Here is a 110,086-nt window from a genome sequence, read left to right on the forward strand (position 1 = left end):
GACCCGCGCGCGGGTGATGTAGGCGGCCGGCCCGGCGGCCTCGGTATAGACCACGCCGTGGTAGCTGACATCGGGCTCGTTGAGGCGCTTGAAGCGTTCCTTGTGCTGGGCCCAGGGGAACTTGCCCGAGTCGATGATGGCGCCGCCGATGGCCGTGCCATGGCCACCCAGGTACTTGGTCAGCGAGTGCACGACGATGTCGGCGCCATGCTCGATCGGACGGCTCAAGTAAGGGCTGGGCACGGTGTTGTCGACGATCAGCGGCACGCCGTGGCGGTGCGCGATCGCGGCGATCTTCTCGATGTCGGTGACATTGCCCTGCGGATTGCCCAGCGACTCGACGAAGACCGCCTTGGTCTTGTCGTTGATCAGCGCCTCGAAGCTCTCGGGCTGGCGGTAGTCGGCGAACTGCGTGGCAATGCCGTACTGCGGCAGCGTGTGGGCGAACAGGTTGTAGGTGCCGCCGTAGAGGGCGCTGGAGGCCACGATGTTGTCGCCGGCCTCGGCGATGGTCAGGATCGCATAGGTCACGGCCGCCTGGCCCGAGGCCACGGCCAGCGCGCCGACGCCGCCTTCCAGCGCCGCCAGCCGCTCCTCCAGCACGCTTTGCGTCGGGTTGTTGATGCGGGTGTAGATCGCGCCCTCGGCCTTCAGGTCGAAGAGGTCGGCGCCATGCTGGGCGCTGTCAAAGGCATAGGCCACGGTCTGGTAGATCGGCACGGCGGCCGCGCGGGTCGTCGGGTCGGGCCGGTAGCCGGCGTGCAGGGACCGGGTCTCGAAGCGCCAGTTCGGGTTCAGAGTGGGCTTGGGGCTGCTGCTCATCGTGGTGCTCTCCGCTTGAATGGTGGCTGCAGGCTAGGGCCGGGTCGGGCCGGCGCGAACTGCAAAGCGCGCATATGCATCTGCGCACTGCGCGCTTGGGGTGGGGCCCCGGACGCACTAAGGTGGCACGGTCATCACGCGGGAGTGGGCACACCATGAGTTCAGCAGCAAGCCAGGATTCGAGCGCGGCGGCAGCCCTGCCGCTGCTGGATCTGCGCGACTTCAATGGCGGCACGCCCGGCAGCCGGGCCCGCTTCATCACCCGCTTGCGCGAGACGGCGCACCGGGTCGGCTTCTTCTATCTGCAAGGCCACGGCCTGGGCGCCAACGAGGTGGCCGGCCTGTTCGCCAGCGGGCGGGAGTTCTTCGCGCTGCCGCGTGAGCGCAAGCTGGCGCTGCGCATGGCCAACTCGCCGCACTTTCGTGGCTACACGGCTTATGGCGAGGAGATCACCCGCGGCGCGCCCGACTGGCGCGAGCAGCTGGACATCGGCGCGGAGCGTACGCCGCTGCCCGAGGCTGAGACCGGCAGCGCCGAGCAGGCCTGGCGGCGCCTCCAAGGCCCCAATCAATGGCCGGCCGAGCTGCCCCAGCTCAAGACCCGGCTGCTGGCCTGGCAGGACCAGATGAGCGGCGTGGCCCGCAGCCTGCTGCGCGCGCTGGCGCTGGCCCTGCAGCAGCCCGAGCGCAGCTTCGAGGCCCTGTTCGAGCCCGAGCCGGTCCAGCATCTGAAGCTGATCCGCTATCCGGGCCGCACGCCGGCCCAGGGCCAGCAAGGGGTCGGCGCGCACAAGGACAGCGGCTGCCTGACCCTGCTGCAGCAGGACCGCCAGGGCGGCCTGCAGGTGCAGTTCGGCGGCGGCTGGATCGAGGTGCCGCCGCTGCCAGGCAGCCTGGTCGTGAATCTGGGCGAGGTGCTGGAGATCCTGTCGGGCGGCTATCTGCGCGCCACCCTGCATCGTGTCATCAGCCCGCCCAGCGGTATCGAGCGTCTGTCGGTGGCCTACTTCCACGGCCCCCGGCTCGATGCCACGCTGAGCGCGCTGCAACTGCCGGCCGATCTGGCGGCCCAGGCGCGCGGCGTCGAGCTCGATCCGCTGAACCCGCTGATCCCCCATGCCGGCCGCAACTTCCTGAAAGGCCGGCTGCGCTCGCATGTCGATGTGGCGCAGGCCTTCTACGCGGATGCGCTGCCGCGCTGAGGTACCGATTCCTTATGTGATTTTCGAGCTTGGGTATTTGCTCCCATTCGTTCCTGTACTGATCAGGCCTGCCTAGAGTGCGGGCATGACGAATGCCACCTTGTCGCCCCCCGCCCCGACCCGCAGCGAGCAGGGCTTTGAGATCCGAGCCCTGGATGCCCCACTGGGCGCCGAGGTGCTGGGGCTGGACCTGAGCCGCCCGCTGGCGCCGGCGGACTTCGCCCGGCTGCACCGCGCCCATCTGGACCACCATGTGCTGGTGTTCCGCGAGCAGCGCATCACGCCGGCCCAGCAGGTCGAGTTCAGCCGCCGCTGGGGCACGCTGGAGATCCATGTGCTGAGCCAGTTCCTGCTGCCCGACCATCCGGAACTGCTGGTGGTCTCCAATATCCGCGACGCGCAGGGGCAGCCGATCGGCCTGGGCGACGCCGGCCATTACTGGCACTCCGACCTGTCCTACAAGGAGCGCCCCAGCCTGGGCTCGATGCTGCATGCGATCGAGCTGCCCGAGGAGGGCGGCGACACCTTGTTCGCCAACCAGCACCTGGCCTGGGAGATGGCCCCCAAGGCACTGAAGAGCGCGATCGAGGGCCTGCAGGCCGAGCACAGCTATCTGTGCAAGTACGAGGAGCTGCGCGCGCGCAACCCCTGGCGGCCGGCGCTGAGCCAGTCCCAGATCGACGCGGTCCAGCCTGCCATCCATCCGGTGGTGCGCACCCACCCGGAGAACGGTCGCCGCGCGCTCTTCGTCAGCGAGCATTTCACCACCCGCATCATCGGCCTGCCCGAGGATGAGAGCCGTGCGCTGCTGCAGGAGCTGTTCGCGCTGAGCAGCCGCGCCGAACTGATCTACCGCCACGCCTGGCAGCCGCATGACATGGTGTTCTGGGACAACCGCTCGGTCACCCATCTGGCCGCCGGCTGCCCCGACCATCTGCGCCGCCGCCTCAACCGCAGCACCATCGCCGGCGATCGCCCGTTCTGATTCCCCCGTCCTCACGCCACATCATGAAAACACCGCTGATCAAGAAAATCGCCACGGCCGTCGCCTCGCTGGGCCTGCTGGCCGCCTCGCTGCCCGGCCATGCCGAGGGGCAGCTGCGCATTGCCGAGCAGTTCGGCATCGTCTATTTGCTGCTCAATATCGCCCAGGACCAGCAGCTGATCGAGAAGCACGGCAAGGCCGCCGGCATCAACATCAAGGTCGAGAACGTCAAGCTCTCGGGCGGCGCCGCCGTCAACGAGGCCCTGCTGTCGGGCAGCATCGATGTGGCCGGGGCCGGCGTCGGCCCGCTGCTGACGATCTGGGACCGCACCCAGGGCCGCGTGCGCGGCATCGCTTCGCTGGGCAACTTCCCCTACTACCTGACCACCAACAACCCGGCCGTCAAGACCATTGCCGACTTCAGCGACAAGGACCGCATCGCGCTGCCGGCGGTGGGCGTGTCGGTGCAGTCGCGGGTGCTGCAGCTGGCCTCCGCCAAGCTCTGGGGCGAGTCCCAGTACAACCGCCTGGACAAGCTGCAGGTCGCGCTGCCGCATCCCGAGGCGACTGCCGCCATCATCAAGGGCGGCAGCGAGATCACCGCCCACTTCGGCAACCCGCCCTTCCAGGAGCAGGGCCTGGCCGGCAATCCGAACGCCCGCATCGTGCTGAAGAGCTATGACGTGCTGGGCGGTCCGGCCTCGGCCACCGTGCTCTACGGCACCGAGAAGTTCCGCCGCGAGAATCCCAAGACCTACAAGGCTTTCGTCGACGCGCTGGCCGAGGCGGCCGCCTTCGCCACCGCCAAGCCCGAGGCCTCGGCCGATATCTTCATCCGCACCAACAACTCCAAGATCGACCGCGACTTCCTGATCAAGATCATCAAGAACCCCGAGGTGCAGTTCAAGCTGACGCCGCAGAACACCTACCCGCTGGCCGATTTCATGCACCGTGTCGGCGCGATCAAGACCAAGCCCAGCTCTGCGCGCGACTACTTCTTCGAAGACGCGCACAACGCTGCTGCCAACTGATGAGTGCCTTGCTGGAGGAGGTGCTGGCGCCCGCGCCGCAGCTCGCTGCCGCCCGGCCGCTGCTGCAGGTCCAGGGCCTGAGCCTGGAGTACGCGACGCCGGGACGCATCGTGCGTGCCACCCACCGCGTCGACTTCGCGGTGCAGGAGGGCGACCGTTTCGTGCTGCTGGGCGCCTCGGGCTGCGGCAAGTCCTCGCTGCTGAAGGCGGTCGGCGGCTTTCTGGCGCCGCGCGAGGGTCAGGTCTTGCTGGATGGGCGGCCCATCCACGGTCCCGGCCCCGACCGGGTCGCGGTGTTCCAGGAGTTCGACCAGCTGCCGCCCTGGAAGACGGTGCTGGCCAATGTCGAGTTCCCGCTGCTGGCGAGCGGGCGCGCCGGCCGGGCCGAGGCCCGTGAGCGTGCGCTGCACTGGCTGGACAAGGTCGGTCTGGCCGACTTCGCCGGCGTCTATCCCCATGAGCTCTCGGGCGGCATGAAGGCGCGTGTCGCGATCGCGCGGGCGCTGGCGATGGCGCCGCGCGTGCTGCTGATGGACGAGCCTTTCGCCGCGCTGGACGCGCTGACGCGCCGACGCATGCAGGAGGAGTTGCTGCAGCTGTGGCAGCAGGAGCGCTTCACGCTGCTCTTCGTCACCCACTCGATCGAGGAAGCGCTGGTGGTGGGCAACCGCATCCTGCTGCTGTCCCCGCATCCGGGCCGGGTGCGGGCCGAGCTCGATGCCGAGCGCTTCGACCTGAGCAGCGCCGGTTCGGCCGACTTCCAGGCGCAGACTCAGCGCATCCACCGTTTGCTGTTTTCTTCTCCCGACCCGTCATGAGTACCCTGCTGCGCCCCGAATACGAGATCGCGCCGGCGCCGCTGCCGGCCGCTGCGCTGGAGCGGCGCCTGCCCTGGCCGCAGCGCCTGGCCCAGATCACCGCGCTGCGGCGCGGCCTGATCCTGCTGCTGCTGGCCGGGCTGTGGGAGCTGCTGGCACGCTGGGCCGACAACGATCTGCTGCTGCCCAGCTTCAGCCAGACCGCCGGGGCCTTTGTCGAGGGCTGGCGCAGCGGCGAGCTGCTGCTGCGCGCCGGCATGTCGATCGGCTTGCTGCTGCAGGGCTATGCGCTGGGCGTGCTGCTGAGCCTGGCGCTGACCGCGCTGGCCATCTCGACGCGCATCGGCCGTGATCTCCTGGCCACGCTGACCGCGATGTTCAACCCGCTGCCGGCCATCGCGCTGCTGCCGCTGGCCCTGCTGTGGTTCGGCCTGGGCCCGACCAGCCTGATCTTTGTGCTGGTGCATGCGGTGCTGTGGCCGCTGTCGCTGAACACCTTTGCCGGCTTCCAGGCCGTGCCGGAGACGCTGCGCATGGCGGGCCGCAACTACGGCCTGAGCGGCCTGCGCTTCGTGCTGCAGATCCTGGTGCCCTCGGCCCTGCCCGCCATCCTGTCGGGCCTGCGCATCGGCTGGGCCTTTGCCTGGCGCACCCTGGTCGCTGCCGAGCTGTTCTTCGGCGCCTCCTCGGGGCGCGGCGGGCTGGGCTGGTACATCTTCCAGAATCGCAACGAGCTCTACACCGACCGTGTCTTCGCCGGCCTGGCCATGGTGATCCTGATCGGCCTGGTGGTCGAGAGTCTGGTGTTCAACACCTTGGAGCGCCTGACCATCCGGCGCTGGGGCATGCAGCGCTAAGAGGCTGAGTCTTCTCTACTGCGCCGCCGCCATGCGTCGTTGGCCGGTGCTCGGAATCCTCACGTACAGGAAGTACGTTCCGGTTCCTGCGCGCCGTCCGCCTAGCCTGACGGCGGCTCGCTACGAGAACTCTCAGCCTCTTCTGGTTCAGTGCTTCTTGGGCAGCTGGGTATAGCGCAGCCAGGGCCGCACAGCGTCAAAGCCCTGCGGGAACTTCTGCTTCAGGATCTCGGGGTCCTGGATGGACGGCAGGATCACGACATCGTCGCCGTCCTTCCAGTCGGCCGGTGTGGCCACGCCCTGGTACTCGGTCAGCTGCAGCGAGTCGATCACGCGCAGGATCTCGTCGAAGTTGCGGCCGGTGCTGGCCGGGTAGGTGATGATCAGCCGCACCTTCTTGGCCGGGTCGATGATGAAGAGCGAGCGCACCGTGGCGGTGGTGCTGGCGTTCGGGTGGATCAGGTCATAGAGCTCGCTCACCTTGCGGTCGGCGTCGGCAATGATGGGGAACTCGACCTCTGTGCCCTGGGTGTCGTTGATGTCGGCGATCCAGCGCTGGTGCGATTCGACCGGGTCGACCGACAGCGCGATGGCCTTGACATGGCGGCGCGCGAACTCGCCCGCGAGCTTGGCGGTGCGACCCAGCTCGGTGGTGCAGACCGGCGTGAAATCGGCCGGGTGCGAGAACAGCACGCCCCAGCTGTCACCGAGCCAGGCATGGAAGCTGATCGGGCCCTGGCTGGAGTCCTGGGTGAAGTCGGGGGCGATGTCGCCGAGTCTGAGGCTGGCCATGGTGGGTCCTTGAGTGGTTGGAAAAAACGGTGCGATGTCACCAGGCCCAGCGCAGGGCCTGGGCCGGCAGCGCATCGGGCAGGGCGGCGGGTTCGGGCTCGGTCCTGGCCGGCTTGCTGAGCACGCGATCCAGCAGGCGCTGTTCCAGCGCGGCGAAGGCCGGTCCGTGCTGACGTGGCCGCGGCAGCGGGATGCGCTCGTCCAGCGCGACCCGGCCGTCCTCGATCAGCAGCACCCGGTCGGCCAGGGCCACCGCCTCCGAGACATCATGGGTCACCAGCAGCGCGGTGAAGCCATGGCGCAGCCACAGCCCTTCGATCAGGGCCTGCATCTCGATGCGGGTCAGCGCGTCCAGCGCGCCCAGCGGCTCGTCCAGCAGCAGCAGACGCGGCGCATGCACCAGCGCGCGCGCCAGCGCCACGCGCTGACGCTGGCCGCCCGAGAGCCGGGCCGGCCAGTCGCCGCCGCGCTCGGCCAGGCCGACCTGGGCCAGCGCGGTAGCCGCACGGTCGCGGGCATCCGGGCCTGGCAGGCCCAAGGCCACGTTGTCGACCACGCGGGCCCAGGGCAGCAGGCGGGCGTCCTGGAACATGAAGCGGGTGTCGTTGCCGGCCAATCCGCCGACCGTGCCGGCCGTCGGTGCTTCGAGCCCCGCCAGCAGACGCAGCAGCGTGCTCTTGCCGCAGCCGCTGCGGCCGACGATGGCAACGAACTCACCGGGCCAGATCTGCAGGTCCAGGGCCTGCAGCACCTGGCGTTCGCCATAGCGCTTGCTCAGGCCTTCGAGCCTGAGGGCCACGCCGGCCTCGCTGCGGCGGCGCTGCAGTGTCGCCGCCTGCGCTGGCCGCAACTCGGGGAAGGCCAGCGCGCCGGCGTTCAGCACATCGATTTCGCTGCTGATGGTCATGATGCTTGTTGATACCCCGGATGCCAGCGCAGCCAGGCGCGCTCAAGCCCACGCGCCAGCACGTCAGCCAGTTTGCCCAGCAGCGCGTAAAGAAGAATGCCCACCAGCACCACATCGGTCTGCAGGAACTCGCGGGCGTTCATCGTCATATAGCCGATGCCGGCCTGGGCCGAGATGGTCTCGGCGACGATCAGCAGCACCCACATCAGGCCCAGCGAGAAGCGCACGCCCACCAGGATGGAGGCGGTGGCGCCGGGCAGGATGACCTGGCGGTAGAGCTGCCAGCCGGACAGGCCGTAGGAGCGCGCCATCTCGATCAGGGCCGGGTCGACCGAGCGGATGCCGTGGAAGGTGTTCAGATAGAGCGGGAAGAACACGCCCAGAGAGACCAGGAAGAGCTTGGCGCTCTCGTCGATGCCGAACCACAGGATCACCAGCGGGATCAGGGCCAGCGGCGGGATGTTGCGCAGCATCTGCAGGCTGGAGTCCAGCAGGGTCTCGGCCCAGCGCAGCGAGCCGGTCAGCAGGCCCAGCGCCAGGCCCAGGCCGCCGCCGATCGCAAAACCCAGCAGCGCGCGGCCGGTGCTGACCCAGACATGGCCCCACAGCTCGCCCGAGGCCGCCAGCGCCACGAAAGCCTTGGCCACCGCCCAGGGTTCGGGCAGCACGCGGGTCGACAGCCAGCCCCACTGGGCGCTCAGCTGCCAGCCTGCCAGCAGGGCCAGCGGCAGCAGCCAGGGCAGCAAGCGCGTGAGGGTCAGGCGGCCCCAGTCAGAGCGCCAGCTTGAGTTCGGTGACATGATGGTCTCGCAGTACGAAGGGGCTTGTTTCGGCCGGCGCCTCGATCAGCTCCAGCCGATTGCCAAAGGGGTCTTCGGTATAGGCCCGGCCCTCGGACAGCAGGCTGCGATCCACCGGATGCTCGGCCGCCTGCAGGCGGCGCAGCAGCGGGGCCAGGTCTTGCACGGTCAGGGCCAGATGGGCTTGCGGCGCGACACCGCTGTACAGGCCCTCGCTGAGGTCCAGCCGCGCACCGCCCAGCGCGAAGCGCAGCACGCCGGGGCGGTCCAGCGCCGGGTCGCGGTGCTCGCGCAGGCCCAGCAGGGATTCGTAGAAGCGCCGTGCCACGCGAGCCCCGCCGGGCGGCATCGGCAGCTGCACATGGTGGACGAGAGCGGCAACCATTGTCTTGTCAGGATGCCGACGCGGCTTTGTGCACGGCAGGCTGCGGCACATAGTTGTTGGCCACGATCTCGCCGAAGGGGCCGGTCAGCTTCGGTCCCTGCAGCCGCTCCTGCACATCCAGCGGCAGCAGCGGGAACACCAGCTCGGCGAAGCGGTGCGCCTCCTCCAGATGCGGATAGCCCGAGAGCACGAAGTAGTTCAGCCCCAGGGCCGCGTATTCCTTGATGCGGTCCGCCACCTGCTGCGGATCGCCGACCAGGGCGGTGCCGGCACCGCCGCGCACCAGGCCGACGCCGGCCCAGAGGTTGGGCGCGATTTCCAGGCCCTCGCGCACATTGGCCTTGTTGAACTTGCCCTTGTGCAGCTCGGCCATGCGGCGCTGGCCCACCGAGTCCATGCTGGCGAACTTGGCCTGGGCGGCCGCCACGACCTTCTCGTCCAGATGCTGGACCAGCTCGGCGGCGGCGCGCCAGGCCTCGTCTTCGGTCTCGCGCACGATCACATGCAGGCGGATGCCGAACTCGAGCTCGCGACCTTGGCTTGCCGCGCGTGCCCGCACATCGGCGACCTTGGTCGCCACCGCTGCCGGCGGCTCGCCCCAGGTCAGATAGGTGTCGACCTGGGCCGCAGCCAGCTCGTGAGCTTCGTCGGACGAACCGCCGAAGAAGATCGGTGGATAGGGTTTGTTGATCGGCGGGTAGAGCAGCTTGCCGCCTTCAACGCGCAGATGCCGGCCCTCGTAGTCGAAGGCCTCGCCGCGATGGCTGGCCGCCAGGGCTTCGCGCCAGATGGCCAGGAATTCGGTCGACTGCTCGTAGCGCTGGGCATGCGGCAGGAACTGGCCGTCGCCGGCCAGCTCCTCGGCGTCGCCGCCGGTGACCAGGTTCACCAGCAGGCGCCCGCCGGAGAGGCGGTCCAGCGTGGCGGCCATGCGGGCCGATTGCACCGGCGCCACCAGGCCCGGTCGCAGCGCCACCAGGAACTTGAGCCGGCGGGTCGCGTCGATCAGGCTGGCGGCCACGACCCAGGAATCCTCGCAGCTGCGCCCGGTGGGCAGCAGCACACCCTCGTAGCCCAGGCTGTCGACCGCGATCGCGATCTGCTTGAAGTAGGCGAAGTCGGCCACGCGGGCGCCCTGGGCCGTGCCCAGGTAGCGCGAATCGCCGTGGGTGGGGATGAACCAGAGAATCTTCATGGCTTGCTCGTGCTGGCGGTCTTCAGGGATCGGGGCAGGGCGTCGCTGATCTTGATCGCCTTGGGGATCAGCTTCAGCTCGAAGAACACATCGGCGATCTTCTGCTGCTCGGCCGCGACGGCGGGGCTGATCGGCTTGATGCCATAGGCAAAGCGGCTGGCGGCCAGCTCGGTGATGGCCAGGTCCAGGCCGATCTGCGGGGCCAGCAGCTGGGCGACTTCCTTGGCCCGACCCTCGGCCCAGGCGTCGAGCTTGGCGAGCTCCTCGACGATGATCTGTATCACCTCGGGGCGCTTGTCGGCATAGGGCCGGGCGGCCAGATAGAACTGGTGATTGGCCACCGCGCCGCGACCGTCGGCAACGACCCGGGCGCCGATCTGGCGCTCGGCGGCGGCCAGGAAGGGGTCCCAGATCACCCAGGCATCGACCGAGCCGCGTTCGAAGGCGGCACGCGCATCGGCCGGTGGCAGGAAGATCACCTGCACATCGGTGTACTTCAGGCCGGCCTTCTCCAGCAGCTTGACCAGCAGGAAGTGCACGTTCGAGCCCTTGTTCAGCGCGATCTTCTTGCCTTTCAGATCGGCCACGGTCTTGATCTGCGAGTCCTTGGGCACGATGACGGCCTCGGCCGTCGGTGCCGGGGGCTGGTTCGCGACATAGACCAGATCGGCACCGGCCGCCTGGGCAAAGATCGGCGGCGCCTCGCCGACGGTGCCGAAGTCGATCGAGCCGACATTGAGGCCTTCCAGCAGCTGGGGGCCGGCCGGGAACTCGGCCCATTTGACCGTGATGCCTTGTGGCGCCAGGCGCTTCTCCAGATCACCCTTGGCCTTCAGCAGCGTCAGGGTGCCGTATTTCTGGAAGCCGATGCGCAGCTCGGAGGTCTGGGCCTGGGCCAGGCCGGTGAGCAGGCCCAGCGTGGCGAGCAGCAGGGGTTTCAGCAGGGCGTGGCGGCGGGTTGTCGAGAGCAGGTTCACAAGGTCTCCGATCTGTCTATGCGGGAAGGGTTCAGTCGTGGGCCAGCACGGCGGCCGGCTGCGGCAGGTGCTCGAACAGCTGGGCGGCGCCCAGGCTGAGACGGCGCGTGATCTCGTCGCCGACCCGGTAGTCACCGTCGCTGCTCTGGCTGATCTGGCCGTCGGTGGCGTAGACCGAGTCGATATGGGCGCGTGCGCCCAGCGCCGTCAGCACCGGCAGCAAGGCATAGTCCAGCGCCAGCAGATGGGCCAGGCTGCCGCCGCTGGCCAGCGACCAGACGGCCTTGCCCTTCAGCCCGTCCTGCGGCAGCAGGTCCAGAAAGACCTTCAGCAGCCCGCTGTAGGCGGCCTTGTAGATCGGTGTGGCCAGCACGATCACACGGGCCTCGGCCACCGCCTGCTGGGCCTGCTGGATCGCCTCGTTCTTGAAGTCGGCATGCAGCAGGGCCTGGGCCGGCAGTTCGCGCAGGCGCAGGGTCTGCGGCGTCAGCCCCAGATGCTGCAGCCGCTCGGCGGCCGCGCCGAGCAGGGCGCCGGAGCGCGAACGGGCGCTGGGGCTGGCGGCGATCAGGAGCAGTGACATGGTGTTGGTGCGGGAAGCGGTGATGGCCGCACTCTACGGAGCCGGGAATCTGCGGCGAACGAAGAACTTCGTCCTTGCTTAGCCGTTTTCCAATTGATGCGCGAAGGGCGAGCGGATATCGGCCAGGAACTGCTGGGCGCGTGGATGCTGGGGCCGGTTGAAGAAGTCCTGCGGCGTGGCCCGCTCCAGCACCCGGCCCTGGTCCATGAAGAGCACGCGGTCGGCCACCTCGGCGGCAAAGCCCATCTCGTGGCTCACGCAGACCATGGTCATGCCCTCGGCCGCCAGATCGCGCATCACCAGCAGCACCTCGCCGACCATCTCGGGGTCCAGTGCGCTGGTGGGCTCGTCGAACAGCATCAGCGGCGGCTGCATCGCCAGCGCGCGGGCGATCGCCACGCGCTGCTGCTGGCCGCCGGAGAGCTGGGCCGGCAGCGCATCGGCCTTGTGGGCCAGGCCGACGCGCTGCAGCAGCGCATGGGCACGCTCGCGGGCCTGCTCCCGGCTCAGGCCGCGCAGGCGCATCGGCGCCAGCGTGCAGTTGTCCAGCACGCTGAGATGGGGGAAGAGATTGAACTGCTGGAACACAAAGCCGATATGGGAACGGAACTCGTTGACATCCAGGCCCTTGCGGTGGATGTCCTCGCCCTTGATCAGGATGCGGCCGCCCTGGATCGGTTCAAGCCGGTTCAGCGTACGTATCAGCGTGCTCTTGCCCGAGCCCGAGGGGCCGCAGACGACGACCACCTCGCCCTCGGCGATCTGCTCGCTGACCTCCACCAGGGCCTGGTAGCTGCCATACCATTTGTTGACCTTGTCGAACTGGATCATGGGCGTCTTGTCGTGAGTCGCGCTTCGAGCGCATAAGCCAGGCGCGAAAGGCCGAAGCAGAGGATGAAATAGCTCAGGGCCAGGGTGCTGTAGACCTCCAGCGGCTTGACCAGCACCTGGATATTGATCTGCGAGGCGATGAAGCTCAGCTCGGACAGGCCGATGATGGTGCCCAGCGAGGTGTGCTTGATCGTCGTGATGAACTGGTTGATCAGCGAGGGCAGCATATGGCGCAGCGCCTGCGGCAGCAGCACCAGGCGCAGCGCCTGGAAGTAGCTCAGGCCCAGCGAGCGCGAAGCTTCCATCTGGCCGGCCGGCAGACCCTGCAGGCCGGCGCGCACGATCTCGGCCAGATAGACGGCGTCGAACAGCACCAGGGCCACCAGCATGGTCGTGAACTGGTCGCTCTTGTGCCCGGTCAGCACCGGCAGGAAGAAGTAGGCCCAGAACACCACCATCAGCAGCGGCGTGCCGCGCACCACCCAGACCAGGCCGGTGACCGGCAGGCGCAGCGCCGCCCAGGGGCTGACCCGCGCCAGGCCCAGCAGCACGCCGGCCGGCAGCGCCAGCACGATGGCCAGGCTGGCCAGCACCAGGGTCAGGGCCAGGCCGCCCAGCGGGCCATTCGGATACTGGCCGATCAGGAAGTAAAGCCAGTAGGTCTCGATCAGCTCCATCATGTGGCCGCCCTCGCCGGATAGCGCCGCTGGAACCACAGCGAGGCGACGGTGATCAGCAAGGAGATGCCCAGATAGGCGGCGGTCGCGAGCGCGAAGGTCTCGAAGCCGCGAAAGCTGGCCGACTCGACCCGCTGCGCCTGATACATCAGCTCGGCCACGCCGATGGCACTGGCGATGCTGCTGTTCTTCCACAGGTTCAGAGTCTGCGAGATCAGCGGCGGCACGGTGATGCGCAGGGCCTGCGGCAGTATCACCAGGCGCATGCTGGCCAGAAAGCCCAGGCCCAGCGCGCGCGCCGCCTCGAACTGCGTGGCGGGCACCGCGCGCAGACCCGAGCGGATGTCCTCGGCCATGAAGGCGGCGGTGTAGAGCGTCAGCGCGGCGACCGCGCTGGTGGCCTCGATATTGCCGGCATACAGCCACTGCTTGAAGCCCTCGGGCAGCAGCTCGGGGGCGCCGAAATACCAGAACAGCATATGCACCAGCAGGGGCACGCTGCGAATGCCTTCGACGAAGGCAAAGCCCAGCGCCCGCAGCGCGCGCAGCGGCGCCAGTCGCAACAACGCCACCAGCACGGCCAGCGGCAGGGCCAGCAGCAGGCATAGCGCCGTGATCTGCAGCGAGAACTGCAGGCCGGCGATCAACCAGTCGCGGTGAGGCCCCGAGAGCAGGGCGCTGAAGTCAAGAGTGGGCATGGGCGTGACGAGGAGAACAAGCGAACGCCCCGCCGGTCGGGCGGGGCGTTCGGTCAGGCGCGAGGCGCGCGGATCAGGAGTCGACCTTGTCGCTCTCGATCTTGAAGCTGCGGGTCTGGAACTTCAGACGGGTGCTCGGGCCGTACCATTTGACGAAGAGCTTGTTGGCCTCGCCGGACTTCTCCAGCTCGCGCAGCGCCTCGTCGACCTGGGCCTTGAGCTTGGTCTCACCCTTCTTCAGGCCCAGGGCCAGCGGCTCGATGCTGATGTTCTGCGGCAGGATCAGGTAGTCGGCCTGGGCCTTGCCAAGCTTGGCGTACTGGTCGATCAGCGAGATTTCGTCATTGACGAAGCCCAGACCCTTGCCCTGCTGCAGCGCCTGGAAGGCCTGCGGGCCGGTGTCGAAGGTCACGACCTCGACATTGCCGACCGCCTTGCGGATATTCGGTTCCTGTGTGCCGCCCTTGACCGTGACGACCTTCTTGCCGGCCAGCTCGGCGACGCTCTTGATGCCGCTGTCCTTCTTGACCAGCACCTTCTGGCCGGTCACGAAGGTGGTCAGCGAGAAGTCGATCACCGCCTCGCGCTCCTTGTTGTGCGTCAGCGAGGCGGCCAGGATGTCGACATGGCCCTGCTGCAGCTCGGGGATGCGGGCGGCCACGGCCAGCTGCTTGAGCTTGAGTTTGACGCCCAGCTTCTTCGCGACGGCCTGGGCCAGATCGACCTCGTAGCCGATGATCTCGCGGGTCTTGGGGTCGATGAAGCTGTTGGGCTCGTCGGTGCCCAGCACGCCGACGACCAGCTCGCCCTTCTTCTTGATGTCGTCGAGCTGGTCGGCGTGGGCGATCGGGCTCAGGGCCAGCATCGCGGCGGCGCTGATGAGCAGCAGTCGGCGATTGATATTCATGGCAAATCCCTCGGTGTTGTTGATGGTGGCGCCAGCTTAGGCAGCCACCCAGCCGCGGGGAAGGAAGGCTTGCGTATATGCATGTGCGGATTGCGGCAGCAGGGCGCGACGCCGACCGCTGCCGCAGCCGCTCAGCGCCGCTGCGCCAGCCGCCGCACCACCGCGACCAGATGGTCGATCTCGCCGCAGGTGTTGTAGAAGGCCAGCGAGGGCCGCACCGTGGCCTCCAGGCCGAAGCGCCGCAGAATGGGCTGGGCGCAGTGGTGGCCGGAGCGCACCGCGATGCCCTCCTCATTGAGCGCGCGGCCGATCTCCTCGGTTTGGTAGCCGGGCAGCACAAAGGACAGCACGCTGGTCTTCTGCAAGGCCGTGCCGATCAGGCGCAGGCCCGGGATGCTGGCGAGATGGTGGGTGGCGTACTCGAGCAGGTCATGCTCGTAGCTCGCAACATTCTCCAGGCCGAGATTTTGCAGATAGTCCAGCGCCGCGCCCAGGCCCACCGCATCGGCGATATTGCCGGTGCCGGCCTCGAAGCGCGCCGGCGGGGGCTGGAACAGGGTGCGCTCGAAGGTCACGTCGGCAATCATGTTCCCGCCACCCTGCCAGGGCGGGGTCTGCTCCAGCACCTCGCGGCGGCCGTAGACCACGCCGATGCCGGTCGGCGCGAACACCTTGTGCCCGGAGAACACGAAGAAGTCCGCGCCCAGCGCCTGCACGTTCACCCGCAGATGCGAGACCGACTGTGCGCCGTCGACCAGGGTGCGCGCACCCGCCGCCTTGGCCAGTGCCACGATCTCGTGGATGGGTGTGATCGTGCCCAGTGCGTTCGACACATGGGTCACCGCGACCAGCCTGGTGCGCGGGTTCAAGAGCTTGCGGTACTCGTCGAGCAAGACCTGACCCGTGTCGTCGACCGGGATCACGCGCAGCTTCGCGCCCTTCTCGGCCGCCAGCTGCTGCCAGGGCACGATATTGGCGTGGTGCTCCAGATGGGAGACGATGATCTCGTCGCCCGCGCCGATGTGCTTGGCGCCCCAGCTCTTTGCCACCAGATTGATGCCTTCGGTGGCGCCGCGCACGAAGATGATCTCCTCGCTGGAGGCCGCGCCCAGAAAGCGCGCCACGGTGTTGCGTGCGCCCTCGTAGGCGTCGGTGGCCCGGGCCGCCAGCTCATGCGCCGCGCGGTGGATATTGCTGTTCTCGTGCTCGTAGAAGTAGGCGAGCCGCTCTATCACCTGGCGGGGCTTGTGCGTGGTGGCCGCGTTGTCCAGCCAGATCAGCGGCTTGCCGTTGACGCGCTCGGCCAGGATCGGAAAGTCGCGCCGCACCGCATCGACATCGAAACCGCCGGGCACCGAGCGCTCCTTGGTCTGCGGCTGGCCGGCGCGGGCCTCGTGGGCCTGCACCTGCTCGGGCTGGACAAAGTAGTAGCCGCCCGATGAGTCACGGCTGCCGTTGATCTCGCGCACATCGCCCAGCAAGGCCTTCAGCGTGTCCTGGCCGGGCAGGCCGAAGGACTGCGGGGTGACGCGGTCTTCTATCGTTGGCAGCGGCGCCGCCGAGGCCTGCGGATGGCTGGCTTCATTGATGAAGTAGTAGCCACCGTTTCCATTGACCGGTCGGCTGGGCGCCGATGCCGACGGCAGGGGCAGCGCCGCCGCATAGGCCTGCGGCACGCCCTGGGCTGCGCCGCCCTGGCGCGGGGCCTGGGCGGCATGGGCCTGGCCGGCCGGCGCGGCCTCGAACTGCGGCAACGGGCCGTCGTTGAGGGTCAGGTCTTGCGGCTTGGGGGCCAGCGCCGGGTTTGTGCCGCCGCCGGGCAGCTCGGCGAAGAGCTCGCCGGCCAGGCGGCTCAGCGCGGCGAGATCCAGCCCGCCGGCCTCACTTGTAGGTGTCAGGATAGTCATGGTACTTGCCGATTTCCACGTCATCCAACAGGGCCAGGGCGTCTTCGCTCTGCACCGCCAGCGAGCAGTACAGCGAGATCAGGTAGGAGGCGATGGCATTGCGGTTGATGCCCATGAAGCGCACCGACAGACCCGGGCTCTGCTCGCCGGCCAGGCCGGGCTGGAACAGGCCGACCACGCCCTGGCGCTTCTCGCCGACGCGTATCAACAGGATCTTGCTCTTGCCGTCGGCCACCGGCACCTTGTCCGAGGGGATCAGCGGCACGCCGCGCCAGGTCAGGAACTGCGAGCCGAACAGGCTCACCGTCGGCGGCGGCACGCCGCGGCGCGTGCACTCGCGGCCGAAGGCGGCGATCACCAGAGGGTGGGTCAGGAAGAAGGCGGGCTCTTTCCAGACCTTGGTCAGCAGCTCGTCGAGGTCATCGGGCGTCGGCGCGCCGGTCAGCGGGTAGATCACCTGCTCGGGCGCGACATTGGCGATCAGGCCGTAGTCGGGGTTGTTGATCAGCTCGGACTCCTGGCGCTCCTTGATGATCTCTATGGTCAGGCGCAGCTGCTCCTTGATCTGGTCATGCGGGCTGCTGTAGAGGTCGGAGACGCGGGTGTGCACGTCCAGCACGGTGGAGACCGCGTTGAGGAAGTACTCGCGCGGCTGCTCGTCATAGTCGACAAAGGTCTGCGGCAGCTCGCTCTCGTCGCGCGCGGCGCAGGCGACGCGGATGTCCTTGGCGTTCTTGACCTGGTTGAGGCGGTAGATGCCGGCCTCGACCGGCAGCCACTGCAGCAGATGCACCAGCCAGCGCGGGCTGATGACCGAGAGCTGGGGGACGGTCTTGGTGGCATTGGCCAGCTGGCGCGCGGCGTTGTCGCTCAGGGCCAATTGGGGTTCGAGGCTTTCGGCCATGGAAACTCCTGGGTTGTGGATGGATGACGGTGATCGGGTGCAGGCTCGGGGTCAGGCCTTGCCCGGATGGATTTCATGTTGGGAACTGGCCTGGGTCACATGGCTGCCGGGCGGCACGCTGCGGGTCAGCCAGACATTGCCGCCGATGGTGGCGCCGCGACCCAGCGTGATGCGGCCCAGGATGGTGGCGCCGGCATAGATCGTGACCTCGTCCTCGACGATGGGGTGGCGCGGCGCGCCCTTCTTGATCTGGCCGTCGGCGTCGGTGGGGAAGCTGCGCGCGCCCAGCGTCACGGCCTGGTAGATGCGCACGCGCTCCCCGATCACGGCGGTCTCGCCGATCACGACGCCGGTGCCATGGTCGATGAAGAGACCGGCACCGATCTGCGCGCCGGGGTGGATGTCGATGCCGGTCTTCGCGTGGGCCAGCTCGGCAATGATGCGGGCCAGCAGGGGCACGCCCAGGGTGTAGAGCTTGTGCGCCAGCCGGTGGTGGATCATGGCCTCGATGCCCGGATAGCACAGCAGCACCTCGTCGACGCTGCGCGCCGCCGGGTCGCCCTGGTAGGCGGCCAGCACATCGCTGTCCAGCAGGCGGCGGATGTCGGGCAGGGCGCGGGCGAATTCAGCGCTCAGCTGCCGGGCACGCGGCTCCAGCGCGGCGCCGGCTTGCGGCTGGCGTGCCGCATAGCCCAGCTCCAGCAGGATCTGCTGACGCAGCGCCTGCAGCTGGGTGTCCAGCGTGTGGCCGACATAGAAGTCCTCGGCCTCCTGACGCAGCTCGGGCGGCCCCAGGCGCAAGGGGAACAGCGCGCCGCGCAGGCCGCGGACGATGTCGCCCAGGAGCTCGGCCGAGGGCAGCTCGCGGCCGCGCGGCTCATGCAGGCGGTGGCGCTCTCGCCAATCGACGCGGGCCTGGCGCAGGCCGGCGACGACCTGGTCGAGCTGGAAATCGTTGTCTGGCTTGCTGAGGGGCAAAGACTCGGGCAGGGCGCTCATCGCGAGCTCCTTCTGAAGGTCATCGACATAGAGGTGGCTCGCTCAGTCCTGTTCCCAGGGCAGGCCCCGGAAACGCCAGCCGTCGCCATGGCCGCGCTGCTTGTGGGCGTCGATCTCGCCCTCGAAGCCTTCGAGCACATTGAAGACCTGGCTGAAGCCGGCCTTGCTCGCCGCCTCGGCGGCCAGCGCCGAGCGCTTGCCGCTGCGGCACAGCAGCAGCACCAGCTGGGCCTTGTCGCCTATCCTGGCTTCGAGCTCGCGCACAAAGCGTGGGTTGCGTGTCAGGCTGGTGCCGCTGGCCCAGGCCACATGAAGCGAGCCGGGCACCTGGCCGACGAATTTGCGTTCCTCGGCCGAACGCACATCGACCAGGGTGGCGGCACCGGCCTGCACCAGGGCCCAGGCCTGGCTCGGGCTCAGCCCACCGGCATAGGGCAGGGCGGCGTCGGCGGCCGCCCGGCGAGCGGTGTCGAGCGCCTGCTGATGCTCGACGGACAGGGTGGCGGGGTGTTCAAGAGTGGCGGACATGGGGGCGGGGCTGCGGCTGATGGGGTGAGCCCAGCTTAAGAAGAGCACTGCATGCGGGGAAGTGCGGCTTCTGAGCTTGCTTATCCGCAAAGCAAGTAAGCGGCCTCGATCACAGCGGTCGGGGCAGCGGTGTCAGCGGCTGGGGGCTGTAGCGGTCGGCCTGCACCGCCGGGCTCAGCCCATGGGTGAAGACCTCGGGCGTGATCGCCAGCATGCCGGCGTCCCAGTCCAGCCAGTCGCGCTTGAGCTGCTCGAAGACCACCGGCTCGCGGGTCTTCAGATTCGCGCGTTCGCGCGGGTCCGCCAGCACATCGAACAGGAACTCGTGCTCGTTGATCTTCAGATACTTCCAGCGGCCCTCGCGCAGCGCACGCTGGCTGTTGGCCTTGTAGCGCCAGAAGAGCTTGCGTTCGCGCTCGGGCGCCTGGCCCTTCAGGATGGGCAGCAGGTTCTCGCCGTCGCTGGGGTAGTCGGGGTGTGGGGCCGCGCCGGCGGCGGCCAGCAGGGTGGGCAGCCAGTCCATCGTCGCCGTGACCTGCTCGCTGACCTGGGGCGCCAGCACGGCCGGCCAGCGCAGCAGGGTCGGCACGCGCAGCCCGCCCTCCAGCAGCTCGGTCTTCTGGCCGGTGAAGGGCCAGGTCTTGCTGAAGCGCTCGCCGCCGTTGTCGCTGCTGAAGATCACGATCGTGTTCTCGGCCAGGCCCTGGGCGGCCAGCGTGTCCAGCACCTGGCCGACCGCGCCGTCCAGCGCCTGCACCATGCGGCCGTAGGTGGCCTGGCTGCCGCCGTCGTAATGGAACAGGCTGGTCAGGTTGCGCGAGACCGCCTCGTCCCCGGGTCCTTCCCAGGGCCAGTGCGGCGCGGTGAAATGCAGCGACAGCAGGAAGGGCGCCTCGCGCCGGGCCGGCTCGCGCAGATAGGCAGCGGCCTCGTCGGCCAGGATCTGCGTGTAGTAGCCGACCCGCTCGACGGGCAGCTCGCCCTCGTAGAGATCGCGCGCCACCTCGGGGCCGACGCCGGGCTTGTGCGTGAAATAGTCGATCACGCCGCCGTAGTTGCCGAAGAAGCGCTGGTAGCCGCTTTTCAGCGGACCGAACTCGGGCAGCGGGCCCAGATGCCATTTGCCGATCAGCGCGGTGTCATAGCCGGCCTCGGCCAGGAGCGAGGGCAGGGTCGGGTGCTCGGGCGGCAGTCCGATGGGGCCGCGCGGTCCACGCGCGGTGGGGATCGGTTCCTCCAGCCCGCCCGGCAGGCGGTACTGATAGCGCCCGGTCATCAGTGCGAAGCGGGTGGCGGAGCAGACCGCAGAGTTCGCATAGGCCTGGGTGAAGCGCACGCCGCCGGCCGCGAGCCGGTCCAGATGTGGCGTGCGGTAGTCCTGCTGGCCGTAGATGCCGAGGTCGGCCCAGCCGAGATCGTCGGCCAGGATGAAGAGAATGTTGGGGCGGGTCTGGGCCTGGGACATTGCTCAGGCGCCCCCGCGGACCTTGCCGTCCTTGTCGGCCGGCTGCCAGAAGCCTTCGAGCTTGAGCTGGCGCAGCGCCTCGTTGACGAAGCGCGGCTCCAGCCAGGCCTCGACATCGAAGCCCTGCTTGATCAGTCCCAGGCGCTGGGCATCGGCGACCACGCCCTTGTAGGCCGTGCGGGTGAAATCGTCGAACAGCGGCGAGTTGCGGTGCTTCAGGCTGGTGTCCTGATACTCGGCGCGGAACACCGCGGCCGGCGTGCCGCTGCTCTGCTGCCAGAGCTGGATCAGCGGCTCACGGTTGGCCTCCTCGGAGGCCCATTGCGAGGCGCGCAGGATGGCGGCCACCAGCCGGGTCGTGTGGGCCGGGTATTTGCTGGTGAACTCCTCGGTGGCCAGCACCGAGCTCTGTATCGTGTAGGCCGGGCCCTTGCCACGGGTATTGACCGGCAGGGTCACGCCCTTGTCGGCCAGCAGGTTCAGATCGACGCCGCCGAAGGTGGCGTCGATGTCCTTGTTGACCACGGCCGCCTTGGAGGCCGGCCAGTCCAGGTTCAGCAGCTTGACGTCCTTCTCGGTCAGCCCGACATCGGCCAGGAACTGGTCGAAGGGCCGCTGATAGGCCGTGCCCTTGAGCACCGAGACCTTGCGGCCCTTCAGGTCGGCAAAGCTCTTGATGTCCGAGCCCGGCGCCACCGCCAGATAGCTGTTGCTGCCGCGCACCAGCGGCAGTATCAGCTTGGTCGGCAGGCCGCGCGATCGGCCGATCACCGAGGCCAGATCGCCCAGATAGACCACGTCCAGCTGCTTGGCGGCCAGCGCCTCGTTGATGGCCGGGCCGGCGCCGCGGAACAGGGTCCATTCGATCTTGATGCCGTCCTTCCTGAACTCCTCCTCGATCAGGCCGCGCGCCTTGGCCACGGCCAGCGGCGTGGCGCCGGGGAAGGAGTTCGTGCCGCTGCCCTGTTCGGGGGCGGCGATGCGGATCACGGCGGGCGCGTTCTGCGCCTGGGTCGTGGTGGCGAAGAGGCCCAGCAGGGCGGCGCTCAGAAGCAGGCGACGGGAGAGTGTCATGGTCGGGATCTCAGGGTTCTTGTTATTCGCTGATGGGGCGGCTGACGAAGCCATCGACACCGACGGCCGGCGTGCCGGAGACGGTGACGCGGCGCACCACGCGGTGCTGCTGTCCGTAGTCGTTGATCGCATAGTGCTGGGTCGCGCGGTTGTCCCAGATCGCCACATCGCCGGGCGCCCAGCGCCAGCGCACCGTGTTTTCCAGCCGCAGCACATGGGACTGCAAGCTGTCGAACAAGCGGCGCGAGTCGCTGCTGGACAAGCCCTGGAACTGCTTGACGAAATGGCCCAGCAGCAGCGCGCGCTCGCCGGTCTCGGGGTGCACATGGACCACCGGATGCTCGGCCTGCAGGGTTTTGGCGGTGAAGACCTCGCGGTAGCGCTTGCGTGCGACATCGTCCTCGGCGATCACGCGGGCGGCCGCATAGTCATAGTCATTGCCGTGCAGCGCGCGCAGGCTCTCGGCCAGGCGCTTCAGCGGCTCGGGCAGGCTCTCGTAGGCCGCCACGGTATTGGCCCAGACGGTGTCGCCGCCATAGGGCGGCAGCACGACGGCGCGCAGCACCGAGACCTGCGGGAAGGCGGCCTGGAAGGTGACGTCGGTATGCCAGGAGTCGGCGCGCCCGCCATGCAGCGAGTCAAGCTCCAGCAGCCGCGTGCCCGAGGGTGCCGGCACGGTCGGATGGGCCTCGAGCGGACCGAACAGCCGGCCGAAGGCCTGGTGCTGCTCGTCGTCCAGATGCTGCTGGCCGCGGATGAACAGCACCTTGTGGCGCAGCAGGGCCGCTTTCAGCGCGGCAAAGCTCTCGGGCGCCAGCGCGCCGGACAGGCGCAGGCCGCGCACTTCGGCGCCGATGCGGCCGGCCAGCGGCTGCAGATCGAGTTCAAGCGCGGGGGAGAGGGTGGTGTCGCTCATGGTGGTCGGGCTCCGTGGTGGGTCAGATGGCAAAGCGCAGATCGCGCGGCAGTAGCGGCGGTGGCGCTTCGGCCGCGATGCCGTCACCCAGCTGGGCCAGCAAGGCCTGCTTGAGCGCGGCGAATGCGGGGCTATGGCGCTCGCGCGGATGCGGCAGGCCCGGGCGCAGCTGGTGCTTGATGCGGCCCGGGCGCGGCTCCATCACGATGACCCGGTCGGCCAGGAACAGCGCCTCCTCGACATCGTGGGTCACCAGCAGCATCGTGATGCCCTCGGCCTGCCAGATGCGGCGCAGCTCGCCCTGCAGATGGGCGCGGGTCAGCGCATCGAGCGCGCCCAGCGGCTCGTCGAGCAGGAGGATCTCGGGCCGTGGCGCCAGCGCGCGCGCGATCGCGACGCGCTGGGCCATGCCGCCCGAGAGCTGGTGCGGATAGGCCTGCTCGAAGCCGACCAGCCCGACCAGCTCGATATGCTCGCGCACCGCGAAGCGCTGCTGGCCCGGCGTCAGCCCGCTGTTGAGCAGGCTGGCGGCAATGTTCTGCTGCACCGTCAGCCAGGGAAACAGGCGGTGCTCCTGGAACACGATGCCGCGCTGCAGGCTGGGGCCGGTGATGGGCTGGCCGTCCAGCAGCAGCTGACCCTCGAACTCGGGCTCCAGGCCCAGGATCAGGCGCAGCAGGGTCGACTTGCCGCAGCCGCTGGCGCCGACGATGGCGACGAACTCGCCCGGCGCGATGTCCAGATTGATGTCCTGCAGCACCGGCAGTCGCCTGCCCTTGGCGTCTATCGTGAACTGCTTGTTGAGCTGGCGGATCTCCAGCGTGCCGGCTGCGGCCATGGTGATCGTCCTCGTGGATTCAGTAGTTGGCGACCGAGCGGCCGCGCCAGGCCAGGGCTCGTGCTTCGAGCCAGCCGGCAGCGCTGTTCAATGCATAGCCGACCAGGCCGACCACGACCACGCCGACCAGCACCAGGTCCATCTCGAAATGCTCGCGCCCGGCCACCAGCAGGCCGCCCATGCCCGGTCCCGAGGCCAGCAGGTATTCGGCGCCCAGCGTGGCCAGCCACGCATAGATCAGGCCCAGATGGATGCCGGCGAAGATGCTCGGTGCGGCGGCCGGCAGCACGACGCGGCGCAGCAGCTGCCAGCGGCTGTAGCGCAGCACCCGGGCCAGTTCGACCAGCTCGCTGGGCACGCTGCGTATGCCCTCGACCGTGTTCAGCAGCACCGGGAAGAAGGCGGCGATGGCCAGGAAGGCGATCTTGGCCGTCTCGCCCAGGCCGAACCAGACCGACAGCAGCGGGATCCAGGCAAACAGCGAGATCTGCTTGAGCGTGTGCAGGCTGGGGCCGATCAGGCGCTCGGCCCAGCGCGACAGGCCCAGCAGCGCACCCGCGCCGAGCCCGATCGCCGCGCCGATCGCGAAGCCGATCAGATTGCGGCCCAGGCTGGCGCTCAAGGCGGTCCAGAGCTGGCCCGAGGCGATCAGCTCGGCGCCGCGCTCGGCCACCTCGGCCGGCGAGACCAGCAGCCTGGAGTCCGACCAGCCCGAGGCGCGCGCCCACCACCACAGGGCCAGCACGGCCAGCGGCAGCAGCCAGCCGCGCAAGGGCTTAGGGATCGGATGCGCCATCAGAAGGCCTCCTTGCGCCAGCCCAGCAGGCGGCGCTCGATGCCGGCCAGCAGGCGGTCCAGCGCCCAGCCGAACAGGCCGACCACGACCACCGCCGCCAGCACCAGTTCCAGCTGGAAGAGCTGGCGGCCATAGACGATCAGAAAGCCCAGCCCTTCGCTGGAGGCCAGCAGCTCGACCACCACCAGGGCCAGCCAGGCATGGGTCAGGCCGTAGCGCAGGCCGGTCCAGATCGGCGCCAGCGCGGCCGGGAAGACCACGCGGCGCAGCAGCTGCCAGCGGTTGTAGCCCAGCACCTTGGCCACCTCGATATGGCGGCTGGGCACGTTCTCCAGACCCTTCAGCGTGTTCAGCGCCACCGGCACCAGGGCGGCCTTGGCGATCAGCAGGTATTTGAGCGACTCATCCATGCCCACCAGCAGCATCAGGAGCGGCAGCCAGCCCAGCACCGGTACCTGGGCCAGGGCCTTGAAGCTGGGATACAGATAGTCCTTCAGCAGTGGCGACAAGCCCATCGCCACACCCAGCGCAAGACCTGCCCCCAGGCCGAGGGCGAAGCCGCCCAGCACCCGCTGTAGGCTGATCCAGGTGTGGCCCCAGATCTCGCCGCTGGCGATCAGCTCCCGCAGCGCGGCCGCCACATCGCCGGGCGGCGGCAGCACCTGGGGCGCGACCCATTCGAAGCGGGCCGCGAGGAACCACAGGCCCAGCAGGCTCAGCGGCAGCAGCCAGGCCCACAGCAGGCCCTGCAGCCCGCGCCGCAGCGCCGGCCACCAGCGCGGCCGCAGCCAGCGCGGGCTGGCGTCAGCGACGCGGGCGGGCGACAGGCGCAGAGAGGGATCGAAGGACGGCATCGGCCGATTGTTCGATCAGCGCCGAGACCGGCCAACGAAGCTGTACGCATAAGCTTGTGCTCGAAACAAGCCTGGGCCGTATCAGGCCGGGTCCGCGTCGTTCGCGTCGATCAGCTCGGCCGCCAGCGCGCGGCGGTGGCCGGCGCCGTCGTCAGGGCAGGGCCTGGCCGCGCGCCGCGACATAGAGCGCATACCAGTCCTCCCGGCTGAGCCGGATGCGCGCGGCATCGCCGCAGGCGCGGATGCGGGCCGGGTCGGCCGTGCCGATGACCGGCTGGATGCCGGCCGGGTGACGCATCAGCCAGGCCAGCACAATGCTCTCCGGCGCGGTGGCATGCTGCTCGGCGAGCTTGCGCACCAGCGCGGCGCTGCGGGTCACGGCCGGCGCCGCATCGGCGCCCGCGCGGCCGCTGTAGAGGCCCTGGGCCAGCGCGCCCCAGGCCTGCACCGGGATGCGCTCGCGCTGGCAGTATTCGAGCGTGCCGGCCCAGGCCAGGCTGCCCGGGCGCTGCAGGGCCTGGGCGTCGTTGAAGCAGGTGCCGGCCTCGATGGCGTCGAGCCGGGCCAGGCTCAGCTCCAGCTGGTTGGCCGCCAGCGGCGCGTCCAGCGCGCTGGCCAGCCATTGCATCTGGGCGGCGTTCATGTTCGAGACGCCGAGCTGGCCGACCTTGCCGGCCGCACGCAGCCGTGCAAAGGCCTCGGCCACCTCGGCCGGCTCCAGCAGGGGGTCGGGGCGGTGCAGCAGCAAGAGCTCGATGCGTTCGCTGCCCAGGCGTTGCAGGCTGGCCTCGACGCTGCGTTCGATGTGCGCGGCCGACAGGTCGTAGCGGCCCGGCCCCTGTTCGTCGGCGAAGCGGATGCCGCATTTGCTCTGCAGCCGCAGGCGCTGGCGCAAGGCCGGCTGGCGCTTGAACAGCGCGCCGAAGCAGGCCTCGGCCTTGCCATGGGTGTAGATGTCGGCATGGTCGAAGCGCGTGATGCCGATATCGAGGGCCGCCTCGACGGCGGCCTGCGCGCGGTCGATGTCGGCCTCGCTCAGCGGCTGGCTGTTCCAGCCGCCGCCCAGGCCCATGCAGCCATAGATCAGGGGGCTGGCGTCGGGGAGCGGGTGTTGCAGGGCGGTGGTGGTCATCGGGCGTTTGCGCGGCAGTGGGCTGGGCCGGCATCGTAGCGTGCCGGGGCGCAGCCTCCTAGGCGTGTGCCGGGCCGAGCTCGGCGCAGACCTGGGGCTGCGGATGATGCAGCCGGTGCTGCCAGCCGCGCTCGCCGGCGGCGAAAACCGCAGCATTGCCGACGGTGCCGATGACGAGATGAGGCTATAAAGCCGAACGCAAACCACCCACCATCGATCATGAGTGTTCTGCTGGACATCACGCTGCCGCGCAGCCTGGAGCTGCTGCTGGAGCAGGCGGCGCGCGAGCGCCCCGAGCGCCTTGAGGCCTGGGTCTTCGAGGACGAGGTGGTGCGGCGCGGGGCCGAGCGGGCGCTGGCCGAGCTGGGCATCGCGGCCCGCATCCGCAGCGCCTACAAGCCACTGCTGCACACCTGGCTGGAGGGCGAGCTGGCGCTGCCGGCCGGCTGGCGGCGACTGCTGATCACGGTGGCGCCGGCCGTGCTGCAGCGGCTCAAGGTCGAGGCCTATCCGCTGGCGGCCTTGCTGGGCGAGGGCGAGCTGGGCTTTGAGACCGATGCCGCGCTGGCCCCGACCGAGGCCCGCGTCAGTGTCGATGGCCGGCCTCCGCTCGCTGTTTTCGTGCCGATGGACCAGCGGCTCGCACCGCAGGCCTGGCGGCGCAGCTGGCGCGCTAGCCAGCTGATCGAGGATGCGGCCCTGGCGAGCTGCGACTACCGCGCCGCCTACGAGGCGGCGATGGCGGCGGTCGCCGGCCATCACTGGGGCGAAACCGAACCGTATTTCGATCAGCTGCGCATCGAGGTCGAGATCGGCGGCATCGAGCGTGCGCTGGCCTATGGCGAGGAGCTCATCAGCACGCGCGAGGCCTTGCACGAGGATTTCTACTTCGCCGTGCTGGAGTGGTTCCAGCGCCGTGCCGGCCGCCCGCATGGCGACCGCACGCTGCGGCCCGGCCAGATCATCCCGGACATCCGCGCCGCCACAGGTCGCACGCGGGTCAGGGTGGTGCTGGGCGCGCCGGCAGCACAGACGCAGCCGTCGGACCCGCTGTTGGTGGATGACCTCGCCACGCAGGACTCGCCGCTATCGCCCGAGGCGGTGGCCGCCTGGCTGGCGCCGCTGCAGGGCGAGCGCTTTGGCTGCCTGTCGCACCAGGGCCGGCCGGTCACGGGCCTGCACCGGCGTGGTACGAAGCCCGGCATCGTGATCAGCGCCGGCCAGCATGCCAATGAGAGCTCGGGCGTGGTCGGCGCGCTGCGCGCGACCCTGGTCCTGCAGCAGCAGGACCAGGCCCATTACGCGCTGGTGGCACTGGAGAACCCCGACGGCGCGGCCCTGCACCAGGCCCTGATCCGCAGCAACCCGCGCCATATGCACCACGCGGCGCGCTACACCGCGCAGGGCGATGATCTGGAGGCGCGCGGCGGCGCTGCCAACCCGGAACTGGGCGAGAAGGCCGCGCGCCAGCAGGCGATCGCGCGCACCGGGGCCGGCCTGCATTTCAGCCTGCATGGCTATCCGGCCCATGAGTGGACCCGGCCTTTTGCCGGCTATCTGCCGCCGGGCTTCGAGGACTGGGCGCTGCCGCGCGGCTTCTTCCTGATCCTGCGTCGGCACCCGGGGCGGGATGGCCGGGCCTTCCTGGAGGCGCTGAGCGCGGGGCTGGCGCAAGACCCGGCCCTGGCCGCACTGAACGCGCGCCAGCAGCGGCTGTGGCGCGCGCACTGGGTCGATGCGGACACGGCGCCGCTGCTGCTCAACGGCATTCCCTGCCTGATCCAGGACGACAGCCGCTCGACCGTGCCCTTCACGCTGATCACCGAGTTTCCCGACGAGACGGTCTATGGCGAGGCCTTTGTGCTGGCCCAGCGCACCCAGATGCGCACCGTGCTGCTGGGGGCCGAGCTGTACTGGCAGGGCTTGCTGGGCGAGGCGAGGGCGGAGCCGGCCGCATGAGGCTGGCGCCGTCGGGTCCGGGCCTGCTGGCCGGTGGCGTGCTGCTGGGCCTGGCCTGGCCTGGCCGGCTGCAGCCGCGCTGGCCCGGCCCTGGATGGGGGCGGCGGTGCTGGTCTTTGTGCTGGGCAGCCTGCTGCGGGTGGATCTGCGGCGGCTCGGCCAGGGGCTGCGGCAATGGCGGCTGAGCCTGCTGCCGCCGCTGTGGCTGATGCTGATGCTGCCCCTGACCGTGGGCCTGCTGGCCCGGGCCGTGGGGCTGGACCCGGCGCTGAGCCTGGCCTTGCTGCTGGCGGCCGCCGCGCCACCGTCCAGCGGCAATGCCGCGATCGCCCGCATGCTGGGGCTGGACGCCGATGCGGCCCTGCTGGTGACGCTGATCGCGACGGCGCTGGCCCCCGTCAGCGTGCCGCTGCTGCTGTGGCTGCTGGCGCCGCCGGAGCTGGCCCTGCCCGGCACCGCGCTGGCCCGCCAGATCGGCTTGCTGCTGGGTGCCGCCATCGCGCTGGCCCTGCTGTGGCGTGGCCTGGCCGGCGCGGCGCGGCGCGGCTGCAGCGCCAGACCCGGGCCATCGATGCCGGTGTGCTGCTGGCCCTGCTGGTGTTTGCGGTGGCGACCATGGACGGGGTGCGGGCCCAGCTGCTGGCCGAGCCGGCGCAGGCGGCGCGTCTGCTGGGCCTGGCCTTTGCCTGCAATTTGCTGATGCAAGGCCTGACGCTGCTGGCCCTGCCGGGGCCGCAGCCGCTGCGCCTGGCCCTGGGCCTGTGCGGTGGCAATCGCAATATCGGCCTGGTCTGGGCCGGCCTGGGCCTGGGCATCCACCCCGTCATCGCGCTGTACTTCGCCTGCAGCCAGCTGCCGATCTACACCTTGCCACGGCTGCTGCAAGCCTGGCTGCGGCGCCAGGCCTGAGCGCCAGCTGCCGGCGAGGCTGCGATCAATGGGGCCGGATGCGGTCCGCGACAACCATGGCCGCAAGCACCACATCCGCACTTCGTGCGCTGCTCAGCGCTTGCCTTGCCTGACCTGGTCGCCCAGCTGCGTCAGCCAGCGCGTGCCGTCGGGGCGTTTGGCGGCCAGGCCCAGATCCTCCAGGCGCTGCTGCAATTCCTCGGGGACGACGCGGCCGCCCGGTGCCTGGGGGATGTAGTAGAGCGCGGTGCGCTCCTCGGGGGTCAGCGTGATGGTCGGGGGGGTGTCGGTCGGGGTCATCGAATGGGCTCTGAATCAAGACGGCACATTACCACTGCCGCGCGGCCAGCCGCTCAAGCGAATCCCCCCAAAAGTGGGCCCACCCCAGCGGGATTGGGTTGGCGGCCGGGATGACCGATGCTGGCGGCATGCCAAACGAGAAACTGACACTGATCAGCCCGCCGCAAGCGGCCCGACCACTCGATGCCGGCCAGGTGCTGGCGCAGTTCAAGCGGGCCAGCGAGCAGCTGTTTCGCCGCCGCTTGCCTGCCGAAGCGCCGACTCTGCAGGGCCTGGAGGTCAGCGAATCGACCTGGGCGGAGTGGGAACGGCTGATCAACAGCGATCCGCGCTGAAGCGGCGCCGGGCCGCTTCAGCCGCCCGCCGCTTCCTTGCGGTGCACCCAGGCCAGCACCGCGCTGAGGCCGCCCGCCGCGATCAGCAGGCCGGCGGTGGCGGCCGACCAGAAGCCGCTGGCGCCCTGCAGCGAGGCCGGAGCCCAGCCGGCGCTGCCGAAGGCCAGCCAGTAGCCACCGCCCATGCCGACGCCCCAGATCGCCAGCGCATAGACCAGCATCGGCGCGGTGGCGATGTGATGGGCGCGCAGCACGAAGGCGGCGACGGTCTGCACCGCGTCGCCGACATGGAACAGCCAGACCCACAGCAGCAGCGGCAGGGCGGCCGCGATGATGGTGGCGTCGGGCGTGTACAGACCCAAGACCTGCTCGCGCGCGAAGAACACCACGGCGCCGACCAGGCAGGACAGGGCCAGTGCGATCTCCAGCCCGTGCCAGCCCAGCCGCCGGGCCTCGGCCAGGCGCTGTGCGCCAATGCTTTGCGCGACCAGGGTGCCGGCCGCATTGCCCAGCGCCATCGGCATCATGAACATCAGGGCCACCAGATTGGCGGCCAGCTGATGGCCGGCCACCGCCGTCGGACCCAGGCGCGCGATGAAGATGGCCATGAAGGTGAAGCCGGTGACCTCGATCAGGATGGCGCCGCCCATCGGCACGCCCAGCTTCAGCAGTCTCCTGATATCGGCCCAGCGCGGTGGCTGCAGCCGGCCGCTGTTCAGGCCGAAGGGGGCGTAGAAGCGATCGCGGCGCAGCACCAGCAGCGCGATCAGCAACTGGCTCCACATCACGAGGGCGGTGGCGACGGCGCAGCCCACCGCGCCGAGCTCAGGCACCCGCCAGGGCGTCAGCGGGATCGCGAAGCCATGCAGGAACAGCGCGCTCAGCGGCACCTTCAGCGCCAGTCCGCCGAGCTGCAGCGCCATCACCGCCTTGGGGCGGGAGACGGCGGTGTTGAAGCCGCGGTAGGCGGTGAAGATCAGCGCGGCCGGCAGGCTGAAGGCCAGGGTCTGCAGATAGGCGCGCACCTTGGCCTCGACCTCGGGCGTGGTGCGGGCGATCGCCAGCAGCGGGTCGGGAAACAGCAGCACGGCCTCGCCCAGAAGCAGCAGGGCCAGCGCGAGCCAGGCGCCCTGGTGCAGCTGATCGCCGGCCTCGCGCAGCTTGCCGGCGCCGAACAGCTGGCCGGCCACCGGCGCCACCGCCATCACGACCCCCATCAGACCGACGAAGACGCTCATATAGACGGCCGCGCCGACCGACAGCGCCGCCAGATCGATGGCCGAGTGGCGCGCCACCAGCACCGTGTCCACCGTGCTGAAGGCCAGCACCGCGATCTGGCCGACGAACACCGGCCAGGCCAGCGGCGCGATGCGGCGCAGGCTGTCCAGATGAGCCTGGCTCAAGACTTGACTCCGGACTGGCCCAAGTTCTGGGGATGATCGACGCCGCTGAACTCGCGGGCGCGCTCGGCATAGCGGTTGAAGCGCCAGGCCGTGGCCTCGATCGAGATGCGGCGCCAGGTGCTGCGTTTCTCGCCGGGCGTCATCACCGGCCAGTGCTGGACCTCGTCAAAGGTGCGGCCGCAGCCCTTGCACAGCTCGTCGCCCTGGCTGGTCGAGCAGATCGCGATGCAGGGCGCATCGGGCGTGCTGGCATACCAGGCCAGCCAGGCCTCCTTGGCCCGCGCGGGCATGCTGTCCTCGTCGCAGTCGTCCTCGCGGTAGTACACCATCAAGGCATAGATCTCGGCCAGCGCGCGCACCTCGGCGCAGGCGCTGATGCCGTCAGGCGAGGGCTGGCGCTGCCGCCACCAGTTGATCGCGGACTCGATGTCGGTGATGTGGATGCCGGCCATCTCAGTAATTGAGGCCGATGGCTGCTCGTACTTCGCGCAGGGTCTTGCGGGCCACCGCGCGGGCGCGCTCGGTGCCGACCTCGACGATCCAGTGCACCTGCTTGGGATTGGCCAGGTAGTCGGCCGCGCGCTCGCGCCAGGGCTGCTGCTCGCGCTGGATCGCCTCGATCAGCGGCTGCTTGCAGTCCAGGCAGCCGATGCCGGCGCTCATGCAGCCCTGCTGCAGCTCGGCGCGTGTCGCGGCGTCGGTATAGAGCTGGTGCAGCGGCCAGACCGGGCAGCGCGCCGGGTCGCCGGCATCGCTGCGGCGCACGCGCTGCGGGTCGGTCGGCATCGTGCGTATCTTCTCCTCGACCACGGCCGGCTCGTCGCGCATCGCGATCGCATTGCCATAGCTCTTGCTCATCTTCTGGCCGTCCAGGCCGCTCAGTCGGGCGGTCTCGGTCAGCAGCTCCTGCGGCTCGGGCAGGATGGCCCGGTCCGGGCTGTAGATGCGGTTGAAGCGGCGCGCGACCTCGCGGGTCACCTCGACATGGGCGCTCTGGTCTTCGCCAACCGGCACATGGGCCGCCTTGTAGATCAGGATGTCGGCCGCCTGCAGCAGCGGGTAGCCGAGCAGGCCGTAGGTGGCGCCCTCGGCATTCGGGCGGCTCACCTGATCCTTGTAGCTGGGGATGCGCTCCAGCCAGGACAGCGGCGTGCTCATCGCCAGCAGCGTGAACAGCTCGGCATGCTCGGGCATGCGGCTCTGGATGAAGAGGGTGGCCTGCTTGGGGTCGATGCCGGCGGCCAGCCAGTCGACCACCATGTCGTAGACATTGCGCTCGATGCTGTTGCGGTTCTGCCGGTCCTGGTACTGGGTGGTCAGCGCATGCCAGTCGGCGACGAAGAAGAAGCAGTCGTGGCTGGACTGCAGCCGCACCCAGTTCTTCAGCGCGCCGTGATAGTGGCCCAGATGCAGGGCGCCGGTCGGGCGCATGCCGGAGAGGACGCGAGGGCGTGGCTGGGATTCGATCTCGGGGTTCATGGCGGTCGGCTCGGGCGGGGAGGCGCATTGTTACACTGCCGGCCGATGAAGAATATCGTGATCCTGATCTCGGGGCGGGGCTCCAATATGGAGGCCATTGTGCGGGCCTGCGCGGCCGAGGGCTGGCCGGCGCGCATCGCGGCGGTGATCAGCAACAAGCCCGGCGCGGCCGGGCTGGAGTTCGCGGCCGCGCATGGCATCGCAACCGCCGTGGTCGATCACAAGGCTTTTGCGAGCCGCGAGGACTTTGACGCCGAGCTGCAGCGGGTGATCGATGGCTTTGCCCCCGATCTGCTGGTGCTGGCGGGCTTTATGCGCATCCTGACGCCGGCCTTCACCGCCCACTATGCGGATCGCATGCTGAATATCCACCCCTCGCTGCTGCCGGCCTTCACCGGGCTGCACACCCACCAGCGCGCGCTGGAGATGGGCTGCAAATTCGTCGGCGCGACGGTGCACTTCGTCACCGCCGAGCTCGACCATGGTGCCATCGTCGCGCAGGCGGTGGCGCCGGTGCTCGATGGCGACGACGCGGACGCGCTGGCCGCGCGGGTGCTGAAGCTGGAGCACCGCATGTACCCGAGCGCGGTGCGCTGGTTCGTGCAGGGGCAGCTGGCGGTCGAGGATGGCCGCGTGCGGCAGCTGGCCGGCGAGGCCCAGTCCTTCAGCTGATCAGGCCCGCCAGGATGTTGATCGTCAGTGCCAGCACGACGGTGTTGAATACAAAGGACAGCACCGCGTGCAGCAGCACCAGGCGGCGCATGGGCCGCGAGCTGACGGCCACGTCCGAGGTCTGCGAGGTGGCCGCCAGCGTGACCGCGAAATACATGAAGTCGACATAGTCGCGCTGCGGCTCGTCACCGGGGAACTCCAGGCCATGCGGACTTTTCTCGCCGCTGTGGTAGAGGCTGGCATAGGCGAGCGCGAACTCGAACGGCAGCAGCAACCAGGAACCGGCCACCGTCGTGATGGCCAGCAGCAGATAGGCCCAGCTCTGAGGAGCGCCCGGCCCATGCCGCACCTGGGACAGCTCCAGCGCAATCGCCCCCAGGCTGGCCGCGGCACCGGCCACGGCCAGCAGCAGCATCGCCGCCATGCCGTCGGCACGGGCGCGTGCCTGGCGCTGCAGATGCAGATGGTCGGAGCGCCACATCATCTGCAAGGCCAGGCCCAGATAGAGCCAGACACCGACATTCCAGCCGATCAGGCTGCGCGTCAGCGCCGGCAGGCTGGCGGGCAGGGTCAGGCCGACGACCAGACCCACGGCCAGGGCCGACAGCAGGCGCGGACGCAGGCGCAGCTGGCGCAGCAGCTTCATGGGTCGACGGCGCTGAAGCGGGCGACCTGCCGGCCGTCGACGTCCAGCATGCCGAAGAACATCGCATGGGGCCGCACCCACAGGCCACCGGCCCCGTAGAGCGGGCGGTAGACCACCAGCGGCTCCAGCGTCTCGCTATGGCGGGCCACACCGATGACCTCGTAGTCGGCGCCCTTGTAATGGCGGTAGCGGCCGGTCGGTGTCGGGGGCAGCTCGGGCAGATCGTCAGCGCTCATGGGCGGGCCGGGGATAATCGGGGCTATGCATCCTAATGCCCTTCTAGAAATGAGCTGCGAGCTGCTGCGCGCGGTGCTCAAAATGGACGCACCCGCCGATGGCGTGGTGTCCGCGTTTTTCCGCAAGAACAAGGCCCTGGGCCAGCGCGAGCGCCATGCGCTGGCCGAGACCACCTATGCCGTGTTGCGCCAACGCCTGCAGCTGCAGCACCTGGCCCAGTCCGGCACCGGTCCGCTGGAGCGCCGCCTGGCCATCCTGGCCTGGCAGGGCAGCGAGACCTTTCTTCGCGGCGCGCTGAGCCCGACCGAGCAGCAATGGCTGGCCCAGGTCCAGGCCATCGACAAGAGCGGCCTGGCCCCCAAGCTGCGCCACAACCTGCCCGAGTGGCTGGCCGAGCCGCTGCTGCATCGCCTGGGCGACGAGGGATTCTGGGCGCTGGCCGCCAGCATGAACGAGGGCGCGCCGCTGGATTTGCGCGCCAATGTGCAGAAGGCCAAGCGCGAGGAGGTCCAGGAGGCGCTGCGTGCGGCCGGCGTCAGCGCCGAGCCGACGCCGTTCTCGCCCTGGGGCCTGCGTGTGCAGGGCAAGCCGGCGCTGAACAAGCTGGAGGTCTTCACCAGCGGCGCGGTCGAGGTGCAGGACGAGGGCAGCCAACTGCTGGCCCTGCTGCTCGACGCCAAGCGCAGCGAGATGGTGGTGGATTTCTGCGCCGGCGCCGGCGGCAAGACGCTGGCGCTGGGCGCGGCGATGCGCAATACCGGTCGGCTCTATGCCTTCGATGTGTCCGGCCACCGGCTGGCGGCGCTGAAGCCGCGGCTGGCGCGCAGCGGCCTGTCCAATGTCTACCCGACCCAGATCGCCCATGAGCGCGACGATCGCATCAAGCGCCTGTCGGGCAAGATCGACCGCGTGCTGGTCGACGCGCCGTGCTCGGGTCTGGGCACCTTGCGGCGCAACCCGGATCTGAAGTGGCGCCAGTCGCCCCAGGCGATTGCCGAGTTGCAGGCCAAGCAGACGGCCATCCTGAACAGTGCGGCGCGCCTGCTGAAGTCGGGCGGCCGCCTGGTCTACGCCACCTGCAGCCTGCTGGATGCGGAGAACGAGGGCATTGCCGAGGCCTTCAGCGCCGCCCATCCGGAGTTCAAACTGCTGGATGCCGGTGAGCAGCTGGCGCGGGCCCATGTGGCGCAGGCCGAGCGCCTGGTCGACCGGGGTTATCTGCGCCTGTGGCCGCATCAGCACCAGACCGACGGCTTTTTTGCCGCCGTCTGGGAGCGGAGTTGAATGGCCGGCCGGCAGGCCGCGTGCGCGCTTGCGTACAGAAACTCTTAACACGACCCGCCTACAATCGAGCCGGATCGTGGTTTTCTGTTAACGCTCCGCTGCGGGCAGGGTAAGGAACGAATGAACTTTCTCATGAGCCTCCACGATGGCTTGGTCCAGTGGCTGGGCTTCGGCCTGCTGGAGGCCAGCATCTGGCAGGTCGTGGCCTATGCCCTGGTCGTGACCCATATCACCATCGCGGCGGTGACGATCTTCCTGCATCGGGCCCAGGCGCATCGGGCGCTGGACCTGGGGCCGATTCCTTCGCATTTCTTCCGCTTCTGGCTGTGGCTGACCACCGGCATGGTGACCAAGGAATGGGTCGCGATCCATCGCAAGCACCACGCCAAATGCGAGACCGAAGACGACCCGCACAGCCCGCAGACCCGCGGCCTGAAGAAGGTCTTGCGCGAAGGCGCCGAACTGTATCGCCATGAGGCAAAGAACGAGGAGACCCTCGCCAAGTACAGCCATGGCGTGCCGAACGACTGGATCGAGCGCAATCTCTACACCCGCTTCAGCTGGCAGGGTGTGGGCCTGATGCTGATCATCAATATGGCCTTGTTCGGCGCCATCGGCGCCAGCATCTGGGCGCTGCAGATGGCCTGGATCCCGATCTGGGCGGCCGGCGTGGTCAACGGCATCGGCCACTTCTGGGGCTATCGCAACTTCGAGGCCCAGGATGCGTCGACCAATATCTCGCCCTGGGGCCTCATCATCGGCGGCGAGGAGTTGCACAACAACCACCACACCTATCCGACCTCGGCCAAGTTCTCGATCAAGCCCTATGAGTTCGATATCGGCTGGGCCTATATCCGGGCGATGGAGATGATCGGCTGGGCCAAGGTGCGCAAGACCGCGCCCAAGCTGCGTCAGGGCGCGATCCGGCCGGCCGACAAGGACACGCTGGAGGCGCTGATCGCCAACCGCTACGAGGTGATGGCCCATTACGGCCGCGGTCTGAAAGAGGCCTGCACCACCGAGCTCGCCCGGCTGAAGGCCCAGGGCGAGCAGCACAGCGCAAAGTGGCAGCAGTTCAAGCTGGCCAAGCGCTGGCTGCACCGCGATCAGGATCGCATCCCGCAGGCCTATCGGGCCGAGATCGCCAGCGTGCGCGCCGCCAGCCCGGCGCTGGACAAGCTGCTGCTGATGCGCGAAGAGCTGCGCCAGCTCTGGACCCGCACCAATGTCTCCGCCGAGCAACTGGTCAGCGACCTGCAAGCCTGGTGCCACCGGGCCGAGGAGAGTGGTATTGCCGAGCTGCGGGCCTTCTCGATGGGGCTGCGCACCGCACGTGCCTGAACTTGTCGGGGAGGTTTCCCTCGGGTAAAGGGCGCCGCGAGTCGGCGCTTTTTTCATGGCCGCTGCCTATACTTTGTACGTAGCAAGCAGTTCAGGAGCGTGTCATGCACAAAATCTTCAAGGCCTCGATGCTGGGTTTGCTGATGGGCTTGGGCCTATCGGCACAGGCGGCGGTCGAGGTGAAGTTCGTCGAGCCCGAGAAGTTCCAGGATGCCAGCGAATCGATCATTGATCGCGAGCGCACGCTGGAGATGCTGGAGACGCATCTGCGCAGCCTGGCCGAGAAAAACCTGCCGGCGTCGCAGAAGCTGTTGATCGAGGTGCTGGACCTGAATCTGGCGGGCCAGCTCGAACCTCGCGGCGCGACGATGGATCGCATCCGCGTGCTGCGTTCGGTGACCTGGCCGAGCATCGAGCTGCGCTATGTGCTCAGCGATGACCAGGCCACGCTGCGAGAGGGCAAGGTGAGCCTGTCCGACATGAACTATATGTGGGGCCTCAACCGCTACACCAGCGGCGAGCCGCTGCGCTACGAGAAGCGCATGCTGGATGAATGGTTTGCCGGCGAGTTCGCGACTGACGCGGCCCGCAAGCCCTGAAACGAAAAAACCCGCCGAAGGCGGGTTTTTCTTGGTCGCAAGACCGGGCCGAATTACTTCAGCTTGATTTCCTTGTACAGGACATGCTTGCGAGCCTTGGGGTCGAACTTCATGAATTCGAGCTTTTCGGGCGTCGTCTTCTTGTTCTTGTTCGTGGTGTAGAAATGGCCGGTACCCGCAGTGGATTCCAGCTTGATCTTTTCGCGTCCGCCTTTGGATGCCATGGTGATGCTCCTTAATTCCTAGTGGACTTTTTACAGCTCGCCCTTGGCGCGCAGGTCAGCGACGACTTGGTCGATGCCGACCTTGTCGATCAAACGCAGAGCCGCATTGCTGATGCGCAGACGCACCCAGCGGTTTTCAGTTTCCAGCCAGAAACGGCGGTACTGCAGGTTCGGCAGGAACCGACGCTTGGTTTTGTTGTTGGCGTGGGAGACATTGTTCCCCACCATGGGCTTCTTGCCCGTGACTTGACAGACGCGTGCCATTGACGCTTCTCCGGTTTGATTTTCTGACCCAGCTGCCTCAGGGGCGCTGTATTCAGCATCCCCGGCGAGACATCCACATGACCGCTTTATGCAAGCTAAACCCGTCGGCCCGTCATCGATGCAAATCGTTGACACAACCTCGGAGCGCGGTCCATCCAGCAAGCAAGCCGGCGAGTATAGCCTGAATTCAGGCCAAAGACCAGCGGCCGCCGGGAGTCAGTCTTGCTCCTGCTCCAGGAAGCGCTGGGCGTCGAGCGCAGCCATGCAGCCGGTGCCGGCGCTGGTGATGGCCTGGCGGTAGATATGGTCCTGCACATCGCCGGCGGCGAACACGCCGGGCACGCTGGTCATGGTCGCAAAACCGTTCAGGCCGCTCTTGGTGATGATGTAGCCGTCCTTCATCTCCAGCTGGCCCTTGAAGATGTCGGTATTGGGCTGGTGGCCGATCGCGATGAAGCAGCCCTGCAGTTTCAGCTCCTTTGTGCTGCCATCGGCCGTGCTCTTGATGCGCACGCCGGTGACGCCGCTCTGGTCGCCCAGCACCTCGTCCAGGGTGTTGAACAGATGCAGTTCCATCTTGCCGGCCTTGACCTTGTCCATCATCTTGTCGATTAGGATGGGCTCGGCGCGGAACTTGTCGCGGCGGTGGATCACGTGGACCTTGCTGGCGATATTGCTCAGATACAGCGCTTCCTCGACCGCCGTATTGCCGCCGCCGACCACGCAGACCTCCTGCTCGCGGTAGAAAAAGCCGTCGCAGGTCGCGCAACCACTGACCCCGCGACCCATGAAGCTCTCCTCCGAGGGCAGGCCCAGATACTTGGCCGAAGCGCCAGTCGCGATGATCAGGGCGTCGCAGGTGTAGACGCCGCTGTCGCCCTTGAGCGTGAACGGGCGCTTGGAGAAGTCGACCTCGTTGATATGGTCATAGACGATTTGCGTGTTGAAGCGCTCGGCATGCTGCTGGAAGCGCTGCATCAGCTCGGGGCCCTGCACCCCCATCACATCGGCCGGCCAGTTGTCCACCTCGGTGGTGGTCATCAGCTGCCCGCCCTGGGCCATGCCGGTCAGCAGCGTGGGCTTCAGATTGGCGCGCGCGGCATAGATGGCGGCGGTGTAGCCGGCCGGGCCGGAGCCCAGGATCAGCAGCGAATGGTGTTGGGTGGTTTGGCTCATGAGGGCGATATGGGGTTGCGGGCACAACACACAAGAGTTGTTCGCCGCGCTTATACGGCCAAGACCCTATGGAGAGTTGTGACCAAGTTGGCACAATGGCTACATTCTAGGCAGCTGGCCGATCAAGCGGCTGACGGCCTCACAACAACCCCAACATACAAAAGTCAGAGGAGTTTCTTCATGGCCATGCTGTCCAACCTGGACCTGATCCGCAGGGTGCCCTTGTTCTCCCTGCTGACCACCGATCAGGCGCAGTCCATTGCGGACAGCGTGGTCAAGCGCCGCTTCAAGCGCGGCGAGCTGATCGTCGAGCAGGGCACCAAGTCCAACGCGCTCTTCATCCTGCTGAACGGCCGCGCCCGCGTGCTGACCGCTGATACCCGCGGCCGCGAGGTCATCCTCGCGGTGCTGCAGCCGGGCGACTATGTCGGCGAGATGAGCCTGATCGACAACGAGCCACACTCGGCCACCGTGCGCGCCGAGGTGCAGACCGATATGCTGGTGCTGGGCCGCAGCGAGTTCTCGCGCTGCCTGCCGGACAGCAGCAGCCTGTCCTATGCCATCCTGCGCGGCCTGGTCGCGCGGCTGCGCAATGCCGATCGCCAGATCGAGTCGCTGGCCCTGCTGGATGTCTATGGCCGCGTCGCGCGCACCCTGCTGGACATGTCCGAAGAAGAGAAGGGCCTGAAGATCATCCGCGGCAAGGTCTCGCGTCAGGACATGGCCAAGGTGGTCGGCGCCTCGCGCGAGATGGTTAGCCGGGTCATGAAGGATCTGGAGGACAAGGGTGTGATCGAGACCCTGGAGAACGGCTCCGTGGTGATCAAGGAGCGCCTGGCCCACGACTGAGCCCGGTGATTCCTGCGCCACAATGGCGCCATGAGCTTTCCTCTGGGATCACTGCTGGGCGACGATGCGGCTGCCGCGCCCGATAAAGTCTATAAACGCCAGTCCAAGAAGGCGGCCGCCGCGCCGGCGCCGGTCAGTGCGTCGCGCACGCCGCTGTGGCTGGCGCTCGGTGCCGTCGTCTGGGCACTGTGCCTGCTGGCCCTGCTGAGCCACGACCGCGCCGATGCGGCCTTCTCGATCTCGGGCAGCCGCGAGCTGTATGGCAACTGGTTCGGCGCGCTGGGTGCCTGGGTCTCGGACCTGCTGCTTTTCGTCTTCGGTTACTCGGCCTGGTGGCTGATGCTGGTCGGCCTGCGGGTCTGGTTGGGCAGCTTGGCCGGCGTTTTGCGGGCTGAACCGCCGCCTCAAGGTAACAAATTGCGCGCGCGGGGCCTGTTCTGGCTGGGCGTTCTGTTGTTGATTTGTGCGAGTTGCGCCCTCGAATGGTCGCGGCTCTATGCCTGGGAATCGCGGCTGCCCGGTCATGCCGGCGGCGTGCTGGGCTACACCCTGGGGCCCTGGAGCATGCGGGCGCTGGGCTTTGCCGGTTCGGGCGTGGTCTGGATCGCGGCCTTGCTGACCGGCGCCTCGCTGGCCCTGCAGTTTTCCTGGCTGCGTGTGGCCGAGGTGATAGGCACCTGGGTCGAGACCCTGCGTGAGCGCCGCCAGGAGCGCCGCGAGATCAAGGAAGACCAGAAGGTCGGCCAGCAGGCCTTGCGCGAGCGCGAGAAAGTGGTCGAGGTCGAGCGCCATGTGGTCGAGGAGCACATCCCCATCGTGATCGAGGCACCGGTGGTCGAGGTGCCCAAGTCCACCCGCGTTGCCAAGGAGCGTCAGAAGACCCTGTTTGCCGACGCCAGCGATACGAAACTGCCCCAGGTCGATCTGCTGGATGCCGCGCCGACCCGGGTCGAGTCGGTGACGCCCGAGTCGCTGGAAATGACCAGCCGCATGATCGAGAAGAAGCTCAAGGACTTCGGCGTCGAGGTGCGGGTTGTCGCGGCCTCGCCGGGCCCGGTGATCACGCGCTACGAGATCGAGCCGGCCACCGGCGTCAAGGGCTCGCAGATCGTCAACCTGGCCAAGGATCTGGCGCGTTCGCTGAGCCTGGTCAGCATCCGCGTCGTCGAGACCATCCCGGGCAAGAACTTCATGGCGCTGGAGCTGCCGAACGCGCGCCGCCAGACCATCAAGCTCAGCGAGATCCTGGGCTCGCAGGTCTATGCCGATGCGCCGTCGATGCTGACGATGGCGCTGGGCAAGGACATCATCGGCGCGCCGATGGTGGCCGACCTGGCCAAGATGCCGCACTGCCTGGTGGCCGGTACCACCGGCTCGGGCAAGTCGGTGGGCATCAACGCGATGATTCTGAGCCTGCTCTACAAGGCCGAGGCGCGCGATGTGCGCCTGATCATGATCGACCCGAAGATGCTGGAAATGAGCGTCTACGAGGGCATCCCGCATCTGCTGGCCCCGGTCGTCACCGACATGAAGCAGGCCGCCAACGCGCTGAACTGGTGCGTCGGCGAGATGGAGCGGCGCTACAAGCTGATGTCCAAGATGGGCGTGCGCAATCTGGCGGGCTACAACAAGAAGATCGATGAGGCCACCGAGCGCGGCGAGAAGATAGGCAACCCCTTCAGCCTGACGCCCGAGGCCCCGGAACCGCTGGAGCGCCTGCCGCATATCGTCGTCGTGATCGATGAGCTGGCTGACCTGATGATGGTGGTCGGCAAGAAGATCGAGGAGCTGATTGCGCGCCTGGCGCAGAAGGCCCGCGCCGCCGGCATCCACCTGATCCTGGCCACGCAGCGTCCCTCGGTCGATGTGATCACCGGCCTGATCAAGGCCAATATCCCGACCCGTTTGAGCTTCCAGGTCAGCTCCAAGATCGACAGCCGCACCATCCTCGACCAGATGGGCGCCGAGGCCCTGCTGGGCATGGGCGATATGCTCTATATGGCCTCGGGCACCGGCCTGCCGGTGCGGGTGCACGGCGCCTTTGTCAGCGACGAGGAGGTGCACCGCGTCGTCGAATACCTGAAGGAGCAGGGCGGCGAGCCCAACTACATCGAGGGCATCCTGGAAGGCGGCGTGCTCGACACCGAAGGCGGCGAGGCGCCGGCGCCGGGCGAGTCGGCCGGCGAGGCCGACCCGATGTATGACCAGGCGGTGGCCATCGTGCTGCAGCATCGCCGGGCCTCGATCTCGCTGGTGCAGCGCCATCTGCGCATCGGCTACAACCGGGCGGCGCGTCTGCTGGAGCAGATGGAGAAGTCCGGCCTGGTCGGCGCCATGAACACCAATGGCAGCCGCGATCTGATCATCCCGAAGCGAGACGAATGAAACAGCTACTCATCTCCTTGTGTCTGGCCGCAGCCGCTCACGCCCAGGCCGATGCGGTGCAGACCCTCAGGGACTTCAGCCGCGAGGTCAAGAGCGGCAAGGCCGAGTTCACGCAGACCGTCACCTCGCCGGACGGCAAGCGCAAGAAGAACTCCTCGGGCAGCTTCGAGTTTCAGCGCCCCAACCAGTTCCGCTTCGCCTATGCCAAGCCTTTCGAGCAGCTGATCGTCGGTGACGGCAAGAAGGTCTGGATCTATGACCCCGATCTGCAGCAGGCCAGCTCGCGCCGCATGGACCAGGCCCTGGGCGCCACGCCGGCGGCCTTGCTGGCCGGCGCGAATCTGGAGAAGGACTTCGAGCTCAAGGCCCAGCCCTCGGCCCAGGGCCTGGACTGGGTGCTGGCCACGCCGCGCGGGCCCCAAGCCGACAGCGCCGGCCTGCAAAGCCTGAAGATAGGCTTCAAGGGCAAGGAACTGGCCGCGATCGAGGTGGTCGACGGCTTCGGCCAGCGCTCGCTGCTGCAGTTCAGCGCGGTGAGCAGCAATGCGGCGGTGGCGCCGGAGCGTTTTCGCTTTGTGCTGCCGGCTGGCGCTGATCTGATCGAGCAGTAGGAGCGGCACCGGATGCCGCACAACGTCAGCCTGATCTCCACCATTGCCGCCGGCTTCGGCCTGGCGATCGTCTTCGGTTTCCTGGCCTCGCGCCTGAAGATGCCGCCCCTGGTCGGCTATCTGCTGGCCGGCATCGCGATCGGCCCGGCCACGCCCGGCTTCGTCGCCGATATCGATCTGGCCGGCCAGCTGGCCGAGATCGGCGTGATGCTCTTGATGTTCGGTGTCGGCCTGCATTTCTCGATGAAGGACCTGCTGGCCGTCAAACGCATCGCGGTGCCCGGCGCCATCGTCCAGATCGCGGTCGCCACCGCCCTTGGCTTCGGACTGTCGAACTGGTGGGGCTGGAGCCTCGGCGGGGCCCTGGTGTTCGGCCTGGCGCTGTCGGTCGCCAGCACCGTGGTGCTGTTGCGGGCGCTGGAGGCGCGGGGGCAGCTGGAAACCGCCAATGGCAGCATCGCGGTGGGCTGGCTGGTGGTCGAGGACCTGGTGATGGTGCTGGTGCTGGTGCTGCTGCCGCCGCTGGCCGGCCTGCTGGAAGGCAAGAGCGAGGCCAATTTGCTGGGCACGGTGGGCTGGACCCTGGCCAAGGTCGCGGCCTTCATCGTGCTGATGCTGGTGGTCGGGCGGCGGGTGTTTCCGCGCCTGCTGTTCGCGGTGGCCGGTACCGGCTCGCGCGAGCTGTTCACGCTGTGCGTGGTCGCGGTGGCTGTGGGCGTGGCCTATGGCTCGGCGGCGCTGTTCGATGTGTCCTTCGCGCTGGGCGCCTTCTTCGCCGGCATGATGATGCGCGAGTCGGAATACAGCCACCGCGCGGCCGATGAGTCGCTGCCCCTGCGCGATGCCTTCTCGGTGCTGTTCTTCGTCTCGGTGGGCATGCTGTTCGACCCGCAGGTGCTGCTGGACGAGCCGCTGAAAGTGCTGGCGGTGGTCGCCATCATCGTGGTCGGCAAGACCCTGGCCGCGATCGCGCTGGTGCTGGCTTTTCGCTACCCGCTCAACACCGCGCTGACCGTGGGCGCCAGCCTGGCCCAGATCGGCGAGTTCTCATTCATCCTGGCCGGCCTGGGCGTGGCCGAGGGCCTGCTGCCCAAGGAGGGGCAGAGCCTGATACTGGCCGGCGCGCTGATCTCGATCGCGCTGAACTCGGTGCTGTTCACCGCGATCGAGCCGGTCAAGGCCTGGGTGCTGCGGCGCTCGTCCTGGGCGCGTCGCATGGAGCAGCGCGATGATCCGCTGGCCGAGCTGCCGATGAGCACCGATCAGGCCAAGCTCGAGGGTCAGGTCGTGCTGGTGGGCTACGGCCGGGTCGGCAAGCAGATCGCCGACGGGCTGCTGGCCGAGGGGGTGCATCTGGTCGTGGCCGAGCAGCAGCGCGAGCTGGTCGAGAGCCTGCGCGAGCGCCAGATCGCGGCCGTCAGCGGCGATGCCAGCGACCCGGCGGTGCTGATACAGGCGCATATCGCGCGGGCGGCCCTGCTGGTGATCAGCGGCGGCGACAGCCTGCAGGCGCGCCAGATGGTGGAAACGGCGCATCAGCTGAACCCCTCGATCCGCGTGCTGCTGCGCGCCTATAGCGAGGACGAGGCCGCGCTCTTGCGCCAGGCCGGGCTGGGCGAGGTGTTCGTGGCCGAGCAATGCCTGGCCACGCATCTGACCGAGCGAGTGCTGGCCGCAATGGGCAGCGCGGCCAAGCCGCCGCACTGAGACAATCGCCGGCATGTCGAATGCCAACGAGTCCCTGTTTCCCGAGATGGCGCCGCAGCCCGGCGCCGCGCCGGCCTCAGCGCCCGCCAGCCACCAGCCGCTGGCCGAGCGCCTGCGCCCGGCCAGCCTGGACGAGGTGATCGGCCAGTCCCACCTGATCGGGCCGGGCCGGCCGCTGCGCCTGGCCTTCGAGTCGGGCAAGCCGCATTCGATGATTCTGTGGGGACCGCCAGGCGTCGGCAAGACGACGCTGGCGCGGCTGACGGCCGAGGCCTTCGGCTACAAATTCATCGCGCTGTCGGCGGTGTTCTCCGGGGTCAAGGAGATCCGCGCATCGATGGAGCAGGCCGAGCACAACCAGGCGCTGGGCAAGAAGACGATTCTGTTCGTCGACGAGATCCACCGCTTCAACAAGAGCCAGCAGGACGGGCTGCTGCCCTTTGTCGAGTCGGGCCTGGTGACCTTTGTCGGCGCGACCACCGAGAACCCCTCGTTCGAGGTCAACTCGGCCCTGCTGTCGCGCGCCCAGGTCTATGTGCTGCAGGCCCTCAGCGATGCGGAGCTGGGCCTGCTGGTGCAGCGGGCGCAAGAGCTCGTGCTGACCGAGCTGCGCCTGGACGAGGCGGCGATCAACACCCTGGTCGGTTATGCGGACGGCGATGCGCGTCGCCTGCTGAATCTGCTGGAGCAGACCGATACGGCGGCCCGGGTGGCCGGCATCAATCTGGTCGATGCCGAATTCCTGCAGCAAGCCCTGACCCTCAATGCGCGGCGCTTCGACAAGGGCGGCGACAACTTCTACGACCAGATCTCCGCGCTGCACAAATCGGTGCGCGGCTCCAATCCCGATGCCGCGCTTTACTGGCTGTGCCGCATGCTGGACGGCGGCGCCGACGCCAAATACCTGGCGCGCCGCCTGGTGCGCATGGCCTGGGAGGACATCGGCCTGGCCGACCCGCGCGCCATGCAGCTGGCCAACGATGCCGCCAGCACCCTGGAGCGCCTGGGCTCGCCCGAGGGCGAGCTGGCTCTGGCCCAGGCGGCGATCTACCTGGCCATCGCGCCCAAGAGCAATGCCGGCTATATGGCCTATAACGAGGCCCGCGCTTTCATCAAGAGCGACAAGTCGCGCGCGGTGCCACCCCATCTGCGCAATGCGCCGACGCGGCTGATGAAGGAGCTGGGCCATGGCAAGGCCTACCGCTACGCCCATGACGAGCCCGAGGCCTATGCGGCCGGCGAGAGCTATCTGCCCGAGGGCATGGCCGAGCCCGGCTGGTACCGGCCGGTGCCGCGCGGGCTGGAATCCAAGATCGCCGACAAGCTGGCGCATCTGCGCCGGCTCGATGAGGAGGCCGGCAAGGAGTGAATCACTTTGTGGATACTTGATTTATTTCATGTATACACTAAAAACGGGCAATTTTTGAGAATCCCGCCAGCGGGTATTCCCCAGCGAATCGGGCGATTCACGCACTTCTACAATCGCGCCAGCCTGCAGGACCGATGGCCATCTGGGCCCGCCGACGATTGCGGCGGGCCTTTTTGTTGCTCAGGTCTTCGCACAATGAATCGCGGTCTTCGGCCCCTTGGGGGCCGGACCGCCGAACCGGAGAAGTCGCGATGGAAACCTTTATCCAGCAAATCATCAACGGGCTGGTGCTCGGAAGCATGTATGCGCTGGTGGCCTTGGGCTACACGATGGTGTACGGGATCATCAACCTGATCAATTTCGCGCATGGCGAGGTGTTGATGGTGGGGGCGCTGGTGAGCTGGACGGTGGTGACCTTTTTGGTCGACAGCGGGCTGCCGGGCTGGGCGCTGATGCTGGTGGCGCTGATCTGCGCGGTGATCGTGTGCACGACGCTGAACTTCGTGATCGAGAAGATTGCGTACCGGCCGCTGCGCAATGCGCCGCGGCTGGCACCGCTGATCACGGCCATGGGCGTGAGCCTGCTGCTGCAGACCTTGGCGATGATCATCTGGAAGCCCAACCCCAAGCCCTTCCCGCTGCTGCTGCCGACCACGCCGTTTGATCTGGGCGGGCCGGTGATCACGGTGACGCAGTGCCTGATTCTGGGCAGCACCGTGATGATCCTGGCGGCGCTGCTGTGGCTGGTCAATCACACCAAGCTGGGCCGCGCGATGCGGGCCACCGCCGAGAACCCGCGCGTGGCGGGGCTGATGGGGGTGAAGCCGGACTTCATCATCTCGGCCACCTTCGTGATCGGTGCGGCGCTGGCCGCGGTGGCCGGCCTGATGTGGGCGGCCAACTACGGCACGGTGCAGCACACCATGGGCTTCATGCCCGGGCTGAAGGCCTTCACGGCGGCGGTGCTGGGCGGCATCGGCAACCTGGCAGGCGCCATGGTGGGCGGTGTGCTGCTGGGCCTGATCGAGGCCATCGGGGCGGGCTATCTGGGTGAGCTGACCGGCGGCGTGCTGGGCAGCCACTACGCCGACATCTTCGCCTTCGTGGCGCTGATCCTGGTGCTGACCCTGCGACCCTCGGGCCTGCTGGGCGAGCGCGTGGCCGATCGGGCCTAAGGAGAGACTTTCATGCAAAAGAACAAACTCATCGTCTTCCTGGCGGCGGCCCTGGCCTTGCTGGTGCTGCCGCTGGTGGCCCAGCAGTTCGGCAACGGGCCGGTGCGCATCCTCGACCTGGCGCTGCTGTACGTGCTGCTGGCGCTGGGCCTGAACATCGTGGTGGGCTATGCCGGCCTGCTGGACCTGGGCTATGTGGCCTTCTACGCGGTGGGCGCCTATATGTTCGCGCTGCTGGCCAGCCCGCACCTGAGCGAGAACTTCGAAGCCTTCCGGGCCATGTTCCCCGACGGGCTGCACTCGCCGCTGTGGATCGTGATCCCGCTGGGCGCGGGGCTGGCGGGCTTCTTCGGCGTGATGCTGGGGGCGCCGACCTTGAAGCTGCGCGGCGACTACCTGGCCATCGTGACGCTGGGCTTTGGCGAGATCATCCGCGTGTTCCTGAACAATCTGGAGCACCCGGCCAACATCACCAACGGCCCGCGCGGCATCGGCCAGATCGACTCGATCCGCTTCTTCGGGCTGGACCTGGGCAAGCCCACCGAGCTCTTCGGCTTTGCCATCCCCTCGGTGACGCTGTACTACTACCTGTTCCTGGCCCTGGTGGTGACCTCGGTGGTGATCTGCTACCGGCTGGAGAACTCGCGCATCGGGCGGGCCTGGATGGCCATCCGCGAAGACGAGATCGCGGCCAAGGCCATGGGCATCAACACCCGCAACCTCAAGCTCCTGGCCTTCGGCATGGGGGCGACCTTCGGCGGCGTGGCCGGCTCGATGTTCGCGTCCTTCCAGGGCTTTGTGAGCCCCGAGTCCTTCAGCCTGCAGGAGTCGGTGATGATCGTGGCGATGGTGGTGCTGGGCGGCATCGGCCACATCCCCGGCGTGATCCTGGGGGCCTTGCTGCTGGCCATGCTGCCCGAGGTGCTGCGCTATGTGGCCGGCCCGCTGCAGGAGATGACCGGCGGGCGGCTGGACGCCTCCATCCTGCGCCAGCTCTTGGTGGCGCTGGCCATGATCAGCGTGATGCTGCTGCGCCCGCGCGGGCTGTGGCCCTCGCCCGAGCACGGCAAGGCCGCGCCCGCGCCCACCGACAAGAAGTAAGAGCAAGGACAGACTCCCATGACTGACACCGTACTGAGCGTCAAAGGCGTCTCCAAGCGCTTCGGCGGGCTGCAAGCCCTCTCCGAAGTGGGCATCGAGATCAAGAAGGGTCAGGTCTACGGCCTGATCGGCCCCAACGGCGCGGGCAAGACCACCTTCTTCAACGTCATCACCGGGCTCTACACCCCCGATGGTGGGACCTTCATGCTCGGCGGCGAGCCCTACACGCCGCAAGCCGTGCACCAGGTGGCCAAGGCCGGCATCGCGCGCACCTTCCAGAACATCCGGCTGTTCGCCGACATGACGGCGCTGGAGAACGTGATGGTGGGCCGCCACATCCGCACCGGCTCGGGCCTGATGGGCGCGATCTTCCGCACCCCCGGCTTCAAGGCCGAGGAAGCCGCCATCGCGCAGCGCGCGCAGGAGCTGCTGGACTATGTGGGCATCGGCAAGTACGCCGAGTTCAAGGCGCGCACGCTGAGCTACGGCGACCAGCGCCGCCTGGAGATCGCGCGCGCCCTGGCCACCGACCCCAAGCTGATCGCGCTGGACGAGCCGGCCGCGGGCATGAACGCCACCGAGAAGGTGGTGCTCAGAGAGCTGATCGACCGCATCCGCAAGGACGGCCGCACCATCCTCTTGATCGAACACGACGTCAAGCTGGTGATGGGCTTGTGCGACCGCGTCACGGTGCTGGACTACGGCAAGCAGATCGCCGAAGGCACGCCCTATGACGTGCAGCGCAACGAGAAGGTGATCGAAGCCTATCTGGGCGCGGGCCACGCCGCCCACTGAACAGGAAGCAAAACAAGATGTCAGACACACAAACCCTGCTCAAGGTCACGAAGCTGAAGGTGGCCTACGGCGGCATCCAGGCCGTCAAGGGCGTGGACTTCGAAGTCAAGAAGGGCGAACTCGTCAGCCTGATCGGCGCCAACGGCGCGGGCAAGACCACCACGCTCAAGGCCGTCACCGGCATCCAGCCGGTGGCCGACGGCGACGTGCTCTACAAAGGCCAGTCCATCAAGGGCCAGGGCGCCTGGGACCTGGTCAAGCAAGGCTTGGTGATGGTGCCCGAAGGGCGCGGCACCTTCACCCGCATGACCATCACCGAGAACCTGCAGATGGGCGCGTACATCAGGAACGACGCCGAGATCCAGAGCGATATGGAGCGCATCTTCGGCATCTTCCCGCGCCTGAAGGAGCGCCGCAACCAGCTCGCCGGCACGATGAGCGGCGGCGAGCAGCAGATGCTGGCGATGGGGCGTGCGCTGATGGCGCGGCCCGAGGTGCTGCTGCTGGACGAGCCCAGCATGGGCTTGAGCCCCATCATGGTGGACAAGATCTTCGAGGTGGTCAACGACATCCACCAGCAGGGCGTGACGGTGCTGCTGGTGGAGCAGAACGCCAGCCGCGCGCTGCAACTGGCCAACCGCGGCTATGTGATGGAGTCCGGCGAGATCACCATGACCGGCGAGGGCAAGACCTTGCTCAATGATCCCAAGGTCAGGGCCGCCTACCTGGGCGAGTGAGCCGGCGAGCGAGCTCATGAAAAAAGGCGGCCGAGGCCGCCTTTGCGCTTAGTCCAGCTTCGCGCCGGAGTCCTTGACGACCTTACCGTACTTGGCCAGCTCGGTCTTGACGAAGGCGCCGAACTGCTCGGGCGTGCTCGGTGCCGGCTCGGCCATCAGCGTGGCCATGCGGCTCTTGAGCTCGGGCGAGTTCAGGGCCTCGACGAAGGCGGCGTTGAGCTTGGCCGTGACATCGGCCGGCAGCTTGGCCGGGCCGAACAGGCCGAACCAGGTGTTGATGTCGAACTTGCTCAGACCCAGCGCGGCCGGGCTTTCGGCAATCGTCGCCAGCTCGGGCTGGGCCGAGGTGCGCTTGGCCGTGGTCACCGCGAGCGCCTTGAGCTTGCCCGACTTGATATTGGCCGAGGCGCTGGCCAGATTGTCGAAGTTCAGATCCACCTGACCCGACACCAGGGCCAGCTGGGCCGGGTTGCCGCCGGAGTAGGGGATATGCGTCATGAAGATGCCGGCCTGGGCCTTGAACATCTCGCCGGCGAGATGGCCGGCACTGCCATTGCCGCCCGAGCCGTAGTTCAGCTTGCCGGGGTTCTTCTTTGCATAGGCGACCAGATCGGCAACGCTGTTGATGCCGAGCCTCTGCGCGGCCTCGGCATTCATCACCAGCACATTGGGCACGCGCGCGACCAGGGTGATCGGCGTGAAGTCGCGGATCGGATCGTAGGGAATCTTGGCGAACAGCCAGGGGTTGATCGCATGGGTGGCGACCGCGCCCATCACGATGGTGTGGCCGTCCGGCGCGGCCTTGGCCGCCATGTCGGCGCCCAGATTGCCGCCGGCACCGGCCTTGTTCTCGACGACGATGACGCCCAGCTTGTCCTTGGCGCGCTCGGCCAGGCTGCGGGCGACGATGTCCAGCGGGCCGCCCGGGGCATAGGGCACGATCAGGCGGATCGGCTTGTTGGCCTGGGCCAGTGCCGGGCCTGCCGACAGCAGGCTGAAAGAAGCGCCAAGACCCGCCAGCAGCATGCGGCGGGTCTTGGAAGAGAGAGTAAGGCGGGAGGTGGTAGTCATCCCGCTAGCCTAGCAGCAGCGCTCTCCAGGTAAACCCGGATCAGGCGCTAAGCGCACGCCCGCTGCCGCCAGAGTGCGGCAGAGTTCACGCCGGGCGGACCAGCTTGGCACGGGCCCAGGCATCGGCCACGCGGGCGGGGGTCGAGTCCTCGCGCTTGACGCGCTCCAGCAGCTCGGTGACCCGGTCGGCGATTCTGCCGACCTCGGCCATCACGGCTGCTTCCTCGCCTTCGCCACGGTACTCGCGCGCCACGCTGATGATGCCGCCGGCATTGACCAGGTAGTCGGGCAGATAGGTGATGCCGCGTGCCTGCAGCGCGTCGCCGTCGGCCGCAGTGGCGAGCTGGTTGTTGGCGGCGCCGGCGATCAGGCGGGCACGCAAGGTCGGGATCGACTGCGCGTTCAGCGCCGCGCCCAGCGCATTGGGCGCCAGCACGTCCGCATCGGCGGCCAGGATGTCCTGCACCGCCAGGGCCTGGGCCCCGAAGCGCTCTTGCGCCCGGGCCACCTTGGCCGCATCGATATCGGCCACCAGCAGCTTGGCGCCGGCCTGGTGCAGGAACTCGGCCAGATGCCAGCCCACGGCGCCCAGGCCTTGCAGCGCCACGCGCACGCCTTCCAGCGATTCGCGGCCCAGCACCTGGCGGACGCCGGCGCGGATGGACACGAACACGCCCCAGGCCGTCTTCGGGCTCGGGTCGCCACCGAAGGCGCCTTCGCGCGGGATGCCGCTGACGAAGGAGGTCTGGCCCTGCATGCCGCGCATATCGGCGGTGGTGGTGCCGACGTCCTCGGCCGTGATGTAGGCGCCGTCCAGCGACTGCACCGCGCGGCCGAAGGCGGCGAACAGCGCGGCGCGATCAAAGTCGCCGGCCGGCTTGATGATGACGGCCTTGCCGCCGCCGAAGGGCAGGTCGGCCAGCGCGTTCTTCAGGCTCATGCCCTGCGACAGGCGCAGCGCGTCGTTCAGCGCGGCCAGCTCGCTGTCATAGGTCCAGAGGCGGCAGCCGCCGAAAGCCGGGCCGCGGGCGGTGCTGTGCACGGCCAGGATGGCTTTCAGCCCGGTCTGCGCATCGGCGGCCAGCAGCACGCGCTCATGCGGGGCTTGCTCGGGCAGGCCGAACAGCGAGGTGGGGATGGAGGAGGCGCCGGCGTCGGTGGAGAGGGCGCGGGCGATGTCGGTGATGGCGTTCATGGATGCACTCGTGATGCGGGGGAGATACGCGTCGGCGGGGCGCCAACGCGGCGACGGCCGAGCTTGTGGCTTGGCCGGTGCACGAGTGTAGGGGGCTTTGAACGCCGATCGGCTGCCGCCTGGGCATCAGGCCATGCGGCGGCGGCATGAATCCACGCCTCAGGGCCCCTGGAAGCCGCCGGCCCGCAGCGTCACGACCAAGGTGTCGCGCCAGCCGTTTTCCGCCGCCGGCTGGATCGGCGTGGTCTCGTGGATCACCCGCTCGTCGTCCAGCAGCAGCAGGGTCCAGGGTTCGGTCATCGTGAAGCGCTGGCCCTGCGGGCCCTGGGCTTCGAAGACGCGCGATTCGCCGCCCTTGATCTGCTGGCGCGCGACCAGGAAGACCGCGACCAGATCGACCCCGTCGCGATGCGCACCCTCGGGCGTCGGCCGGCCGATGCCGCTGGCGGTGTCGATGCGGAACTGATGGGCCTCGATGAACCAGGGTCGGGCGCCTTTCAGGCCCGAAGCAATATCGGCCAGGCCCAGCATCAGCCGGCCCCAGGCCGGCAGCGCCACGGCGGCCGGCGCCATCGGCTCGAACCAGCGCTCGATGCCGCCGTGCAGCGCGTTGTAGTCCAGCGGCTGCCAGTGGGCGCGATGCGGGGCCTGGGTCAAGGCGGGGCCGTCGGCGATGAAGCAGCTGTGGCGGCGGAAACGGTAGCTGCCGCCATCACGCAGATAGGCGTCCGGTGGCAGGTCATTCCAGAACGGGCTCAGCAGGGCCAGGTCTTGCGCGTCGACGGCCAGGCTGCGCTGCACCGTCGCCGGCGAGATCACCGCATGGCCCAGCTCCTTGAGCTGAGCCTCGAAACGATCACCAGCGACATAAGGGGGTTCGAACATCAGTGCTTGTCCGCTTCTGAGGTGAAGGAATCGGCATAGAACTCATCGGCGGGCAGCCCGCACTGCGCGACGAAATCGCGCTGCGCGGCATCGACCATCACCGGCGCGCCGCAGGCATAGACCTGGTAGGCCGAGAGGTCTGGCAAATCGCTCATCACGACCTGGTGGACGAAGCCGGTGCGCCCGGTCCAGCCGTCTTCGGGGCGGGGCTCGGACAGCACCGGCACATAAGTCAGATTCGGGATCTCGGCCGCGGCCTTCAAGGCCCAGTCATGCAGATAAAGATCGGCCTTGCTGCGGCAGCCCCAGTACAGCGTCGTCGGGCGGCCCAGGCCAAGATGCTGGATGCGCTCGATGATGGCCTTGATCGGCGCGAAGCCGGTGCCGCTGGCCAGTAGCACCATGGGCTTGTCCGAATCCTCGCGCAGGAAGAAGCTGCCGAACGGACCCTCCATGCGCAGGATGTCTTTCTCCTTCATCGCGCCGAACACATGGTCGGTGAACTTGCCGCCGGGCATGTGGCGGATGTGCAGTTCGATGGCGGGCGGGGTCCCCAGATTGTGCGGGGCATTGGCCATGCTGTAGCTGCGGCGTGCGCCGTCGCGCAGGATGAACTCGACGTATTGGCCGGCGTGGAACTGGAAGTTCTGCGTGGCCGGCAGTTGCAGACGCAGCACGGCCACATCGCCCGACGGCCGCTCCAGGCTCTGCACCCGGCTGGGTAGCTTCAGCACCGCGAACTCGCCGGCGCCGGGCACGGTGCGGGCTTCCAGCACGCAGTCGGTCTGCGGCGTCGCGCAGCAGGTCAGCACCATGCCGGCGGCCTCTTCGGCCTCGCTCAAGGTCTTGGGCTGGTGCGCGCCATGGATCACCCGGCCCTCCAGCAACTTGCTCTTGCAGGAGCCGCAGGCACCGTCCTTGCAGCCATAGGGCAGGCCCACGCCCTGGCGGATCGCGGCGCCCAGCAGGGTTTCGTCGCGCTCGACGGCAAAGACGCGGCCGCTGGGTTGTACGGTGACCTGGAAATTCATGATGTGCAGTGGGCTCCGGCAAAAAACACGGCCCGCCGCTCGCATGCGCAGGGCGGGCCTTAAACTCGGGCGCCATTTTGCCTGAGCCCACGCCATGCCTTCTTGCCCCATGCTCGCCGCCACCCGTCTGCTGATCGTTGGCTGTGGCGATGTCGGCATGCGGGTGCTCAAACTGCTGCAGGGGCGCTGGCCGGTGCTGGCCCTGACTTCCAATCCCGAGCGCCGTGCCGAGTTGCGTGCCGCCGGCGCCAGGCCCTTGCTGGGCAATCTGGACGAGCCCGCCAGCCTGGGCCGGCTGGCCGGGCTGGCGGACCGGGTCTTGCATCTGGCGCCGCCGCAGCCGCAGGGGCGCGACGATCTGCGCACCGCCGCGCTGCTGCAGGCCTTGGCACGTGGCCGGCCGCCGGCCTCCCTCGTCTACGCCAGCACCAGCGGCGTCTATGGCGACTGCGGCGGCGCGCGCTTTGATGAGAGCCGGCCGGTAGCACCCGGCACCGACCGGGCGCTGCGCCGCGTTGCAGCCGAGCGGCGGCTGCGCGTCTTCGGCGCCCAGTTCGGCAGCCATATCAGCCTGCTGCGCGTGCCCGGCATCTATGCGTCTGACCGCGAGGGCGGTCATCCACGCGAACGCCTGGCGCGTGGCAGCCCGGTGCTGCGGCGCGAGGAGGATGTCTACACCAACCACATCCATGCCGACGACCTGGCGCGTGCCTGCGTGGCGGCGCTGTTTCGCGGCCTGCCGCAGCGTGCCGTCCATGTCTGCGACGACAGCGAGCTGCGGATGGGGGACTATTTCGATCTGGCGGCCGATCTGTGCGGCATAAGCCGGCCGCCACGGGTCGCGCGGGCCGAGGCGGCCCGGCTGATGTCGCCGATGCAGCTGAGCTTCATGAGCGAATCGCGCCGGCTCATCAACACCCGTCTGAAGACCGAGCTGCGGTTGAAGCTGCGCTACCCGCAGCCGGCGCAAGGCCTGCTGGCCTAATGGCGATTAGCGGCGCCGCGCGCCGCGCCAGTACCGTATCAGCAGGTAGGCGCCCAGCATGCCGCCCAGATGGGCGAAGTGGGCGATGCCGCTGCCGCCGCCCAGGCCCATCAGCAGCTCCAGCGCGCCGAAGATCGCGACGAAGTACTTGGCCTTCATGGGGATAGGCGGGAACAGCGGCATGATGATGCGGTCCGGGAACAGCATGCCGAAGCTCAGCAGCAGGCCGAACAGCGCGCCCGAGGCGCCGACGGTGGGCGACATCGAGCCGATCAGCAGCGTGAAGATCAGCTGGGCCAGCGCGGCAGTCAGGATGCTGGCGGCCAGCATCTGGATATAGCGCTTGCTGCCCCAGACCCTCTCCAGCTCCGAGCCGAACATCCACAGGCCCAGCATATTGAAGAACAGATGCATCACATCGCCGTGCAGAAAGGCGTAGGTGAGCGGCTGCCAGGGCAGGAAGCGTCCGGTCTGTATCGGCCACAGCGCGAACAAGACCTCCAGCGACGGCGGCAGCAGAAGGAAGGCGCAGAACAGGCCCACACAGGCCAGCATGAAGGCTTTGGTAACCGGAGGCAGATGGGGCATGGTCGGGCGGGTGTCTCGGAAGTCGCTCTGACATTGCCGCGACGGGTCGGCGGCAGACGGGCGCTAGAGTGTATTCGCAGCGCAGCCGTGTCCCCGGGACCTCGCCGGCCGCTTGGCGGCGGACGCAAAAAAGCCCCGGCTCGCGGGGCTTGTGCTTCAACGGCGGGCTCTGTGATCTGGTGCCCCAAGCCGGACTCGAACCGGCACACCTTGCGGCGGGGGATTTTGAGTCCCCTGCGTCTACCGATTCCGCCATCGGGGCAGATCTCGAAGCTCGCGCTGCTGAAGGCCGTAATTGTGCCACACAAATTGGCCGCCCTCCGGCAATGGCGCTGGTTGGCTGCCACAATCGCCGCCATGACTAGCAAGCACTACCCCAGCCTTGAAGATGTGATCGGCAACACCCCTCTGGTGCGCTTGCAGCGCCTGGGCGCCGAGATGGCCGCGCGCGGCAATGTGATCCTGGCCAAGCTGGAGGGCAACAACCCGGCCGGCTCGGTCAAGGACCGGCCGGCCATCAGCATGATCCGGCGCGCCGAGGAGCGCGGCGACATCAAGCCTGGCGACACCCTGATCGAAGCGACCTCGGGCAATACCGGCATCGCGCTGGCGATGGCGGCGGCGATCCGCGGCTACCGCATGGTGCTGATCATGCCGGAGGACCTGTCGATCGAGCGCGCCCAGACGATGAAGGCCTTCGGCGCCGAGCTGATCCTGACGCCGCGCTCGGGCGGCATGGAGTACGCCCGCGATCTGGCCGAGAAGATGCAGGTCGAGGGCAAGGGCCGGGTGCTGGACCAGTTCGCCAACGAGGACAACCCGCGCATCCACTACGAGACCACCGGCCCTGAGCTGTGGCGCGACACCGGCGGCGAGATCACGCACTTCGTCAGCGCGATGGGCACGACCGGCACCATCACCGGCACCTCGAAATTCCTGAAGGAACAGAACCCGGCGGTGCGCATCATCGGTGCCCAGCCGGCCGAGGGCTCGCGCATTCCGGGCATACGCAAATGGCCCGAGGCCTATCTGCCCAAGATTTACAAACCCTCGGCTGTTGACGAGCTGGTGCTGGTCAGTCAGTCCGATGCCGAGGACATGGCGCGGCGCATGGCGCGCGAGGAGGGCCTGTTTGCCGGTATCTCGGCGGCCGGTGCCTGCTGGGTCGCGCTGCAGCTGGCGCGCACGCTGGAGAACGCCACCATCGTCTTCGTGGTCTGCGACCGCGGCGACCGCTATCTGTCGACCGGGGTGTTTCCGGCCTGAGCCCGCCAAGGCCAGGGCCTAGAATCGGACCTCAAAGGAAGCTATTGCCATGGACGCCCACAAAGAACTCGACACCCGCGGCCTGAACTGCCCGCTGCCCATTCTGAAGGCCAAGAAGGCCCTGGCCGAGATGGAGAGCGGCCAGCTGCTGAAGGTCGTTGCCACCGACCCCGGCTCGATGCGCGACTTCCAGGCCTTTGCACGCCAGACCGGCAACGAGCTGGTCGAGCAGTCCAGCCAGGCCGATGAATTCATCCATGTGCTGAAGCGCCGCTGACGCGGGCGCCGCATGAAAGCAAAGGGCCACGCTTGCGTGGCCCTTTTGCCGCGCGAAGCTCGGACTCAGATGTCCAGGCTTTGCAGATACTGGCGAAAGCCCGGGCCCAATTCCGGATGGGCCAGGGCCAGCTCGACATTGGCCTGCAGAAAGCCTTCCTTGCTGCCGCAGTCGTAGCGCTTGCCGTCATAGCGGTAGGCGAACACCTTCTCGCGGCGCAGCAGGCCGGCGATGCCATCGGTCAGCTGGATCTCGCCGCCGACGCCGCGTGGCTGGTTGGCGATCTCATGGAACACGCCGGGCGTCAGGATGTAGCGGCCGGCCACGCCCAGGCGCGAGGGCGCGTCGGCGGGGGCGGGCTTCTCGACGATGCGGCTGACATCCATCAGCTTGTCGTTGACCTGGGTGCCGGCGACAATGCCGTAGCGGCGCGTGTGTTCCTCGGGCACTTCCTGCACGGCCAAGATGGAGGCGCGCCACTCGGCATACTGCTCGACCATCTGGGCGAGCACCGGCGGCTGACCCACCATCAGGTCATCGGCCAGCAGCACCGCGAACGGCTCGTTGCCGACCAGGCGCTGTGCGCACAAGACCGCATGGCCCAGACCCAGGGCCTGGGCCTGGCGCACATAGATGCACTCCATATCGTCGGGCTTGACGCTGCGCACCACCTCGAGCAACTCCCGCTTACCCGCCTGTTCGAGGGCTACCTCGAGCTCGAAAGTCATGTCAAAGTGGTCTTCAATCGGGCGCTTGTGACGACCCGTGACAAAAATCATTTCCCGTACACCGGCGGCATAAGCCTCTTCAACGGCGTACTGGATGAGGGGCTTGTCCACCACCGGCAGCATTTCTTTGGGCTGCGCCTTGGTGGCGGGGAGGAACCGCGTGCCAAGACCTGCAACCGGGAAAATCGCTTTGGTCACCATCATTTCCGTACACTCTCCTATTGCTCGCGCGCATTGTGGCATGGGGCCTGGGTGTCAAATTTGGGATTGCAAGGGCCGCTAGTGTCATGAGTCTGCTGATCGTTGAGCCGCTGGAAGCCGAGGTCATGCAATGGCTGGCGGAGCGCCACGCCGTGATCTACGCGCCCGAGCTCGCGGCCGACATGCCGGGGCTGCGTGCCGCCCTGCACCAGGTGCAGGGGCTGGTGCTGCCGCCCCATGTGCCGCTGGATATCGCCTTGCTGCGCGCCGCGCCCAAGCTGCGCGTGGTCGGACGCATGAGCGCCGGGCTGGAAAATCTGGATACCGAGGCCTGCCGCAGCGCCGGCATCGAGGTGGTGCGCAGCATCACCGCGACCGCCAGTGCCGAGGCCGAGTTCGTCGTCGGCGCCTTGCTGGCCCTCTTGCGCCGGGTGCCGGTGCAGGCCAGCGACGGCATGCTGGTCGGCCGCGAGCTGGGTTGCGCCACGGTCGGCCTGATCGGCATGAGCCCGGCCACCCGCATGCTGGCCCAGTTGCTGCCGGCCTTCGGCACGCGGGTGATCGGCTACGACCCGAGCCTGCACCAGAGCGAGCCGCTATGGGCGCAATGGGGCATCGAGCCGCTGCCGCTGCGCGAGCTGATGGAGCGTAGCGACGCGGTCAGCGTGCAGCTGGCCTACTACCTGCGCTATCGCGGCCTGATCGGCGAGCGGGTGCTGGGTTTTGCCAAGCCCGGCCAGGTGCTGGTCAGCCTGGCCCATTCGGGCATCTTCGACGAGCAGGCCCTGGCCCAGGCCATGGGCAGCGGCCGCATCCTGGCGGCCTGGTTCGACAGCATGGAGCCCGGTGTGCTGGAGCCGGGCCGGCCCCTGCATGGCCTGCCGGGCCTGCAGGTGACGCCGCGCCTGGCCAGCACGACGCGCGAGTCGCGCGTGCGCGCCGCGTGGGGGGTGGCACGCCGCATGGACGAGATGCTGGCCGTGCCGCCGCAAGCGACGGCGGAGTTCCGGCCTACTTACCCAGCCGATCTGCCTGAGCCCGAAGCCGCGCCACGGTGGCGGTAAATTCGGCGATGCGCTGACGCTCCTGCTCGACCACCGAAGCCGGTGCCCGCGCGACAAAGCTCTCGTTGCCCAGCTTGGCCTGGGCCTTGACGATCTCGCCGTCCAGGCGGGCGATCTCCTTGGCCAGGCGGGCGCGTTCGGCCTCGACATCGATCTCCACATGCAGGGCCAGGCGCGCCTCGCCATGCACCAGCACCGGTGAGTTCTGGCTGGCGGCGGCGAAGGCGGCTTCGTCCGCCATGATGCGCACCTCGCTGAATTTGGCCAGCACCTTCAGGAAGGGAGCGGCCTCGGCGATGAAGCCGGTGTCGCCACCGACCAGCAGGGGCACGCGCTCACCCGACAGATTCATCTCGCTGCGCAGGCTGCGGCAGGTGCCGACCACGGCCTTGAGCTTGTCGACCCAGGCGATGGCCACCGCATCGATGCGCTCGGGCTGGGCCACCGGGTAGGCGGCGGTGACCAGATAGTCGCTGGACTTGCGGCCGGCGATCGGTGCCACCGTCTGCCACAGCTCCTCGGTGATGAAGGGCGTGATCGGGTGCAGCAGGCGCAGGATGGTCTCTAGCGTGCGGATCAGGGTGCGGCGGGTGGCGCGCTGTTGGCTCTCGTCGCCACGGTCCTTGGCCTCCTGGATCTGCACCTTGGCGATCTCCAGATACCAGTCGCAGTACTCATCCCAGACAAAGGAGTAGATCGCGTTGGCGACGTTGTCGAGGCGGTATTCGGCAAAGCCCTGGGCCACGGCGGCCTCGACCTTCTGCAGCTCGCTGCTGATCCAGCGGTCGGCTTGGCTGAAGCTCATATAGCCGGGCGGGCACTGACCCTTCTCGTGCGCGAGTCCGCAGTCCTGGCCTTCGCAGTTCATCAGCACGAAGCGGGTCGCATTCCACAGCTTGTTGCAGAAATTGCGGTAGCCCTCGCAGCGCTTGCTGTCGAAGTTGACGCTGCGGCCCAGCGTGGCCATCGCCGCGAAGGTGAAGCGCAGCGCGTCGGCACCGTAGCCGGGGATGCCCTCGGGGAATTCCTTCTCGGTGGCCTTGCGCACCTTGGGCGCGTTCTCGGGCTTGCGCAGGCCCTGGCTGCGCTTGTCCAGCAGCGGGGCCAGGGCGATGCCGTCGATCAGATCGACCGGATCCAGCACGTTCCCTTCCGATTTGCTCATCTTCTTGCCCTGCGCATCGAGCACCAGGCCGTGGATATAGACATGCTTGAACGGCACCTTGCCGGTGAAGTGCTTGGTCATCATGATCATCCGGGCGACCCAGAAGAAGATGATGTCGTAGCCGGTCACCAGCACGCTGCTGGGCAGGAACAGGTCCTGCTCCTGCGCGTTCAGCGTCGAGAAGGGCACCAGCGCCGACGAGTACCAGGTGTCCAGCACGTCCTCGTCGCGCTTGAGCGCGCCGGTGTAGCCAGCGGCCGCGGCCTTGGCGCGGGCCTCGTCCTCGCTGCGGGCGACGAAGATGCGGCCGTCGTCGGCATACCAGGCCGGAATCTGGTGGCCCCACCAGAGCTGGCGCGAGATGCACCAGTCCTGGATGTTTTTCATCCACTGGTTGTAGGTGTTGACCCAGTTCTCGGGCACGAACTTGACCTCGCCCGAGGACACCGCCTCGATGGCCTGCTCGGCAATGCTCTTGCCGCCGGCGCCGGGCTTGCTCATCGCGACGAACCACTGGTCGGTCAGCATGGGCTCGATCACCTGGCCGGTGCGGGCGCAGCGCGGCACCATCAGCTTGTGCTTCTTGACCTCGACCAGCAGGCCTTCGGCTTCCAGTTGCGCGACGATCTTCTTGCGCGCGACAAAGCGGTCCAGGCCGCGATAGGCCTCGGGCGCTGCATCGTTGACGGTGGCCTGCAGCGTGAAGATGGTCAGCATCTCCAGCTGGTGGCGCAGACCGACCTGGTAGTCGTTCGTGTCATGCGCCGGTGTGACCTTGACCACGCCGGTGCCGAAGGCCTTGTCCACATAGTCGTCGGCGATCACCGGAACCAGTCGGCCGGTGATGGGCAGGCGCACCTGGCGGCCGATCAGATGGGTGTAGCGCTCGTCCTCGGGGTGCACCATCACGGCGGTGTCGCCCAACATGGTTTCCGGCCGCGTGGTGGCCACCACCAGGCTCTCGTCGCTGCCCTCGATGGGGTAGCGGATATGCCAGAGCGAACCGTCCTCCTCCTCGCTCTCGACCTCCAGATCGGAGACGGCCGACTGCAGCACCGGATCCCAGCTGACCAGGCGCTTGCCGCGGTAGATCAGGCCTTCCTCATGCAGGCGCACAAAGGTGTCGGTCACGACCTCGGAGAGCTTCTCGTCCATCGTGAAGTACTCGTGGGCCCAGGACACCGAGTCGCCCATGCGGCGCATCTGGCGCGCGATGGTGTCGCCCGATTCCTGCTTCCACTCCCAGACCTTGGCGACGAAGTTCTTGCGGCCCAGGTCATGGCGGCTCTGGCCGCTGGCCTGCAGCTGGCGCTCGACGACGATCTGCGTCGCGATGCCTGCATGGTCTGTGCCGGGCACCCACAGCGTGTTGTGGCCCAGCATGCGGTGATAGCGCGTCAACGAGTCCATGATGGTCTGGTTGAAGGCGTGGCCCATGTGCAGGGTGCCGGTCACATTGGGCGGCGGCAGCTGGATGCTGAAGGATTCGCGGCTCGAGTCCAGGGTCGGGGCATACAGGCCCTGGCCTTCCCACAGGGGACCCCAATGGGCTTCAAGAGCGGCGGGTTCGAAGGACTTCGCGAGTTCGGTCATGTGGCATCGGGCGCCGACGGTCGTCGGGCGCAAGGTGTTGCTCGGGGAATGGAGCGCGATTGTAGGTGGCCCGTCTGCCTGCGGTGCCGCCTATCACAGAAGTGCGAATCCCGCGGTCGGGCAGGGCATGGCAAAGCCGTGTAATTTCCGTGCCTTGTCACTCCACCTCCAGAGCCCATGTCCATGTTGTCCTCCTCCTTGCAAGTCGGCGCGCTGACGCTGCCCAACCGCCTGCTGATGGCGCCGCTGACACGCACCCGTGCCAGTGCCGGCCATCTGCCCAATGCGCTGATGGCCGAGTACTACGCGCAGCGTGCCAGTGCCGGCCTGATCGTCACCGAATGCACCATGGTCGCGCCGCGCACCTCGGCCTTTGGCGCCGATCCCGGCATCTATGACGAGGCCCAGGCTCAGGCCTGGAAGCAGGTGGCCGATGCGGTCCATGCCAAGGGCGGCCGCATCTTCATGCAGATCTGGCACGCCGGCCGGGCGGCCCATCCGGGGCTCAACGACGGCGCCGAGACGGTCTCGGCCAGCGCCCTGGCCATCGAGGGTGAAGTGCACACGCCCACGGGCAAGCAAGCCCATGTGACGCCGCGCGCGCTGCGCGCCGATGAAATTCCGGGACTGGTCCGGGCCTATGCCGAGGCCGCGCGTCGCGCGGTGGCCGCGGGCTTCGACGGCGTCGAGGTGCATGGCGCCAACGGCTATCTGATCGACCAGTTCCTGCGCGATGGCTCGAACCAGCGCGATGACGCCTATGGCGGCTCGCTGGCCCATCGCGCCCGCTTCTTGTTCGAGGTGCTGGAGGCTGTCTGCGCCGCGATCGGTTCGCAGCGCGTCGGCCTGCGCCTGTCGCCGCTGAACAGCTACAACAGCATGAAGGACAGTGACCCGCTGGCGCTGACCGCCTATCTGGCCGAGCAGCTCAACCGTTTCGATCTGGCCTATCTGCACCTGATGCGGGCCGACTTCTTTGGCCTTCAAAAGGCCGATGTGGTTCCGGTCGCGCGCCAGCACTACAAGGGTGTTCTGGTCGGCAATATGGGCTATAGCGCCGAGGAGGCGCAGCGCGCGATCGAGGCGGGGCAGCTCGACGCGGTGGCCTTCGGCACCGGCTTCCTGGCCAACCCCGACCTGCCGCAGCGCGTGGCTGCCGGCGCGGCCTGGAATGCGCCGGACCCCAGCACCTTCTACACCCCGGGTGCGAAGGGCTACACGGACTATCCGACGCTCTGACGGCTAGATGAACAGGTGCTCGCCGGCGTTGTGGCTGCGCCGAAACGCCGGCGTGAGACGGGTCATTACATGAAGAGATGCTCGCCGGCGTTTTCGCCTCCGAGCACCACATAGTTCACCTTGCGCAGATCCGCCAGGGTCTTGCCGCCGGAGTAGGACACCGAGCTCTGCACGTCTTCCAGCATCTCGCGCACCGTGTCGGCCAGCTTGCCCTTGACCGGCTCGAGGATGCGCTTGCCCTCGACATGCTTGTACTCGCCCTTGTTGAAGTCCGAGGCCGAGCCGTAGTACTCCTTGTAGAGCTTGCCGTCGACCTCGACGGTGTTGCCGGGCGACTCCTCATGGCCGGCGAACAGCGAGCCGATCATGACCATCGAAGCGCCGAAGCGCACGCTCTTGGCGATATCGCCATGGTGGCGGATGCCGCCGTCGGCGACGATGGGCTTGGTCGCGACGCGGGCACACCATTTCAGGGCCGAGAGCTGCCAGCCACCGGTGCCGAAGCCGGTCTTCAACCGCGTGATGCAGACCTTGCCGGGGCCGATGCCCACCTTGGTGGCATCGGCGCCCCAGTTCTCCAGATCGATCACACCCTCGGGCGTGCCGACATTGCCGGCGATCACAAAGGTGCTGGGCAGCTTCTGCTTGATATAGGCAATCATGCGCTGCACGCTGTCGGCATGGCCGTGGGCGATGTCTATCGTGATGTAGTCGGCGCCGACGCCCTCGGCCGCCAGGCGGTCGATCACCGCATAGTCGGCCGGCTTGACGCCAGAGCTGACCGAGACGAACAGGCCCTTGTCGCGCATGCGCTTGGCGTACTCGACATTGTCGAGATCGAAGCGGTGCATCACATAGAAGTAGCCGTTGGCGGCCAGCCATTCGGTGATGTTCTCGTCCACCACCGTCTTCATATTGGCCGGCACCACCGGCAGCTTGAAGCGGCGCGGGCCGAATTCCACCGAGGTGTCGCATTCGCTGCGGCTCTCCACGCGGCATTTGCGCGGCAGCAGCAGGATGTTGTCGTAGTCAAAGATTTCCATGGTCCAGGATCGCAAGTGTCGGGGTGCGTTCGTGCAGTGCACCACCTGGGCTGCGAGCGCTTGACTTGGGACCGGTTGCCGCCGCGAGACCATTCAGCGTGGAATGGTGCGAAGACAAAAAACCGGACACCAAAATTTGGGCCCGGTGACTGATTCTACGCGGGTTCTCCTGTTTGGGGCGGGGTAAGTCCTCTTTGCCCCGCAATGGGGCGGCTCGCTACACTTGCGCCCCCGCCAAGGAAATCATATGAGCGAAGCAGTCGTCATCAGCGGCACCGGCCTGTACCGGCCGCCGCACACCATCAGCAATGCCGAACTGGTCGAGGCTTTCAACCGCTATGCGGACCTGCAGAACGCCCAGCATGCCTCGGAAATTGCCGCCGGCACGCGGGCCGCGCTGACCCATTCCAGCGTCGAGTTCATCGAGAAGGCCTCGGGCATCAAGCAGCGCTATGTGATCGAGAAGTCCGGCGTGCTGGACCCGACCCGCATGTACCCGCGCTTCGAGGAGCGCCCCGACGACCAGCTCTCGCTGATGGCCGAGATCGCTGTCGATGCCGCCCGCCAGGCCACGGCGGCCGCCGGCAAGCAGGGCCACCAGATCGATGCGGTGCTGTGTGCTGCCGCCAATATGCAGCGCGCCTATCCGGCGATGGCCATCGAGATCCAGCAGGCCATCGGTGCCGGCGGCTACGGCTTCGACATGAATGTGGCCTGCTCCTCGGCCACCTTCGCGATCGAGCAGGCCGCCAATGCGGTGCGCGCCGGCACGGCCCGCTGCGTGCTGGTGGTCAACCCCGAGATCACCTCGGCCCATCTGGAATGGCGCGACCGCGACTGCCACTTCATCTTCGGCGATGTCTGCACCGCCGTGATTGTCGAGCGCGCCGACACCGCCACCTCGGCCGAGCAATGGGAGATTCTCGGGACCAAGCTGGCGACCCAGTTCTCCAGCAATATCCGCAACAACTTCGGTTTCCTGAACCGCAGCGAGGACAGCGACCCGCTGGCCCGCGACAAGACCTTCCAGCAGGAAGGCCGCAAGGTGTTCAAGGAGGTCGTGCCGCTGGCCGCCGCCCATATCGAAGGTCATCTGGCGGCGCTGGGCCATCAGCCCGCAGCGGTGCGCCGCTTCTGGCTGCACCAGGCCAATCTGGGCATGAACCAGCTGGTGATCAAGAAACTGGTCGGCCAGGACCTGGCCGGCGCAGGCTCGGATGTGGCGCCGCTGATCCTCGATGAGTACGCCAACACGGCATCGGCCGGCTCCATCATCGCCTTCCATGCGCACCGCACGGATCTCGCGCGTGGCGATGTCGGCGTGATCTGCTCCTTCGGGGCCGGCTATTCGATCGGCAGCGTGATCGTCAAGAAGCGCTGAGTCTGGGCCCTGGCGCTCATGCGCCCCTATCATCGCCCGCATGAACATCCTCATTCTTGGCGGTACCCAGTTCGTCGGGCGCGCACTGGCCGAGGCGGCGCTGGCCGCCGGCCATCGGCTCACGCTGTTCAATCGCGGCCGTAGCGGCACCGGCCTGTTCCCGCAGGCCCAGCACCTTCGTGGCGACCGCGGCGGCGACATCTCCGCGCTGGCCCGGGGAGAATGGGACGCGGTGATCGACAGCTGCGGCTACCTGCCGCGCGAGGTCGAGGCCACGGCTTCCTTGCTCAAGGGCAGGGTGGGGCGCTATCTCTACATCTCCAGCGTCTCGGCCTATGCCAGCTTTGCCCAGCCCAATGACGAGGGCTCGGCGCTCGGGCGCCTAGCCGATCCCGACACCGAGGTGGTCGACGGGGCGAGCTACGGTCCGCTGAAGGCCGCCTGCGAGATGCGCCTGCGCCAGCATTTCAACGAGCAGGCGCTGGTGCTGAGGCCCGGCCTGATCGTCGGGCCGCATGACCCGACCCAGCGTTTCAGCTATTGGCCGGCGCGCGTCGCCCAGGCCCAGGACGGCGAGCCGCTGCTGGTGCCGGGCCAGCCGGGCGATGCCTTGCAGTTCATCGATGCACGCGATCTGGCTGCATTTGCGCTGAGCCTGCTGGCGCAGGGCCGGGCCGGGACCTTCAATGCGGTGGCCGCGCCCGGGCAATGGACCCGGGGCGAACTGATGGCGGCCTGCGCGGCGGCCGCCGGCGTCAGGCCCCGCTGGGTCTGGGCCGAGGATCAGCGCCTGCTGGATCTGGGCGTCAAGTCCTGGATTGAGCTGCCGCTGTGGCTGCCGCAGACCGGCGATCACATGAGCTTCATGGAGTGCGACAACCGCGCCGCGCTGCGCGCCGGACTGACGATAAGGCCGCTGGCCGAGACGGTGGCCGATACGCTGGCCTGGTGGCGCGCCTTGCCGGCCGAGGCTCAGGTCTTCAGTAAGGCCGGTGTGCGTCCTGATCGTGAGCAGGCGTTGCTGCACGCCCTGGCGTCGGCGGGAGGCTGAGCGGCGGCGGCATCAGCGCCGACGAGGCCGGCAGGCCCGGCTGAGTCGGTATGGGCCCCGGATTCAAGGGCTCCAGGCTTTTCAGACCGGCGCCGCCGGCGAACTCCTCGAACACCCAGTCGCCGTCCTGCCACAGCAGGCCGCCGACCGGTGCCGGCTCCTTGACGGGTACGCCCTTGAGCGCCTCGGCCATCAGCTCGACCCAGGCCGGCAGCGCCAGGCCGCCGCCGCTTTCGCGCTCTCCCAGGCTGCGCGGCTGGTCATAGCCCATCCAGACCACGGCCGCCAGGCTGGGATGGAAGCCGGCGAACCAGGCATCGACCGCGTCATTGGTGGTGCCGGTCTTGCCATAGACATCGCCGCGCCTCAGCTGGGTCGAGGCGCGCGCGGCCGTGCCGCTGCGCGTGACCTCCTGCAGCAGGCTGTTCATCACGAAGGCGTTGCGCGCCGAGATCGCGCGGTTCTCCTCGCTGGCCGTCTCGGTGGGGGCCTCGAACAAGACCTGACCCTTGGCGTCGACGATGCGCGCGATCACGGTCGGTTTGAGCAGATGGCCGCCGTTGGCGAACACCGCATAGGCACTGGCCATCTGCAGCGGCGTGGCCGCGCCCGAACCCAGGGCCAGGGTCAGGTTGTCGGGCTGCTTGTCGGCATCCAGGCCGAAGCGGGCGGCCCAGGCGCGCGCGGTCGGCGGCGTGACTTGCTGCATCAGCCGTATCGTCACCATATTCTTCGAGCGCGCCAGCGCCTGGCGCACCGTCATCGGGCCGTCGAACTGGTTGTCGGAGTTCTTCGGCTCCCAGTCACCGATCGCGATCGGCGCATCCTCGACCAGGGTGGCCGGGCTGACGCCTTGTTCCAGCGCGGCCGAGTAGACCAAGGGCTTGAAGGCCGAGCCCGGCTGGCGCCAGGCCTGGGTCGCATGGTTGAACTGGTTCTTCGCGAAGTCGAAGCCGCCGACCAGGGCCCGCACCCGGCCGGTACCGGGCTCCAGCGCCACCAGGGCGCCCTCGGCCTCGGGTTGCTGAGTGATCTGCCAGGCCCCCTTGGCGTCGGCCTTGCTGGGCGGGCCGCGCAGCACGCGGATGATGGCGCCGGGGCGCAGCTTCAGCTCGGCCTTGGCCTTGGCGCTCAGTCCCGACTGGGCGCCGCGCAGACCGTCGCCGCTGATCACGATGTCCTCGCCGCTTTGCAGGCTGGCCGAGACCTTGGCCGGCGCGATGGCGGTGATCACGGCGGCGCGCAGATCGTCCTGGTCGGGGTGTTCGGCCAGCGCCTCGGTGATGGCGGCGTCCCACAGCGCGGGCTTGTCGGGCAGTGCGACAAAGCCCTCGGGGCCGCGATAGGGCTTGCGCCGCTCGTAGTCCATCAGGCTGCGGCGCAGGCCGCGGTAGGCGGCGGCCTGTTCGTTCGACTCCAGCGTGGTGTAGACCGACAGGCCCAGGGTGTAGGCCTCGTCGCCATACTGCGCATGGACCTGCTGGCGCGCCATCTCGGCGACGAACTCGGCATGCAGGCGCGGGTCGCTGGCCGAGCGGATAGTCAGGGTCTCGGCCTTGGCGGCCTCCAACTGGGCCTGGTCGATGACACCGAGTTCTTCCATGCGATGCAGCACCACCTGCTGGCGGCTCTGGGCGCGGGCGAAGTTGTTGACCGGGTTGGCATAGATCGGATTCTTCGGCAGGCCGGCCAGCATCGCGGTTTCGGCCAGCGACAAGTCTTGCAGACTCTTGCCGAAATAGATGCGCGCGGCGGCCTCGAAACCATAGGCCCGCTGACCCAGATAGATCTGGTTCATATAGACCTCGAGAATCTTCTCCTTGCTCAGCGCCGACTCGATGCGCATCGTCAGCAGGGCCTCGATGAACTTGCGGCTGTAGGTCTTCTTCTTGGTCAGATAGAGATCGCGGGCCAGCTGCTGGGTGATCGTCGAGCCGCCCTGGCTGCGCGGGTTGAACAGATTGCTGATGAAGGCGCGCGCGATGCCGCGGTAGGACAGGCCGCCGTGCTCGTAGAAGTCCGGGTCCTCGATGGCCAGCAGCGCGTCCTGCATGGGCTTGGGGATCTGCTCCAGCGGCAGATAGCGGCGCCGCTCGGCGCCGAACTCGCCGATCTGCACACCGTCCGCCGTGTAGACGCGCAGCGGCTGCTTGGGCTGGTAGTCGAGCAGGTTGCCGATATCCGGCAGGTTCGGATAGACCAGGGCGGCGGCCATCGCCAGCAACAGGACCAGCAGGGCCAAGCCAGCGCCCGCGATCAGCAGAAGGCGGCGCCAGTGGCCCCGGAAAAACTCGGTGAGCAGACTCAACAATGCAGGCATCCGTCGCTTGGAGGAGCGGCGATTATCGCCAGGGCCTGGTGTTAGGCCCGGGCCGGCCCCGGTCCGGCTATCGGTTATCGTGCCGGCCATGCATGAGTTTTCCTTCTTCTGGCACGACTACGAGACCTTTGGCCGCGTGCCCCGCCGTGACCGCCCGGCCCAGTTCGCCGGCGTGCGCACCGATGCCGATCTCAATGAGATCGGCGAGCCGCTGATGCTGTACTGCCAGCCGGCGCCGGACTTTCTGCCCGAACCCGAGGCCTGTCTGCTGACCGGCATCCTGCCGCAGACCTGCGTCGAGCAGGGCCGGCCCGAGCATGAGTTCGCCGCGGCGATCGAGGCCGAGCTGGCCGCACCGGGCACCGTGGGCGTGGGCTACAACACGATACGCTTTGACGACGAGGTGACCCGCCATCTGTTCTGGCGCAATCTGATCGACCCCTATGCCCGAGAGTGGCAGAACGGCTGCGGCCGCTGGGACCTGCTGGACGTGGTGCGCTGCGCCTATGCGCTGCGGCCCGAGGGCCTGCAATGGCCCACGCACGAGGACGGCCGGCCCTCGTTCAAGCTCGAGCACCTGACCGTCGCCAACGGCCTGGCACACGAGGCCGCGCACGATGCGCTCTCGGATGTGCGCGCCACCATCGCCTTGGCTCGGCTGGTCAAGACGGCCCAGCCCAAGCTGTTCGAGTTCTGCCTGAAGCTGCACAAGAAGGACGCGGTCTGGGCCGAGATCGGCATAGGCAAGCCCTTCCTGCACATCTCCGGCATGTATGGCCCCGAGCGTGGCTGCATCGCGCTGGTCTGGCCGCTGGCGCCGCATCCCAGCAACAAGAACGAGCTGATCGTCTGGGATCTGGCGGTTGATCCTGCCGAGCTGCTGACGCTGAACGCCGCGGCGATCCGCGAGCGCCTGTTCACCAAGCAGGATGAGCTGCCCGAGGGCGTGGCCCGGCTGCCGATCAAGACCATCCATGTCAACAAGTCGCCGGTCGTGATCGGCAATCTGAAGACCTTGTCGCCGGCCATGGCCCAGCGCTGGGGTCTGGACATGGCGCAGGGCCTGGCCCATGCCGAAAAGCTGGCCACGCAGGGCCGGCTGCTGGACGGGCTGTGGGGCGAGGTGTTCGCGCGCCCGGCACCGGCAGGCCCGCCCGATGTCGACGAAGACCTGTACGGCGGCTTCGTCGGCAACGAGGATCGGCGCCTGCTGCAGCGCCTGCGCGAGCTGAGCCCCGAGCGGCTGGCCGAGCGGGTGGCGCAGGGCAAGACCGTATTTGCCGATGCGCGGCTGGACGAGCTGTTGTTCCGCTATCGCGCTCGCAACTTCCCGGCCAGCTTGGACGAGGCGGAGCGCGAGCGCTGGGAGGCGCATCGCGCGGCGCGCCTGCATGCAGGCGAGGGCGGCGGGTTGAGCCTGCAGGCCTTCTTCGAGCGGGTCGACCAGCTCAGTGAGGCGGCCGACGAGCGCGGCCAGGACATTCTGGGCGCGCTCTACGACTACGCGGAGCAGATTGCCCCGGAGGCTTGAATGAGGAGCGCGATATGGGGAAGACAGCTTGGATGGGGGCCTTGCTGATGGCTGCGGCCCTGCAGGCGCAGGCTCAGCCGGATCTGGCGCAGGCGCGTGCCCAGGTCTGGGCGGCCGAATGCGCGTTTGCGCGCAGCATGGCCCAGCGCGATCTGGCGGCCTTTGCCAGCCACCTGTCGGCGCAGGCGCTGTTCTTCAATGGTCCCGAGGTACTGCGTGGCAGCGCGGCCGTGCTGGCCGGCTGGACGGGCTTCTTCGATGCGCCGACGGCACCGTTTTCCTGGGCGCCCGACCAGGTCGAGGTGCTGGCCGACGGCAGCTTGGCCTATTCGACCGGCCTGGTGCGCAACCCTCAGGGCGAGGCCATCGTGCGCTTCAACTCGGTCTGGCGCCAGGAGGCGCCCGGCCAGTGGCGGGTGGTGCTGGACAAGGGCTCCCCACTGAGCACGACCGACCGCGCCGCGGCCGGTGCTTCCTCGGCCGCCGGCTGCCCACCCTGAGGCGTTTGGACCGGCATTGGGGCGCCGCGCCGAAATGCCTGGCGAACTCCCGCCAGTTCGGGGTTTCCGGCGGGGCGCAAACGCGTTACACCTGCGATAGTCGCGGTGTGTGGTGCGCCCGGCACCTAGGAGATCTCGATGCAAGACCCAGCAAATCCGCCCGTGGATGGCAGCTCCAACGATGTGATCGCCGCGCGCATGCGTGCGCTGCTGGTGCGCGCACCGATGGCGGTGGGCTTTGTGCAGGGGGCGCGCTTCGAGGTGGTCAGCGAGTATTTCAACCATTTGTTCGGCCATGGCGACGAGACCGATCTGAGCGGCCAGGCCACCCGGTCGGTCCATGTCTCGGACGGGGCCCACAGCGGCGTCTTCGAGCGCATGGCGCAGGCCTTTGCGGCCGGGCGTCCGCTGGACGAAGAGATCGAGTATGTGCGCCAGGACGGCTCGCGTTTCTGGGGCCGCTTGCAAGCCACGCCGGTGCACTGGGACGTACCGGCCGGCGAAGCGCTGTGGGTGATCGACGATGTGACGGCCGCGCGCCAGCTGCGCATGCAGCCGACCTGGACCGCCAAGCATGACGCGCTGACCGAGTTGGCGAACCGACGCGAGTTCGAGCGCCGTCTGGCCGAGCATGTCGGCAGCCGCCGCCATGAGCCGGTCTCGGTGTTGTGGATCGATGTCGACAAGTTCCAGGAGGTGCTGACCAGCATGGGCAGCGAGGTGGCCGACCATTTCCTCTACGGGCTGGGCCAGATGCTGGTGACCAAGGTGCGCGCCTCCGACCTGGTAGCGCGGCTGGAGACCGACCATTTCGCGGTGCTGCTGCCTGATTGCGATCAGCACTACGCCCAGATCGTGGCCGAGAAGATCCGCTCGGCGATCGCCGCTTACCGGCTGCGCTGGGGCCTGCACCGCACCCGCGTCAAGGCCTGCGTCGGCGTGGTGCAGCTGCAGCCCAATCTGGAGACGGTCGAGTCGGTGATCGGCGCCGCCACGCTGGCCTGCGCCGAGGCCAAGGCCTCGGGCGGTGACAGCGTGCGGGTGTTTGTCTCGAACGGCGGCTTCGAGGAGCTGGCGGGCTGATCCCCTGTGGGGCGGCGGCCCGCCTGCGGCCGCTTACATCCAGTTCACGCCGTAGTAGTCATAGACCTTGCGGCCGTATTCGTCGGTGTACTCCGGCGCGTCGGACTGCGCATAGCGGGGCGCGCTCTCGAGCTGGTCCTTCTGCAGAGGGACGACATAGCCGTCCAGCGCGGTGTCGTACTTCAGCAGGCTCCAGGGCAGCGGGTAGCGATCGGTGCCTATGCCCATGAAGCCGCCGAACTCCAGCGAGGCATAGCGGACCATGCCGGAGCGCTTGTCAATCATCAGGTCGTCGATGGAGCCGAGCTTGTCGCCGTTGGGGTTGTAGACGGCCGTGCCTTCGACCTTGTCCGAGGAAATCACCGGATTGCTGTTGATGCTCATCATGAGCCTCCTTGCTGTGGGTGGTGGCCATCGACACCATGTCTTGCGGCCCGAGACCCAACTATTGATCCTCAGCCGGCAGGTCACCATCGGCGCTGCGCCAACGGCGAGGTAGGACCCGGCCTACGACCCGCGCTTGTTGCAGCTGCTTACCGTGCTCGCAAGCGCATACAAGGCCGGCAACAAGCTTTACCTGGTTTCACAGTCGGCCTGTCGGCGCGCACGTCTCGCGGCTCGTTGGGTGGTGGCGGCGGCATCCAGTTCGGATCCTTGCCTGTCATCAGAGGAGTCCATGCTCATGAAGAACAGAAACACGGTGATTGCGAGTCTCGGTCTTGTCGGCCTGCTGTGCGCTGGCGCTGCTGCGGCGCGGGAGCCGGATGTGCGCTGGTCGGTCACGATTGGCAGCCAGGGCCATGCGCCGGTCTATGTCCAGCCCCGCCCGGTCTATATCGAGCCGGTCTACCCCTCGCGGCACTATCACTCGCGGCACTATCAGGAGCCGAGGCGCTGGGATCGCGATGGTGACGGCATCCCCAACCGCCGTGACCGGCTCTACAACCCAGCCTGGGATCGTGATGGCGATGGCGTTCCCAATCGCTATGACCGCTATGACGATCGACGCGGCTACTGGAGGCGCTGAATCTGCGGTGCTGCCCTGTGGCAAGCTTCATCATCGCTTAAGACGCGCTTAATAAAGCCTTTGCATCATGCGACACCGTTACGCCAAAGATGGCGACGGACCTGACACAGCGCCCGCGGCGCGATCTCTGGAGTCGAGATGCAAGAAGCAACAGGTATTCAAGTCCTGGTCGCGCCGGCGCGGCTGGCGCAACAACTGACCCTGCTGGCGCTGGTGGCCTTGTGCAATCCCTACACGCTGTTCGGTCGTGATGACGGGCAGTACTGGGCGGCGGCCTTCGTGCTGCCGCTGGCGCTGGCGGCGACTTACCGCGGGCTGCATGCGCTGGCCGCCGCCGCCGGGCTGGGTCGGCGCCCGGCCATGCCCTTCATCCCGCTGAGCGCGATGCTGCAGCTGCTGTCACTGCTGGTTCAGTGGGTGGATGTCTAAGCCGGCTGCCTGAGCCAGGTGCTGGTCCTCAGACCAGGCCTTGCTTGCTGGCCAGCACCGCCGCTTCGGCGCGGCTGGAGACATTGAGCTTCTTGTAGATGGACTTGATGTGGTCGTTGACGGTAAACCACTTGATGCCCATCAAATTGGCGATTTCCTTGATCGTGAAACCCTTGCTCAGATAGGTCAGCACCTCGTTCTCGCGCGGGGTCAGGCGCTCCCATTCGGGCGGCGGGTCCAGCACGACGCCTCGACCGCTGGGCGGCGCGGCGCTGGAGGACAGCGGGCTGAAGCCCGAGTTCAGCGCCGAGTTCAGGCTCATCGGGCCGCTGTCGCCACTGGAGCCGGGCCGGAAATGCGAAAGCAGACGGCGCGCGATCGCCGGTGACAGCGGCGGCTGGCCGCGCACGATGCGCTGCAACTCCTCGACCAGCACCTCGAAACGGTCTTCCTTCAGCAAATAGCCATCAGCCCCGCATTGCAGGGCCGGGAAGAGGTGGTCGTCGTCGGAGTACAAGGTCGTGACGACCTTGACCGACGGCGTGCCGGCCAGCTCGGCCAGGAACTCCATGCCATTGCCGTCCGGCAACTCCAGATCGACCAGGATCAGCTTGAAACCGATCTCGGGGCTCTCCTGCGCCACGCGGGCGACATGGCGTCGCGCGCCCTCGAGATCGCCGGCTTCGGTGATCTCCATTGCATCGCTGAAACTCTCTCGGACGACGCGGCACAGAAAACTGCGCGCGACGGGGTTGTCTTCAATAATCAGGACTTTGACTGCCATGGTGTGAGGCTCCGCTCGACCGGCATCCTAGCGCACAACCGAGACCGCGCATGCCCCGCGAAAGCAGGGCACGCGTAGCGAGATGTTGCGGCAGCGCTTCGCTGCGACTCAGGGCTGGCTCAGCACCACCTTGCCGACCACCTGGCGGCTGCTCATGCGGGCGAACGCGGCGGGCAAGTCCGTCATGGGCAGCACGGAGTCCAGCACCGGCTTGATCTTGCCCTGGGCGTACCAGCCGGCCAACTGAGCCAGCATCGCGGCATTGCGCTGCGGCTCCCGCTTGGCGAACTCGCCCCAGAACACGCCGACGATGGAAGCCCCCTTCAAGAGCGCGAGGTTCAGCGGCAGCGCCGGGATCTGACCCTGCGCGAAGCCGACCACCAGATAGCGGCCCCGCCAGGCGATCGAGCGGAACACCGGCTCGGCCAGATCGCCGCCGACCGGGTCGTAGACCACGTCGGGCCCTATGCCCTCGGTCAATGCCTTGATGTCCTCGCGCAGCGTGCCTCGGCTGTAGTTGATCGCGGCATCGGCCCCGATCTCGAGGCAGCGCGCGCATTTCTCGTCGGACGAGGCTGCTGCGATCACCCGCGCGCCCGCCGCCTTGGCGATCTGGATCGCGGCCGTGCCAACCCCGCCGGCCGCTCCCAGTATCAGCACCGTCTCGCCGGGCTGCAGCGCGGCGCGGTCGATCAGCGCATGGTGGCTGGTGGCATAGGTGCAGATGAAAGCGGCCGCATCCTCGAAGGCAAAGCCCGGCGGCAGCGGCATCGCCAGCGCGGCCGGGATGCAGGCATGGCTGGCAAAGCCGCCTGTGCCGGCAAACGCGGCCACCGCATCGCCGGGCTTGAAACCCTTGACGTCGTCGCCCACCGCGTCGACGACACCGGCGAACTCGGTGCCCGGCACAAAGGGCAGCGGCGGCTTCATCTGATATTTGCCCTGCACGATCAACAGGTCCGGGAAGTTCAGGCTCGCGGCCTTGATCGCTACGCGGATCTGGCCGGGGCCGGGCTCGGCGGTCGGCATTTCTCTCCAGCGCAGGGCCTCGACGCCCACGGGGTTTTCGCACAGCCAGGCTTGCATGGGTTGGACTCCGGTTTTCCTTGTTGATCGATGATAAGCAGGGGTGGGTAGACAAGGGGTCGCCCAGGTGACGCGATGCCTACAATGCCGCCATGCGTATCCTGATAGCAAACGACGATGGTTATCTGGCACCGGGGCTGGCGGCTCTGGTCAAGGCCTGCGAGGGCCTGGGTCAGATCGATGTGATCGCCCCCGAGCAAAATGCCAGCGGCACCTCCAATGCGCTGACCTTGGGCCGGCCGCTGTCGGTCTACACCGCCGGCAACGGTTTTCGCTATGTCAACGGCACGCCGTCCGACTGTGTCCATGTGGCCTTGACCGGTCTCTTGGACTACCGGCCCGACCTGGTGCTCTCGGGCATCAACAACGGCGCGAACATGGGGGATGACACCCTGTACTCGGGCACGGTGGCGGCCGCCACCGAGGGCTATCTGTTCGGCATCCCGTCGATCGCGTTCTCGCAGGTCGAGAAGGGCTGGGGCCATCTCGATGCGGCCGCCGCAGCGGCCCGGGCCCTCATCGAGCAGGTGCTGGCCGGCGGTCTGGGCCAGGCCTTTCTGCTCAATGTGAACATGCCCAATCGTGCCGATGTCGCGGCCCTGCCGCGCCGCATCACGCGCCTGGGGCGGCGCCATGCCAGTGAGCCGGTGATCTGCCAGCAAAGCCCGCGCGGCGAGACGATCTACTGGATCGGCCCGGCGGGCGATGCCCGCGAGGCCGGCGAAGGCACCGACTTCCATGCCTGCGCCAACGGCATGGTCTCCATCACGCCGCTGCAGGTCGATCTCAGCGACCACGCCTCGCTGCCGGCCTGGCGCCAGCGCCTGGGCCAGACCCCATGAGCGCGACGCCGCCCGAAACACCCAAGAAGCGCTTCCCGCTGCCGCTGGACAAGCTGGGCGGTCGTGGCGCGGCGCCGGTGCGCGAGCTGCTGATGCCGCAGCGCCATCTGCAGCAAGCCACCGCCGACGCGGCCCGGCGTGCGGCGCCCAGCGGTCTGGGCATGGATTCGGCCGGCGTGCGCCTGCGCATGGTGCAGCGCCTGCAGCGCGAGGGCCTGCGCGACGAGCGGGTGCTGCAGGCGCTGGCCGGCGTGCCGCGCCATGAGTTCGTAGACACAGCGCTGGCCATTCAGGCCTATGAGGACACCAGCCTGCCGATCGGACATGGCCAGACCATTTCCAAGCCCTCGGTGGTCGGCCGCATGATCGAGTTGCTGCTGGCGCGCCCCGGCGCCTCCAAGGAGGCCGGTGCGCCTATGGGGCGGGTGCTGGAGATCGGCACCGGCTGCGGCTACCAGGCGGCCGTGCTGGCCCGGCTGGCGCGCCAGGTCACCAGCATCGAGCGCATCAAGCCGCTGCACGACAAGGCCCGCGCCAGCCTGGCGGCGCTGAATCTGGGCGGTGTCCGGCTGGTTTATGGGGATGGACGGCTGGGCCACGCGCCCAGCGGTCCTTATGACGGCATCATCGCGGCGGCCGGCGGCGACGATCTGCCCGAGGCCTGGATGGCCCAGCTGGCGCCGGGGGGGCGGCTGGTGGCGCCGATGCAGGCGCCGGGCGGCCGGGGTCAGGTCTTGGTGGTGGTCGACCATCTGCAGGAAACAGGTGCTAGCCGTTTTGTCCGCACGCTTCATGAGGCGGTGCTTTTCGTGCCTTTAAAATCGGGCGTGATGTAAGAGCGCCCGCCATGCCCTGTCTGCCGGGCCATCCACCAAACGCTGAAACGCATGCCACTGAACCCTAACCGCAACACCCCATGTCCCGCCGGCCTGCTGGTCGTCGGGATCTGCGCCCTGATCGTTGGTTGCGCCTCGCCCAAGCACCGTGCGCCGGTGGAGGATCGACCGATGAATGGCGCGGCCAAGCCGGTCGCGACAACCTCGGGCAGTCCGGAGGCGCAGCCCGCGCCCGAGGTCAAGCCGCTGCCGGGCGCCGAGAATGCTGGCAAGCCCGGCTACTACACCGTCAAGCCCGGTGACACGCTGATACGCATCGCGCTGGACAACGGCCAGAACTGGCGCGACCTGGCGAAATGGAATGGCATCGACAATGCCAACCGCATCGAGGTGGGTCAGGTCTTGCGCGTGGTGACGCCCAGCGTCGACGCGGCGGCGGTCAGCGCGCGCCCGGTCACGAGCGCCAAGGTCGAGAGCCGCCCGCTGGACGGCAAGCCGCCGGCGGCCTCGGCGCCTGCCGCGACGACGGCCGCTGCCAGTGCGCCGACGGCCACGCCGCCGGCTGCCGCCGGCGCCGAGGATGAGCCGCCCTGGGGCTGGCCGGCCGCCGGTGCGGTGGCCGCCGGTTTCGACGAAGTCAAGAACAAGGGTCTGGTGTTCACCGGCAAGGCCGGCGACCCGGTGCTGGCGGCTGCCGACGGGCGCGTGGTTTACGCAGGTTCGGGCTTGCGCGGATATGGCAATCTGGTCATCATCAAGCACAACACCACCTACCTGACGGCTTACGCGCACAACCAGAGTTTGCTGGTCAAGGAAGATCAGGCGGTGCGCAAGGGCCAGAAGATTGCCGAGATGGGATCCAGCGATGCCGACCAGGTCAAGCTGCACTTTGAAGTGCGTAAGCAAGGCAAGCCGATCGATCCGGCCAAGCTGCTGCCGTCCCGCTAAGCAGTGAGGGCGCCGTGCTGACACCATGAAACGCGCCGCGCCCCATCTGTCTAACGGCTCACTCGCGCTGCCGTTGCCGCCACCAGCCGATCTGGAGCGGCTGCTAGCCGAGGACGGGACAGCCTCTCCCGCGGCCGCAGGGCCTGACGATGACGAGGTCCAGATCTTGCGCAATGGCACGGCACCGGCCGCCGATGTCGATCTGGGCAATGCGCTGCAAGCCTATCTGCGTGATATCCGCCGCACGCCGCTGCTGACGCCGCAGCAGGAGTACGACACGGCGGTGCGGGCCCGGGCCGGCGAGTTCGCCGCCCGCCAGGCGATGATCGAGCACAACCTGCGCTTGGTGGTCAGCATCGCGAAGAACTATCTCGGCCGCGGCCTGCCGATGAGCGATCTGATCGAGGAGGGCAATCTCGGCCTGATGCATGCGATCGGCAAGTTCGAGCCCGAGCGCGGCTTCCGTTTCTCGACCTATGCCAGCTGGTGGATACGCCAGAGCATCGAGCGCGCCTTGATGCATCAGGCCCGGCTGGTGCGGCTGCCGGTGCATATCGTGCGCGAGCTCAACCATGTACTGAAGGCGCGTCGGGCGCTGGAGGCCTTGCGCAGCCAGAACGGCACCGAGTCGGTGGTGCGCGCCGAGGATATTGCGGCCGTGCTGGGCCGGCCGCTGGCCGAGGTTGCCGAGCTGCTGGCCTATGCCGAGCTGCCGACCTCGCTGGACTCACCGGTCGATCGCAACGGCGAGGGTGGCGAGTCGATGATGGATCTGGTAGCCGACGAGCAGGCGGTCGACCCGCTGGGGCTGCGGCTCAGCCACGAGCTGGAGGAATTGCTGGAGCATGGTCTGGCGTCCTTGAACGAGCGCGAGCGCGAGGTGCTGGCCGGCCGCTATGGCCTGAGTGACCGCGAGCCCGAGACGCTGGATGTGCTGGCGATCCGGCTGGGTTTGACGCGCGAGCGCATCCGGCAGATCCAGATCGAGGCGCTCAACAAGCTCAAGCGCAATATGATGCGGCACGGCATCAACCGCGACGCGATCTTCTGAAGCGGGGCTGAGTGCGGCCGCAGGGATAATCCCGGCCATGACTCAACAATCCGAATGGCTGAAGGTCGAATCGCTGGACCTGGAAGCGCAGGGCGTTGCCCACAATACCGAAGGCAAGGTGGTGTTCATCGAGGGCGCTTTGCCCGGTGAAGAGGTGCAGGTCACCGTCGGCCGCAAGAAGAACAACTGGGAGCAGGGCGCCCTGGTGGCGATGCGCCGCGAGAGCTCACAGCGGGTCGTGCCCGGCTGCCCCAATTTCGGCCTGCATGCGGGCGCTTGTGGCGGCTGCAAGATGCAGCATCTGCACACCGGGGCCCAGGTCGCCGTCAAGCAGCGGGTCGTCGAGGACAACCTCTGGCATCTCGGCAAGGTCAAACCGGAGACCCTGCTGCGGCCTATCGAAGGCCCGGCCTGGGGCTATCGCTATCGCGCGCGCTTCTCGGTCCGCTATGTGGCCAAGAAGGGCCAGGTGCTGATCGGCTTCCATGAGCGCAAGAGCCGCTATGTGGCCGATATGCAGGTCTGCAAGGTCGTACCGGCGGTGGTCAGCGATATGTTGATGCCGCTGCGCGAGCTGATCGCCAGCATGGCCGAGCGCGACCGGCTGCCGCAGATCGAGCTGGCCATGGGGGAGCAGGTGATCGCGCTGGTCCTGCGCCACCTGAATCCGCTGCCCGACTCCGATCTGACCAAGCTGCGCGAGTTCGCGGCCGCTCATCCGGGCGTGCAATGGTGGTTGCAGCCCAAGGGGCCGGACACGGTCAAGCTGCTCGACGAGGGCGGCCCGGAGCTGGCCTACACCTTGCCGGAGTTCGGCGTCGTGATGCCCTTCAAGCCGACCGATTTCACCCAGGTCAATCCGCATATCAACACGGTGCTGGTCGGCCGCGCGCTGCGGCTGCTGCAGGTGCGCAAGAACGAGCGGGTGATCGACTGGTTCTGCGGCCTGGGCAACTTCACCCTGCCGCTGGCCACCCAGGCGCGCGAGGTGCTGGGCATCGAGGGCAGCGAGACCTTGGTGCAGCGCTCCCGCGAGAACGCCAGGCGCAATGGGCTGGATGGCAATACTGCCTTTGTCGCGCGCAATCTGTTCGAGATGACGCCCGAGTTGCTGGCAGCCGACGGTGTGGCTGACAAATGGCTGGTGGACCCGCCGCGCGAAGGTGCGTTCGCGCTGGCCAAGGCGGTGGCCGATATCGCTCAGGACCCGAGCCTGGCTCCGGGCTGGACGCCGCCCCAGCGCATCGTCTATGTCAGCTGCAATCCGGCCACGCTGGCGCGCGATGCGGGGCTGCTGGTCAATGTGGCTGGCTACCGTTGCACGGCGGCCAGTGCGGTGAATATGTTCCCGCACACGGCCCATGTCGAGTCGATCGCTGTCTTCGAGCGCTGACAAGAAAAACGGGACCCGCGCAGTCCGTGTCAATACTCTGACGCTAAGCTGAAGGCCTGAAGACAATGCCCTGCAACGCAAGTTGCAGGGCATTGTTCTTATGGGCTACGTGCAAGGACAGAGTCGAGACCAGGGCAGCCTGTTTCCGGTGTCGCTGGACGAGTTGATCGGACCGGAGCATGTGTGCCGGGTGATCGCGGCGTTCGTGGCGCGGCTGGACCTGAAGGCGCTGGGTTTTGCTCGAGCCCACAGCAAGGCCACAGGCCGCCCGCCGTACGACCCGGCGGACCTGCTGATGTTGTACCTGTACGGCTACCTCAATCGGTTGCGCTCATCGAGGCGTCTGGAGCGGGAGTGCCAGCGCAACATCGAACTGATGTGGCTGCTGCACCGGCTCACGCCCGACCACAAGACCATTGCCGAGTTCCGTCGCTGCAACGCGCAGCCGCTACGCCGAGCCGGGGCCGAGTTCGTGCGCTTTTGCGCCGAAGCCGGTCTGATCCGCGGAGAGTGGGTGGCCGTGGACGGGACGAAGTTCCAGGCCGTGGCCAGCGGCAAGGCCATCCTGGACGAGGTCCAGCGGGCCGAACTGCAGGCCAAGCTGGAGCAGCGCATTGCGCAGTACCTGCAGGAGTTGGAGGCGGCCGACCAGCAGCAAGGCGAGGCGGAGCTGGACGCTCAGGCGCTGCGCCAGGCGCTGGCGCGGCTGCAGCTACAGCAGGCCGAGCTGGCGAAGGTGGACAGCGACAAGCAGCGCTACGTGAGCACCGAGCCCGAGGCTGTAGTGCTCAAGGGCAAGGGCCCGGGCTACAACGTACAGACCGCCGTCGACGCCGAGCATGCCCTGATCGTGGCCCACGAGGTCAACGCGCAGGCGGGTGACAACGGCTGCCTGCAGCGCATGGGCGAATCGGCGCAGCAGACCCTGGGCGGCACGGAGCTCAAGCTGGTGGCGGATGCGGGCTATGCCAATGGCGAACAGGCGCAGGCGCTGGAGGATCAAGGCGTGCGGGTGCATGTCCCCGTCAAGCGCGCGGTCAACAACCAGGGCGAGGGGGACTTGTTCGACCAAGGCCGCTTCACCTACGACGCACAGGCTGACGCCTACGTCTGCCCGGCAGACAAACTGCTGCAGCGCAAGCAGTTGCATCGGGCGGGTAAGGTCGTGATCTATGCAGCGCAGCCCGGCGATTGCGGCGCTTGCGCGATGAAGGCGCGCTGCACGCAGGCCCCACGGCGCACGCTCAGTCGCCATCTCTACGAAGAGGCATTGCAGCGCATCCACCAGCGCGCTACACCCCAGGCGATGAGGCTGCGCCGCTGCACCGTCGAACACCCGTTTGCGGCCCTGAAGTTCCACATCTTCGAGAAGCCCCGCTTCCTGATGCGAGGCCTGACGGGGGCCGGCGCGGAGATCGCGTTGGCGACACTGGCCTACAACGTCAAACGGGCACTGGCGGTGCTGGGTGGGCAGCAAATGTTGCAAAAGCTAGCTATGTGATGCCGGTGCCAGTGTTTGTTGCGGTCCGACACAAGGCTTCGGCTGTTCAGCCCACCGTCACGCAATACGCTCCAATGGACACCTCGCGCGCGCCCAAACAAAAGCGCTCCGAGAAACTCGGAGCGCTTTGCTCTTGGCGCCCTTCGCAGCCGTTTTGACACGGACTGTGCGGGTCCCGTTTCTGCTGAGTCAGGGTGCGCGTTCAGTCGCGCTCGCCGCCGAAGATGCCCAGCAGGGACAGCAGGCTCTGGAACACGTTGTAGATGTCCAGGTAGATCGCCAGGGTGGCCGAGATGTAGTTGGTCTCGCCGCCATCGAGCACGCGCTTGATGTCATACAGCATGAAGGCCGAGAACACCGCCATCGCCAGCACCATCACGGTCAACATCAGCGCCGAGGACTGCAGGAAGATGTTCACCAGGCCGGCCACCAGCAGGATGATGGCGCCGACGAACAGGAACTTGCCCATGCCGGAGAGGTCGCGCTTGATCACGGTGGCCAGGCTGGCCATCGCGAAGAAGATCGCGCCCGTGCCGCCGAAGGCCATCATGATCAGTTCGCTGCCGTTCTTGAAGCCCAGGATCTGGGCCAGCAGGCGCGACAGCATCAGACCCATGAAGAAGGTGAAGGCCAGCAGGGCCACGACGCCGGTGCTGCTGTTCTTGGTCTTCTCGACGACGAACATCAGGCCGAAGGCGCCGACAAAGAACACCAGGGTGCTCATGCCCAAGCCGAGGCTGGCCATGATGCCGGTGGACACACCGACCCAGGCGCCCAGCACGGTGGGCACCATGGACAGCGCCAGCAGCCAGTAGGTGTTGCGCAGCACGCGCTGGCGTTCGACCGCAAGGCCGCCGCCGAGGGCGCTGCCGTATTGGGTTTGCAGGCTATCGTTCATCACAATCCTCCAGAAAAATGTCGGTTGAGAGTCCAGTTTTTCTTTGCATTTATTCTAGTCAGCACGGGCTGGCCGCGCAGCCATGCCGGGGCAGGGCTTGCACCAGGGCGGCAGGCAGTTTTGCATTCCCGCGCAGCAATACAGCAGGCCGCTGACGCTAAAGTGCGGCTCTTCGCCAGGATTTCAACACCATGAAGCAAAAACCCTTTCTGAGCCTTGACGAGGTCAAGCGCATCGCCGCCGCCGCCGAAGCGGAGGCCGTCAGCCACAACTGGGCCGTCACGATTGCCATCGTCGATGATGGTGGCCATCTGCTGTGGTTGCAGCGTCTTGATGGCGCAGCCGCCATTTCGGCCCAGATCGCGCCGGCCAAGGCCCACACGGCTGCCTTGGGTCGCCGCGAATCCAAGGTCTACGAGGACATGATCAACCAGGGGCGCATGTCGTTCCTGAGCGCGCCGGGCCTGAATGGCTTGCTGGAAGGTGGCGTGCCCATCGTGGTTGACGGTTTCCATATCGGCGCCGTCGGCGTCAGCGGTGTGAAATCGACCGAAGACGCGCAGATCGCGCGTGCCGGCATCGCCGCGCTGGGCTGATACGCGCCGAGACCGATGCGCAAGCCCCGGCCTGCCGGGGCTTGCTTGCTTTTATCCACCGGTTTTGTTGTCAACTTCGTGTCAAAGCGCAAGGCTTTGCCTCCGTGATAACCCTGGTCGGTTATACTCAGCAGGTTTACCCGCAACCTACCGCTACCCTAGCGAAACTCCTCAGTTTCCTCAACCGGACTCAAGCTCATCAGCGTGATGGAGCCGAGCTGGGCGTGCGCACAATAAACGGAGTTCCCCGTGCTGCCCGATCTGCTCTCCTCCCCCAAAGCGATCCTTGCCCTGGCAGACGGTACGGTCTTCAAAGGCTCCTCGATCGGCGCAGCCGGTCACACAGTCGGCGAAGTGGTGTTCAACACCGCGCTCACCGGCTATCAAGAAATCCTCACCGACCCCAGCTATTGCCGGCAGATCGTCACCCTGACGTATCCGCATATCGGCAACTACGGCGTCAATGACGAGGATATCGAGGCGTCGAAGGTCCATGCCGCAGGCCTGATCATCAAGGAGCCGCCCGTCCTGGACTCCAACTTCCGCAAGACCCGCAGCCTCGTGCAGTACCTGCGCGACGAAGGCACGGTGGCGATTGCCGACATCGACACCCGACGTCTGACCCGCCATCTGCGCACGACCGGCGCACAGAACGGCTGCATCATGGCGCTGGCCGCCGGTGAGGCGATCACCGAGGCGCTGATCGCCGAGGCAGTGCGCCTGGCCCAGGCCGCGCCCAGCATGGCCGGCCTCGATCTGGCCAAGGTCGTCACCGCGAGCGCGTCGCACAGTTGGACCCAAACCGAGTGGAATCTGGGCACGGGTTATGGCGAGCTGACGCAGCCGCGCTTTCATGTCGTCGCCTACGATTTCGGCGTCAAGAGCAATATCCTGCGCATGCTGGCTTCGCGCGGCTGCAGGATCACGGTGGTGCCGGCGCAGACCCCCGCCAGCGCGGTGTTCGACCTGGAGCCGGACGGCATCTTCCTGTCCAACGGCCCTGGCGACCCGCAGCCCTGCGACTACGCGATCAAGGCGGCGGCCGAGCTGATCGAGTCGGGCATCCCGACCTTCGGCATCTGCCTGGGTCACCAGATCATGGCCCTGGCCAGCGGTGCCAAGACCTTCAAGATGAAGTTCGGCCACCATGGCGCCAACCACCCGGTCAAGGATCTGGACAACGGCCGCGTGTCCATCACCAGCCAGAACCATGGCTTCGCGGTCGAGGCCGACTCGCTGCCGGCGAATCTGCGCGCGACGCATATCAGCCTGTTCGACGGCACCTTGCAAGGCCTGGCCCGCACCGACAAGCCGGCCTTCTGCTTCCAGGGTCACCCGGAGGCGAGCCCCGGCCCGCACGACATTTCCTATCTCTTTGATCGCTTCATCGGTCTGATGGCGAAGGCTTGATTGATCATGGCAAAACGTACTGACATCAAAAGCATCCTGATCATCGGCGCCGGCCCGATCATCATCGGCCAGGCCTGCGAGTTCGATTACTCGGGCGCCCAGGCCTGCAAGGCGCTGCGTGAGGAGGGCTACAAGGTCATCCTTGTCAACAGCAATCCGGCCACCATCATGACGGACCCGGACACGGCCGACGTCACCTATATCGAACCCATCACCTGGCAGGTGGTCGAGAAGATCATCGCCAAGGAGCGCCCCGACGCGGTGCTGCCGACCATGGGCGGCCAGACCGCACTGAACTGCGCGCTGGACCTGCACAAGCACGGCGTGCTGGCCAAGTACAACGTCGAGATGATCGGCGCCAATGAGAAGGCGATCGAGAAGGCCGAGGACCGCCTGAAGTTCAAGGACGCGATGACCAAGATCGGTCTCGATTCCGCGAAGTCCGGCATCGCCCACTCGATGGAAGAGGCGCTGGCGGTGCAAAAGCGCATCACGGCCGAGATCGGCGGCACCGGCTTCCCGATGGTCATCCGCCCCAGCTTCACGCTGGGCGGCACCGGTGGTGGCATTGCCTACAACCCGGAAGAATTCGAAGAGATCTGCAAGCGCGGTCTGGATCTGTCGCCGACCAATGAGCTGCTGATCGAAGAGTCGCTGATCGGCTGGAAAGAGTACGAGATGGAGGTGGTCCGCGACAGCAAGGACAACTGCATCATCGTCTGCGCGATCGAGAACCTGGACCCGATGGGCGTGCACACCGGTGATTCGATCACGGTCGCCCCGGCCCAGACCCTGACCGACAAGGAATACCAGCTGCTGCGCAATGCCTCGATCGCGATCCTGCGCGAGATCGGCGTCGACACCGGCGGCTCGAATGTGCAGTTCTCGATCAATCCGAAGAACGGTCGCATGACCGTGATCGAGATGAATCCGCGCGTGTCGCGTTCCTCGGCGCTGGCCTCCAAGGCCACCGGCTTCCCGATCGCCAAGATCGCCGCGAAGCTGGCCGTGGGCTACACCCTGGACGAGCTGAAGAACGACATCACCGGCGGCGTCACGCCCGCGTCCTTTGAGCCCAGCATCGACTACGTCGTCACCAAGATCCCGCGCTTCGCCTTCGAGAAGTTCCCGATGGCGGACTCGCGCCTGACCACGCAGATGAAGTCGGTCGGCGAGGTGATGGCCATGGGCCGCACCTTCCAGGAATCGTTCCAGAAGGCCTTGCGTGGCCTGGAGACCGGTATCGACGGCCTGAGCGAGCGCTCGACCGATCGCGAAGAGATCGTGCAGGAGATCGGCGAGCCCGGTCCCGAGCGCATCCTGTTCGTGGCCGATGCCTTCCGCATCGGCATGAGCATGCAGGAGGTGTTCGAGGAGACGGCCATCGACCCCTGGTTCCTGGCCCAGATCGAACAGCTGGTGAAGATCGAGCTGTCGCTGGCCGGCCGCGCGCTGGCCTCGCTGTCGACCGACGAGCTGCGCCTGCTGAAGAAGAAGGGCTTCTCGGACAAGCGCCTGGCCAAGCTGCTGGGTACGAACCAGCACGAGGTCCGCGCCGCGCGCCACGCGCAAGGCGTGCGCCCGGTCTACAAGCGCGTGGACACCTGCGCCGCCGAGTTTGCGACGCAGACCGCCTATATGTACTCGACCTATGAGGAAGAGTGCGAGGCCGAGCCGACCAACAAGAAGAAGATCATGGTGCTGGGCGGTGGTCCGAACCGTATCGGCCAGGGCATCGAGTTCGACTACTGCTGCGTCCATGCCGCCTTGGCGATGCGCGAGGACGGCTACGAGACCATCATGGTCAACTGCAACCCCGAGACCGTCTCCACCGACTACGACACCTCGGATCGCCTCTACTTCGAGCCGGTGACGCTGGAAGACGTGCTGGAAATCGTCGCGCTGGAAAAGCCGGTCGGCGTGATCGTGCAATACGGCGGCCAGACGCCGCTGAAGCTGGCGCTGGACCTGGAACGCGCCGGCGTGCCCATCATCGGCACGACGCCGGACTCGATCGACATCGCCGAGGACCGCGAGCGCTTCCAGAAGCTCTTGCACGAGCTGGGCCTGAAGCAGCCGCCGAACCGCACCGCGCGTACCGAAGAGCAGGCCGTCGCGCTGGCCAACGAGATCGGCTACCCGCTGGTGGTGCGCCCGAGCTATGTGCTGGGCGGCCGCGCGATGGAGATCGTGCACGGCGACAAGGACCTGGAGCGCTATATGCGCGAAGCGGTGCGTGTCTCCGACAAGTCGCCGGTGCTGCTGGATCGCTTCCTGGAGGATGCGGTCGAAGTCGATGCTGACTGCATCAGCGACGGCAGCGACGTGATGATCGGCGGCATCATGGAGCATATCGAGGCGGCCGGCATCCACAGCGGCGACTCGGCCTGCTCGCTGCCGCCCTACACGCTGTCGGTGGAGATCCAGGACGAGTTGCGTCGCCAGACCGCAGCGATGGCCAAGGCGCTGAAGGTGGTCGGCCTGATGAATGTGCAGTTCGCGATCCAGGGCGATGTGACCGGCGGCCTGGACCAGGCCACCGTCTATGTGCTGGAGGTGAACCCACGTGCCTCGCGCACCGTGCCCTTCGTCAGCAAGGCGACCGGCCAGCAACTGGCCAAGATCGCCGCGCGCTGCATGGCCGGCCAGAAGCTGAAAGACCAGAAGGACCGCCTGGGCCGTGTGCCGGCCGAGGTGATCCCGCCTTATTTCAGCGTCAAGGAAGCGGTCTTCCCCTTCAACAAGTTCCCCGGCGTCGATCCGATCCTGAGCCCGGAAATGCGCTCGACCGGCGAGGTGATGGGCGCAGCCCGTACCTTCGGTGAAGCGATGCTGAAGAGCCAGCTCGGCGCCGGCTCGCGCCTGCCGCGCCAGGGCAATGTGCTGATCACGGTGAAGAACAGCGACAAGGCCCGCGCCGTCGCGGTGGCCAAGGACCTGCATGCGCTGGGCTTCGGCGTCGTGGCAACCAAGGGCACGGCAGCGGCGATTGCCGAGGCCGGTGTGCCGGTGCGTGCGGTCAACAAGGTCAAGGACGGTCGGCCCCATATCGTCGACATGGTCAAGGGCGGCGAGATCCAGCTGGTCTTCACGACCGTGGATGAGACCCGCACCGCCATCGCCGACAGCCGCTATATCCGCCAATCGGCGCTGGCCAACCGCGTGACCTACTACACGACCATGGCCGGCTGCGAGGCTGCGGTCGAGGGCATGAAGCACCAGGACGGTCTGCTGGTGCAATCCCTGCAAGAGCTGCACGCCGAACTGGTCTAAACTTCTGCTCCAGATACCGCCGCCGCGCCTCAGGGCTTCCTGAGCGGCGGCGGCTTCATTTTGTTTTCAAGGTTTGTTGAATATGGCCACTGTCCCTTTGACCGTCTACGGCGCTGAAAAGCTCAAGGAAGAACTGCATCGACTCAAATCGGTCGAGCGGCACGCCGTGATCCAGGCCATTGCCGAAGCCCGCGCCCAGGGCGATCTGTCCGAGAACGCCGAGTACGAGGCGGCCAAGGACAAGCAGGGCTTCATCGAAGGCCGCATCCTCGAAATCGAAAGCAAGCTGGCGGCGGCGCAGATCATCGACCCGGCTGGTGTCGATGCCGGTGGCCGCATCGTGTTCGGCACCACGGTCGATCTGGAAGAAGAAGCCAGCGGTGCCGAGGTGACCTACCAGATCGTCGGCGACGACGAGGCCGACCTGAAGATCGGCAAGATCTCGATCAGCTCGCCGATCGCCCGTGCCTTGATCGGCAAGGAAGCCGGCGATGTCGCCGAGGTGCAGGCGCCCGGCGGCGTCAAGCGCTACGAGATCGTCGAAGTCCGCTACGTCTGAGTCGTGCTGTACCGCAGCCGCGCCGTGCTGGCCGCCCTCTGGGGCGGTCTTTTGCTTTGCATCGCCTTCGTGGCGGCTCCCAGCGCGTTTGCAGTGCTGGAGCGCTCGCAGGCAGGCTTGCTGGTCGGGCGGCTGTTTGCGCTGGAGGCCTATATCAGCCTGGCGGCGGGTCTGCTGCTGATGATGATGGAACGGCGCCTCGGCCGGGATGGTGGCGGCCCGGTGTTCTCGGTCGCGATGCTGTTGCCGGCCGGGGCCCTGTTCTGCACGGTGGCCGGCTACTTCGGGCTGCAGCCGCTGATGGCCGCGGCGCGGGCAGGGCAGGGCGGCTGGTCATTCATGACGCTGCACGCCCTGTCTTTCGGCTTTTATGGGGCCAAGACCTTGCTGGTGCTGGTCCTGGCCTGGCGCGCCAGCAAGGAATCCGGTCAGTCTCAGTCCTGAACCAGTTTCTTGACGCTGGTGATGCGCCGCTTGGCGCGCTTGATCTCGCCGCCTTGGGCGACGCGCTGGTTGCCCAGCACTTGCAGCTTCTTGACCTGGGGGCGGTGGTTGCCACTCTTCGAGAACTTGACGATCTTGACGACGCGCGGGCCCGGGCGTCCATCGCTGCGCTCGGCCTGCTCCTTCTCGGGAATCGGGCGCCACAGCACCAGCAGCTTGCCGATGTGCTGGATCGGCGCGGCGTCGAGTTCGTTGGCGAGGATCTGTAGCATGCCCTCGCGGCCGGCACGGTCGTCGGAGAACACGCGCACCTTGATCAGGCCATGGGCCTTCAAGGCGTGGTCCACTTCCTTGGTGACGGCGGGCGTCAGGCCGTCGCCACCTATCATGACCACGGGGTCCAGGTGATGGGCTTCGGAGCGTTTTTCCTTGCGCTGGGCAGGAGTCAGTTGAATTGCGGGCATACCCTATTATCGGTGCAAGATGAAAATTCAGACAAAAAGTAAAAAGGTCAATAAGGCGTGGCTGCACGGGCATATCAATGATCCCTATGTGAAGCTGGCGCAGAAGGACGGATTTCGGGCCCGCGCGGCCTACAAGCTCAAGGAGATCGACGAAGAGCTCAAGCTGATCCACCCGGGTCAGGTGGTCGTCGATCTGGGGGCCTCGCCCGGTGCCTGGAGTCAGTACCTGCGTCGACGCTTCGCACCCAAGGAGGCGGGTGTCGGCGGCGCGGCGGTGGGGGCGCTCAACGGCACCATCATTGCGCTGGATCTGCTGGACTTCGAGCCCATCGAGGGCGTGCACTTCATCCAGGGCGATTTTCAGGAAGAGGCGGTGCTGCAGCAGCTGGAGGCCGCGCTGGCCGGCCGGCCGGTCGATCTTGTGGTCTCGGACATGGCGCCCAATCTATCCGGCATCGAGGGCGTGGATTCGGCGCGTGTGGCCGGTCTGGTCGAATTGGCCATCGATTTCGCGCAGCAGCATTTGAAGCCCGAGGGCGCGCTGGTGGCCAAGGTCTTCCACGGCAGCGGTTACAACCAGCTGCTGGACGCCTTCAAGAAGGGCTTCAAAAAGGTCAAGACCCTCAAGCCCAAGGCCTCGCGTGACCGCTCGTCCGAGACTTTTCTGATCGGTATCGGTCTGAAATGAGTGTCAGGCTTGGCAATCTCTATCGCCCTGCATGGGAAAGCCAATCAAGTGCAGGGCTTGACTGCAATAGAATCAACCCCATATGCCGTGCAAGAGTCGTCGTTGGTGCGACTCAGCGTGTTTGGAATTAAGGAGTCGCGGTGAACAATCAGTGGTTCTCGAAGGTAGCTGTTTGGATGGTGATCGCCCTGGTGCTGTTCACCGTCTTCAAGCAGTTTGATCGGGGCGCGGCTCAGGGCAACCAGATCGGTTACTCCGACTTCCTTGAGGAAGTGCGCGCCAAGCGAGTCAAGCAGGTCACCCTGCAAGAAGGCAGTGGTGGAACCGAAATCATCGCCATCACCAATGACGATAAGCGCTTGCGCAGCAATGCCACCTATCTGGACCGCGGTCTGGTGGGTGACCTGATCAACAACGGCGTCAAGTTCGATGTCAAGCAGCGCGAGGAACCGTCGCTGCTGATGAGCCTGCTGGTCAGCTGGGGCCCGATGCTGCTGCTGATCGGCGTCTGGGTCTACTTCATGCGCCAGATGCAGGGCGGCGGCAAGGGCGGTGCGTTCAGCTTCGGCAAGAGCAAGGCCCGCATGCTGGACGAGGCCAACAACTCCACCACCTTCGCCGATGTCGCCGGTTGCGACGAGGCCAAGGAAGAGGTCAAGGAGCTGGTCGACTTCCTGAAGGACCCGCAGAAGTTCCAGAAGCTGGGCGGTCGCATCCCGCGCGGCGTGCTGCTGGTCGGCCCTCCGGGCACCGGCAAGACCCTGCTGGCCAAGGCCATCGCCGGCGAGGCCAAGGTGCCGTTCTTCAGCATCTCGGGCTCGGACTTCGTTGAAATGTTCGTCGGCGTCGGCGCGGCCCGCGTGCGCGACATGTTCGAGCAGGCCAAGAAGAGCGCCCCCTGCATCATCTTCGTCGACGAAATCGACGCGGTCGGTCGCCATCGTGGTGCCGGCCTGGGTGGCGGCAATGATGAGCGCGAGCAGACGCTGAACCAGATGCTGGTCGAGATGGACGGCTTCGAGACCAATCTCGGCGTCATCGTGATGGCCGCGACCAACCGTCCGGACATCCTGGACCCCGCACTGCTGCGCCCAGGGCGTTTCGATCGCCAGGTCTATGTGACCCTGCCGGATGTGCGTGGTCGTGAGCAGATCCTGAATGTGCATATGCGCAAGGTGCCGGTCGGTCAGGACATCCGCGCCGACATCTTGGCCCGCGGCACGCCCGGCTTCTCCGGTGCTGATCTGGCCAATCTGGTCAACGAGGCGGCCCTGTTCGCCGCGCGCCGCAGTGGCCGCGTGGTCGAGATGGTCGACTTCGAGAAGGCCAAGGACAAGATCATGATGGGCCCCGAGCGCAAGTCCATGGTCATGCCCGAGGAAGAGCGCAAGAACACCGCCTACCACGAGGCCGGTCATGCGCTGGTCGCCCGCCTGATGCCCAAGACCGACCCTGTCCACAAGGTGACTGTGATTCCTCGCGGCCGTGCGCTGGGCGTGACGATGCAGCTGCCCGAGGGCGACCGCTACAGCATGGACAAGGAGCGCATGCTCTCGACCATTTCGGTGCTGTTCGGCGGCCGGATTGCCGAAGAAGTGTTCATGAACCAGATGACCACCGGTGCGTCGAACGACTTCGAGCGTGCCACGGCGATCGCCCGCGATATGGTGACCCGCTACGGCATGACCGATGAGCTAGGCCCAATGGTCTATGCCGAGAACGAGGGCGAGGTCTTCCTCGGCCGCTCGGTGACCAAGACCACCAGCATGTCCGAAGAAACCATGCGCAAGGTGGACTCGGTGATCCGCCGCATCATTGACGAGCAGTACACGATTGCTCGCAAGCTGATCGAGGACAACACCGACAAGATGCACGCGATGGCCAAGGCGCTGCTGGAATGGGAAACCATCGACGCAGACCAGATCGAGGACATCATGGGCGGCAAGCCGCCGCGCCCGCCCAAGGATTGGACACCGCCGTCCGGTGGCAACAAGCCGGATGGCACCCCCCCGGCCGTCAACGCCGATAGCGCGCCGGCAGCAGCCTGATTTTTCGACGCATGTCCAACGGGGCCGTCTGCAGAGACGGCCCCGTTTCCAATTCCGAAGAGCGCTTACCCATGCTGTGGCAGACCACCCGCTATGCGATCGATCTGAGCCGCCCCCGTGTGATGGGCATCGTCAATGTCACGCCCGATTCCTTTTCCGATGGCGGCCAGCATGGCGAGACGCGCAGCGCGATCGCGCATTGCGAGCGCTTGGTGAAAGAAGGGGCGGACATTCTCGATATCGGCGGCGAGTCGACCCGGCCCGGCTCCCAAAGCCTCGCGCCGCTGGACGAATGGGCGCGCATCGAGCAGGTGCTCAAAGCCGCGCTGAGCCTGGGGGTGCCGATCTCGGTCGATAGCTGCAAGACCGAGGTGATGCGCCGCGCGCTGGATCTGGGGGTGGACATCGTCAACGATATCCAGGCCTTGCAGGGGCCGGGGGCCTTGGCCCTGCTGGCCGCGCAAGCCCGGACCGGCGTCTGCCTGATGCATATGCGCGGCGAGCCCAGCACGATGCAGGGCCTGACCGACTATCAGGACCTGGCGGGCGAGGTGCTGGCCTTTCTGGCCGCACGAGCACAGGCGGCGTGCGATGCCGGCATTGCGGCGGCGCGCATCTGCCTGGATCCGGGCTATGGCTTTGCCAAGACCTCGGAGCAGAACTTCGAGCTGCTGCGCGATCAGGCCCGGCTGCTCGATCTGGGCTATCCGCTGCTGATCGGCTGGTCGCGCAAGGCGGCCCTGGGCAAGGTCACCGGGCGGGCGGTCGACGAGCGGGTGCCGGCCAGTGTGGCGGCGGCCCTGGTGGCCGTCGCCCGTGGCGCGCGTGTCCTGCGTGTGCACGATGTCGCGGCCACCAGCGACGCCTTGAAGGTCTGGGCTGCGGCCCAGGGGCCCGGCCTGAACGACAATAGCGCCCACTAAGAATTCCAGGAGATGCTCCCAATGAGCCGTATGTATTTTGGAACCGATGGCATCCGCGGCACCGTGGGCCAGTCGCCGATCACGCCCGACTTTATGCTGCGCCTGGGTCATGCGGTCGGCCGGGTCTTGCGCAAGGAGATGCCGCGCCCCAGCGTGCTGATCGGCAAGGACACGCGGATCTCGGGCTATATGCTCGAATCCTCGCTGGAGGCGGGTTTTGCCTCGGCCGGTGTCGATGTCTGGCTGACCGGGCCACTGCCGACGCCCGGCGTGGCCTATCTGACCCGTGCGTTGCGTCAGCAGCTGGGCGTGGTGATCAGCGCCTCGCACAATCCCTTCTCGGACAATGGCATCAAGTTCTTCTCGTCCAAGGGCGAGAAGCTGCCCGATGCCTGGGAGCTGGCGGTCGAGCAGGCGCTGGAGGAAGCGCCGTCCTGGGTCGATTCGGCCAATCTGGGCCGGGCGCGGCGGTTGCAGGATGCGCGTGGCCGCTATATCGAGTTCTGCAAGAACAGCTTCGGCTCCGACCTGAGCCTGCGCGGTCTGAAGATCGTCGTCGATGCGGCCCATGGTGCGGCGTATCACGTCGCCCCCGATGTGTTCCACGAACTGGGCGCCGAGGTCATCTCGATCGGTTGCAGCCCCGATGGCTTCAATATCAATGCCGGTTTCGGCGCCACCGCGCCGGCCGCCCTGGTCAAGGCGGTCAAAGAGCATGGCGCGCACTACGGGGTCGCGCTTGACGGCGATGCCGACCGCCTTCAGCTGGTCGATGCCCAAGGCCGGCTCTACAACGGTGACGAGCTGCTCTATGTGATGGTGGCCGACCGGCTCAGCCAGGGTCAGCGCGTCCCCGGCGCGGTCGGCACGCTGATGACCAATATGGCGGTCGAGCTGGCCTTGAAGGCGCGCGATGTCGACTTTGTGCGCGCCAAGGTCGGGGATCGCTATGTGATGGAGGAGCTGGCCGCGCGTGGCTGGCAGCTTGGCGGCGAGGGCTCGGGCCATCTGCTGGCGCTGGACAAGCACACGACCGGCGACGGCATTGTCAGCGCCTTGCTGGTGCTGCAGGCGGTCAGCCGCAGCGGCTGCAGCCTGGCCGAGCTGCTGGCCGGAGTCGAACTGTTCCCGCAGACCTTGATCAACGTGCGCTTGCAGCCCGGTCAGGACTGGAAGAGCAATGCCCGCCTGGCCCAGGAGCAGGCCGAGGTGACGGCCGATCTGGGGGCGCGAGGCCGGGTGCTGATCCGCGCCTCCGGCACCGAACCGCTGTTGCGCGTGATGGTCGAGGCCAGCGATGCCCAACTGGCCCAGCAATGTGCGCAGCGCTTGGTGGACGCCGTCAAGCTCTGAGCTCCCTGATGTACAAAAGCCCCCGCAGCGCAGGCTGCGGGGGCTTTCTTCTGGGGTCGGCCTTGCTTACTTCTTCGGTGGCATCAGCACGCGATCGATCACATGGGCCACGCCGTTGGTGGCCTTGATGTCGGCGCGCTGCACCATCGCATCTTCGACGGTGACGAAATCGCCGGCCTTGGCCAGGGCCACATTGGCGCCTTGCAGGGTCTTGGCGTTCCCGGGCTTGATCTCGGCGGCGCTCAGCTGGCTGCTCAGGATGTGATAGCTTAGCACGGCCTTGAGCTGGGCATTGTCCTGGGCCAGCGCCTCCAGGGTCTTGGCCGGCACGGCCTTGAAGGCCTCGTCGCTGGGCGCGAACACGGTCAGCGGGCCGCTGGCGCGCAGGCTGTCGCGCAGGCCGGCCTGGTCGACCAGGCGGTTGAAGGTGCTCAGCTGCGGATCGCGGCCCAGCGTGTCGGCCAGGGGGGCCGGCGCCGGTGCGGTGGCGCAGGCGCTCAGGCCCAGAGCCAGGGCGGCCAGGGCCAGGAATTGGGTGGGTTTGTTCATCTCGAGGTCTCCGGTCCAGGGCATCAGGCCCAGCGGCACGGACTGTAGGCAGGGTATGTGACAGACGGGTGAATTGATTGTGACAATGGCGTTGACGCCTTGGGCGGGTCTGGAGAGACTTCACGAGCGCCTGTTGCTGTCACCGACTCGTCACATTCAAGTCATAGGATGACACCCATCGTCAACCAAGCACTGCGATAGGTAACTCATGAACTTCGTACATTTGAGCAAGGGTCTTGTTTTTGCGGCCGCTGCAACATTGGCCCCGCTGGCCATGGCCCAGGACGTGACCGGTGCCGGTGCATCCTTCCCTGCGCCGGTTTATGCCAAATGGGCCGATGCCTATAACAAGGCGGTCGGCGCGCGTATCAACTACCAGTCGGTCGGCTCGGGTGCCGGCATTCGCCAGATCAAGGCCAAGACGGTGGACTTCGGTGCCTCCGACGCGCCGCTGAAGGACGATGAGCTGGCCAAGGACGGCATGATCCAGTTCCCCACCGTGATCGGTGGTGTGGTGCCGGTGGTCAATATCAAGGGCATCACCCCGGGCCAGATCAAGATGACCGGCCAGCTGCTGGGCGACATCTATCTGGGCAAGATCACCAAGTGGAACGATGCGGCCATCGCCGCGCTGAATCCCAGCGTTGCGCTGCCGGACGCTGCCATCGCCGTGGTGCGTCGCGCCGACGGCTCGGGCACCAGCTTCCTGTTCACCAACTACCTGTCCAAGGTCAATGCCGAGTGGAAGAGCAAGGTGGGCGAGGGCACGGCCGTGAACTGGCCGACCGGCGCCGGCGGCAAGGGCAATGAGGGCGTGTCGGCCTTCGTGACCCGTCTGCCCAACTCGATCGGCTATGTCGAGTACGCCTACGCCAAGCAGAACAAGATGTCGCATGTGCAGCTGAAGAATCAGTCCGGCGCCTATGTCAATCCGGATGACAGCGCCTTCAAGGCCGCGGCTGCCGGTGCTGAATGGACCAAGAGCTTCTACCAGGTGCTGACCGAGCAGCCCGGCAAGGACAGCTGGCCCATCACCGGCGCCACCTTCATCCTGATGCACAAGAACCAGGACAAGCCCGCCAGCGCCACCGCTTCGCTGAAGTTCTTCGACTGGGCCTTCGGCAGCGGCGACAAGATGGCCGAAGACCTGGATTACGTGCCGCTGCCCGCCAGCGTCAAGGATCTGATCCGCAAGCAGTGGGCCGACAACCTGAAGGACGCTTCGGGCAAGGCCATCGCTTACAAGTGATTCTGTACTGAGCAGTCGCAACGGCCCGGCAGTCAACAACGCTGTCGGGCTGTTGTCGAATCTGCCGCCGACTTCTCAACGCCTGATTCCCAGGAGGCCCCGTGGCCGCAATACTCCCAGCCAACAACTTCGAGTCCGGTGATCGTCCGGCAGAGCGGGTCCAGCCCCAGGGCAGCCCGCCACCGCGTCGCCGTGTCGCGCCCTGGGCCGACACCGTGTTTTCGCTGCTCGCGCACAGCGCCGCCTGGCTGACGCTGGCCCTGCTGGTGGGCATCATCGTGTCGCTGCTGATCGGCGCGGCGCCGGCCATCCAGGAATTCGGCCTGGGCTTTCTGTGGACCAGCGAATGGGATCCTGTCCAGGAGAAGTTCGGCGGCCTGGTGATGATTTACGGCACGCTGATGACTTCCTTCATCGCGCTGCTGATCGCGGTGCCGGTGAGCTTCGGCATCGCGCTGTTCCTGACCGAGCTCTCGCCCAACTGGCTGCGTCGGCCGCTGGGCGTCGCGGTCGAGCTCTTGGCCGCCGTGCCGTCCATCGTCTATGGCATGTGGGGCCTCTTGGTGTTCGGACCCATCCTGGCCACCTATGTGCAGCAGCCGCTGCAGGCGATGCTCAGCGGTGTGCCCTTCCTGGGCGCGCTGGTGTCGGGTCCGCCGGTGGGTATCGGCATCCTGTCGGCCGGCATCATCCTGGCCATCATGATCATTCCCTTCATCGCCTCGGTGATGCGCGATGTGTTCGAGGTCACGCCGCCGATGCTGAAGGAAAGCGCCTACGGCCTGGGCGCCACCACCTGGGAGGTGGTCTGGAAGGTGGTACTGCCCTATACCAAGACCGGCGTGGTCGGCGGCATCATGCTGGGCCTGGGCCGAGCGCTCGGAGAGACCATGGCCATCACCTTCGTGATCGGCAATATGAACCAGCTGAACTCGCTGTCGGTGTTCGAGGCGGCCAACAGCATCACCTCGGCGCTGGCCAATGAGTTCGCCGAGGCCGGCGAGGGCCTGCATCAGGCTTCGCTGATCTATCTGGGCCTGGTGCTGTTCTTCATCACCTTCGTGGTGCTGGCCTGCTCCAAGGTGCTGTTGTCGCAACTGAAGAAGAACGAGGGAGCGCGCTCATGAGTGCCAGCACCACCGCATTGGATGCCAAGCGCTTGGCCATGCATGCCAAGCGCAAGCGGGTCAACGCGATCGCGCTGACCCTGTCGCTGGCCGCGATGGCCTTCGGCCTGTTCTGGCTGCTGTGGATCCTGTTCGAGACCGTGCGTCTGGGCATCGGCGGCCTGGCGCTGGCCACCTTCACCGAGATGACCCCGCCGCCGCAGGCCGAGACCGGCGGCCTGGCCAATGCCATCTTCGGCTCGGCCGTGATGGTGGGTCTGGCCACCTTGCTCGGCACACCGGTTGGCGTGCTGGCCGGTGTCTACCTGGCCGAGTACGGCCAGAAGACCTGGCTGGGCAGCACCGTGCGTTTCATCAACGACATCCTGTTGTCGGCGCCGTCCATCGTCGTCGGCCTGTTCATCTACGCGGTCGTGGTCGCCAAGATGAAGAGCTTCTCGGGCTTTGCCGGCATCCTGGCGCTGGCGCTGATTGTGATCCCGGTCGTGATACGCACCACCGAGAACATGCTGAGCCTGATCCCGAATGCCTTGCGCGAGGCGGCCTACGCGCTGGGCACGCCGAAGTGGAAGGTCATCATGTCGGTGACCCTGAAGTCGGCCCGCGCCGGCGTGCTGACCGGCATCTTGCTGGCCCTGGCTCGCATTTCTGGCGAGACCGCACCGCTGCTGTTCACCGCGCTGTCGAATCAGTTCTGGACCTCGGACCTGAGTGCGCCGATGGCCAGCCTGCCGGTCACGATCTTCAAATTCGCGATGAGCCCCTACGAAAACTGGCAGAAGCTGGCCTGGGCGGGCGTGTTCATCATCACCATTGGCGTGCTGCTGCTGAATATCCTGGCGCGCGTGCTCTTCAAGAACAAGCATTAAGAGGGCTTAACCACCATGGACGCAAAAGTCGACATGCCCATCACAGAGCGGGCCAAGCTCTCGGTCAAGAACCTGAACTTCTATTACGGCAACTTCCATGCCCTGAAGAACATCAATCTGGACATTCCGGAAAAGAAGGTCACCGCCTTCATCGGCCCCTCGGGCTGTGGCAAGTCCACCCTGCTGCGCACGCTGAACCGCATGTTCGAGCTCTATCCCGAGCAGCGCGCCGAAGGCCAGATCCTGCTGGACGGCAATGACATCCTGACCAGCCGCGACGATGTCTCGCTGGTGCGCGCCAAGATCGGCATGGTGTTCCAGAAGCCGACGCCGTTCCCGATGTCGATCTACGACAACATCGCCTTCGGCGTGCGCCTGTTCGAGACGCTGCCGCGGGTCGAGATGGATGAGCGGGTCGAATGGGCGCTTAAAAAAGCCGCGCTGTGGAACGAGGTCAAGGACAAGCTCAACCAGAGCGGCTCGGGCCTCTCCGGCGGCCAGCAGCAGCGTCTGTGCATCGCCCGCGGCATCGCGATCAAGCCCGAGGTGTTGCTGCTCGACGAGCCTTGCTCGGCGCTGGACCCGATCTCTACCGGCAAGATCGAGGAGCTGATCCACGAGCTCAAGAGCGACTACACGGTGGCCATCGTGACCCACAACATGCAGCAGGCCGCGCGCTGCTCGGACTACACGGCCTATATGTACCTGGGCGACCTGATCGAGTTCGGCCCGACGGCCGAGCTGTTCATGAAGCCCAAGCGCAAGGACACCGAAGACTACATCACCGGCCGCTTCGGCTGAGCCAGGGAGACACACCATGAGCGACAAGCATCTCTCAACCCAATTCGATGCCGAGCTGAGCGGCATCTCGACCCGCGTGCTGGAAATGGGCGGTCTGGTCGAGGCCCAGGTGGCGCAGGCGGTCAACGCGCTGACCTCCTTCAGCGGCGAGATCGCCAGCGTCGTGCTGCAGACCGAGGAGCGCGTCAACGCGATGGAAGTGGAGATCGACCGCGATCTGTCCAGCATCATCGCGCGCCGTCAACCCACGGCCCGCGATCTGCGCCTGCTGATCGCGATCTCCAAGACCATCGCCAATCTGGAGCGCGTCGGTGACGAGGCCGCGCGCATTGCCCGCACCGTGCAGCGCCTGATCAACTCCGGCGTCTCGAGCCGGCTGCGCCTGCCGATGTCGGACCTGGCCTTCGAGGCCGATCTGGCCGTGGCCCTGCTGCGCAAGGCGCTGGATGCCTTCGCGCGTCTGGATGTAGAGAAGGCGCTGGAAGTGCTGAAGCAGGACGACCAGATCGACAAGGAATTCGATGGCCTGCTGCGCAAGCTGATCACTTACATGATGGAAGACCCGCGCACCATCTCCACCTCGATCGACATGGTCTTCGTCGCCAAGGCGATCGAGCGCGTCGGCGACCATGCCAAGAACCTGGCCGAGGTCATCATCTATGTGGTCAAAGGCACCGATGTGCGTCACAACACGCCCGAGGCGGTTGAGACCATGGTGCGCTGAGGCCCGGAGCAGAAGGAAAACAATATGAGCCGTATCCTGGTGGTGGAAGACGAATCGGCGATTGCCGAGCTGATCTCGATCAATCTGCGTCATGCCGGATTCGATGTGACGATCGCCGGCAGTGCCGATCAGGCGCAGCTGGAGGTGGATCGGGTGCTGCCGGACCTGGTGGTGCTGGACTGGATGCTGCCGGGTCAGTCGGGCCTGGCGCTGGCGCGGCTGTGGCGCGGTGCGGTGCGCACCAAGGAGCTGCCCATCATCATGCTGACCGCGCGGGCCGAGGAGACCGACAAGGTCTCGGGGCTGGATGCCGGCGCCGATGACTATCTGACCAAGCCCTTCTCGACCAATGAGCTGCTGGCTCGCATCCGTGCGGTGCTGCGCCGCAAGGCGCCCGAGGCGCTGGATTCGGTGGTCGAGATCAGCGGCCTGAGCCTGGACCCGGGCACGCGCCGCGTCAGTCGCGAAGGTGTCGAGGTCAAGCTGGGCCCGACCGAGTTCCGCCTGCTGCACTTCTTCATGACCCATCCCGAGCGCGTGCACAGCCGCTCGCAGCTGCTGGACCGGGTCTGGGGCGACCATGTCTTCATCGAGGAGCGCACGGTGGACGTGCATGTCAAGCGCCTGCGTGAGGCGCTGGAGCGGGTGCACTGCGCACGCATGATAGAGACGGTGCGCGGTGCGGGCTACCGGCTGACGCAACAGGCCAGCGCGCTGTCCGCCTGAGCCAGGAACTGGAGTTTCAGTGAACTGGCTGCTGCCGCGTATTGCATTGGCCACCCTGGCCGTGGCTCTGGGAGCCTTGGTCGGTGTGTGGGTGGGGCGCTGGTCGCAGGCGCCATTTCTGGGGGAGGTCCTGGGCGCGGGCAGTGCGGTGCTGGTGCTGGTGCTGGTCGACTCATTGCGCGGCCATCGGCTGATCCAGTGGCTGCGCGGCAACCAGCAAGGCGCCGCGCCGCGTGACACCGGTTTCTGGGGCGAGCTGGGCTATCGCATCGAACGCGCGGTGCGCGAGCGCGAGCGCGTCATCGATCGCGAGCGTCTGCAGCTCTCGCAGTTCCTGTCGGCCATCGAGGCCTCGCCCAATGGCGTGCTGATGCTGGATCGGCATGACCATATCCAGTGGTGCAACAAGGTGGCGGCCGACCACTTCGCGCTCGATCCGCAGCGCGATCTGCAGCAGCGAATCACGAATCTGGTGCGCTCACCGGCCTTTGTCAGCTATCTGCAGTCGGGTCAGTACGCCGAGCCGCTGATGCTGGGCAACACCCGCGGTGCCGGCAATTTGTCGGTGGTGGTGCGCTCCTATGGTGAGGGCATGCGGCTGGTCTTGTCGCAGGATGTCACCGAGCGCGAGCGCGCGGAGAGCATGCGGCGCGACTTCGTCGCCAATGTCTCGCACGAGATCCGCACGCCGCTGACGGTACTGACCGGTTTCATCGAGACCATGAGCTCGCTGCCGCTGACCGAGGCCGAGCGCAAGCGCGTGCTCTTCCTGATGGGCCAGCAGACCCAGCGCATGCTGACCCTGGTCAGCGATCTGCTGACCCTGGCCCAGCTGGAAGGCAGCCCGCGCCCGGCGCCGGACCGCTGGGTCAGCCTGGACGGCCTGCTGAACCGCGTTGCGTCGGATGCGCAGGCGCTGTCCTCGGGCCGGCACCAGATCAGCGTGCAGACCGAGACCCATGCCGATGTGGCCGGCGTCGAGCCCGAGCTGCTCAGCGCGGCCGCCAATCTGGTGACCAATGCGGTGCGCTACACGCCGGACGGCGGCGCCATCGATGTGGTCTGGCGCCTGCAGACCGATGGCAGCGGCGAGCTGAGCGTTTGCGACACCGGCCCGGGCATTGCCCGCGAGCATCTGCCGCGTCTGACCGAGCGCTTCTACCGTGTCGATGGCAGCCGCTCGCGCGAGACCGGCGGCACCGGCCTGGGCCTGTCCATCGTCAAGCATGTGGCGCAGCGCCATGGCGGCGAACTGCACATCCAGAGCGAACCCGGCAAGGGCTCGAAGTTTCGCCTGGTGCTGCCGGCCGTGCGTGTGCGGGTGGCCGGTGGCGAGGCCGAGGTGGGCGTCGAGGCGGCGATGCCGCGCGCCCAGGCCTGAGGATGTCTCAGAGCCGTCGCAGCACCAGGTAGTGCTGCACCCGATCGGTCGGGCGGCGCACGGTGCCGACCTGGCTCCAACCCTCGGGCAGCGTTACCTGGGTATCGTTCTGCAGCAGCGCGTACTGGCAGCTGCTCTGTGCCAGCGGCCGGCGTGCCTCGATCACCCAGCCGCCCTGAAATTCCAGCGAGGCCAGCAGCGACATCGGCTGGCCCGGTGCGGCCAGGCAGTTGAACTCGGTGGGCAACTGGCTGCGCAGCCGCTCGATCAGTGCACGATTGCTGCGCGCATAGTCCAGCAGCGGCAACCACAAGCTCATCGCCAGCAGCCACAGCAGGGCCACGCCGCCGGCCGGCAGCACCAGGCTTTTCCATAGCGCATGCTGGTGGCGGGCCGTGCGCCAGCGCACCAGCGCGATCCAGGCCGCCGTGCCGAGCAGGGCCACGGCCAGCGCCAGCGGATGGAAGCTGGGCTCGAAGCCCTGCGCCAGCTTGCGGATATTGGCCAGCGGCTGGGTCGGCCAGCCGGCCTGCATCGAGGCGTAGTAGGCCCACACGAAAAGCGCGCCGGCGCTGAAGAAGAACACCGAGAACCAGTCCATCGCCGCCGCGACGCTGCGCCGCAGCGTCGGCAGCGCAAAGCTGGCCAGTACCGCCAGCGCCGGCAGTGCCAGCAGCAGCGCGCGGTCCGAACCATTCATCAGCAGGCTGGTGATCAGCGGCACCAGCACGCCCAGCAGCGGCACGCTGACATGGCGATGCTGCCAATGGCGCCGCCAGCGCCACAGCGTCCACAGCGCCATCGGCCAGGCCGGCCAGCAGAACCAGGCGAGCTGGCTGACGAAACGCAGCGGGTCCTTGGCATGGCCGTCCACCGCGACGCGCCAGGCCCAGCCACGGAATTCCCAGGCGCTCAGCGCGCCCAGGGCCACCGCCACCAGCAGCCAGGGCAGCAAGCGCCGCACCTGCTCATAGCTGGAGCGGCGCACCAGCCAGGCGCCACCGGCCCCCAGCGCTGCCGCCATCGCCGGCGCGCCGCTGGCGGCCAGCAGCGGCAGGGCCAGCAGCACGGCAATGCGGGCCTTGGTCTCGCGGTAGGGCGCGGCCGCCAGGCCGTAGATGAACAGGCTGCAAGCCAGCAACTGCATCAGCTCGGGCGTCGTTTCATGGCCCAGCAGCAGCAGGCCCAGCGAGGCCACCAGGGCCAACAGCGCACCATCGGCCAGCGCACGCGCGTAATCGATCGCATGGGCCTCGCCGCCAAAGGCGAAGGCCACCGGCTGGGCCGCATCGGTGCGTGCCAGATGGAAGGTCGTGTACCAGACCAGCACCAGCACGGCCACCAGGGCCAGGCCGAAGGGCAGACGCGCGGCCAGCGCCGGGTCCAGCCAGGGCAGGGCCTTGATGAAGGCCGCGCCTATCCAGTAGGGCAGCAGGCCGCCCTCGGCCGGGATGCCGGCGATCGCCGGTTGCCACCAGGGGGCATGGCCTTGCGCGATGCTGGCCATGAAGCCGAAGGCCGTCATGTCGGCATTGCGCCAGGGGTCGCGGCCGAACAAGCCGGGAATCACATAGGCGGCACAGAACAGCAGCAGGGCCAGGCGCGGCAGCCGCTGGGCGCCGCGTTCGGCCACGATGGCGGGGTTGGGCAGGTTCACGCGCGGGATTCTTCTACGGGTTTGTCTCGGTGCGCATCATGCCGCAGAACCTGGGTTCTTCCGGCGCCATGAAAAAAGGCAGCCTGAGCTGCCTTTTGCTGGACCGCCGCGCAAGCGGCGATGTCTTTACTTCTTGAACTGCGCAAACTTGTTGCGGAACTTCTCGACGCGACCGCCCAGATTGTCGATGCTCTTTTGCTGGCCGGTGTAGAAGGGGTGCGACTCGCTGGTGGTTTCCAGCTTGACCAGGGGCAGCGTGCGGCCGTCTTCCAGGGTCACGGAGTCCTTGGTCTGCACGGTCGAGCGCGTGATGAACTGGAAACCGTTGGATTGGTCCACGAAGGCCACTTCGCGGTAGTTGGGGTGAATGCCGTCTTTCATGAGAGACCTCTCGCTGCAGTGCCGGTAGCCACGCCGCACCATGCGACGCACTTTCCGACAGCGGAAAAACGCGGATTATAGCCTGAAGTAGGAACGCCACCCGAAGGTGGCGTTCGCGCACCGCCAAAGCGGTGCCATGAAGTCCTGCAGAACCGAGCTCTTTAACCGCCTCGACGCATCATGTCGAAGAAGTCGAGGTTGTTCTTGGTGGACTTCATCTTGTCGAGGATGAACTCCATCGCCTCGATCTCGTCCATCGGGTAGAGCAGCTTGCGCAGGATCCAGCTCTTTTGCAGGATCTCGGGCTTGAGCAGCAGTTCTTCGCGGCGGGTGCCGGACTTGTTGATCAGGATCGAAGGGTAGACGCGCTTCTCGGCCATGCGGCGATCCAGATGGATTTCGCAGTTGCCCGTGCCCTTGAATTCTTCGTAGATCACCTCGTCCATGCGGCTGCCGGTTTCCACCAGGGCCGTGCCGATGATGGTCAGCGAGCCGCCTTCCTCGATCTTGCGGGCTGCGCCGAAGAAGCGCTTGGGTCGCTGCAGCGCGTTGGCGTCCACGCCGCCGGTCAGCACCTTGCCCGATGAAGGAAGGACGTTGTTGTAGGCGCGTGCCAGGCGGGTGATCGAGTCCAGCAGGATGATCACGTCCTTCTTCATCTCGACCAGGCGCTTGGCCCGCTCGATCACCATCTCGGCGACCTGCACATGGCGGGCGGCCGGCTCGTCGAAGGTCGAGGAAATGACCTCGCCACGCACGGTGCGCAGCATCTCGGTCACTTCTTCCGGACGCTCGTCGACCAGCAGCACGATCAGATGGCAGTCGGGGTGATTGGCCACCAGCGCATGCGCCAGCTGCTGCATCATCACGGTCTTGCCGGTCTTGGGCTGGGCCACCAGCAGCGCGCGCTGGCCTTTGCCGATCGGCGCGATCAGGTCGATGATGCGGCCGGTGATGTTCTCTTCGCTCTTGACGCCGTCGCGCTCGAGCTTGAACTGCTCGCGCGGGAATAGCGGCGTCAAGTTCTCGAACATGATCTTGTGCTTGCTCTCCTCGGGCGTCGCGTCGTTGACGCGGTCGACCTTGACCAGGGCAAAGTAGCGCTCGCCATCCTTGGGCACGCGCACCTCGCCTTCGATCATGTCGCCGGTGTGGAGATTGAAGCGGCGGATCTGGCTGGGGCTCAGATAGATGTCGTCGGTCGATGCCATATAGCTGGCTTCGATCGAGCGCAGGAAGCCGAAGCCATCGGGCAGCACTTCCAGCACGCCATCACCGAAGACTTGCTCTCCGGCCTTGGCGCGCTTTTTCATGATGGCAAACATCAGCTCCTGCTTGCGCAGCCGAGCGACGTTGTCGATTTCCAGCTCCTCGCCCATCTTGATGAGCTCGGAAACGTGAAGCGCTTTCAGTTCTGAAAGGTGCATGGGTGAATACCCTGAGAGTCGTCCCAGGCCCTGCCAAGGGCCACGGACAAATACTTCGGCGGCAAGCACTGCATTCAAGCCCGACAGCATCGGTGCATGAACGAGACGAAAGACATACGCGGGAGCTTGGGCGCCGAGTCCACGCGCCAGAACCTGGTCAGGTCGGGCGTGTTGGCAGTCTGCTGTTCAGTGCGGTCGGTGCGTTTGGAACACCGACCGCGCCGAACAGGTTGCAATCATTATAGGTTAGCGTCCAGGAAGGCCGTCAACTGGGCCTTGGACAAAGCGCCGACCTTGGTGGCGGCCAATTGGCCACCCTTGAACAGCATCAAGGTCGGGATGCCGCGGATGCCGAACTTGGCCGGCACCTCGCGGTTCTCGTCCACATTCATCTTGGCGACCTGCAGGCGCTCCTGGTAGGAGGTCGAGACCTCGTCGAGGATGGGCGCAATCATCTTGCAAGGGCCGCACCACTCGGCCCAGTAATCCACCAGCACGGGTTTGTCGGCTTGGATCACGTCGGCTTCAAAAGACGCGTCGGAAATATGTTTGATCAGTTCGCTGCTCATGGGTTGTCCTTGGCTGGCCGACTTCGCGTAGGCGGCATCAGAGGCACAATGATTCTGACACAAAGCCCCGCCGCAGGATTGCGGCCGGTCACAAGGCCCATATCCGGGCGCAGCCTTCATTCTCAAGCCCTTGTCATCACGCCACCTGTTCCCTCTCGATGCCGGCCATGGCGCCGCCCAGTTCTGGCTCCGACTGGCCGAGACGGCCGCCGCCTGGCTGGAAGGCCAGGGCCTGGCGGCGCGCGATGCCGTGCTGCTGCTGCCCTTCGCGCAACACCTGGCCCCGGCGCGGCGTGCCTGGATGCAGCTTTCGCGCTGGCAGCCGCGCATCGAGACCACCCACAGCCTGGCCGCCGCGCTGGGCCCGACACCGCTGCCGCAGGCCCAGCAGATCAGCTTCGATGCGGCGATCGATGGCCTGGCCGCGCGCGGCCTGCTGCAGTCGCAAAGCTGGGCCCAGGCCTTGCGCGCCCGCGATGCCCGGGCTTTCGATCTGGCCGTGCAGCGCCTGGTCGAGACCGCCCATGCCTGGGCCAGGGCGGCCGCGCAGCGCTCGCCGCAGGCGCGCGAGCTGCTGTGGCAGCAGGCGCGCCTGGCCCTGCAGAGCACCGGGCCTGGCGGTCTGGAGCGGGCGCTGGCCCTGGTGGCGCTGGAATGGGCGGCGGCCGACACCCGGGTGCCGCCCACCGATGCGCTGTTCGACTTGCGTCCCAGCGCCTGGCTGCATCTGCAGTGCGGTGGCCCGGACCCACTGGCCGAGGCGCTGCTGGAGCGGGCCGAGGCGGTGGGCCTGCCCTGCTTACGCCTGTGCGCCGATCTGGCACTGGATCAAGTGTTTGCGGCCAGCCCGCCACTGGGGCCGCTGGAGCAGGCCTTGTGCGAGGACTTCGAGGATCTGGCGCAAAGCAGCGCGGCCGCCGTGCTCGGGCATCTGCAGGCCGGCCGCAGCCCGGTCGCGCTGATTGCCCAGGACCGGGTGCTGATACGCCGGGTGCGCGCGCTGCTGGAGCGCCAGCAACTGGGCATTGCCGATGAAACCGGCTGGACCCTGGCGACCACGCCGCCCGCCGCCCAGCTGATGGCCTTGCTGCGCACCGCGCGCGGCCAGGCCAGCCTGGATGAATGGCTGGCTTTCCTGAAATGCGCGCTGGCGGCTCGGCTGCGCGATGCGGCCGGCTCGGGCGCGCTGACGGCTCTGGAAGCCCGCTGCCGTGCGCGCGGCTGGTCCGCGCCGGCGGCGGTGCGCGCCGATCTGCTGAGCCCGGCCAGCGCCCGGTTGTGGCAGGCTGCGCGGCAATGCCTGCAGCCGCTGTCGGCCGGCGCGGCCTTGCGCAGCCTGGCCGACTGGCTGGCGGCGCTGAAAGAGGTCTTGCAGCTGCTCGGCGCCGAGGCGCTGATCGAGGCCCAGGATGCCGGCGAGGCCTTGCTCGATGCGCTGTGGCTGCGCCGCTCACCCTGGCCCGATTCGGCTCACGAGGCGGTGCTGCAGCAGGCTCAGCTGAGCATGGCCGACTTCCTGGCCTGGGTCGACGCCAGCCTGGAAGCGGCGCAGTATGTGCCGCCGCCGCTGGGCGAGGTGATGGTGATGATCACGCCGCTGGCGCGCGCGATGCTGCGGCCTTTCGGCGCCGTCGTGCTGCCGGGCACCGATGCCCAGACCCTGGGGCCGGTGCCGGCCGGGCCGGCCCTGCTCAGCGACACGCTGGCGCGCGAACTGGGCCTGCCCAGCATCGAGGACAAGCGAGCGGCCCTGGCCCTGACCTTTGCCCAGCTGCTGCGCGCCCCGGCCCTGACCCTGCTGCGCTGTCGCAGCAAGGGCAGCGAGCCGCTGGCCGCCAGCCCCTTGCTGGAGCGCCTGGCCTTGGCGCTGCAAGCTGCCGGCCATGAACCCATCGCTGCCTGGCAGGACCGGCGCGAGCGGCTGAGCCTGCAGCCGCAGCCGCTGCAACGCGCCCAGGCCCACGCCGGGGGGCGCTTGCCGGCGGCACTGAGCGCCAGCGCGGTCGAGTCGCTGCGCAACTGCCCCTATCAGTTTTTCGCCCGCGTGCTGCTGGGGCTGCGCGAGCAGGCCGAGCTGGAGGCCGAGGCCGACAAGCGCGACTACGGCAGCTGGCTGCATGCGGTGCTGCATCAGTTTCACCAGCAGCGGCTGGCGCCGACTCAGGGCAATGACGATGAAGCGCTACTGCAGCGCGCGGCCATCGAGCAGATGCAGGCCCTGGGCCTGTCTGCGGCCGAGTTCCTGCCCTTCTCGGCCGGTTTTGCGCGCTTTGTGCCGCGCTATCTGGCCTGGCTGCGCGAGCAGGAGGCGGCCGGCGTGCACTACGCGGCGGGCGAGCTGGAGCGCGAGGTCTTGCCCTATGCCGACGGCGGCGCGGTGCTGCAGGACCTGCGGCTGCGCGGCCGGCTCGACCGTGTCGATGTCTCGGGCGGTACGCGCCTGCTGGTCGACTACAAGACCGGCAGCGTCGCGGGCCTGAAAGCCAAAGTGGCCGATCCGGCCGAGGATACGCAGCTGGCCGTCTATGCGGCCCTGATGCAGGGTGCGGCTGAGCCCGCCGGGCCGCCGGGCCTGGAGGCGCTGTATCTGGCGCTGGACGATGCCAAGGGCATCGCCGCTGTGCCGCATCCGGATGTGAGCGACAGCGCCGAGCTGCTGCTCTGGGGCCTGAAGAACGATTTGCTGGCCCTGCATGGGGGTGCGCCGCTGCCGGCGCTGGGCGAGGGCATGGCCTGCGCCTATTGCGAGATGCGCGGCCTGTGCCGCCGTGATGACTGGGCCGGAGCGGCACTGTGATGCAAGAACAAGCGGCCTACACCTGCGACGGCGCCCCGGTGGCGCGCGAACGCTTTTATGCGCTGGCCTGCGATCCGCAGCGCAGCGTGGTCGTCGAGGCCTGCGCCGGCGCGGGCAAGACCTGGATGCTGGTGTCGCGCATCCTGCGGGCCTTGCTGGAGGGCGCGCAGCCGCAGGACATCGTCGCGATCACCTTCACCCGCAAGGCTGCCGGCGAGATGCGCCAACGCCTGGGTGAATGGCTGGATGAGTTTGCGCACTGCAGCGAGGCGCAGCGCCGCGAAGCGCTGGTCCAGCGCGGTATGCCGGCCGAGCAAGCGGCCGCGCTGGCCCCGGCGCTGGCCGGTCTGCAGCAGCAGCTCTTGCAGGCCGGACGCATGGTCGAGATCCGTACCTTCCACGCTTGGTTCTCGCAGCTGCTGCGCGCCGCGCCGCTGGAGCTGCTGGAGGCCCAGGGCATCGCGCCCGAGCTGCAGCTGCTGGAGGACGAGAGCGAGCTGATGCCCGAGCTGTGGCAGCGCTTTCATGCGGCCGTGCTGGCCGACCAGGCGCTGCTGGCGGCCTATCAGGCCCTGGTGTTCGAGCAGGGGCGCAACAGGGTGCTGAGCTGGCTGGCGTCGGCCTTTGCGAAACGGGTCGAGATCCGGTTGGCCGCGCAGGCCGGACGCCTGCATGACAGCGTGGCCGGTGCCGCGAGCGTCGCGCCCGAGTTCGCCGGCCTGGCGCATCCGCTGGAGGCTTTCGCGGCGCTGCGGGCCGATCTGGCGACGCTGGCGCGGGTGCTGGGCCAGGCCAAGAACGCCACGCCCAAGAAGGCCGCAGTAGCCATCGAGCAAGGCCTGAGCCTGCCGGATGAGCAGGCGGTGGAGGCCGTCATCGAGGCCTTGTTCACCGCGACCGGCACGCCGCGCAAGAACCTGGGCGAGAGTCTGGAGCTGCAGTCGGCCATCGAGCGGCTGGAGCGCCTGAAGCTGGCACTGGCCCAGCACCAGGCGCGGGGCTGGCATCTGCAGATGTGCCAGCTGTCGCTGTGCCTGCTGGACGAGTTCGAGGCGCTCAAGCGCGCCCGCGGCCTGGTCGATATGAACGATCTGGAGCGCGGCGCGCTGGCCCTGCTCAGCGATGCGCCGCTGGCCGGCTGGGTGCAGGAGCGGCTGGACACCCAGATCCGCCACCTGCTGATCGACGAGTTCCAGGACACCAGCCCGCTGCAATGGCATGCCCTCTATGCCTGGCTGGCCGGCTATGTCGGCGCCGGTGGCGGCGCCAGCGGTCAGCGGCCGCCCTCGGTCTTCATCGTCGGCGATCCGAAGCAGAGCATCTACCGCTTCCGCCGCGCCGAGCCGCGCGTGTTCGCGGCCGCGCGCGATTTCGTCCGCGACGGCCTGGCCGGCACGGTGCTGGCCTGCGACCACACACGCCGCAACGCGCCGCCGGTGCTGGCCGCCGTCAATACGGCCTTCGATGCGGCCAGCCGGGCCCAGGAGTACAGCGGCTTTCGCCCGCACACGACCGAGGCGGGTGCCGCCTCGGCGCTGGACGGCGTGTTCTTCATCGATGATGACGGTGTCGACAACGACATCGCCGACACGCCTGGCGACGAGCTGCCAGCCTGGCGCCCCAGCCTCAGCCAGGCGCGCCA

General features: G+C 67.4%; 109 protein-coding genes, 1 tRNA gene and 1 other RNA gene (2 of these 111 only partly in view). 59 read left to right on the plus strand and 52 right to left on the minus strand.

From position 1 onward, the window contains the following. Nucleotides 1–822 carry the 5' portion of an O-acetylhomoserine aminocarboxypropyltransferase/cysteine synthase family protein gene (locus O5M90_RS28025; protein ID WP_269840723.1) on the minus strand. 501 nt of this gene lie to the left of the window's left edge, so only the first 822 of its 1,323 coding nucleotides appear in the window; its start codon is at nt 820–822; the stop codon falls past the left edge of the window. A 155-nt stretch (nt 823–977) separates the two neighbouring features. Here O5M90_RS28025 and O5M90_RS28030 point away from each other — a divergent pair, with 155 nt between their 5' ends. The 6 genes from O5M90_RS28030 to O5M90_RS28055 all read left to right on the plus strand — a co-directional run bounded on the left by O5M90_RS28030 (nt 978) and on the right by O5M90_RS28055 (nt 5,853). After that, nucleotides 978–2,024, plus strand: a complete 1,047-nt coding sequence (locus O5M90_RS28030; protein ID WP_269840722.1) for an isopenicillin N synthase family dioxygenase — start codon at nt 978–980, stop codon at nt 2,022–2,024. Nucleotides 2,025–2,109: 85 nt separating this feature from the next. Next, entirely contained in the window at nt 2,110–3,009 is a 900-nt protein-coding gene (locus tag O5M90_RS28035) for a TauD/TfdA dioxygenase family protein (protein WP_440402494.1), read from the plus strand. 23 nt (nt 3,010–3,032) lie between these two features. Beyond that, the gene (locus tag O5M90_RS28040) at nt 3,033–4,040 is read left to right on the plus strand and encodes an ABC transporter substrate-binding protein (RefSeq protein ID WP_269840721.1); all 1,008 of its coding nucleotides are present in this window, start codon (nt 3,033–3,035) and stop codon (nt 4,038–4,040) included. Beyond that, on the plus strand, nt 4,040–4,858 hold the full coding sequence (locus O5M90_RS28045; RefSeq protein WP_269840720.1) for an ABC transporter ATP-binding protein: 819 nt from the start codon (nt 4,040–4,042) through the stop codon (nt 4,856–4,858). Before O5M90_RS28040 ends, O5M90_RS28045 begins: the two co-directional genes overlap by 1 nt. Further along, nucleotides 4,855–5,715, plus strand: coding sequence for an ABC transporter permease (locus O5M90_RS28050; RefSeq protein WP_269840719.1), 861 nt, complete (start codon nt 4,855–4,857; stop codon nt 5,713–5,715). Before O5M90_RS28045 ends, O5M90_RS28050 begins: the two co-directional genes overlap by 4 nt. Nucleotides 5,716–5,776: 61 nt before the next feature. After that, nucleotides 5,777–5,853: non-coding RNA, sX9 sRNA (locus O5M90_RS28055), on the plus strand. 9 nt (nt 5,854–5,862) lie between these two features. On the opposite strand, the gene O5M90_RS28060 is transcribed toward O5M90_RS28055, so the two are convergent. The 22 genes from O5M90_RS28060 to O5M90_RS28165 all read right to left on the minus strand — a co-directional run bounded on the left by O5M90_RS28060 (nt 5,863) and on the right by O5M90_RS28165 (nt 25,880). Beyond that, nucleotides 5,863–6,507, minus strand: coding sequence for a peroxiredoxin (locus O5M90_RS28060; RefSeq protein WP_269840718.1), 645 nt, complete (start codon nt 6,505–6,507; stop codon nt 5,863–5,865). Between the two features lie 37 nt (nt 6,508–6,544). Then, nucleotides 6,545–7,414 (minus strand): ATP-binding cassette domain-containing protein, encoded by an 870-nt coding sequence (locus O5M90_RS28065; protein ID WP_269840717.1) that lies wholly within the window; start codon nt 7,412–7,414, stop codon nt 6,545–6,547. Further along, nucleotides 7,411–8,214, minus strand: a complete 804-nt coding sequence (gene ssuC, locus O5M90_RS28070) for an aliphatic sulfonate ABC transporter permease SsuC (RefSeq protein ID WP_269840716.1) — start codon at nt 8,212–8,214, stop codon at nt 7,411–7,413. The genes O5M90_RS28065 and ssuC overlap by 4 nt, the downstream gene beginning before the upstream one ends. Continuing rightward, a complete protein-coding gene (locus O5M90_RS28075; RefSeq protein WP_269840715.1) occupies nt 8,186–8,599 on the minus strand; it encodes a VOC family protein in 414 nt (137 codons plus the stop codon). The genes ssuC and O5M90_RS28075 overlap by 29 nt, the downstream gene beginning before the upstream one ends. Nucleotides 8,600–8,606: 7 nt before the next feature. Continuing rightward, the gene (gene ssuD / locus O5M90_RS28080) at nt 8,607–9,794 is read right to left on the minus strand and encodes an FMNH2-dependent alkanesulfonate monooxygenase (RefSeq protein ID WP_269840714.1); all 1,188 of its coding nucleotides are present in this window, start codon (nt 9,792–9,794) and stop codon (nt 8,607–8,609) included. Further along, the gene (locus tag O5M90_RS28085; protein WP_440402495.1) at nt 9,791–10,771 is read right to left on the minus strand and encodes a sulfonate ABC transporter substrate-binding protein; all 981 of its coding nucleotides are present in this window, start codon (nt 10,769–10,771) and stop codon (nt 9,791–9,793) included. The genes ssuD and O5M90_RS28085 overlap by 4 nt, the downstream gene beginning before the upstream one ends. Nucleotides 10,772–10,802: 31 nt before the next feature. Next, a complete protein-coding gene (gene ssuE, locus O5M90_RS28090) occupies nt 10,803–11,354 on the minus strand; it encodes an NADPH-dependent FMN reductase (protein ID WP_269840713.1) in 552 nt (183 codons plus the stop codon). A gap of 78 nt (nt 11,355–11,432) precedes the next feature. Further along, nucleotides 11,433–12,185, minus strand: a complete 753-nt coding sequence (locus tag O5M90_RS28095; protein WP_269840712.1) for an amino acid ABC transporter ATP-binding protein — start codon at nt 12,183–12,185, stop codon at nt 11,433–11,435. Then, the gene (locus O5M90_RS28100; RefSeq protein WP_269840711.1) at nt 12,182–12,865 is read right to left on the minus strand and encodes an amino acid ABC transporter permease; all 684 of its coding nucleotides are present in this window, start codon (nt 12,863–12,865) and stop codon (nt 12,182–12,184) included. The genes O5M90_RS28095 and O5M90_RS28100 overlap by 4 nt, the downstream gene beginning before the upstream one ends. Beyond that, nucleotides 12,862–13,560: an amino acid ABC transporter permease gene (locus O5M90_RS28105; protein ID WP_269840710.1), complete on the minus strand. Its 699-nt coding sequence runs from the start codon at nt 13,558–13,560 to the stop codon at nt 12,862–12,864. The genes O5M90_RS28100 and O5M90_RS28105 overlap by 4 nt, the downstream gene beginning before the upstream one ends. 73 nt (nt 13,561–13,633) lie before the next feature. After that, entirely contained in the window at nt 13,634–14,467 is an 834-nt protein-coding gene (locus tag O5M90_RS28110; RefSeq protein ID WP_269840709.1) for a transporter substrate-binding domain-containing protein, read from the minus strand. A 131-nt stretch (nt 14,468–14,598) separates the two neighbouring features. Beyond that, nucleotides 14,599–16,374 carry a family 2A encapsulin nanocompartment cargo protein cysteine desulfurase gene (locus O5M90_RS28115; RefSeq protein ID WP_269840708.1) on the minus strand — a complete coding sequence of 592 codons (1,776 nt, stop codon included), beginning with the start codon at nt 16,372–16,374 and terminating at the stop codon, nt 14,599–14,601. Further along, the gene (locus tag O5M90_RS28120) at nt 16,349–17,278 is read right to left on the minus strand and encodes a family 2A encapsulin nanocompartment shell protein (protein ID WP_269840707.1); all 930 of its coding nucleotides are present in this window, start codon (nt 17,276–17,278) and stop codon (nt 16,349–16,351) included. Before O5M90_RS28120 ends, O5M90_RS28115 begins: the two co-directional genes overlap by 26 nt. A 51-nt stretch (nt 17,279–17,329) precedes the next feature. Continuing rightward, entirely contained in the window at nt 17,330–18,277 is a 948-nt protein-coding gene (gene epsC / locus O5M90_RS28125; protein ID WP_269840706.1) for a serine O-acetyltransferase EpsC, read from the minus strand. A gap of 42 nt (nt 18,278–18,319) precedes the next feature. Further along, a complete protein-coding gene (locus O5M90_RS28130) occupies nt 18,320–18,805 on the minus strand; it encodes a rhodanese-like domain-containing protein (RefSeq protein ID WP_269840705.1) in 486 nt (161 codons plus the stop codon). 109 nt (nt 18,806–18,914) lie between these two features. Further along, nucleotides 18,915–20,270: a sulfatase family protein gene (locus O5M90_RS28135; RefSeq protein WP_269840704.1), complete on the minus strand. Its 1,356-nt coding sequence runs from the start codon at nt 20,268–20,270 to the stop codon at nt 18,915–18,917. 3 nt (nt 20,271–20,273) lie between these two features. Beyond that, the gene (locus O5M90_RS28140) at nt 20,274–21,344 is read right to left on the minus strand and encodes an ABC transporter substrate-binding protein (protein WP_269840703.1); all 1,071 of its coding nucleotides are present in this window, start codon (nt 21,342–21,344) and stop codon (nt 20,274–20,276) included. Nucleotides 21,345–21,366: 22 nt separating this feature from the next. Next, nucleotides 21,367–22,260: a TauD/TfdA dioxygenase family protein gene (locus tag O5M90_RS28145; RefSeq protein WP_269840702.1), complete on the minus strand. Its 894-nt coding sequence runs from the start codon at nt 22,258–22,260 to the stop codon at nt 21,367–21,369. 22 nt (nt 22,261–22,282) lie between these two features. Further along, nucleotides 22,283–23,098 (minus strand): ABC transporter ATP-binding protein, encoded by an 816-nt coding sequence (locus tag O5M90_RS28150; RefSeq protein ID WP_269840701.1) that lies wholly within the window; start codon nt 23,096–23,098, stop codon nt 22,283–22,285. A 19-nt stretch (nt 23,099–23,117) separates the two neighbouring features. Further along, entirely contained in the window at nt 23,118–23,894 is a 777-nt protein-coding gene (locus O5M90_RS28155; protein WP_269840700.1) for an ABC transporter permease, read from the minus strand. Beyond that, the gene (locus O5M90_RS28160; protein ID WP_269840699.1) at nt 23,894–24,748 is read right to left on the minus strand and encodes an ABC transporter permease; all 855 of its coding nucleotides are present in this window, start codon (nt 24,746–24,748) and stop codon (nt 23,894–23,896) included. The genes O5M90_RS28155 and O5M90_RS28160 overlap by 1 nt, the downstream gene beginning before the upstream one ends. 151 nt (nt 24,749–24,899) lie before the next feature. Then, entirely contained in the window at nt 24,900–25,880 is a 981-nt protein-coding gene (locus tag O5M90_RS28165) for an aldo/keto reductase (protein WP_269840698.1), read from the minus strand. A gap of 219 nt (nt 25,881–26,099) precedes the next feature. On the opposite strand from O5M90_RS28165, the gene O5M90_RS28170 reads away from it, so the two are divergent. From O5M90_RS28170 to O5M90_RS28180, 3 genes are all read left to right on the plus strand, one after another. Continuing rightward, nucleotides 26,100–27,839: a hypothetical protein gene (locus tag O5M90_RS28170; RefSeq protein ID WP_269840697.1), complete on the plus strand. Its 1,740-nt coding sequence runs from the start codon at nt 26,100–26,102 to the stop codon at nt 27,837–27,839. Between the two features lie 106 nt (nt 27,840–27,945). Then, on the plus strand, nt 27,946–28,539 hold the full coding sequence (locus O5M90_RS28175; RefSeq protein WP_269840696.1) for a hypothetical protein: 594 nt from the start codon (nt 27,946–27,948) through the stop codon (nt 28,537–28,539). Then, nucleotides 28,539–28,748 (plus strand): hypothetical protein, encoded by a 210-nt coding sequence (locus O5M90_RS28180; protein ID WP_269840695.1) that lies wholly within the window; start codon nt 28,539–28,541, stop codon nt 28,746–28,748. Before O5M90_RS28175 ends, O5M90_RS28180 begins: the two co-directional genes overlap by 1 nt. Before the next feature lie 93 nt (nt 28,749–28,841). Here O5M90_RS28180 and O5M90_RS28185 read toward each other — a convergent pair whose 3' ends face one another. Continuing rightward, nucleotides 28,842–29,048: a hypothetical protein gene (locus O5M90_RS28185; RefSeq protein ID WP_440402496.1), complete on the minus strand. Its 207-nt coding sequence runs from the start codon at nt 29,046–29,048 to the stop codon at nt 28,842–28,844. Nucleotides 29,049–29,176: 128 nt separating this feature from the next. Between O5M90_RS28185 and O5M90_RS28190 the strand changes: the two genes are divergently transcribed. Then, nucleotides 29,177–29,383 (plus strand): hypothetical protein, encoded by a 207-nt coding sequence (locus O5M90_RS28190; protein ID WP_262968113.1) that lies wholly within the window; start codon nt 29,177–29,179, stop codon nt 29,381–29,383. Nucleotides 29,384–29,400: 17 nt separating this feature from the next. Here O5M90_RS28190 and O5M90_RS28195 read toward each other — a convergent pair whose 3' ends face one another. From O5M90_RS28195 to trpS, 3 genes are read right to left on the minus strand one after another with little or no spacing between them, the layout of a single operon-like run. Then, nucleotides 29,401–30,786, minus strand: a complete 1,386-nt coding sequence (locus O5M90_RS28195) for an MATE family efflux transporter (RefSeq protein WP_137945624.1) — start codon at nt 30,784–30,786, stop codon at nt 29,401–29,403. Beyond that, the gene (locus O5M90_RS28200; RefSeq protein WP_137945623.1) at nt 30,783–31,238 is read right to left on the minus strand and encodes a DUF3717 domain-containing protein; all 456 of its coding nucleotides are present in this window, start codon (nt 31,236–31,238) and stop codon (nt 30,783–30,785) included. Before O5M90_RS28200 ends, O5M90_RS28195 begins: the two co-directional genes overlap by 4 nt. 1 nt (nt 31,239) lies before the next feature. Beyond that, a complete protein-coding gene (trpS, locus tag O5M90_RS28205; RefSeq protein WP_269840694.1) occupies nt 31,240–32,265 on the minus strand; it encodes a tryptophan--tRNA ligase in 1,026 nt (341 codons plus the stop codon). A gap of 45 nt (nt 32,266–32,310) precedes the next feature. On the opposite strand from trpS, the gene purN reads away from it, so the two are divergent. Further along, a complete protein-coding gene (gene purN / locus O5M90_RS28210) occupies nt 32,311–32,937 on the plus strand; it encodes a phosphoribosylglycinamide formyltransferase (protein ID WP_137945621.1) in 627 nt (208 codons plus the stop codon). On the opposite strand, the gene O5M90_RS28215 is transcribed toward purN, so the two are convergent. Next, nucleotides 32,930–33,583, minus strand: coding sequence for a DUF1345 domain-containing protein (locus O5M90_RS28215; RefSeq protein ID WP_137945620.1), 654 nt, complete (start codon nt 33,581–33,583; stop codon nt 32,930–32,932). The genes purN and O5M90_RS28215 overlap by 8 nt on opposite strands. After that, nucleotides 33,580–33,819, minus strand: coding sequence for a DUF1653 domain-containing protein (locus tag O5M90_RS28220; RefSeq protein WP_137945619.1), 240 nt, complete (start codon nt 33,817–33,819; stop codon nt 33,580–33,582). The genes O5M90_RS28215 and O5M90_RS28220 overlap by 4 nt, the downstream gene beginning before the upstream one ends. A 25-nt stretch (nt 33,820–33,844) precedes the next feature. Between O5M90_RS28220 and O5M90_RS28225 the strand changes: the two genes are divergently transcribed. The 3 genes from O5M90_RS28225 (at nt 33,845) to O5M90_RS28235 (ending at nt 37,044) form a co-directional block, all read left to right on the plus strand. Continuing rightward, the gene (locus O5M90_RS28225; RefSeq protein ID WP_269840693.1) at nt 33,845–35,104 is read left to right on the plus strand and encodes an RsmB/NOP family class I SAM-dependent RNA methyltransferase; all 1,260 of its coding nucleotides are present in this window, start codon (nt 33,845–33,847) and stop codon (nt 35,102–35,104) included. Nucleotides 35,105–35,224: 120 nt separating this feature from the next. Further along, entirely contained in the window at nt 35,225–36,445 is a 1,221-nt protein-coding gene (locus tag O5M90_RS28230; RefSeq protein WP_137945617.1) for a DesA family fatty acid desaturase, read from the plus strand. Nucleotides 36,446–36,549: 104 nt separating this feature from the next. Then, nucleotides 36,550–37,044 carry a DUF3016 domain-containing protein gene (locus O5M90_RS28235; protein WP_269840692.1) on the plus strand — a complete coding sequence of 165 codons (495 nt, stop codon included), beginning with the start codon at nt 36,550–36,552 and terminating at the stop codon, nt 37,042–37,044. Between the two features lie 53 nt (nt 37,045–37,097). Here the strand turns inward: O5M90_RS28235 and rpmG are convergent, their stop codons facing one another. From rpmG to trxB, 3 genes are all read right to left on the minus strand, one after another. Continuing rightward, a complete protein-coding gene (gene rpmG, locus O5M90_RS28240; RefSeq protein ID WP_025564431.1) occupies nt 37,098–37,268 on the minus strand; it encodes a 50S ribosomal protein L33 in 171 nt (56 codons plus the stop codon). A gap of 30 nt (nt 37,269–37,298) precedes the next feature. Continuing rightward, nucleotides 37,299–37,532: a 50S ribosomal protein L28 gene (gene rpmB / locus O5M90_RS28245; protein ID WP_137945616.1), complete on the minus strand. Its 234-nt coding sequence runs from the start codon at nt 37,530–37,532 to the stop codon at nt 37,299–37,301. A gap of 216 nt (nt 37,533–37,748) precedes the next feature. Further along, nucleotides 37,749–38,708 (minus strand): thioredoxin-disulfide reductase, encoded by a 960-nt coding sequence (trxB, locus tag O5M90_RS28250; protein WP_269840691.1) that lies wholly within the window; start codon nt 38,706–38,708, stop codon nt 37,749–37,751. A 180-nt stretch (nt 38,709–38,888) separates the two neighbouring features. Here trxB and O5M90_RS28255 point away from each other — a divergent pair, with 180 nt between their 5' ends. From O5M90_RS28255 to O5M90_RS28295, 9 genes are all read left to right on the plus strand, one after another. After that, nucleotides 38,889–39,557 (plus strand): Crp/Fnr family transcriptional regulator, encoded by a 669-nt coding sequence (locus O5M90_RS28255; protein ID WP_137945614.1) that lies wholly within the window; start codon nt 38,889–38,891, stop codon nt 39,555–39,557. 30 nt (nt 39,558–39,587) lie between these two features. Further along, nucleotides 39,588–41,942 (plus strand): DNA translocase FtsK, encoded by a 2,355-nt coding sequence (locus tag O5M90_RS28260; protein ID WP_269840690.1) that lies wholly within the window; start codon nt 39,588–39,590, stop codon nt 41,940–41,942. After that, entirely contained in the window at nt 41,939–42,553 is a 615-nt protein-coding gene (gene lolA, locus O5M90_RS28265) for an outer membrane lipoprotein chaperone LolA (RefSeq protein ID WP_269840689.1), read from the plus strand. The genes O5M90_RS28260 and lolA overlap by 4 nt, the downstream gene beginning before the upstream one ends. Before the next feature lie 12 nt (nt 42,554–42,565). Further along, nucleotides 42,566–44,260, plus strand: a complete 1,695-nt coding sequence (ybaL, locus tag O5M90_RS28270) for a YbaL family putative K(+) efflux transporter (RefSeq protein WP_269840688.1) — start codon at nt 42,566–42,568, stop codon at nt 44,258–44,260. Between the two features lie 46 nt (nt 44,261–44,306). Continuing rightward, a complete protein-coding gene (locus tag O5M90_RS28275; protein WP_269841088.1) occupies nt 44,307–45,629 on the plus strand; it encodes a replication-associated recombination protein A in 1,323 nt (440 codons plus the stop codon). Between the two features lie 251 nt (nt 45,630–45,880). Further along, nucleotides 45,881–46,804 (plus strand): branched-chain amino acid ABC transporter permease, encoded by a 924-nt coding sequence (locus O5M90_RS28280; protein ID WP_269840687.1) that lies wholly within the window; start codon nt 45,881–45,883, stop codon nt 46,802–46,804. 12 nt (nt 46,805–46,816) lie between these two features. Next, complete coding sequence (locus O5M90_RS28285; RefSeq protein WP_269840686.1) at nt 46,817–47,905, plus strand: branched-chain amino acid ABC transporter permease; 1,089 nt, start codon at nt 46,817–46,819, stop codon at nt 47,903–47,905. 18 nt (nt 47,906–47,923) lie between these two features. Further along, nucleotides 47,924–48,700, plus strand: coding sequence for an ABC transporter ATP-binding protein (locus tag O5M90_RS28290; RefSeq protein WP_269840685.1), 777 nt, complete (start codon nt 47,924–47,926; stop codon nt 48,698–48,700). A 17-nt stretch (nt 48,701–48,717) separates the two neighbouring features. Beyond that, entirely contained in the window at nt 48,718–49,437 is a 720-nt protein-coding gene (locus O5M90_RS28295; RefSeq protein WP_171018496.1) for an ABC transporter ATP-binding protein, read from the plus strand. Nucleotides 49,438–49,485: 48 nt separating this feature from the next. Here the strand turns inward: O5M90_RS28295 and O5M90_RS28300 are convergent, their stop codons facing one another. The 4 genes from O5M90_RS28300 to O5M90_RS28315 all read right to left on the minus strand — a co-directional run bounded on the left by O5M90_RS28300 (nt 49,486) and on the right by O5M90_RS28315 (nt 53,619). Next, complete coding sequence (locus O5M90_RS28300) at nt 49,486–50,508, minus strand: Bug family tripartite tricarboxylate transporter substrate binding protein (RefSeq protein ID WP_440402497.1); 1,023 nt, start codon at nt 50,506–50,508, stop codon at nt 49,486–49,488. Nucleotides 50,509–50,593: 85 nt separating this feature from the next. Beyond that, entirely contained in the window at nt 50,594–51,703 is a 1,110-nt protein-coding gene (locus O5M90_RS28305; RefSeq protein ID WP_269840684.1) for a Leu/Phe/Val dehydrogenase, read from the minus strand. A gap of 159 nt (nt 51,704–51,862) precedes the next feature. Next, nucleotides 51,863–52,588 carry a 2OG-Fe dioxygenase family protein gene (locus tag O5M90_RS28310; protein WP_269840683.1) on the minus strand — a complete coding sequence of 242 codons (726 nt, stop codon included), beginning with the start codon at nt 52,586–52,588 and terminating at the stop codon, nt 51,863–51,865. Further along, nucleotides 52,588–53,619 (minus strand): CDP-6-deoxy-delta-3,4-glucoseen reductase, encoded by a 1,032-nt coding sequence (locus O5M90_RS28315; RefSeq protein ID WP_269840682.1) that lies wholly within the window; start codon nt 53,617–53,619, stop codon nt 52,588–52,590. The genes O5M90_RS28310 and O5M90_RS28315 overlap by 1 nt, the downstream gene beginning before the upstream one ends. Before the next feature lie 94 nt (nt 53,620–53,713). On the opposite strand from O5M90_RS28315, the gene O5M90_RS28320 reads away from it, so the two are divergent. After that, the gene (locus O5M90_RS28320; RefSeq protein ID WP_269840681.1) at nt 53,714–54,604 is read left to right on the plus strand and encodes an NAD-dependent epimerase/dehydratase family protein; all 891 of its coding nucleotides are present in this window, start codon (nt 53,714–53,716) and stop codon (nt 54,602–54,604) included. Between the two features lie 6 nt (nt 54,605–54,610). Here O5M90_RS28320 and O5M90_RS28325 read toward each other — a convergent pair whose 3' ends face one another. Together O5M90_RS28325 and O5M90_RS28330 are read right to left on the minus strand one after the other, a co-directional pair. Next, nucleotides 54,611–55,192 carry a rhomboid family intramembrane serine protease gene (locus O5M90_RS28325; protein ID WP_137945553.1) on the minus strand — a complete coding sequence of 194 codons (582 nt, stop codon included), beginning with the start codon at nt 55,190–55,192 and terminating at the stop codon, nt 54,611–54,613. Nucleotides 55,193–55,369: 177 nt separating this feature from the next. Next, a tRNA-Leu gene (locus O5M90_RS28330) sits at nt 55,370–55,454 on the minus strand. A 95-nt stretch (nt 55,455–55,549) separates the two neighbouring features. Between O5M90_RS28330 and cysM the strand changes: the two genes are divergently transcribed. After that, the gene (cysM, locus tag O5M90_RS28335) at nt 55,550–56,458 is read left to right on the plus strand and encodes a cysteine synthase CysM (RefSeq protein ID WP_262973804.1); all 909 of its coding nucleotides are present in this window, start codon (nt 55,550–55,552) and stop codon (nt 56,456–56,458) included. Between the two features lie 49 nt (nt 56,459–56,507). After that, nucleotides 56,508–56,735, plus strand: a complete 228-nt coding sequence (locus tag O5M90_RS28340) for a sulfurtransferase TusA family protein (protein ID WP_137945555.1) — start codon at nt 56,508–56,510, stop codon at nt 56,733–56,735. A 65-nt stretch (nt 56,736–56,800) separates the two neighbouring features. Here the strand turns inward: O5M90_RS28340 and galU are convergent, their stop codons facing one another. After that, nucleotides 56,801–57,667, minus strand: coding sequence for a UTP--glucose-1-phosphate uridylyltransferase GalU (gene galU, locus O5M90_RS28345; RefSeq protein ID WP_137945556.1), 867 nt, complete (start codon nt 57,665–57,667; stop codon nt 56,801–56,803). A gap of 83 nt (nt 57,668–57,750) precedes the next feature. On the opposite strand from galU, the gene O5M90_RS28350 reads away from it, so the two are divergent. Continuing rightward, nucleotides 57,751–58,728, plus strand: a complete 978-nt coding sequence (locus O5M90_RS28350) for an NAD(P)-dependent oxidoreductase (RefSeq protein ID WP_269840680.1) — start codon at nt 57,751–57,753, stop codon at nt 58,726–58,728. Here the strand turns inward: O5M90_RS28350 and O5M90_RS28355 are convergent. Next, entirely contained in the window at nt 58,676–61,486 is a 2,811-nt protein-coding gene (locus O5M90_RS28355) for a valine--tRNA ligase (RefSeq protein ID WP_269840679.1), read from the minus strand. The genes O5M90_RS28350 and O5M90_RS28355 overlap by 53 nt on opposite strands. A 183-nt stretch (nt 61,487–61,669) precedes the next feature. Here O5M90_RS28355 and O5M90_RS28360 point away from each other — a divergent pair, with 183 nt between their 5' ends. Then, nucleotides 61,670–62,725 (plus strand): alkene reductase, encoded by a 1,056-nt coding sequence (locus O5M90_RS28360; protein WP_269841087.1) that lies wholly within the window; start codon nt 61,670–61,672, stop codon nt 62,723–62,725. Nucleotides 62,726–62,790: 65 nt separating this feature from the next. Here O5M90_RS28360 and O5M90_RS28365 read toward each other — a convergent pair whose 3' ends face one another. Next, nucleotides 62,791–63,768, minus strand: a complete 978-nt coding sequence (locus tag O5M90_RS28365; RefSeq protein ID WP_137945560.1) for a GMP reductase — start codon at nt 63,766–63,768, stop codon at nt 62,791–62,793. Nucleotides 63,769–64,015: 247 nt separating this feature from the next. Here O5M90_RS28365 and O5M90_RS28370 point away from each other — a divergent pair, with 247 nt between their 5' ends. Further along, the gene (locus O5M90_RS28370; protein ID WP_269840678.1) at nt 64,016–65,149 is read left to right on the plus strand and encodes a beta-ketoacyl-ACP synthase III; all 1,134 of its coding nucleotides are present in this window, start codon (nt 64,016–64,018) and stop codon (nt 65,147–65,149) included. A gap of 40 nt (nt 65,150–65,189) precedes the next feature. Beyond that, complete coding sequence (locus tag O5M90_RS28375) at nt 65,190–66,200, plus strand: NAD-dependent epimerase/dehydratase family protein (RefSeq protein ID WP_269840677.1); 1,011 nt, start codon at nt 65,190–65,192, stop codon at nt 66,198–66,200. Here O5M90_RS28375 and O5M90_RS28380 read toward each other — a convergent pair. Next, nucleotides 66,130–68,610: a penicillin-binding protein 1A gene (locus tag O5M90_RS28380; protein ID WP_440402498.1), complete on the minus strand. Its 2,481-nt coding sequence runs from the start codon at nt 68,608–68,610 to the stop codon at nt 66,130–66,132. The two genes, O5M90_RS28375 and O5M90_RS28380, sit on opposite strands and share 71 nt — an antisense overlap. Between O5M90_RS28380 and sbcB the strand changes: the two genes are divergently transcribed. The 3 genes from sbcB (at nt 68,609) to O5M90_RS28395 (ending at nt 71,634) form a co-directional block, all read left to right on the plus strand. Continuing rightward, nucleotides 68,609–70,051 carry an exodeoxyribonuclease I gene (gene sbcB, locus O5M90_RS28385; RefSeq protein WP_269840675.1) on the plus strand — a complete coding sequence of 481 codons (1,443 nt, stop codon included), beginning with the start codon at nt 68,609–68,611 and terminating at the stop codon, nt 70,049–70,051. The genes O5M90_RS28380 and sbcB overlap by 2 nt on opposite strands. A gap of 14 nt (nt 70,052–70,065) precedes the next feature. Further along, nucleotides 70,066–70,551, plus strand: a complete 486-nt coding sequence (locus O5M90_RS28390; protein WP_269840674.1) for a YybH family protein — start codon at nt 70,066–70,068, stop codon at nt 70,549–70,551. 138 nt (nt 70,552–70,689) lie between these two features. Then, nucleotides 70,690–71,634: a GGDEF domain-containing protein gene (locus O5M90_RS28395; protein WP_137945565.1), complete on the plus strand. Its 945-nt coding sequence runs from the start codon at nt 70,690–70,692 to the stop codon at nt 71,632–71,634. A gap of 33 nt (nt 71,635–71,667) precedes the next feature. On the opposite strand, the gene O5M90_RS28400 is transcribed toward O5M90_RS28395, so the two are convergent. Continuing rightward, entirely contained in the window at nt 71,668–72,018 is a 351-nt protein-coding gene (locus O5M90_RS28400) for a PRC-barrel domain-containing protein (RefSeq protein ID WP_440402499.1), read from the minus strand. A gap of 298 nt (nt 72,019–72,316) precedes the next feature. Between O5M90_RS28400 and O5M90_RS28405 the strand changes: the two genes are divergently transcribed. Both O5M90_RS28405 and O5M90_RS28410 read left to right on the plus strand, forming a co-directional pair. Beyond that, entirely contained in the window at nt 72,317–72,661 is a 345-nt protein-coding gene (locus O5M90_RS28405) for a hypothetical protein (RefSeq protein ID WP_269840673.1), read from the plus strand. Nucleotides 72,662–72,799: 138 nt separating this feature from the next. Beyond that, the gene (locus O5M90_RS28410) at nt 72,800–73,090 is read left to right on the plus strand and encodes a hypothetical protein (protein WP_262973795.1); all 291 of its coding nucleotides are present in this window, start codon (nt 72,800–72,802) and stop codon (nt 73,088–73,090) included. A gap of 28 nt (nt 73,091–73,118) precedes the next feature. Here the strand turns inward: O5M90_RS28410 and O5M90_RS28415 are convergent, their stop codons facing one another. Continuing rightward, complete coding sequence (locus O5M90_RS28415; RefSeq protein ID WP_137945569.1) at nt 73,119–73,874, minus strand: LuxR C-terminal-related transcriptional regulator; 756 nt, start codon at nt 73,872–73,874, stop codon at nt 73,119–73,121. A 108-nt stretch (nt 73,875–73,982) separates the two neighbouring features. Beyond that, nucleotides 73,983–74,960: an NADPH:quinone oxidoreductase family protein gene (locus O5M90_RS28420; RefSeq protein WP_269840672.1), complete on the minus strand. Its 978-nt coding sequence runs from the start codon at nt 74,958–74,960 to the stop codon at nt 73,983–73,985. A gap of 92 nt (nt 74,961–75,052) precedes the next feature. Between O5M90_RS28420 and surE the strand changes: the two genes are divergently transcribed. The 6 genes from surE to O5M90_RS28450 all read left to right on the plus strand — a co-directional run bounded on the left by surE (nt 75,053) and on the right by O5M90_RS28450 (nt 81,531). After that, a complete protein-coding gene (gene surE / locus O5M90_RS28425; protein WP_137945571.1) occupies nt 75,053–75,802 on the plus strand; it encodes a 5'/3'-nucleotidase SurE in 750 nt (249 codons plus the stop codon). After that, on the plus strand, nt 75,799–76,638 hold the full coding sequence (locus O5M90_RS28430) for a protein-L-isoaspartate(D-aspartate) O-methyltransferase (protein ID WP_137945572.1): 840 nt from the start codon (nt 75,799–75,801) through the stop codon (nt 76,636–76,638). Before surE ends, O5M90_RS28430 begins: the two co-directional genes overlap by 4 nt. A 51-nt stretch (nt 76,639–76,689) precedes the next feature. Beyond that, complete coding sequence (locus tag O5M90_RS28435) at nt 76,690–77,586, plus strand: peptidoglycan DD-metalloendopeptidase family protein (RefSeq protein ID WP_269840671.1); 897 nt, start codon at nt 76,690–76,692, stop codon at nt 77,584–77,586. 25 nt (nt 77,587–77,611) lie between these two features. Then, nucleotides 77,612–78,637, plus strand: coding sequence for an RNA polymerase sigma factor RpoS (rpoS, locus tag O5M90_RS28440; protein ID WP_269840670.1), 1,026 nt, complete (start codon nt 77,612–77,614; stop codon nt 78,635–78,637). Nucleotides 78,638–78,674: 37 nt separating this feature from the next. After that, nucleotides 78,675–80,030: a 23S rRNA (uracil(1939)-C(5))-methyltransferase RlmD gene (gene rlmD / locus O5M90_RS28445; protein ID WP_137945575.1), complete on the plus strand. Its 1,356-nt coding sequence runs from the start codon at nt 78,675–78,677 to the stop codon at nt 80,028–80,030. A gap of 100 nt (nt 80,031–80,130) precedes the next feature. Continuing rightward, nucleotides 80,131–81,531 carry an IS1182 family transposase gene (locus O5M90_RS28450; protein ID WP_262968893.1) on the plus strand — a complete coding sequence of 467 codons (1,401 nt, stop codon included), beginning with the start codon at nt 80,131–80,133 and terminating at the stop codon, nt 81,529–81,531. 202 nt (nt 81,532–81,733) lie between these two features. On the opposite strand, the gene O5M90_RS28455 is transcribed toward O5M90_RS28450, so the two are convergent. Next, the gene (locus tag O5M90_RS28455) at nt 81,734–82,429 is read right to left on the minus strand and encodes a Bax inhibitor-1/YccA family protein (RefSeq protein WP_269840669.1); all 696 of its coding nucleotides are present in this window, start codon (nt 82,427–82,429) and stop codon (nt 81,734–81,736) included. 191 nt (nt 82,430–82,620) lie between these two features. On the opposite strand from O5M90_RS28455, the gene O5M90_RS28460 reads away from it, so the two are divergent. The 5 genes from O5M90_RS28460 to O5M90_RS28480 all read left to right on the plus strand — a co-directional run bounded on the left by O5M90_RS28460 (nt 82,621) and on the right by O5M90_RS28480 (nt 88,711). Continuing rightward, entirely contained in the window at nt 82,621–83,025 is a 405-nt protein-coding gene (locus tag O5M90_RS28460) for a GlcG/HbpS family heme-binding protein (RefSeq protein ID WP_137945577.1), read from the plus strand. A gap of 249 nt (nt 83,026–83,274) precedes the next feature. Then, nucleotides 83,275–84,435, plus strand: coding sequence for a glutamine-hydrolyzing carbamoyl-phosphate synthase small subunit (carA, locus tag O5M90_RS28465; RefSeq protein WP_269840668.1), 1,161 nt, complete (start codon nt 83,275–83,277; stop codon nt 84,433–84,435). A 6-nt stretch (nt 84,436–84,441) separates the two neighbouring features. Next, on the plus strand, nt 84,442–87,708 hold the full coding sequence (carB, locus tag O5M90_RS28470) for a carbamoyl-phosphate synthase large subunit (RefSeq protein ID WP_269840667.1): 3,267 nt from the start codon (nt 84,442–84,444) through the stop codon (nt 87,706–87,708). Between the two features lie 82 nt (nt 87,709–87,790). Further along, on the plus strand, nt 87,791–88,267 hold the full coding sequence (greA, locus tag O5M90_RS28475) for a transcription elongation factor GreA (RefSeq protein WP_137945580.1): 477 nt from the start codon (nt 87,791–87,793) through the stop codon (nt 88,265–88,267). Nucleotides 88,268–88,270: 3 nt separating this feature from the next. Continuing rightward, nucleotides 88,271–88,711 carry a DUF4149 domain-containing protein gene (locus tag O5M90_RS28480; RefSeq protein ID WP_269840666.1) on the plus strand — a complete coding sequence of 147 codons (441 nt, stop codon included), beginning with the start codon at nt 88,271–88,273 and terminating at the stop codon, nt 88,709–88,711. Here O5M90_RS28480 and O5M90_RS28485 read toward each other — a convergent pair. Beyond that, the gene (locus O5M90_RS28485) at nt 88,702–89,175 is read right to left on the minus strand and encodes a YhbY family RNA-binding protein (RefSeq protein WP_137945582.1); all 474 of its coding nucleotides are present in this window, start codon (nt 89,173–89,175) and stop codon (nt 88,702–88,704) included. The two genes, O5M90_RS28480 and O5M90_RS28485, sit on opposite strands and share 10 nt — an antisense overlap. Before the next feature lie 19 nt (nt 89,176–89,194). On the opposite strand from O5M90_RS28485, the gene O5M90_RS28490 reads away from it, so the two are divergent. The 4 genes from O5M90_RS28490 (at nt 89,195) to glmM (ending at nt 94,187) form a co-directional block, all read left to right on the plus strand. Continuing rightward, nucleotides 89,195–89,863 carry an RlmE family RNA methyltransferase gene (locus O5M90_RS28490; protein WP_262973783.1) on the plus strand — a complete coding sequence of 223 codons (669 nt, stop codon included), beginning with the start codon at nt 89,195–89,197 and terminating at the stop codon, nt 89,861–89,863. A gap of 140 nt (nt 89,864–90,003) precedes the next feature. Further along, complete coding sequence (gene ftsH / locus O5M90_RS28495) at nt 90,004–91,911, plus strand: ATP-dependent zinc metalloprotease FtsH (protein ID WP_137945584.1); 1,908 nt, start codon at nt 90,004–90,006, stop codon at nt 91,909–91,911. A 71-nt stretch (nt 91,912–91,982) separates the two neighbouring features. Next, complete coding sequence (folP, locus tag O5M90_RS28500; protein ID WP_269840665.1) at nt 91,983–92,834, plus strand: dihydropteroate synthase; 852 nt, start codon at nt 91,983–91,985, stop codon at nt 92,832–92,834. Nucleotides 92,835–92,855: 21 nt separating this feature from the next. Then, nucleotides 92,856–94,187, plus strand: coding sequence for a phosphoglucosamine mutase (gene glmM, locus O5M90_RS28505; protein ID WP_269840664.1), 1,332 nt, complete (start codon nt 92,856–92,858; stop codon nt 94,185–94,187). Nucleotides 94,188–94,253: 66 nt separating this feature from the next. Here glmM and O5M90_RS28510 read toward each other — a convergent pair whose 3' ends face one another. Continuing rightward, complete coding sequence (locus O5M90_RS28510) at nt 94,254–94,736, minus strand: fasciclin domain-containing protein (protein ID WP_262973780.1); 483 nt, start codon at nt 94,734–94,736, stop codon at nt 94,254–94,256. 208 nt (nt 94,737–94,944) lie between these two features. Here O5M90_RS28510 and pstS point away from each other — a divergent pair, with 208 nt between their 5' ends. The 7 genes from pstS (at nt 94,945) to phoR (ending at nt 101,613) form a co-directional block, all read left to right on the plus strand. Further along, complete coding sequence (pstS, locus tag O5M90_RS28515) at nt 94,945–95,985, plus strand: phosphate ABC transporter substrate-binding protein PstS (RefSeq protein ID WP_269840663.1); 1,041 nt, start codon at nt 94,945–94,947, stop codon at nt 95,983–95,985. Nucleotides 95,986–96,095: 110 nt separating this feature from the next. After that, nucleotides 96,096–97,112 carry a phosphate ABC transporter permease PstC gene (gene pstC / locus O5M90_RS28520; RefSeq protein WP_269841086.1) on the plus strand — a complete coding sequence of 339 codons (1,017 nt, stop codon included), beginning with the start codon at nt 96,096–96,098 and terminating at the stop codon, nt 97,110–97,112. Beyond that, entirely contained in the window at nt 97,109–97,981 is an 873-nt protein-coding gene (gene pstA, locus O5M90_RS28525) for a phosphate ABC transporter permease PstA (RefSeq protein ID WP_269840662.1), read from the plus strand. The genes pstC and pstA overlap by 4 nt, the downstream gene beginning before the upstream one ends. A 15-nt stretch (nt 97,982–97,996) precedes the next feature. Beyond that, nucleotides 97,997–98,782, plus strand: a complete 786-nt coding sequence (pstB, locus tag O5M90_RS28530; RefSeq protein WP_137945591.1) for a phosphate ABC transporter ATP-binding protein PstB — start codon at nt 97,997–97,999, stop codon at nt 98,780–98,782. 16 nt (nt 98,783–98,798) lie between these two features. Further along, nucleotides 98,799–99,506 carry a phosphate signaling complex protein PhoU gene (gene phoU / locus O5M90_RS28535; protein WP_262973777.1) on the plus strand — a complete coding sequence of 236 codons (708 nt, stop codon included), beginning with the start codon at nt 98,799–98,801 and terminating at the stop codon, nt 99,504–99,506. 24 nt (nt 99,507–99,530) lie between these two features. Continuing rightward, complete coding sequence (phoB, locus tag O5M90_RS28540; RefSeq protein ID WP_262973776.1) at nt 99,531–100,232, plus strand: phosphate regulon transcriptional regulator PhoB; 702 nt, start codon at nt 99,531–99,533, stop codon at nt 100,230–100,232. Nucleotides 100,233–100,251: 19 nt separating this feature from the next. Then, a complete protein-coding gene (gene phoR, locus O5M90_RS28545; protein ID WP_262973775.1) occupies nt 100,252–101,613 on the plus strand; it encodes a phosphate regulon sensor histidine kinase PhoR in 1,362 nt (453 codons plus the stop codon). A gap of 7 nt (nt 101,614–101,620) precedes the next feature. Here the strand turns inward: phoR and O5M90_RS28550 are convergent, their stop codons facing one another. The 4 genes from O5M90_RS28550 to trxA all read right to left on the minus strand — a co-directional run bounded on the left by O5M90_RS28550 (nt 101,621) and on the right by trxA (nt 105,647). Further along, on the minus strand, nt 101,621–103,270 hold the full coding sequence (locus O5M90_RS28550; protein WP_269840661.1) for a hypothetical protein: 1,650 nt from the start codon (nt 103,268–103,270) through the stop codon (nt 101,621–101,623). 126 nt (nt 103,271–103,396) lie between these two features. Next, a complete protein-coding gene (locus O5M90_RS28555; RefSeq protein WP_137945596.1) occupies nt 103,397–103,651 on the minus strand; it encodes a type B 50S ribosomal protein L31 in 255 nt (84 codons plus the stop codon). Nucleotides 103,652–103,812: 161 nt separating this feature from the next. Then, nucleotides 103,813–105,078 (minus strand): transcription termination factor Rho, encoded by a 1,266-nt coding sequence (rho, locus tag O5M90_RS28560; RefSeq protein ID WP_137945597.1) that lies wholly within the window; start codon nt 105,076–105,078, stop codon nt 103,813–103,815. A 239-nt stretch (nt 105,079–105,317) separates the two neighbouring features. Continuing rightward, nucleotides 105,318–105,647 (minus strand): thioredoxin TrxA, encoded by a 330-nt coding sequence (gene trxA, locus O5M90_RS28565; RefSeq protein ID WP_137945598.1) that lies wholly within the window; start codon nt 105,645–105,647, stop codon nt 105,318–105,320. A gap of 130 nt (nt 105,648–105,777) precedes the next feature. Between trxA and O5M90_RS28570 the strand changes: the two genes are divergently transcribed. Beyond that, nucleotides 105,778–108,444, plus strand: coding sequence for a PD-(D/E)XK nuclease family protein (locus tag O5M90_RS28570; protein WP_440402500.1), 2,667 nt, complete (start codon nt 105,778–105,780; stop codon nt 108,442–108,444). After that, nucleotides 108,444–110,086: the start of a UvrD-helicase domain-containing protein gene (locus O5M90_RS28575; protein WP_332909500.1), read on the plus strand. 1,705 nt of this gene lie beyond the right edge of the window; 1,643 of the gene's 3,348 nt are visible here — the first part of the coding sequence; it begins with the start codon at nt 108,444–108,446; its stop codon lies off the right edge, out of view. The genes O5M90_RS28570 and O5M90_RS28575 overlap by 1 nt, the downstream gene beginning before the upstream one ends.

It is taken from the genome of Paucibacter sp. M5-1 (genome assembly GCF_027498415.2).
GTDB lineage: Bacteria > Pseudomonadota > Gammaproteobacteria > Burkholderiales > Burkholderiaceae_C > Roseateles_E.

What these genes read in the sequence shown, in the direction of transcription:
- O5M90_RS28275 (WP_269841088.1), top strand. Translation starts at nt 44,307, where the DNA reads ATGGCGCCGCAGCCCGGCGCCGCGCCGGCCTCAGCGCCCGCCAGCCAC.
- O5M90_RS28325 (WP_137945553.1), bottom strand. Translation starts at nt 55,192, where the DNA reads ATGCCCCATCTGCCTCCGGTTACCAAAGCCTTCATGCTGGCCTGTGTG.
- O5M90_RS28395 (WP_137945565.1), top strand. Translation starts at nt 70,690, where the DNA reads ATGCAAGACCCAGCAAATCCGCCCGTGGATGGCAGCTCCAACGATGTG.
- O5M90_RS28370 (WP_269840678.1), top strand. Translation starts at nt 64,016, where the DNA reads ATGAGCGAAGCAGTCGTCATCAGCGGCACCGGCCTGTACCGGCCGCCG.
- O5M90_RS28390 (WP_269840674.1), top strand. Translation starts at nt 70,066, where the DNA reads ATGGGGAAGACAGCTTGGATGGGGGCCTTGCTGATGGCTGCGGCCCTG.
- O5M90_RS28485 (WP_137945582.1), bottom strand. Translation starts at nt 89,175, where the DNA reads ATGCCCGCAATTCAACTGACTCCTGCCCAGCGCAAGGAAAAACGCTCC.
- O5M90_RS28045 (WP_269840720.1), top strand. Translation starts at nt 4,040, where the DNA reads ATGAGTGCCTTGCTGGAGGAGGTGCTGGCGCCCGCGCCGCAGCTCGCT.
- O5M90_RS28340 (WP_137945555.1), top strand. Translation starts at nt 56,508, where the DNA reads ATGGACGCCCACAAAGAACTCGACACCCGCGGCCTGAACTGCCCGCTG.
- O5M90_RS28415 (WP_137945569.1), bottom strand. Translation starts at nt 73,874, where the DNA reads ATGGCAGTCAAAGTCCTGATTATTGAAGACAACCCCGTCGCGCGCAGT.
- O5M90_RS28290 (WP_269840685.1), top strand. Translation starts at nt 47,924, where the DNA reads ATGACTGACACCGTACTGAGCGTCAAAGGCGTCTCCAAGCGCTTCGGC.
- O5M90_RS28130 (WP_269840705.1), bottom strand. Translation starts at nt 18,805, where the DNA reads ATGTCCGCCACTCTTGAACACCCCGCCACCCTGTCCGTCGAGCATCAG.
- O5M90_RS28190 (WP_262968113.1), top strand. Translation starts at nt 29,177, where the DNA reads ATGCCAAACGAGAAACTGACACTGATCAGCCCGCCGCAAGCGGCCCGA.
- O5M90_RS28490 (WP_262973783.1), top strand. Translation starts at nt 89,195, where the DNA reads ATGAAAATTCAGACAAAAAGTAAAAAGGTCAATAAGGCGTGGCTGCAC.
- O5M90_RS28360 (WP_269841087.1), top strand. Translation starts at nt 61,670, where the DNA reads ATGTTGTCCTCCTCCTTGCAAGTCGGCGCGCTGACGCTGCCCAACCGC.
- O5M90_RS28140 (WP_269840703.1), bottom strand. Translation starts at nt 21,344, where the DNA reads ATGACACTCTCCCGTCGCCTGCTTCTGAGCGCCGCCCTGCTGGGCCTC.
- pstS (WP_269840663.1), top strand. Translation starts at nt 94,945, where the DNA reads ATGAACTTCGTACATTTGAGCAAGGGTCTTGTTTTTGCGGCCGCTGCA.
- O5M90_RS28435 (WP_269840671.1), top strand. Translation starts at nt 76,690, where the DNA reads ATGCCACTGAACCCTAACCGCAACACCCCATGTCCCGCCGGCCTGCTG.
- sbcB (WP_269840675.1), top strand. Translation starts at nt 68,609, where the DNA reads ATGCATGAGTTTTCCTTCTTCTGGCACGACTACGAGACCTTTGGCCGC.
- O5M90_RS28420 (WP_269840672.1), bottom strand. Translation starts at nt 74,960, where the DNA reads ATGCAAGCCTGGCTGTGCGAAAACCCCGTGGGCGTCGAGGCCCTGCGC.
- O5M90_RS28095 (WP_269840712.1), bottom strand. Translation starts at nt 12,185, where the DNA reads ATGATCCAGTTCGACAAGGTCAACAAATGGTATGGCAGCTACCAGGCC.
- O5M90_RS28320 (WP_269840681.1), top strand. Translation starts at nt 53,714, where the DNA reads ATGCCTTCTTGCCCCATGCTCGCCGCCACCCGTCTGCTGATCGTTGGC.
- O5M90_RS28180 (WP_269840695.1), top strand. Translation starts at nt 28,539, where the DNA reads ATGCAAGGCCTGACGCTGCTGGCCCTGCCGGGGCCGCAGCCGCTGCGC.
- galU (WP_137945556.1), bottom strand. Translation starts at nt 57,667, where the DNA reads ATGATGGTGACCAAAGCGATTTTCCCGGTTGCAGGTCTTGGCACGCGG.
- O5M90_RS28455 (WP_269840669.1), bottom strand. Translation starts at nt 82,429, where the DNA reads ATGAACGATAGCCTGCAAACCCAATACGGCAGCGCCCTCGGCGGCGGC.
- O5M90_RS28145 (WP_269840702.1), bottom strand. Translation starts at nt 22,260, where the DNA reads ATGAGCGACACCACCCTCTCCCCCGCGCTTGAACTCGATCTGCAGCCG.
- trxB (WP_269840691.1), bottom strand. Translation starts at nt 38,708, where the DNA reads ATGAGCCAAACCACCCAACACCATTCGCTGCTGATCCTGGGCTCCGGC.
- O5M90_RS28280 (WP_269840687.1), top strand. Translation starts at nt 45,881, where the DNA reads ATGGAAACCTTTATCCAGCAAATCATCAACGGGCTGGTGCTCGGAAGC.
- carB (WP_269840667.1), top strand. Translation starts at nt 84,442, where the DNA reads ATGGCAAAACGTACTGACATCAAAAGCATCCTGATCATCGGCGCCGGC.
- O5M90_RS28235 (WP_269840692.1), top strand. Translation starts at nt 36,550, where the DNA reads ATGCACAAAATCTTCAAGGCCTCGATGCTGGGTTTGCTGATGGGCTTG.
- cysM (WP_262973804.1), top strand. Translation starts at nt 55,550, where the DNA reads ATGACTAGCAAGCACTACCCCAGCCTTGAAGATGTGATCGGCAACACC.
- surE (WP_137945571.1), top strand. Translation starts at nt 75,053, where the DNA reads ATGCGTATCCTGATAGCAAACGACGATGGTTATCTGGCACCGGGGCTG.
- trxA (WP_137945598.1), bottom strand. Translation starts at nt 105,647, where the DNA reads ATGAGCAGCGAACTGATCAAACATATTTCCGACGCGTCTTTTGAAGCC.
- O5M90_RS28225 (WP_269840693.1), top strand. Translation starts at nt 33,845, where the DNA reads ATGCATCCTAATGCCCTTCTAGAAATGAGCTGCGAGCTGCTGCGCGCG.
- glmM (WP_269840664.1), top strand. Translation starts at nt 92,856, where the DNA reads ATGAGCCGTATGTATTTTGGAACCGATGGCATCCGCGGCACCGTGGGC.
- O5M90_RS28050 (WP_269840719.1), top strand. Translation starts at nt 4,855, where the DNA reads ATGAGTACCCTGCTGCGCCCCGAATACGAGATCGCGCCGGCGCCGCTG.
- O5M90_RS28430 (WP_137945572.1), top strand. Translation starts at nt 75,799, where the DNA reads ATGAGCGCGACGCCGCCCGAAACACCCAAGAAGCGCTTCCCGCTGCCG.
- O5M90_RS28555 (WP_137945596.1), bottom strand. Translation starts at nt 103,651, where the DNA reads ATGAAAGACGGCATTCACCCCAACTACCGCGAAGTGGCCTTCGTGGAC.
- O5M90_RS28295 (WP_171018496.1), top strand. Translation starts at nt 48,718, where the DNA reads ATGTCAGACACACAAACCCTGCTCAAGGTCACGAAGCTGAAGGTGGCC.
- rpmB (WP_137945616.1), bottom strand. Translation starts at nt 37,532, where the DNA reads ATGGCACGCGTCTGTCAAGTCACGGGCAAGAAGCCCATGGTGGGGAAC.
- O5M90_RS28315 (WP_269840682.1), bottom strand. Translation starts at nt 53,619, where the DNA reads ATGAATTTCCAGGTCACCGTACAACCCAGCGGCCGCGTCTTTGCCGTC.
- ssuC (WP_269840716.1), bottom strand. Translation starts at nt 8,214, where the DNA reads ATGTCACCGAACTCAAGCTGGCGCTCTGACTGGGGCCGCCTGACCCTC.
- rpoS (WP_269840670.1), top strand. Translation starts at nt 77,612, where the DNA reads ATGAAACGCGCCGCGCCCCATCTGTCTAACGGCTCACTCGCGCTGCCG.
- ssuE (WP_269840713.1), bottom strand. Translation starts at nt 11,354, where the DNA reads ATGTCACTGCTCCTGATCGCCGCCAGCCCCAGCGCCCGTTCGCGCTCC.
- O5M90_RS28170 (WP_269840697.1), top strand. Translation starts at nt 26,100, where the DNA reads ATGAGTGTTCTGCTGGACATCACGCTGCCGCGCAGCCTGGAGCTGCTG.
- O5M90_RS28410 (WP_262973795.1), top strand. Translation starts at nt 72,800, where the DNA reads ATGCAAGAAGCAACAGGTATTCAAGTCCTGGTCGCGCCGGCGCGGCTG.
- O5M90_RS28155 (WP_269840700.1), bottom strand. Translation starts at nt 23,894, where the DNA reads ATGGCGCATCCGATCCCTAAGCCCTTGCGCGGCTGGCTGCTGCCGCTG.
- O5M90_RS28100 (WP_269840711.1), bottom strand. Translation starts at nt 12,865, where the DNA reads ATGATGGAGCTGATCGAGACCTACTGGCTTTACTTCCTGATCGGCCAG.
- O5M90_RS28255 (WP_137945614.1), top strand. Translation starts at nt 38,889, where the DNA reads ATGGCCATGCTGTCCAACCTGGACCTGATCCGCAGGGTGCCCTTGTTC.
- O5M90_RS28030 (WP_269840722.1), top strand. Translation starts at nt 978, where the DNA reads ATGAGTTCAGCAGCAAGCCAGGATTCGAGCGCGGCGGCAGCCCTGCCG.
- trpS (WP_269840694.1), bottom strand. Translation starts at nt 32,265, where the DNA reads ATGAACCCCGAGATCGAATCCCAGCCACGCCCTCGCGTCCTCTCCGGC.
- greA (WP_137945580.1), top strand. Translation starts at nt 87,791, where the DNA reads ATGGCCACTGTCCCTTTGACCGTCTACGGCGCTGAAAAGCTCAAGGAA.
- O5M90_RS28105 (WP_269840710.1), bottom strand. Translation starts at nt 13,560, where the DNA reads ATGCCCACTCTTGACTTCAGCGCCCTGCTCTCGGGGCCTCACCGCGAC.
- O5M90_RS28350 (WP_269840680.1), top strand. Translation starts at nt 57,751, where the DNA reads ATGAGTCTGCTGATCGTTGAGCCGCTGGAAGCCGAGGTCATGCAATGG.
- O5M90_RS28075 (WP_269840715.1), bottom strand. Translation starts at nt 8,599, where the DNA reads ATGGTTGCCGCTCTCGTCCACCATGTGCAGCTGCCGATGCCGCCCGGC.
- O5M90_RS28115 (WP_269840708.1), bottom strand. Translation starts at nt 16,374, where the DNA reads ATGACTATCCTGACACCTACAAGTGAGGCCGGCGGGCTGGATCTCGCC.
- O5M90_RS28135 (WP_269840704.1), bottom strand. Translation starts at nt 20,270, where the DNA reads ATGTCCCAGGCCCAGACCCGCCCCAACATTCTCTTCATCCTGGCCGAC.
- rpmG (WP_025564431.1), bottom strand. Translation starts at nt 37,268, where the DNA reads ATGGCATCCAAAGGCGGACGCGAAAAGATCAAGCTGGAATCCACTGCG.
- O5M90_RS28110 (WP_269840709.1), bottom strand. Translation starts at nt 14,467, where the DNA reads ATGAATATCAATCGCCGACTGCTGCTCATCAGCGCCGCCGCGATGCTG.
- O5M90_RS28380 (WP_440402498.1), bottom strand. Translation starts at nt 68,610, where the DNA reads ATGGCCGGCACGATAACCGATAGCCGGACCGGGGCCGGCCCGGGCCTA.
- rlmD (WP_137945575.1), top strand. Translation starts at nt 78,675, where the DNA reads ATGACTCAACAATCCGAATGGCTGAAGGTCGAATCGCTGGACCTGGAA.
- folP (WP_269840665.1), top strand. Translation starts at nt 91,983, where the DNA reads ATGCTGTGGCAGACCACCCGCTATGCGATCGATCTGAGCCGCCCCCGT.
- O5M90_RS28365 (WP_137945560.1), bottom strand. Translation starts at nt 63,768, where the DNA reads ATGGAAATCTTTGACTACGACAACATCCTGCTGCTGCCGCGCAAATGC.
- O5M90_RS28375 (WP_269840677.1), top strand. Translation starts at nt 65,190, where the DNA reads ATGAACATCCTCATTCTTGGCGGTACCCAGTTCGTCGGGCGCGCACTG.
- purN (WP_137945621.1), top strand. Translation starts at nt 32,311, where the DNA reads ATGAAGAATATCGTGATCCTGATCTCGGGGCGGGGCTCCAATATGGAG.
- O5M90_RS28060 (WP_269840718.1), bottom strand. Translation starts at nt 6,507, where the DNA reads ATGGCCAGCCTCAGACTCGGCGACATCGCCCCCGACTTCACCCAGGAC.
- phoB (WP_262973776.1), top strand. Translation starts at nt 99,531, where the DNA reads ATGAGCCGTATCCTGGTGGTGGAAGACGAATCGGCGATTGCCGAGCTG.
- pstB (WP_137945591.1), top strand. Translation starts at nt 97,997, where the DNA reads ATGGACGCAAAAGTCGACATGCCCATCACAGAGCGGGCCAAGCTCTCG.
- O5M90_RS28040 (WP_269840721.1), top strand. Translation starts at nt 3,033, where the DNA reads ATGAAAACACCGCTGATCAAGAAAATCGCCACGGCCGTCGCCTCGCTG.
- O5M90_RS28120 (WP_269840707.1), bottom strand. Translation starts at nt 17,278, where the DNA reads ATGGCCGAAAGCCTCGAACCCCAATTGGCCCTGAGCGACAACGCCGCG.
- O5M90_RS28165 (WP_269840698.1), bottom strand. Translation starts at nt 25,880, where the DNA reads ATGACCACCACCGCCCTGCAACACCCGCTCCCCGACGCCAGCCCCCTG.
- O5M90_RS28200 (WP_137945623.1), bottom strand. Translation starts at nt 31,238, where the DNA reads ATGGCCGGCATCCACATCACCGACATCGAGTCCGCGATCAACTGGTGG.
- O5M90_RS28150 (WP_269840701.1), bottom strand. Translation starts at nt 23,098, where the DNA reads ATGGCCGCAGCCGGCACGCTGGAGATCCGCCAGCTCAACAAGCAGTTC.
- phoU (WP_262973777.1), top strand. Translation starts at nt 98,799, where the DNA reads ATGAGCGACAAGCATCTCTCAACCCAATTCGATGCCGAGCTGAGCGGC.
- ybaL (WP_269840688.1), top strand. Translation starts at nt 42,566, where the DNA reads ATGCCGCACAACGTCAGCCTGATCTCCACCATTGCCGCCGGCTTCGGC.
- O5M90_RS28035 (WP_440402494.1), top strand. Translation starts at nt 2,110, where the DNA reads ATGACGAATGCCACCTTGTCGCCCCCCGCCCCGACCCGCAGCGAGCAG.
- O5M90_RS28300 (WP_440402497.1), bottom strand. Translation starts at nt 50,508, where the DNA reads ATGACTACCACCTCCCGCCTTACTCTCTCTTCCAAGACCCGCCGCATG.
- O5M90_RS28230 (WP_137945617.1), top strand. Translation starts at nt 35,225, where the DNA reads ATGAACTTTCTCATGAGCCTCCACGATGGCTTGGTCCAGTGGCTGGGC.
- O5M90_RS28400 (WP_440402499.1), bottom strand. Translation starts at nt 72,018, where the DNA reads ATGAGCATCAACAGCAATCCGGTGATTTCCTCGGACAAGGTCGAAGGC.
- O5M90_RS28450 (WP_262968893.1), top strand. Translation starts at nt 80,131, where the DNA reads ATGGGCTACGTGCAAGGACAGAGTCGAGACCAGGGCAGCCTGTTTCCG.
- O5M90_RS28215 (WP_137945620.1), bottom strand. Translation starts at nt 33,583, where the DNA reads ATGAAGCTGCTGCGCCAGCTGCGCCTGCGTCCGCGCCTGCTGTCGGCC.
- O5M90_RS28065 (WP_269840717.1), bottom strand. Translation starts at nt 7,414, where the DNA reads ATGACCATCAGCAGCGAAATCGATGTGCTGAACGCCGGCGCGCTGGCC.
- O5M90_RS28220 (WP_137945619.1), bottom strand. Translation starts at nt 33,819, where the DNA reads ATGAGCGCTGACGATCTGCCCGAGCTGCCCCCGACACCGACCGGCCGC.
- lolA (WP_269840689.1), top strand. Translation starts at nt 41,939, where the DNA reads ATGAAACAGCTACTCATCTCCTTGTGTCTGGCCGCAGCCGCTCACGCC.
- O5M90_RS28310 (WP_269840683.1), bottom strand. Translation starts at nt 52,588, where the DNA reads ATGTTCGAACCCCCTTATGTCGCTGGTGATCGTTTCGAGGCTCAGCTC.
- rho (WP_137945597.1), bottom strand. Translation starts at nt 105,078, where the DNA reads ATGCACCTTTCAGAACTGAAAGCGCTTCACGTTTCCGAGCTCATCAAG.
- O5M90_RS28355 (WP_269840679.1), bottom strand. Translation starts at nt 61,486, where the DNA reads ATGACCGAACTCGCGAAGTCCTTCGAACCCGCCGCTCTTGAAGCCCAT.
- O5M90_RS28185 (WP_440402496.1), bottom strand. Translation starts at nt 29,048, where the DNA reads ATGACCCCGACCGACACCCCCCCGACCATCACGCTGACCCCCGAGGAG.
- O5M90_RS28405 (WP_269840673.1), top strand. Translation starts at nt 72,317, where the DNA reads ATGAAGAACAGAAACACGGTGATTGCGAGTCTCGGTCTTGTCGGCCTG.
- pstA (WP_269840662.1), top strand. Translation starts at nt 97,109, where the DNA reads ATGAGTGCCAGCACCACCGCATTGGATGCCAAGCGCTTGGCCATGCAT.
- O5M90_RS28460 (WP_137945577.1), top strand. Translation starts at nt 82,621, where the DNA reads ATGAAGCAAAAACCCTTTCTGAGCCTTGACGAGGTCAAGCGCATCGCC.
- O5M90_RS28305 (WP_269840684.1), bottom strand. Translation starts at nt 51,703, where the DNA reads ATGAACGCCATCACCGACATCGCCCGCGCCCTCTCCACCGACGCCGGC.
- O5M90_RS28160 (WP_269840699.1), bottom strand. Translation starts at nt 24,748, where the DNA reads ATGCCGTCCTTCGATCCCTCTCTGCGCCTGTCGCCCGCCCGCGTCGCT.
- O5M90_RS28260 (WP_269840690.1), top strand. Translation starts at nt 39,588, where the DNA reads ATGAGCTTTCCTCTGGGATCACTGCTGGGCGACGATGCGGCTGCCGCG.
- epsC (WP_269840706.1), bottom strand. Translation starts at nt 18,277, where the DNA reads ATGAGCGCCCTGCCCGAGTCTTTGCCCCTCAGCAAGCCAGACAACGAT.
- ssuD (WP_269840714.1), bottom strand. Translation starts at nt 9,794, where the DNA reads ATGAAGATTCTCTGGTTCATCCCCACCCACGGCGATTCGCGCTACCTG.
- O5M90_RS28285 (WP_269840686.1), top strand. Translation starts at nt 46,817, where the DNA reads ATGCAAAAGAACAAACTCATCGTCTTCCTGGCGGCGGCCCTGGCCTTG.
- O5M90_RS28510 (WP_262973780.1), bottom strand. Translation starts at nt 94,736, where the DNA reads ATGAACAAACCCACCCAATTCCTGGCCCTGGCCGCCCTGGCTCTGGGC.